The 115,343-nt window shown below is 35.9% G+C and carries 115 protein-coding genes (1 of these 115 only partly in view); 78 read left to right on the top strand and 37 right to left on the bottom strand.

Annotated elements, in window-relative coordinates:
• Positions 1-381, top strand: partial view of a hypothetical protein gene (locus GQR60_RS08205; protein WP_124992449.1) — the 3' portion only. Its footprint begins 63 nt before the window's first position; 381 of the gene's 444 nt are visible here — the last part of the coding sequence; the start codon falls outside the window, past its left edge; it ends in the stop codon at positions 379-381.
• Between the two features lie 49 nt (positions 382-430).
• Here GQR60_RS08205 and GQR60_RS08200 read toward each other — a convergent pair whose 3' ends face one another.
• From GQR60_RS08200 to GQR60_RS08185, 4 genes are all read right to left on the bottom strand, one after another.
• A complete protein-coding gene (locus tag GQR60_RS08200; protein ID WP_124992448.1) occupies positions 431-979 on the bottom strand; it encodes a peroxiredoxin family protein in 549 nt (182 codons plus the stop codon).
• An 81-nt stretch (positions 980-1,060) separates the two neighbouring features.
• The gene (gene murA, locus GQR60_RS08195) at positions 1,061-2,371 is read right to left on the bottom strand and encodes a UDP-N-acetylglucosamine 1-carboxyvinyltransferase (RefSeq protein ID WP_124992447.1); all 1,311 of its coding nucleotides are present in this window, start codon (positions 2,369-2,371) and stop codon (positions 1,061-1,063) included.
• Between the two features lie 114 nt (positions 2,372-2,485).
• Positions 2,486-3,130: a DUF4290 domain-containing protein gene (locus GQR60_RS08190; RefSeq protein WP_124992446.1), complete on the bottom strand. Its 645-nt coding sequence runs from the start codon at positions 3,128-3,130 to the stop codon at positions 2,486-2,488.
• A gap of 269 nt (positions 3,131-3,399) precedes the next feature.
• A complete protein-coding gene (locus tag GQR60_RS08185; protein ID WP_124992445.1) occupies positions 3,400-5,718 on the bottom strand; it encodes an ATP-dependent helicase in 2,319 nt (772 codons plus the stop codon).
• A gap of 458 nt (positions 5,719-6,176) precedes the next feature.
• On the opposite strand from GQR60_RS08185, the gene GQR60_RS20270 reads away from it, so the two are divergent.
• Positions 6,177-7,334: a gliding motility-associated C-terminal domain-containing protein gene (locus GQR60_RS20270; protein WP_160463439.1), complete on the top strand. Its 1,158-nt coding sequence runs from the start codon at positions 6,177-6,179 to the stop codon at positions 7,332-7,334.
• Positions 7,335-7,392: 58 nt separating this feature from the next.
• Here GQR60_RS20270 and GQR60_RS08175 read toward each other — a convergent pair whose 3' ends face one another.
• Positions 7,393-9,549, bottom strand: a complete 2,157-nt coding sequence (locus tag GQR60_RS08175) for an elongation factor G (protein WP_124992443.1) — start codon at positions 9,547-9,549, stop codon at positions 7,393-7,395.
• A 408-nt stretch (positions 9,550-9,957) separates the two neighbouring features.
• On the opposite strand from GQR60_RS08175, the gene rpsL reads away from it, so the two are divergent.
• The 34 genes from rpsL (at position 9,958) to eno (ending at position 29,383) form a co-directional block, all read left to right on the top strand.
• Entirely contained in the window at positions 9,958-10,338 is a 381-nt protein-coding gene (gene rpsL / locus GQR60_RS08170) for a 30S ribosomal protein S12 (protein WP_101259654.1), read from the top strand.
• 129 nt (positions 10,339-10,467) lie between these two features.
• Positions 10,468-10,944 (top strand): 30S ribosomal protein S7, encoded by a 477-nt coding sequence (gene rpsG, locus GQR60_RS08165; RefSeq protein WP_124992442.1) that lies wholly within the window; start codon positions 10,468-10,470, stop codon positions 10,942-10,944.
• A 26-nt stretch (positions 10,945-10,970) separates the two neighbouring features.
• On the top strand, positions 10,971-13,085 hold the full coding sequence (gene fusA / locus GQR60_RS08160) for an elongation factor G (protein WP_124992441.1): 2,115 nt from the start codon (positions 10,971-10,973) through the stop codon (positions 13,083-13,085).
• 24 nt (positions 13,086-13,109) lie between these two features.
• On the top strand, positions 13,110-13,415 hold the full coding sequence (gene rpsJ / locus GQR60_RS08155) for a 30S ribosomal protein S10 (RefSeq protein WP_096428449.1): 306 nt from the start codon (positions 13,110-13,112) through the stop codon (positions 13,413-13,415).
• 37 nt (positions 13,416-13,452) lie between these two features.
• Complete coding sequence (gene rplC, locus GQR60_RS08150; RefSeq protein ID WP_124992440.1) at positions 13,453-14,070, top strand: 50S ribosomal protein L3; 618 nt, start codon at positions 13,453-13,455, stop codon at positions 14,068-14,070.
• Positions 14,070-14,702 carry a 50S ribosomal protein L4 gene (gene rplD / locus GQR60_RS08145; RefSeq protein ID WP_101308156.1) on the top strand — a complete coding sequence of 211 codons (633 nt, stop codon included), beginning with the start codon at positions 14,070-14,072 and terminating at the stop codon, positions 14,700-14,702. Before rplC ends, rplD begins: the two co-directional genes overlap by 1 nt.
• Positions 14,703-14,711: 9 nt before the next feature.
• Positions 14,712-15,002, top strand: a complete 291-nt coding sequence (gene rplW, locus GQR60_RS08140) for a 50S ribosomal protein L23 (protein ID WP_101308157.1) — start codon at positions 14,712-14,714, stop codon at positions 15,000-15,002.
• Positions 15,003-15,009: 7 nt separating this feature from the next.
• The gene (gene rplB / locus GQR60_RS08135) at positions 15,010-15,834 is read left to right on the top strand and encodes a 50S ribosomal protein L2 (RefSeq protein WP_101308158.1); all 825 of its coding nucleotides are present in this window, start codon (positions 15,010-15,012) and stop codon (positions 15,832-15,834) included.
• A gap of 18 nt (positions 15,835-15,852) precedes the next feature.
• Complete coding sequence (rpsS, locus tag GQR60_RS08130) at positions 15,853-16,122, top strand: 30S ribosomal protein S19 (protein WP_101308159.1); 270 nt, start codon at positions 15,853-15,855, stop codon at positions 16,120-16,122.
• Positions 16,123-16,162: 40 nt separating this feature from the next.
• Positions 16,163-16,582: a 50S ribosomal protein L22 gene (gene rplV / locus GQR60_RS08125; RefSeq protein WP_101259646.1), complete on the top strand. Its 420-nt coding sequence runs from the start codon at positions 16,163-16,165 to the stop codon at positions 16,580-16,582.
• Between the two features lie 5 nt (positions 16,583-16,587).
• On the top strand, positions 16,588-17,298 hold the full coding sequence (gene rpsC, locus GQR60_RS08120) for a 30S ribosomal protein S3 (RefSeq protein ID WP_101308160.1): 711 nt from the start codon (positions 16,588-16,590) through the stop codon (positions 17,296-17,298).
• 26 nt (positions 17,299-17,324) lie between these two features.
• Entirely contained in the window at positions 17,325-17,756 is a 432-nt protein-coding gene (rplP, locus tag GQR60_RS08115; RefSeq protein ID WP_101308161.1) for a 50S ribosomal protein L16, read from the top strand.
• A gap of 2 nt (positions 17,757-17,758) precedes the next feature.
• Positions 17,759-17,956 carry a 50S ribosomal protein L29 gene (rpmC, locus tag GQR60_RS08110; RefSeq protein WP_101308162.1) on the top strand — a complete coding sequence of 66 codons (198 nt, stop codon included), beginning with the start codon at positions 17,759-17,761 and terminating at the stop codon, positions 17,954-17,956.
• A 6-nt stretch (positions 17,957-17,962) separates the two neighbouring features.
• A complete protein-coding gene (gene rpsQ, locus GQR60_RS08105) occupies positions 17,963-18,217 on the top strand; it encodes a 30S ribosomal protein S17 (RefSeq protein ID WP_101259642.1) in 255 nt (84 codons plus the stop codon).
• A 2-nt stretch (positions 18,218-18,219) separates the two neighbouring features.
• The gene (rplN, locus tag GQR60_RS08100) at positions 18,220-18,585 is read left to right on the top strand and encodes a 50S ribosomal protein L14 (protein WP_101308163.1); all 366 of its coding nucleotides are present in this window, start codon (positions 18,220-18,222) and stop codon (positions 18,583-18,585) included.
• A 19-nt stretch (positions 18,586-18,604) separates the two neighbouring features.
• The gene (gene rplX / locus GQR60_RS08095; protein ID WP_101259640.1) at positions 18,605-18,928 is read left to right on the top strand and encodes a 50S ribosomal protein L24; all 324 of its coding nucleotides are present in this window, start codon (positions 18,605-18,607) and stop codon (positions 18,926-18,928) included.
• Positions 18,928-19,482 carry a 50S ribosomal protein L5 gene (gene rplE, locus GQR60_RS08090; RefSeq protein WP_124992439.1) on the top strand — a complete coding sequence of 185 codons (555 nt, stop codon included), beginning with the start codon at positions 18,928-18,930 and terminating at the stop codon, positions 19,480-19,482. Before rplX ends, rplE begins: the two co-directional genes overlap by 1 nt.
• Before the next feature lie 4 nt (positions 19,483-19,486).
• Positions 19,487-19,756: a 30S ribosomal protein S14 gene (rpsN, locus tag GQR60_RS08085; protein ID WP_101308166.1), complete on the top strand. Its 270-nt coding sequence runs from the start codon at positions 19,487-19,489 to the stop codon at positions 19,754-19,756.
• Between the two features lie 71 nt (positions 19,757-19,827).
• Positions 19,828-20,223: a 30S ribosomal protein S8 gene (rpsH, locus tag GQR60_RS08080; RefSeq protein WP_101308167.1), complete on the top strand. Its 396-nt coding sequence runs from the start codon at positions 19,828-19,830 to the stop codon at positions 20,221-20,223.
• A 15-nt stretch (positions 20,224-20,238) separates the two neighbouring features.
• Positions 20,239-20,793: a 50S ribosomal protein L6 gene (gene rplF / locus GQR60_RS08075; protein ID WP_124992438.1), complete on the top strand. Its 555-nt coding sequence runs from the start codon at positions 20,239-20,241 to the stop codon at positions 20,791-20,793.
• Between the two features lie 19 nt (positions 20,794-20,812).
• The gene (gene rplR, locus GQR60_RS08070) at positions 20,813-21,169 is read left to right on the top strand and encodes a 50S ribosomal protein L18 (RefSeq protein ID WP_101308169.1); all 357 of its coding nucleotides are present in this window, start codon (positions 20,813-20,815) and stop codon (positions 21,167-21,169) included.
• Between the two features lie 5 nt (positions 21,170-21,174).
• A complete protein-coding gene (rpsE, locus tag GQR60_RS08065) occupies positions 21,175-21,687 on the top strand; it encodes a 30S ribosomal protein S5 (RefSeq protein ID WP_101259634.1) in 513 nt (170 codons plus the stop codon).
• Positions 21,688-21,698: 11 nt separating this feature from the next.
• The gene (gene rpmD / locus GQR60_RS08060) at positions 21,699-21,875 is read left to right on the top strand and encodes a 50S ribosomal protein L30 (protein WP_096428430.1); all 177 of its coding nucleotides are present in this window, start codon (positions 21,699-21,701) and stop codon (positions 21,873-21,875) included.
• A gap of 29 nt (positions 21,876-21,904) precedes the next feature.
• Positions 21,905-22,351, top strand: a complete 447-nt coding sequence (rplO, locus tag GQR60_RS08055) for a 50S ribosomal protein L15 (protein ID WP_101308170.1) — start codon at positions 21,905-21,907, stop codon at positions 22,349-22,351.
• 8 nt (positions 22,352-22,359) lie between these two features.
• The gene (gene secY / locus GQR60_RS08050; protein WP_124992437.1) at positions 22,360-23,703 is read left to right on the top strand and encodes a preprotein translocase subunit SecY; all 1,344 of its coding nucleotides are present in this window, start codon (positions 22,360-22,362) and stop codon (positions 23,701-23,703) included.
• A 21-nt stretch (positions 23,704-23,724) separates the two neighbouring features.
• On the top strand, positions 23,725-24,492 hold the full coding sequence (map, locus tag GQR60_RS08045) for a type I methionyl aminopeptidase (protein WP_124992436.1): 768 nt from the start codon (positions 23,725-23,727) through the stop codon (positions 24,490-24,492).
• 17 nt (positions 24,493-24,509) lie between these two features.
• Positions 24,510-24,731: a translation initiation factor IF-1 gene (infA, locus tag GQR60_RS08040; RefSeq protein ID WP_054714084.1), complete on the top strand. Its 222-nt coding sequence runs from the start codon at positions 24,510-24,512 to the stop codon at positions 24,729-24,731.
• 11 nt (positions 24,732-24,742) lie between these two features.
• Entirely contained in the window at positions 24,743-24,859 is a 117-nt protein-coding gene (gene ykgO, locus GQR60_RS08035) for a type B 50S ribosomal protein L36 (protein WP_101259629.1), read from the top strand.
• 36 nt (positions 24,860-24,895) lie between these two features.
• Complete coding sequence (gene rpsM / locus GQR60_RS08030) at positions 24,896-25,273, top strand: 30S ribosomal protein S13 (protein WP_101308173.1); 378 nt, start codon at positions 24,896-24,898, stop codon at positions 25,271-25,273.
• A gap of 10 nt (positions 25,274-25,283) precedes the next feature.
• A complete protein-coding gene (rpsK, locus tag GQR60_RS08025) occupies positions 25,284-25,673 on the top strand; it encodes a 30S ribosomal protein S11 (protein ID WP_096428425.1) in 390 nt (129 codons plus the stop codon).
• Between the two features lie 125 nt (positions 25,674-25,798).
• Entirely contained in the window at positions 25,799-26,407 is a 609-nt protein-coding gene (gene rpsD / locus GQR60_RS08020) for a 30S ribosomal protein S4 (RefSeq protein WP_101308174.1), read from the top strand.
• 21 nt (positions 26,408-26,428) lie between these two features.
• Positions 26,429-27,421 carry a DNA-directed RNA polymerase subunit alpha gene (locus GQR60_RS08015; RefSeq protein ID WP_101308175.1) on the top strand — a complete coding sequence of 331 codons (993 nt, stop codon included), beginning with the start codon at positions 26,429-26,431 and terminating at the stop codon, positions 27,419-27,421.
• 6 nt (positions 27,422-27,427) lie between these two features.
• Complete coding sequence (rplQ, locus tag GQR60_RS20380) at positions 27,428-27,970, top strand: 50S ribosomal protein L17 (protein ID WP_124992435.1); 543 nt, start codon at positions 27,428-27,430, stop codon at positions 27,968-27,970.
• A 129-nt stretch (positions 27,971-28,099) separates the two neighbouring features.
• Positions 28,100-29,383 carry a phosphopyruvate hydratase gene (eno, locus tag GQR60_RS08005; RefSeq protein ID WP_124992434.1) on the top strand — a complete coding sequence of 428 codons (1,284 nt, stop codon included), beginning with the start codon at positions 28,100-28,102 and terminating at the stop codon, positions 29,381-29,383.
• An 83-nt stretch (positions 29,384-29,466) separates the two neighbouring features.
• On the opposite strand, the gene GQR60_RS08000 is transcribed toward eno, so the two are convergent.
• Complete coding sequence (locus GQR60_RS08000) at positions 29,467-29,976, bottom strand: response regulator (RefSeq protein ID WP_124992433.1); 510 nt, start codon at positions 29,974-29,976, stop codon at positions 29,467-29,469.
• A 205-nt stretch (positions 29,977-30,181) separates the two neighbouring features.
• Here GQR60_RS08000 and ettA point away from each other — a divergent pair, with 205 nt between their 5' ends.
• From ettA to hisS, 4 genes are all read left to right on the top strand, one after another.
• Positions 30,182-31,870: an energy-dependent translational throttle protein EttA gene (ettA, locus tag GQR60_RS07995; RefSeq protein ID WP_124992432.1), complete on the top strand. Its 1,689-nt coding sequence runs from the start codon at positions 30,182-30,184 to the stop codon at positions 31,868-31,870.
• A 91-nt stretch (positions 31,871-31,961) separates the two neighbouring features.
• Positions 31,962-32,315 (top strand): DUF4870 domain-containing protein, encoded by a 354-nt coding sequence (locus tag GQR60_RS07990; protein ID WP_124992431.1) that lies wholly within the window; start codon positions 31,962-31,964, stop codon positions 32,313-32,315.
• Between the two features lie 4 nt (positions 32,316-32,319).
• Entirely contained in the window at positions 32,320-32,655 is a 336-nt protein-coding gene (locus tag GQR60_RS07985) for a hypothetical protein (protein ID WP_124992430.1), read from the top strand.
• 119 nt (positions 32,656-32,774) lie between these two features.
• Complete coding sequence (gene hisS, locus GQR60_RS07980; protein ID WP_124992429.1) at positions 32,775-34,136, top strand: histidine--tRNA ligase; 1,362 nt, start codon at positions 32,775-32,777, stop codon at positions 34,134-34,136.
• Positions 34,137-34,199: 63 nt separating this feature from the next.
• Here the strand turns inward: hisS and GQR60_RS07975 are convergent, their stop codons facing one another.
• The 6 genes from GQR60_RS07975 to GQR60_RS07950 all read right to left on the bottom strand — a co-directional run bounded on the left by GQR60_RS07975 (position 34,200) and on the right by GQR60_RS07950 (position 40,647).
• Positions 34,200-34,676 (bottom strand): hypothetical protein, encoded by a 477-nt coding sequence (locus GQR60_RS07975; RefSeq protein ID WP_124992428.1) that lies wholly within the window; start codon positions 34,674-34,676, stop codon positions 34,200-34,202.
• Between the two features lie 10 nt (positions 34,677-34,686).
• A complete protein-coding gene (locus GQR60_RS07970; RefSeq protein WP_124992427.1) occupies positions 34,687-35,061 on the bottom strand; it encodes a hypothetical protein in 375 nt (124 codons plus the stop codon).
• A 63-nt stretch (positions 35,062-35,124) separates the two neighbouring features.
• Positions 35,125-35,682: an RNA polymerase sigma factor gene (locus tag GQR60_RS07965; protein WP_124992426.1), complete on the bottom strand. Its 558-nt coding sequence runs from the start codon at positions 35,680-35,682 to the stop codon at positions 35,125-35,127.
• 151 nt (positions 35,683-35,833) lie between these two features.
• Complete coding sequence (locus tag GQR60_RS07960) at positions 35,834-37,894, bottom strand: transketolase family protein (protein WP_225441372.1); 2,061 nt, start codon at positions 37,892-37,894, stop codon at positions 35,834-35,836.
• Between the two features lie 154 nt (positions 37,895-38,048).
• Complete coding sequence (locus GQR60_RS07955; RefSeq protein WP_124992425.1) at positions 38,049-39,425, bottom strand: vWA domain-containing protein; 1,377 nt, start codon at positions 39,423-39,425, stop codon at positions 38,049-38,051.
• 178 nt (positions 39,426-39,603) lie between these two features.
• Entirely contained in the window at positions 39,604-40,647 is a 1,044-nt protein-coding gene (locus GQR60_RS07950) for a transglutaminase domain-containing protein (protein ID WP_124992424.1), read from the bottom strand.
• 179 nt (positions 40,648-40,826) lie between these two features.
• Here GQR60_RS07950 and ychF point away from each other — a divergent pair, with 179 nt between their 5' ends.
• From ychF to GQR60_RS07930, 4 genes are all read left to right on the top strand, one after another.
• The gene (gene ychF / locus GQR60_RS07945; protein ID WP_124992423.1) at positions 40,827-41,927 is read left to right on the top strand and encodes a redox-regulated ATPase YchF; all 1,101 of its coding nucleotides are present in this window, start codon (positions 40,827-40,829) and stop codon (positions 41,925-41,927) included.
• A gap of 164 nt (positions 41,928-42,091) precedes the next feature.
• Positions 42,092-42,469: a fluoride efflux transporter CrcB gene (gene crcB / locus GQR60_RS07940; protein WP_124992422.1), complete on the top strand. Its 378-nt coding sequence runs from the start codon at positions 42,092-42,094 to the stop codon at positions 42,467-42,469.
• A 12-nt stretch (positions 42,470-42,481) separates the two neighbouring features.
• Positions 42,482-42,832 (top strand): DUF190 domain-containing protein, encoded by a 351-nt coding sequence (locus GQR60_RS07935; protein ID WP_101308192.1) that lies wholly within the window; start codon positions 42,482-42,484, stop codon positions 42,830-42,832.
• Between the two features lie 122 nt (positions 42,833-42,954).
• Positions 42,955-44,580 carry an alkaline phosphatase family protein gene (locus GQR60_RS07930; RefSeq protein ID WP_124992421.1) on the top strand — a complete coding sequence of 542 codons (1,626 nt, stop codon included), beginning with the start codon at positions 42,955-42,957 and terminating at the stop codon, positions 44,578-44,580.
• 41 nt (positions 44,581-44,621) lie between these two features.
• On the opposite strand, the gene GQR60_RS07925 is transcribed toward GQR60_RS07930, so the two are convergent.
• From GQR60_RS07925 to mutY, 5 genes are all read right to left on the bottom strand, one after another.
• Entirely contained in the window at positions 44,622-45,266 is a 645-nt protein-coding gene (locus tag GQR60_RS07925; protein WP_124992420.1) for a 4'-phosphopantetheinyl transferase family protein, read from the bottom strand.
• A gap of 16 nt (positions 45,267-45,282) precedes the next feature.
• Positions 45,283-45,864 (bottom strand): gliding motility lipoprotein GldD, encoded by a 582-nt coding sequence (gene gldD / locus GQR60_RS07920; RefSeq protein ID WP_124992419.1) that lies wholly within the window; start codon positions 45,862-45,864, stop codon positions 45,283-45,285.
• A 60-nt stretch (positions 45,865-45,924) separates the two neighbouring features.
• Positions 45,925-47,163 (bottom strand): gliding motility-associated protein GldE, encoded by a 1,239-nt coding sequence (gene gldE / locus GQR60_RS07915; RefSeq protein ID WP_124992418.1) that lies wholly within the window; start codon positions 47,161-47,163, stop codon positions 45,925-45,927.
• A gap of 124 nt (positions 47,164-47,287) precedes the next feature.
• A complete protein-coding gene (locus GQR60_RS07910; RefSeq protein WP_124992417.1) occupies positions 47,288-47,713 on the bottom strand; it encodes a single-stranded DNA-binding protein in 426 nt (141 codons plus the stop codon).
• A gap of 64 nt (positions 47,714-47,777) precedes the next feature.
• Complete coding sequence (gene mutY / locus GQR60_RS07905) at positions 47,778-48,830, bottom strand: A/G-specific adenine glycosylase (protein ID WP_124992416.1); 1,053 nt, start codon at positions 48,828-48,830, stop codon at positions 47,778-47,780.
• Between the two features lie 151 nt (positions 48,831-48,981).
• On the opposite strand from mutY, the gene GQR60_RS07900 reads away from it, so the two are divergent.
• The 4 genes from GQR60_RS07900 to GQR60_RS07885 all read left to right on the top strand — a co-directional run bounded on the left by GQR60_RS07900 (position 48,982) and on the right by GQR60_RS07885 (position 54,787).
• A complete protein-coding gene (locus GQR60_RS07900) occupies positions 48,982-49,266 on the top strand; it encodes an HU family DNA-binding protein (protein ID WP_101259605.1) in 285 nt (94 codons plus the stop codon).
• Between the two features lie 246 nt (positions 49,267-49,512).
• On the top strand, positions 49,513-51,069 hold the full coding sequence (locus GQR60_RS07895; protein ID WP_124992415.1) for an Rne/Rng family ribonuclease: 1,557 nt from the start codon (positions 49,513-49,515) through the stop codon (positions 51,067-51,069).
• 120 nt (positions 51,070-51,189) lie between these two features.
• Positions 51,190-53,181, top strand: a complete 1,992-nt coding sequence (locus GQR60_RS07890; RefSeq protein ID WP_124992414.1) for a protein-disulfide reductase DsbD family protein — start codon at positions 51,190-51,192, stop codon at positions 53,179-53,181.
• A 214-nt stretch (positions 53,182-53,395) separates the two neighbouring features.
• Positions 53,396-54,787 carry an NAD(P)/FAD-dependent oxidoreductase gene (locus GQR60_RS07885; RefSeq protein WP_124992413.1) on the top strand — a complete coding sequence of 464 codons (1,392 nt, stop codon included), beginning with the start codon at positions 53,396-53,398 and terminating at the stop codon, positions 54,785-54,787.
• Positions 54,788-55,075: 288 nt separating this feature from the next.
• Here GQR60_RS07885 and GQR60_RS07880 read toward each other — a convergent pair whose 3' ends face one another.
• Positions 55,076-56,089 (bottom strand): LacI family DNA-binding transcriptional regulator, encoded by a 1,014-nt coding sequence (locus tag GQR60_RS07880; RefSeq protein ID WP_124992412.1) that lies wholly within the window; start codon positions 56,087-56,089, stop codon positions 55,076-55,078.
• A 303-nt stretch (positions 56,090-56,392) separates the two neighbouring features.
• Here GQR60_RS07880 and GQR60_RS07875 point away from each other — a divergent pair, with 303 nt between their 5' ends.
• The 4 genes from GQR60_RS07875 to GQR60_RS07860 all read left to right on the top strand — a co-directional run bounded on the left by GQR60_RS07875 (position 56,393) and on the right by GQR60_RS07860 (position 62,883).
• Positions 56,393-59,053, top strand: coding sequence for a TonB-dependent receptor (locus GQR60_RS07875; RefSeq protein ID WP_124992411.1), 2,661 nt, complete (start codon positions 56,393-56,395; stop codon positions 59,051-59,053).
• Between the two features lie 102 nt (positions 59,054-59,155).
• Positions 59,156-59,806, top strand: coding sequence for a uridine kinase family protein (locus GQR60_RS07870; protein ID WP_124992410.1), 651 nt, complete (start codon positions 59,156-59,158; stop codon positions 59,804-59,806).
• 82 nt (positions 59,807-59,888) lie between these two features.
• Complete coding sequence (locus GQR60_RS07865; RefSeq protein WP_225441371.1) at positions 59,889-61,601, top strand: alpha-amylase family protein; 1,713 nt, start codon at positions 59,889-59,891, stop codon at positions 61,599-61,601.
• Between the two features lie 34 nt (positions 61,602-61,635).
• Entirely contained in the window at positions 61,636-62,883 is a 1,248-nt protein-coding gene (locus tag GQR60_RS07860) for an MFS transporter (RefSeq protein WP_124992409.1), read from the top strand.
• Positions 62,884-62,946: 63 nt separating this feature from the next.
• On the opposite strand, the gene GQR60_RS07855 is transcribed toward GQR60_RS07860, so the two are convergent.
• From GQR60_RS07855 to GQR60_RS07840, 4 genes are all read right to left on the bottom strand, one after another.
• Complete coding sequence (locus tag GQR60_RS07855; RefSeq protein WP_124992408.1) at positions 62,947-63,246, bottom strand: two-CW domain-containing protein; 300 nt, start codon at positions 63,244-63,246, stop codon at positions 62,947-62,949.
• A gap of 183 nt (positions 63,247-63,429) precedes the next feature.
• Entirely contained in the window at positions 63,430-63,990 is a 561-nt protein-coding gene (locus GQR60_RS07850; protein ID WP_124992407.1) for a DUF4269 domain-containing protein, read from the bottom strand.
• Positions 63,991-64,395, bottom strand: coding sequence for a nucleoside 2-deoxyribosyltransferase (locus GQR60_RS07845; protein ID WP_124992406.1), 405 nt, complete (start codon positions 64,393-64,395; stop codon positions 63,991-63,993).
• A gap of 33 nt (positions 64,396-64,428) precedes the next feature.
• Positions 64,429-64,998, bottom strand: a complete 570-nt coding sequence (locus GQR60_RS07840; RefSeq protein ID WP_124992405.1) for a hypothetical protein — start codon at positions 64,996-64,998, stop codon at positions 64,429-64,431.
• Between the two features lie 308 nt (positions 64,999-65,306).
• Between GQR60_RS07840 and GQR60_RS07835 the strand changes: the two genes are divergently transcribed.
• From GQR60_RS07835 to GQR60_RS07800, 8 genes are all read left to right on the top strand, one after another.
• Positions 65,307-66,647, top strand: a complete 1,341-nt coding sequence (locus GQR60_RS07835; protein WP_124992404.1) for a sugar porter family MFS transporter — start codon at positions 65,307-65,309, stop codon at positions 66,645-66,647.
• Between the two features lie 30 nt (positions 66,648-66,677).
• Positions 66,678-67,574, top strand: coding sequence for a carbohydrate kinase family protein (locus tag GQR60_RS07830; protein WP_124992403.1), 897 nt, complete (start codon positions 66,678-66,680; stop codon positions 67,572-67,574).
• 11 nt (positions 67,575-67,585) lie between these two features.
• Entirely contained in the window at positions 67,586-70,720 is a 3,135-nt protein-coding gene (locus GQR60_RS07825; RefSeq protein WP_124992402.1) for a SusC/RagA family TonB-linked outer membrane protein, read from the top strand.
• A gap of 28 nt (positions 70,721-70,748) precedes the next feature.
• Complete coding sequence (locus GQR60_RS07820; RefSeq protein ID WP_124992401.1) at positions 70,749-72,443, top strand: RagB/SusD family nutrient uptake outer membrane protein; 1,695 nt, start codon at positions 70,749-70,751, stop codon at positions 72,441-72,443.
• Between the two features lie 105 nt (positions 72,444-72,548).
• Complete coding sequence (locus GQR60_RS07815; RefSeq protein ID WP_160463438.1) at positions 72,549-73,991, top strand: GH32 C-terminal domain-containing protein; 1,443 nt, start codon at positions 72,549-72,551, stop codon at positions 73,989-73,991.
• A gap of 21 nt (positions 73,992-74,012) precedes the next feature.
• Positions 74,013-75,140, top strand: a complete 1,128-nt coding sequence (locus GQR60_RS07810; RefSeq protein WP_124992399.1) for a hypothetical protein — start codon at positions 74,013-74,015, stop codon at positions 75,138-75,140.
• A 52-nt stretch (positions 75,141-75,192) separates the two neighbouring features.
• Positions 75,193-76,770 (top strand): glycoside hydrolase family 32 protein, encoded by a 1,578-nt coding sequence (locus GQR60_RS07805; RefSeq protein WP_124992398.1) that lies wholly within the window; start codon positions 75,193-75,195, stop codon positions 76,768-76,770.
• A gap of 221 nt (positions 76,771-76,991) precedes the next feature.
• On the top strand, positions 76,992-78,551 hold the full coding sequence (locus GQR60_RS07800) for a glycoside hydrolase family 32 protein (protein WP_225441370.1): 1,560 nt from the start codon (positions 76,992-76,994) through the stop codon (positions 78,549-78,551).
• Positions 78,552-78,722: 171 nt separating this feature from the next.
• On the opposite strand, the gene GQR60_RS07795 is transcribed toward GQR60_RS07800, so the two are convergent.
• Positions 78,723-81,518: a hybrid sensor histidine kinase/response regulator transcription factor gene (locus tag GQR60_RS07795; RefSeq protein WP_124992396.1), complete on the bottom strand. Its 2,796-nt coding sequence runs from the start codon at positions 81,516-81,518 to the stop codon at positions 78,723-78,725.
• Positions 81,519-82,311: 793 nt separating this feature from the next.
• Here GQR60_RS07795 and GQR60_RS07790 point away from each other — a divergent pair.
• Genes GQR60_RS07790 through GQR60_RS07780 form a run of 3 tightly spaced genes read left to right on the top strand, consistent with a single transcriptional unit; the run spans position 82,312 to position 85,466 of the window.
• On the top strand, positions 82,312-83,235 hold the full coding sequence (locus GQR60_RS07790) for a metal-dependent transcriptional regulator (protein WP_160463437.1): 924 nt from the start codon (positions 82,312-82,314) through the stop codon (positions 83,233-83,235).
• The gene (locus tag GQR60_RS07785) at positions 83,228-84,019 is read left to right on the top strand and encodes a FeoB small GTPase domain-containing protein (protein WP_197092596.1); all 792 of its coding nucleotides are present in this window, start codon (positions 83,228-83,230) and stop codon (positions 84,017-84,019) included. The genes GQR60_RS07790 and GQR60_RS07785 overlap by 8 nt, the downstream gene beginning before the upstream one ends.
• A 13-nt stretch (positions 84,020-84,032) precedes the next feature.
• The gene (locus tag GQR60_RS07780) at positions 84,033-85,466 is read left to right on the top strand and encodes a nucleoside recognition domain-containing protein (RefSeq protein ID WP_225441369.1); all 1,434 of its coding nucleotides are present in this window, start codon (positions 84,033-84,035) and stop codon (positions 85,464-85,466) included.
• 414 nt (positions 85,467-85,880) lie between these two features.
• On the opposite strand, the gene GQR60_RS07775 is transcribed toward GQR60_RS07780, so the two are convergent.
• The 11 genes from GQR60_RS07775 to GQR60_RS07725 form a co-directional block, all read right to left on the bottom strand.
• Positions 85,881-86,927 carry a hypothetical protein gene (locus GQR60_RS07775; RefSeq protein WP_124992393.1) on the bottom strand — a complete coding sequence of 349 codons (1,047 nt, stop codon included), beginning with the start codon at positions 86,925-86,927 and terminating at the stop codon, positions 85,881-85,883.
• A 68-nt stretch (positions 86,928-86,995) separates the two neighbouring features.
• Complete coding sequence (gene lnt, locus GQR60_RS07770; RefSeq protein WP_124992392.1) at positions 86,996-88,519, bottom strand: apolipoprotein N-acyltransferase; 1,524 nt, start codon at positions 88,517-88,519, stop codon at positions 86,996-86,998.
• Position 88,520: 1 nt separating this feature from the next.
• Positions 88,521-89,387 (bottom strand): DMT family transporter, encoded by an 867-nt coding sequence (locus GQR60_RS07765; protein WP_124992391.1) that lies wholly within the window; start codon positions 89,385-89,387, stop codon positions 88,521-88,523.
• 20 nt (positions 89,388-89,407) lie between these two features.
• Positions 89,408-89,947 carry a DUF4924 family protein gene (locus GQR60_RS07760; RefSeq protein ID WP_124992390.1) on the bottom strand — a complete coding sequence of 180 codons (540 nt, stop codon included), beginning with the start codon at positions 89,945-89,947 and terminating at the stop codon, positions 89,408-89,410.
• 28 nt (positions 89,948-89,975) lie between these two features.
• Positions 89,976-90,353, bottom strand: a complete 378-nt coding sequence (locus GQR60_RS07755; RefSeq protein ID WP_101308225.1) for an RNA-binding S4 domain-containing protein — start codon at positions 90,351-90,353, stop codon at positions 89,976-89,978.
• A 14-nt stretch (positions 90,354-90,367) separates the two neighbouring features.
• Positions 90,368-91,009 carry an aminoacyl-tRNA hydrolase gene (gene pth / locus GQR60_RS07750; protein WP_225441368.1) on the bottom strand — a complete coding sequence of 214 codons (642 nt, stop codon included), beginning with the start codon at positions 91,007-91,009 and terminating at the stop codon, positions 90,368-90,370.
• A gap of 164 nt (positions 91,010-91,173) precedes the next feature.
• Positions 91,174-91,746 (bottom strand): 50S ribosomal protein L25/general stress protein Ctc, encoded by a 573-nt coding sequence (locus GQR60_RS07745; protein ID WP_124992389.1) that lies wholly within the window; start codon positions 91,744-91,746, stop codon positions 91,174-91,176.
• 118 nt (positions 91,747-91,864) lie between these two features.
• Positions 91,865-92,797: a ribose-phosphate pyrophosphokinase gene (locus tag GQR60_RS07740; protein WP_124992388.1), complete on the bottom strand. Its 933-nt coding sequence runs from the start codon at positions 92,795-92,797 to the stop codon at positions 91,865-91,867.
• 174 nt (positions 92,798-92,971) lie between these two features.
• Positions 92,972-93,586 carry a ribosome biogenesis GTP-binding protein YihA/YsxC gene (yihA, locus tag GQR60_RS07735; protein WP_124992387.1) on the bottom strand — a complete coding sequence of 205 codons (615 nt, stop codon included), beginning with the start codon at positions 93,584-93,586 and terminating at the stop codon, positions 92,972-92,974.
• Between the two features lie 153 nt (positions 93,587-93,739).
• On the bottom strand, positions 93,740-94,717 hold the full coding sequence (locus GQR60_RS07730) for a type I phosphomannose isomerase catalytic subunit (protein WP_124992386.1): 978 nt from the start codon (positions 94,715-94,717) through the stop codon (positions 93,740-93,742).
• Positions 94,718-94,765: 48 nt separating this feature from the next.
• A complete protein-coding gene (locus tag GQR60_RS07725; protein ID WP_124992385.1) occupies positions 94,766-95,068 on the bottom strand; it encodes a Dabb family protein in 303 nt (100 codons plus the stop codon).
• A gap of 90 nt (positions 95,069-95,158) precedes the next feature.
• On the opposite strand from GQR60_RS07725, the gene udk reads away from it, so the two are divergent.
• The 3 genes from udk to GQR60_RS07710 all read left to right on the top strand — a co-directional run bounded on the left by udk (position 95,159) and on the right by GQR60_RS07710 (position 97,816).
• On the top strand, positions 95,159-95,776 hold the full coding sequence (gene udk / locus GQR60_RS07720; protein ID WP_124992384.1) for a uridine kinase: 618 nt from the start codon (positions 95,159-95,161) through the stop codon (positions 95,774-95,776).
• A 103-nt stretch (positions 95,777-95,879) separates the two neighbouring features.
• Positions 95,880-96,602, top strand: coding sequence for a 3'-5' exonuclease (locus tag GQR60_RS07715; protein ID WP_124992383.1), 723 nt, complete (start codon positions 95,880-95,882; stop codon positions 96,600-96,602).
• A 107-nt stretch (positions 96,603-96,709) separates the two neighbouring features.
• Positions 96,710-97,816, top strand: coding sequence for a hypothetical protein (locus GQR60_RS07710; RefSeq protein ID WP_124992382.1), 1,107 nt, complete (start codon positions 96,710-96,712; stop codon positions 97,814-97,816).
• Between the two features lie 413 nt (positions 97,817-98,229).
• Here GQR60_RS07710 and GQR60_RS07705 read toward each other — a convergent pair whose 3' ends face one another.
• The gene (locus GQR60_RS07705; protein ID WP_124992381.1) at positions 98,230-99,039 is read right to left on the bottom strand and encodes an alpha/beta fold hydrolase; all 810 of its coding nucleotides are present in this window, start codon (positions 99,037-99,039) and stop codon (positions 98,230-98,232) included.
• 140 nt (positions 99,040-99,179) lie between these two features.
• Entirely contained in the window at positions 99,180-99,893 is a 714-nt protein-coding gene (locus GQR60_RS07700; RefSeq protein ID WP_124992380.1) for a pyridoxine 5'-phosphate synthase, read from the bottom strand.
• 113 nt (positions 99,894-100,006) lie between these two features.
• Here GQR60_RS07700 and GQR60_RS07695 point away from each other — a divergent pair, with 113 nt between their 5' ends.
• The 8 genes from GQR60_RS07695 to murI all read left to right on the top strand — a co-directional run bounded on the left by GQR60_RS07695 (position 100,007) and on the right by murI (position 107,986).
• Positions 100,007-100,672 (top strand): CBS domain-containing protein, encoded by a 666-nt coding sequence (locus GQR60_RS07695; RefSeq protein ID WP_101308237.1) that lies wholly within the window; start codon positions 100,007-100,009, stop codon positions 100,670-100,672.
• A 208-nt stretch (positions 100,673-100,880) separates the two neighbouring features.
• Positions 100,881-101,765 carry an NAD kinase gene (locus GQR60_RS07690; protein ID WP_124992379.1) on the top strand — a complete coding sequence of 295 codons (885 nt, stop codon included), beginning with the start codon at positions 100,881-100,883 and terminating at the stop codon, positions 101,763-101,765.
• A gap of 211 nt (positions 101,766-101,976) precedes the next feature.
• Positions 101,977-102,642, top strand: coding sequence for a type IX secretion system protein PorG (gene porG, locus GQR60_RS07685; protein WP_124992378.1), 666 nt, complete (start codon positions 101,977-101,979; stop codon positions 102,640-102,642).
• A 3-nt stretch (positions 102,643-102,645) separates the two neighbouring features.
• Positions 102,646-103,392, top strand: coding sequence for an isoprenyl transferase (locus GQR60_RS07680; RefSeq protein ID WP_124992377.1), 747 nt, complete (start codon positions 102,646-102,648; stop codon positions 103,390-103,392).
• 24 nt (positions 103,393-103,416) lie between these two features.
• The gene (bamA, locus tag GQR60_RS07675) at positions 103,417-105,951 is read left to right on the top strand and encodes an outer membrane protein assembly factor BamA (RefSeq protein ID WP_124992376.1); all 2,535 of its coding nucleotides are present in this window, start codon (positions 103,417-103,419) and stop codon (positions 105,949-105,951) included.
• A 75-nt stretch (positions 105,952-106,026) separates the two neighbouring features.
• Positions 106,027-106,548, top strand: a complete 522-nt coding sequence (locus GQR60_RS07670) for an OmpH family outer membrane protein (protein ID WP_124992375.1) — start codon at positions 106,027-106,029, stop codon at positions 106,546-106,548.
• 30 nt (positions 106,549-106,578) lie between these two features.
• On the top strand, positions 106,579-107,094 hold the full coding sequence (locus GQR60_RS07665) for an OmpH family outer membrane protein (RefSeq protein ID WP_101308243.1): 516 nt from the start codon (positions 106,579-106,581) through the stop codon (positions 107,092-107,094).
• A 64-nt stretch (positions 107,095-107,158) separates the two neighbouring features.
• The gene (murI, locus tag GQR60_RS07660) at positions 107,159-107,986 is read left to right on the top strand and encodes a glutamate racemase (RefSeq protein WP_124992374.1); all 828 of its coding nucleotides are present in this window, start codon (positions 107,159-107,161) and stop codon (positions 107,984-107,986) included.
• Positions 107,987-108,061: 75 nt separating this feature from the next.
• On the opposite strand, the gene GQR60_RS07655 is transcribed toward murI, so the two are convergent.
• Positions 108,062-108,598 carry a gamma carbonic anhydrase family protein gene (locus GQR60_RS07655; protein ID WP_124992373.1) on the bottom strand — a complete coding sequence of 179 codons (537 nt, stop codon included), beginning with the start codon at positions 108,596-108,598 and terminating at the stop codon, positions 108,062-108,064.
• A gap of 443 nt (positions 108,599-109,041) precedes the next feature.
• Between GQR60_RS07655 and GQR60_RS07650 the strand changes: the two genes are divergently transcribed.
• The 4 genes from GQR60_RS07650 to GQR60_RS07635 all read left to right on the top strand — a co-directional run bounded on the left by GQR60_RS07650 (position 109,042) and on the right by GQR60_RS07635 (position 115,173).
• Positions 109,042-112,212 carry a SusC/RagA family TonB-linked outer membrane protein gene (locus GQR60_RS07650; RefSeq protein WP_124992372.1) on the top strand — a complete coding sequence of 1,057 codons (3,171 nt, stop codon included), beginning with the start codon at positions 109,042-109,044 and terminating at the stop codon, positions 112,210-112,212.
• 12 nt (positions 112,213-112,224) lie between these two features.
• Positions 112,225-113,742 (top strand): SusD/RagB family nutrient-binding outer membrane lipoprotein, encoded by a 1,518-nt coding sequence (locus GQR60_RS07645; protein ID WP_124992371.1) that lies wholly within the window; start codon positions 112,225-112,227, stop codon positions 113,740-113,742.
• Positions 113,743-113,818: 76 nt separating this feature from the next.
• A complete protein-coding gene (locus GQR60_RS07640) occupies positions 113,819-114,466 on the top strand; it encodes a DUF5011 domain-containing protein (protein ID WP_124992370.1) in 648 nt (215 codons plus the stop codon).
• A gap of 35 nt (positions 114,467-114,501) precedes the next feature.
• Positions 114,502-115,173 (top strand): lipid-binding protein, encoded by a 672-nt coding sequence (locus GQR60_RS07635; protein ID WP_124992369.1) that lies wholly within the window; start codon positions 114,502-114,504, stop codon positions 115,171-115,173.
• The last annotated feature ends 170 nt before the right edge of the window (positions 115,174-115,343 follow it).

Here is a 115,343-nt window from a genome sequence, read left to right as displayed (position 1 = left end):
AAAGTTATGGGAATGCAGGACGAGGAGGCTGCTTATTTTTTCTCAAGTGCAATTGATCAAATGTTGGAAGAATATTCTTACAAAGATCTGGCGTCTGTTTGTGATTTGAGAGATTTAATTATATCATCACCTGAAATAGCCGGGATAATAAATAATGCAATTCGTAAGCTCACCTATCAATTAAAGTATAAGTATAATGCAGTGATTGTTAGTCCTAAGTTTGGACAAATTGTAAGAGCGTATGTTTTTTCTTTTTATTTAAGGGATACAAATTTAAAGACACATGTATTTAGTCGGGAGGATAAAGCGATTAAGTGGATTGAAAGTAAAGGCTTCTGTGTTGAAGAGATTAAGATGTTTTTAATGAAATATCAGGAATGAAAAGTGCCATTCAAATTTATGAATGGCACTTTTATATCTTTAAAGATTATTACTTTTTTTGGTAGTACTGAAGAATTAATTCTAATTTCTCACCTCTTAGGTTTTTCGCTAAAATAATTCCATTTCCATCAATTAAAAAGTTAGAAGGGATGGAGTTAATGCCAAATTTGTTTGATGTTGGAGAGTGCCATCCCTTAAGTTCACTAACGTGATAATCCCAGTCAAGTTTATCTTTAGCTACTGCAGCTTTCCAGTTTGCTTGTTTGGTATCAAGAGAAAAACTATAAATTGTAAATCCTTTACCATTTTTAAAACTGGCGTCTTTAAATTTATTGTATGCGTTTACAATTCTGGGGTTTTCTGCACGGCAAGGAGGGCACCATGAAGCCCAAAAATCGACTAAAACCAATTTGCCTTCCAATGAGCTTAATTTTATGTCTTTTCCGGCTATTGATTTTGCTGTAATATCCGGTAATTTATTCCCAATTTCATAGCCTTCTTTTACATCTTTTCCTTCAGTAGTCTTTAACGTTCCGGCAAAAGTGGATAAAGAAAAAAGAAAGGAGAATAATATCAAGCCTAATTTTATTTTTTTCATAACTCAAAATTTTAACTGTAACTAACAATTTCTATTTCTCTAAATTAATTAGATATCCTTATTTAAAATGTTAATAAATAGTTAATTACTGATTCTTTTAATGCTGGCACCAATTGCATTCAGTCGCAGGTCAATATTTTCGTAACCTCTGTCTATCTGATCTATATTATGAATTGTACTTTTTCCATCGGCAGAAAGTGCAGCAATAAGAAGGGCAACACCTGCTCTAATATCCGGCGAAACCATGGTTGTTGGTCGTAGCCCCTGTCTTTGATTTAAACCAATAACAGTAGCTCTGTGCGGATCGCAAAGAATGATCTGAGCTCCCATGTCAATTAGTTTATCTGTAAAGAACAAACGACTTTCGAACATTTTTTGGTGAATTAATATGCTTCCTTTGGCTTGAGTTGCTACCACAAGAAATACACTTAGTAAATCAGGAGTAAGTCCTGGCCAGGGAGCATCTGCAATCGTGAGAATTGAACCGTCAATAAAGGTTTCAATTTGATAATTTTCCTGCTTTGGAATGTAAATGTCATCGCCTCTTAATTCCATTTTTACACCTAAGCGTTTAAATGCACCAGGAATCATCCCCAGTTCGTGATAGGCAACATCTTTTATTGTAATTTCGGATTTAGTCATTACCGCAAGTCCAATAAAACTGCCTATTTCAATCATATCCGGAAGTACTCTATGCTCACATCCACATAAAGAAGTAACTCCTTCAATGGATAAAAGATTTGAACCAACACCGCTTATTTTTGCACCCATCGATATCAGCATTTTACACAATTGCTGTATGTAAGGTTCACAGGCGGCGTTGTATATTGTTGTTGTACCTTTGGCCATTACTGCGGCCATAATAATGTTTGCAGTTCCTGTAACTGAAGCTTCGTCGAGGAGTAAATAGCAACCTTTTAATTCTTTGGCTTCAACACGATAGAAATTTTCATCCTGGTTAAAATTGAATTTGGCACCTAATTTTTCAAAACCTAAAAAGTGTGTATCCAGACGCCGTCTTCCTATTTTGTCTCCGCCCGGGCGAGGAATATATCCTTTGCCAAATCGCGCCAATAAAGGACCAATAATCATTATTGAACCCCTTAATGATGATCCCTTGCTTGCGAATTCAGGAGAATTTAGATAGTCAAGATTAATGTTTTTTGCTTCGAAAGAATAAGTGTTTTTAGATTCCTGATTAACCTTAACTCCAAGTTCCGACAGCAATTCAATTAACTTATTAACATCTAGTATGTTTGGTATATTATGGATGGTTACCTTTTCTTCAGTTAAAAGAGTGGCGCATAAAATCTGAAGGGCTTCATTTTTTGCCCCTTGCGGGGTTAATTCTCCCTTTAACGATTTACCTCCAATAATTTCGAAAGTGCTCATTGGCTGCTATTTTTGGTGTGTATAAAGGCTAAAGATAATTATAAAAAACGTTTGGGAAAGTGAAAGCATACTGGTCTTGACATAAAAAAAACCGGTATGGAACCGGTTTTTGTTTTATGCTCTTGGTTTATTGAACTTTCGATGATCGTTTTTATTGTCGTTTCGATTATCAGTTCTTGGATTTTTTTTCTTTTTAATTTTCTGAACGAATTCCCTTTCTTTGACTTCGGCTAATTTCAATCGCTCAGGAATTTCAAGTTTCCCTTTTGATAATGCAACCAGATCTTTAAATATTTTCTCGTCAGGAACACTGTCTTTATTCCAATTAAGGAATGATTTTTTCATGTGATTGGCAATCATTATTATGAGAGCATCTTTTTCCTTCGGATCTTCAAGTTCGATGGCTTTTGCAATTAAAACTTCTACAGTACGGCCATAATGGCGGTATTTTATTCTTTTAGTGCTATAAGGCAATCGATCAGGTTTTTCGGCTAACTTTTCCCTTGTAGGAGCTTCGTAGGGCGAGTCGATGTCTAAATTAAAATCAGACATGATGGCTATATGATCCCACAGTTTGTGTCTAAAATCACTAACATCTCTAAGGTGAGGATACATATTTCCCATAATGGCAATAATACTTTTTACCACATGGTTTCTCTGAACCCTGTCTTCAACAGTTAGGGCGTAATCTACCATTTTGTGAACATTTCGTCCATATTCAGGAAGAATTAGATGTTTCCTGCTCGAATTATAATCCATTTATTTTATTGTTGTTTTAATCTGGTAATAACTTTTTTTATACGATAGGTAATTTGGCAAACTTGTAAGAGAATGCAACACAATAGCACAAAAAGAATGAAGATAGTTATAAGTACTACTGAAGAATCTAAGATTTCACTGGTTTTACTAAACGAAGTAGAAAAGAAGCTTTAATGAATTGTTTTTTATGAACTAAACAATTACAGAAAATCTTAGAACTCAAGGCAAATGTAACAGATTTCTTCTTTCAATACAAATAGTTAGCGTATTTATCCTACAATTTTAAGTTTTGCGAATTTTAGCAGTAACTGTTTTTGACCCACATTTTGAAAAAATACGGTTGCTTTGATGTTTGGTTTACTTCCTTCCATTTGCAAAACTTTTCCTTTGCCAAAGCGCTGATGCTCTACAATCATACCTGATTGTATTTGTTCCGGATTGGAAGGGATAAAATTAGGATCATTAGCCTGACTACCATTTATATTGTTACGGATAATGGGTTGATTTAGTTTTGGTTTGGCAGAGAAACTTTGTTTTGCTTCGAATCTTTTTGGTTGACTTACGATTTCAGAATCGGTTCTGCTTTGGAAGTTTTCATTTCCGGCTCCCGAAAAATCAGGCTCCGATTCATATTGAAGATCCATAAATTTCTCATCAATTTCATTGATGAAACGACTTGGCCGGGGATAACTTATGTTTCCCCATTTGTATCTCGATTTGGCAAACGATAAGGTGACTTTTGTTTCGGCTCTGGTTAGAGCAACATAAAACAGCCTGCGTTCCTCTTCTAATTCCTGCTGTGTGCTGGTAGCCATTTGCGAAGGAAACAAATCTTCTTCTAACCCTACAATATGTAAGTGCGAAAACTCCAGCCCTTTTGCCGAGTGAATGGTCATTAATGTCACTTTATTCCGATCTTCATCTTTGTCCTTGTCCTGATCGGTTAACAGTGCAACATCTTCCAGGTAATTGGCCAGTTGCAATTCGTTGCCTTCTTCCAAAGAGTTTTGTGTAAATTCCTGAATCCCGTTTAACAGCTCCTGAATATTTTCATGTCGGGAGACTCCTTCAGGCGATCGGTCATTATAAAGATCCTGAACAATACCGGTTGCCTTTGCAATGTAGTTTGCCAGATCAATAGCCGTGTCCGTATCTTGTCTTTGCTGAAAATCAGTGATTAAAGCTGCAAATTTCATCAGTTTCGAGATGGTTCCTGAGTTGATTCCATAAGGTCTTTGGTTCAGACCGCAAATCACATCCCAAATACTGCATTCGTTTTGGGTGGCAGCATCCTGCAGTTTGCTAACGGTAGTATCTCCAATTCCTCTTTTAGGATAGTTAATCACCCTTTTGATTGCTTCTTCATCATTCGGGTTTACTGTCATGCGGAAATAGGAAAGCAGATCCTTAATTTCTTTTCTCTGATAAAAGGAAAGTCCGCCGTATATTTTATAGGGCAAATTTAATTTGCGTAATGATTCTTCAAAAATCCGCGATTGAGCATTGGTTCTGTATAGAATAGCAAAATCCTGATATTGAAGATGCTCACGCATTCTTTCTTCGTAAATTGCATTGGCAACAATGTATCCCTCTTCGTGGTCGGTAAGTGCCTTAACAACTTTTATTTTTTCTCCTTCTTCGTTTTCCGAAAAGGATACTTTTTTTATCTGATCGCGGTTTTTGTGAATAACACTATTGGCGGCATTTACAATATTTTGTGTCGATCTGTAATTCTGCTCTAATTTATAAAGCTTGTAATTTGGATAGTCGTTTTTGAAATTGAGTATGTTTTCAATTTTCGCACCGCGAAAAGAATAGATACTCTGGGCATCATCACCAACAACACATACATTTTTATGATTTTCGGCAAGCTTTTTTACAATTAAATATTGAGAGTAATTGGTATCCTGATACTCATCAACCAAAATGTATTTAAATTTATTTTGGTACTTCGCTAATATTTCAGGTTTGGATTTAAAAAGAATATTGGTCTGCAATAAAAGATCATCAAAATCCATTGCATTGGCTTGCCGGCATCGCTGACTGTATTTTTTGTAAATTTCAAAAATTAGCGGCCGGCGATTGCTCGAGTCAATTTTTTGAATGCCGGCGTTTTGAGCATAAGCATTTGCAGTGACCAAATTATTTTTAGCTGATGAAATTCGGTTCAAAACTTCATTTGCTTTATATACTTTATCATCAAGCTGCATTTCTCTGATAATAGCTCGAAGCAGATTGCGAGAATCCTGAGTGTCGTAAATCGTAAAATTAGAATCAAAACCCAAATGCTCGGCTTCGTATCGTAATATTTTCGAAAATATAGAGTGAAAAGTTCCCATCCAAAGCGATTGAGATTGCTGTTGATCGACAAGATTCCCGATCCTTTCTTTCATTTCCCGTGCAGCTTTATTGGTAAAAGTTAAAGCTAAAATAGAGTAGGCAGGAATTTTCTGATTTAGAAGATGGGCAATCCGATAAGTTAAGACCCTTGTTTTGCCCGACCCAGCTCCGGCAATAACCAGTGATGCTCCATTAATATTCTCAACGGCTTCTCGTTGTACCGGATTTAATTCATTTAAATATTCCATTCTATTTCTATCTTTCCAATTATTTCGAAGCTCAAAAATAATATTTGAACCGTAACTTTCGTCTTTTTTTTGAATATTACTCCATAATTAAATCCATAAAAAGCATTTAGTGTGAAGTAAACCAGGATTCTAAAAAGGTATTGTCAAGGGGCTTACTAAAGCCTTTTCTTGGTTTTGTTTATCTCTTAGTATGTATTTTTCAGATAAAGATAATTGTTTAATAATAGAAAAAACGGCTTAATTTTTTTAATATTGTAATTCCAGATATATCATAAAACTATTCATACATCACTATGAGAATTAAGTCCTTTTTATTGTTTTTGAGAACTATTAATTGTATTTCACTTCTTGTGATATTGTCTTTTTTGTCTAGTTCCGCTATTTCTCAGATTACTGCCCCTAATGCATCTCTTAGATCGTTAACAAAATACACTGCAACACCAAATGATTCCTTGTATGTGTTCTGTGACAATATAGGTGCTGGTGTTGGTGAATTAAAAGCAGGCTCTAATGATGGAACCTCAGGTTGGACTTTTACATGGACAAAATGGGATTCGGGAACAGGCACTTTTGCAATACCGATTCCTTCGGTTGATACTTCTTCAGAATCAATATTGACTAATTTGCCTGATGGATTGTATAAAGTTGAAGCTACGAATGGAGTTAATTCTTTTAATGATCAGGCTTGGGTGTTGAATAATTCGAATATGAATCCAAGTATATTAGTAACATTGAATTGTGTTGGGGTGAATGTTAAATCATCTTTTACTTCCGTGGTGTTAAATTATATTGATATTGATTCAGGTGATCCCGCCGATGTTGTTTCGGGGGATGATATAGTATTTAGATTGAAGCGGGATAATGAAGATGAATTTTTAAGAGCGACTTATGTTGGAAACGAAGTTAGTTTTATAGATGAAGAACCTTTTTTGGGAGAAAAGGGATATTCTATTTCTGTGAAAGATCAATATGGGTGTGTGTTTTATTCTGATGTTGTAGCTTCGGAAACTTATAGTATTAATGCAGAGTTCACTTTTGATCCAGTGGTAGGTGAGGCTCCGTTGGAAGTGAAATTTGATATTGTAGATTCTGATAATATTGAAAATTTTGAATGGTTCATTTATCAGGATTTTGATCGAATTAAAGATGCGGTCACGCTTGAGGATAGTTTGTTGGTGGATGGAATTGTTACCGATAAGGATCTTGTTGCTTATACATATTTACATCCTGGCAACTATTTTGTAAAATTAATAGCTTCGTCGGAAAATATGGATGGAGTATGTATTGATGAATATTATTTAAAGGATAAAGGAACACCAATTGTAGTGGATACTTCTTTGGTGCAGGTGCCTAATGTGTTTACACCTAACGGCGATGGGAGAAATGATATTTTTAGAGTAAAATCGCAATCCTTAAAAAGTTTTAGTGGAACAATTATCAACAGATGGGGAAGGGTTGTGTTTTCATGGAAAAACCCGGATGAAGGTTGGAATGGGAAAATCCATGGTAAATGGGCAACTCCGGGAACCTACTTTTATGTGATAACAGCAACGGGCAGAGAAGAACAAAAAAAGAAATATACTAAAAAAGGATCTTTTATGCTGATCAGAAAATAGGATATTGAAATATAAATTATAATATAGAAAAAAGGCCTCATTCGAGGCCTTTTCTTTGTTATGCTTCAGCAGTTTCTTCTTGGTAGGCTGCTAAAAGTTCAACCTGAACTTCGTTTGGAACTTTTTCGTAGGTGTCAAACTTCATGGTGAATTGAGCTCGACCTCTGGTTAAAGAACTTAACGTAGTAGAGTATTTGTTCATTTCCTTTAAAGGTACTTTAGCTAGAATTTTTTGAAATCCTTTTTCAGCTTCCATTCCCATAATCATTGCCCGACGAGATTGTAAATCACTCATTACATCACCCATACGATCTTCAGGCACCAATACTTCTATATTATATATAGGTTCAAGTATTTTTGGCCCTGCATTTTTAAAGGCGGCACTAAAAGCATGTCGGCCTGCTAATCTAAACGAAATTTCATTTGAATCAACCGCGTGCATCTTTCCATCATAAACAACCACACGGATATCTCTGGCATACGATCCTGTAAGCGGGCCTTCATCCATTTTTTCCATTATTCCTTTCTGAATGGCCGGAAGGAACCGTGTGTCTATAGCACCACCAACAATACAGTTGCAGAACACTAATTTCCCACCCCAATTCAGTTTGGTGACTTCGGTGCCACGTAGGTTTACTTTCATTTCTTTCCCATCAATCTTATACATTACTGGATCAGGCATCCCTTCAGTATATGGCTCGATAAGCATGTGTACTTCTCCAAATTGACCAGAACCTCCGGATTGCTTTTTATGGCGGTAATCTGCCTGGGCAAGTTTGGTGATTGTCTCTCTATAAGGAATCTTAGGAGTTAGGAACTCAATTTCCAGATGATCGTTGTGACTTAATCTCCATTTAAGAGTGTTCATATGGAATTCGCCCTGTCCGTGTAATATGATTTGCTTTAGTTCTTTTGAATATTCTATTGTTATTGTAGGGTCTTCTTCGTGCATTCTATGAAGAAGTTCTCCTAGTTTCTCATCATCAGCTTCATCTTTAGCTTTTACAGCGGTTCTGTACTTTGGTTCAGGAAATTGGATGTCCTTGTATACAAAATCACAATCTTTACAATTTAATGTATGATTGTTTTTCGTGTTTTTCAATTTTACAGTTGCGCCTATGTCGCCTGCAACAAGCTCACTAACTCTCTCTCTGTTTCTACCTGCGATAATATACAATTGAGAGACTCTCTCTTTTATATTGTTGTTTATATTGATTAAATCGTCACCTTCTTTAATTCTTCCTGATATAACTTTAAAGTAACTTACTTCTCCAATGTGGGGCTCAATGGATGTTTTAAATACGAAAACTGAAGTTGGGGCATTAGGGTCGCATTTTGCTTTTCTTCCGCTTACTGTTGGTATGGCAGGCATTTCTGTTACAAATGGAACAATATTTCCAATAAATTCCATTAATCGTCTTACGCCCATATCTTTTTTGGCTGAAACACAGAAAACAGGAAAGAAATCACACGCGATCATTCCTTTCTTCATTCCGGTTCGCATTTCATCTTCTGTTAAAGTCCCTTTTTCAAAAAAAAGTTCCATCAAGTCTTCATCGTTTTCTGCGGCTGATTCAACAAGCTCATTATGCAGTTCATTGGCTTTATCAATTTCAGAGTCCGGTATCGGAAGTATTTCCGGTTCTCCGCCGTCAGGACCCCATTGGTACATTTTCATTTTTAGTACATCAATAAGAGCATTAAAATTTACGCCAACGTTTACGGGATATTGTACAATCGAAACTTTACTGCCAAAATTAGTTTTGGCTGATTCAATGCATAGTTCAAAATTAGCTTTGTCATGATCGAGTTGATTAACAACAAATATCAATGGCTTATTTAAAGCGGCTGCTCTACGACCTATTATTTCGGTACCTACTTCAACACCATTCAAAGCATTGATAAGCATTAAACCTGTATCAACAACATTGAGGGCTGAAATTACTCCTCCGGAAAAATCATCTGCACCGGGAGTATCTATAAAATTAATCTTCTTTCCTAACCACTCTGTGTAAAGAACTGTTGAAAAAACAGAGTTTCCATATTCGTGTTCTACAGGGTTGTAATCAGAAACGGTGCTATTATCTTCCACGTTTCCGCGTCTTGTAATAACACCGCCTTCAAATAGCATTGCTTCAGCAAGGGTAGTTTTACCCGAGCCGGCATTGCCAATGAGGGCGATGTTTTTAATTTCATTTGATTGATACACTTTCATAATGGTATTTTTTTTGGGTTTGAAAAAAATGTATTTATTTTGGGTTTGAAGTTGATAAAACTTCATTTTTACTTATAAGGTTTTCTAAATTAATGAACTTTTTAGTTAGATACAATATACATTAAGGGATCTAGGGCATAAAAAATTGACATCCATAAATTTTGATTGTATTTTTAACTTTTACTCCTTGATTTTACTGGAAGACACGACTCTTTTTTAAATAAACTCAAACGGCTTATTTTTTTGATAGAGAATAACTTGTCTTTTCTAAAGGCTTTTCTTACCTTTGTGCGCTGATTTAAAGGGGTTTTATAAAATTACATGGCTGAATTGCTGATTTTATAAAATAAATAATACCTTTGCAAACCAAATTGTTAAAAATATTTAATTAAAAAAGTAATTGTTAATATGCCTACAATTCAACAGTTAGTTAGAAAAGGAAGAACCAAGCTTATCGATAAAAGCAAGGCTCCGGCATTGGATTCTTGTCCACAGAGGAGAGGGGTTTGTGTCCGTGTGTATACGACTACACCTAAGAAGCCTAACTCGGCTATGCGTAAAGTTGCCCGTGTTAGATTGACTAACGGAAAAGAAGTGAATGCTTACATTCCAGGAGAAGGACACAACTTACAGGAACACTCGATCGTTTTGATTAGAGGTGGTCGTGTAAAAGATCTTCCAGGGGTAAGATATCACCTTGTTCGTGGTGCTCTTGATGCTTCAGGGGTAGAAGGTCGTAAACAACGTCGTTCTAAGTATGGTACTAAGAGACCTAAAGCTAAAAAGTAATTAATTCTAGTTTTTAAAACTGTGAGTTAATGTTTATGTGTTGTTCTCTATTAAGTTGAGTAAATGATCGTGAGATTTTTGAAGACTGAACCAGGCAGCTACAACGGATAACTCGTAAACTAAGAGAAAATGAGAAAGTCAAGACCAAAAAAGAGAATCTTATTGCCGGATCCAAAGTTTAATGACGTTTTGGTAACAAGATTTGTGAATGACTTAATGGTTGATGGAAAGAAAAACCTTTCCTTTAAAGTGTTTTATGATGCTTTAGAAATCGTTAAAACGAAAACAGAAAAGCTGGAAAAATCTCCGCTTGAGATTTGGAAAAAAGCTTTAGAAAACATTACTCCAGCTGTAGAGGTTAAGAGCCGACGCGTAGGTGGAGCAACTTTTCAAGTTCCTACAGAGATTCGTCCTGAAAGAAAAGTTTCAATCGCTATTAAAAGTATGATTCTTTTTGCACGCAAAAGATCTGGTAAATCTATGGCTGAAAAATTGTCTGCGGAAATTCTTGGTGGATACAATGAAGAAGGTGGAGCTTACAAGAAGAAAGAAGATACACATAGAATGGCTGAAGCTAACCGTGCTTTTGCTCACTTTAGATTTTAATAACTGTTAAGCGATTCTTAAAGAATATGGCAAAGAGAGATTTAAAATTCACCAGAAATATTGGTATCATGGCGCACATCGACGCCGGTAAAACAACGACTACTGAGCGTATTTTGTATTATACCGGAGTTTCTCACAAAATTGGTGAGGTGCATGATGGTGCAGCTACAATGGACTGGATGGAGCAAGAGCAAGAGAGAGGTATTACAATTACTTCTGCTGCAACTACCTGTTTTTGGAATTACGACAGCGAAAAGTATCAGGTAAATATTATTGATACTCCAGGTCACGTTGATTTTACCGTTGAGGTAGAACGATCATTGCGTGTGTTGGATGGAGCTGTTGCATGTTTTTGTGCAGTTGGTGGTGTTGAGGCACAATCAGAAACAGTTTGGAGACAAGCTGATAAATATAAAGTACCACGTATGGGTTTTGTAAATAAAATGGACCGTTCAGGTGCTGATTTTTACAAGGCTGTTCGTGAAGTAAGAGAGAAATTAGGAGCGAATCCAATTCCTGTTCAAATTCCTATCGGAACTGAAGAAAGCTTTAAAGGTGTGGTTGATTTGATCACAATGAAAGCTGTTATCTGGTATGATGACGAGAACGGAACTAATTATACATTAGAGGATATTCCTGATTACTTAGTTGAAGAAGCTAATGAGTGGAGAGAAACACTTGTAGAGGCTGTTGCAGTGCATGATGAAGATATGATGGAGCGTTTCTTTGAGGATCCTGATTCTATTACTGAGCAGGAGCTTTTAAATGTGATTCGTAAAGCTACTATCGCTATGGACATTGTTCCAATGTTATGTGGTTCGGCATTTAAAAATAAAGGTGTTCAGCGTTTGTTGGATGCTGTTATTACATTCTTGCCATCTCCTTTAGATGTTGATGCTATTGTTGGTAAAGTTCCGGGAACAGATGAAGTGGTTTCAAGACAACCTTCTGTTGACGAGCCTTTGGCTGCTTTGGCATTTAAAATTGCTACCGACCCATTTGTAGGTCGTTTGGCTTTTACTCGTTTGTATTCTGGATCTATTGATGCTGGTTCTTACGTTTATAATGTTAGAACAGGTAACAAAGAACGTATTTCGCGTTTATATCAAATGCATTCAAACAAGCAAAATGCGATTGATCGCGTAGAAGCTGGTGATATTTGTGCATGTGTTGGGTTTAAAGATATTAGAACTGGTGATACATTGTGTCAAAAAGAAACTTCAATCGAGCTTGAATCGATGGATTTTCCAGAGCCGGTAATTGGTATTGCTATTGAGCCTTTAACTCAGAAAGATCTTGATAAGATGGGTATGGCATTGGCTAAACTAGCTGAAGAAGATCCAACTTTCCATGTGAAAACTGACGAAGAATCAGGACAAACTGTTATTTCTGGTATGGGTGAACTTCACTTAGATATCATCGTTGACCGTTTGAAGCGTGAATTCAAAGTAGAGTGTAATCAGGGTGCGCCTCAGGTTGCATACAAAGAAGCTATTACCGGAACTGTTAATCACCGTCAGGTATTTAAGAAACAGTCTGGTGGTCGTGGTAAATTTGCTGATATTATTTTCAACTTGTCTCCAGTGGATGCTGATTTTGAAGGAGAAGGATTGCAGTTTGTAGACAAGGTTAAAGGTGGTAATATCCCTAAGGAATTTATTCCATCTGTACAAAAAGGTTTCAAAGAAGCAATGAAAAATGGTGTGTTGGCAGGTTATACTGTTGATTCATTAAAAGTTGAATTGCTTGACGGATCTTTCCATCCAGTGGATTCTGATCAGCTTTCGTTCGAATTGGCAGCTAAGCAAGGGTACAGAGAAGCTTGTGGTAAAGCGAAACCGGTACTTCTTGAGCCAATCATGAAAATTGAAGTTATCACACCAGAAGAATATATGGGTGATATTATTGGTGACTTGAATAAGCGTAGAGGTCAGATTGAAGGAATGGAGTCTAAGCATGGAGCACGTGTTGTTAATGCTACAGTACCATTGTCAGAGCAATTTGGATACGTTACTGTATTGAGAACCTTATCCTCTGGTCGAGCAAATTCTTCTATGGAATTTGATCATTTTGCTGAGGTGCCAAAAGGTATTGCAAAAGAAGTGGTTGAGAAAGCCAAGGGTAAAGTTGAATTACTATAGTTTTATCGTATAATATTAAATAATATGAGCCAAAAAATTAGAATTAAACTGAAATCTTACGATCACAACTTGGTTGATAACTCAGCTGAGAAAATCGTTAAGACAGTTAAGGCTACAGGTGCAGTAGTAAGTGGTCCTATTCCACTTCCAACTCACAAAAGAATTTTTACCGTTCTTCGTTCAACTTTCGTGAACAAGAAATCAAGAGAGCAGTTTCAACTTTCTTCATTCAAACGTCTGATTGATATTTACAGTTCTACTGCAAGTACAATTGATGCTCTAATGAAACTAGAGTTGCCTAGTGGAGTTGAAGTAGAGATTAAAGTTTGATAAACTGTTAGATTTATTTTTTAAAAAATAAAGAAAAATGCCAGGATTAATTGGAAAAAAAATCGGAATGACTTCCGTTTACAGTGCCGAGGGAAAAAATATTCCATGCACTGTCATTGAGGCAGGTCCATGTGTTGTAACCCAGATCAAAACTATTGAAACTGATGGTTACGAAGCACTTCAGTTGGCTTTCGACGAAAAGAAAGAAAAGCGAACAACGAAGGCGCTAGATGGGCACTTTAAAAAGGCAAATACAACCCCTAAGAAAAAACTTGTTGAATTCGGCGATTTCGAAGCTGAGTACAAGTTAGGAGATGTTATTACAATTGATATTATTGAGGAGGCTACTTTCGTAGATATCACAGGTATATCAAAAGGTAAAGGTTTTCAAGGGGTAGTGAAACGTCATGGTTTTGGCGGAGTAGGAGGACAGACACACGGTCAGCATAACCGTTTGCGTGCTCCAGGTTCTATTGGTGCTGCATCTTACCCAGCTCGCGTATTTAAAGGCATGAGAATGGCCGGACGTATGGGTGGGGACACTGTGAAGGTGGAAAACCTTCAGGTTCTTAAGGTTATTCCTGAGAACAACTTATTATTAGTTAAAGGATCTCTTCCAGGGTCTAAAGGTTCATACGTAATTATTGAAAAGTAATGGAATTAACTATTTTAAATAAATCTGGAGAAGATACAGGCAGAAAAATTGAGTTGAACGACTCGGTTTTTGCAATTGAACCAAACGAACACGCTATTTACCTAGATGTTAAGCAATATTTAGCTAACCAACGTCAGGGAACTCACAAATCGAAAGAAAGAGCTGAGATCTCAGGTAGTACTAAGAAAATAAAAAAACAAAAAGGTACTGGTACAGCTCGTGCGGGTAGCATTAAATCGCCTGTGTTCAGAGGGGGAGGACGAGTATTCGGTCCACGTCCAAGAAACTATAGTTTCAAATTGAATAAGAAATTAAAGCAATTAGCTCGTCGTTCAGCTTTAAGTTTAAAAGCTCAAAATGATGGTTTGTTAATTATCGAAGATTTCAATTTTGAAGCTGTTAAGACGAAAAGTTTTGTTGAACTTCAAAAAAACCTGAAAGTATCTGATAAAAAAGTACTTTTGGTGTTAGCCGAAGACAATAAAAACATATATTTGTCTTCTCGTAATTTGAAGAATGTTGAAGTTGTACGTGTTTCTGATCTTGCAACTTACGATATTATGAAAGCTTCAGCTTTGTTATTTGTAGAGAGCTCCGTAAAAGGGCTCGATGAAATGTTTAAACTAAATTAAGTTTAAAAGATGGAAATTTTAATCAAACCGATCGTTACCGAGAAGATGACAGCCCAAAGCGAAAAATTAAATTGCTTTGGATTTGTCGTGGATCGCAGAGCGAAGAAGATCGAAATTAAAAAAGCAATTGAATCAATGTACAATGTTAAGGTAGCGGCAGTTAATACCATGAATTATCAAGGTAAGAAGAAGAGCCGTTTTACTAAAGCTGGTGCAATTGAAGGAAGAACTGCTTCTTTTAAGAAAGCGATCGTGACTTTAGTTGATGGGGATAAAATAGATTTTTATAGCAATATTTAATTAGAAAATGGCTGTACGTAAATTAAGACCTGTAACTCCTGGTCAAAGGCATAAGATTCTTAATACCTTTGAGCAGGTTACTACAGACAAACCTGAAAAATCATTGTTAAGACCAATGAAAAAAACCGGTGGTAGAAATAACTCCGGTAAGATGACAATGAGATATATAGGTGGTGGTCACAAAAGAAGATATCGAGTTATTGATTTCAAAAGAGACAAAGATGGTGTTCCTGCCAAAGTGGTTTCGATTGAGTACGATCCAAACCGTACTGCACGCATAGCATTGCTAGTGTATGCAGATGGTGAGAAACGTTACATCGTCGCACCAAATGGATTGGAAGTTGGCCAGTCTTTGCTTTCTGGAAATAAAATAGCTCCTGAAATCGGAAATTCAATGCCATTATCTGATATCCCATTAGGTACAATAATTCATAATATTGAATTAAGACCCTCTCAAGGAGCAGTGATGGCTCGTAGCGCTGGTGCATATGCTCAACTCGTAGCACGAGATGGTAAGTATGCATCTATCAAATTGCCTTCTAGTGAAGTTAGAATGATTCTTGTAACCTGTAAGGCTACTATCGGAACTGTTTCTAATACTGACCATGCGTTAGAAAGAAGTGGTAAAGCCGGACGTACTCGTTGGTTGGGAAGAAGACCTAGAGTTCGTGGTGTGGTAATGAATCCAGTAGATCACCCAATGGGTGGTGGTGAAGGTAAATCTTCAGGTGGACATCCACGTTCTAGAACAGGTGTTTTAGCAAAAGGTTTCAAAACCAGAGCTAAAAAGAATGCTTCTAATAAGTATATTGTTGAAAGAAGGAAAAAATAATTTGATAATTAGATTGTTATGAGTCGTTCATTAAAAAAAGGACCTTTTATCGATTTCAAGCTGGAAAGACGAGTGTTGGGACAAAACGAATCAGGGAAAAAAACAGTTGTTAAAACCTGGTCAAGACGTTCAATGATCTCTCCGGATTTCGTAGGTCATACGATCGCCGTGCACAACGGAAACAAATTCATTCCTGTTTATGTTACTGAAAACATGGTAGGACATAAATTAGGTGAATTTGCACCAACTCGTACTTTTAGAGGACATGCTGACAAGAAAAAACGATAAGCATGTCATTGGTTTTAATTAACATTTTGAATTTGTAAAAATGGGTGCAAGAAAAAGAATAAAAGCAAACCAAATAAAGGAGGAAAACAAGAGCAAAGCATTTGCTAGCTTGAGAAATGTTCCTACTTCACCTCGCAAAATGAGACTGGTTACCGATATGGTAAGAGGTATGGAGGTGAACCGAGCTTTAGATGTACTTCGTTTCAGTCCGAAGGAGGCATCAAATCGCGTAGAAAAACTATTGCTTTCAGCTATTGCCAATTGGCAGGCTAAGAATGAAGGGCAAAGAATTGAGGAAAGCGCATTATACGTTAAAGAGATTAGCGTAGATTCAGCGAGAATCCTTAAACGTTTAAGACCTGCCCCTCAGGGAAGAGCACATAGAATAAAGAAGAGATCAAATCATGTAACTATATTGTTGGGCAGCAAAACAGCTGAAGCCGATAGTACTAAACAATAGTTAGAATGGGACAAAAAGTAAATCCAATCGGAAATAGACTAGGAATCATCAGAGGATGGGATTCTAACTGGTTTGGCGGAAAAAACTACGGCGATAAGCTTGTTGAAGATACCAAAATTAGAAAATACCTAAATGCTCGTTTAGCAAAAGCAAGTATTTCTAAAATCATCATCGAAAGAACTCTAAAGTTGATCACTATTACTGTTAACACTGCACGTCCGGGTATTATTATCGGAAAAGGTGGTCAGGAAGTTGATAAGCTGAAAGAAGAGTTGAAGAAGATTACTGACAAAGAGGTACAAATTAACATCTTTGAAATTAAGCGTCCGGAAATGGATGCCGTAATCGTTGCTAATAACATTGCTCGTCAAATTGAAGGTCGTATCGCCTATCGTCGTGCAATTAAGATGGCTATTGCTTCTACTATGAGAATGGGTGCAGAGGGAATAAAAATACAGATTTCTGGTCGTTTGAACGGTGCTGAAATGGCTCGTTCTGAAATGTACAAAGAAGGACGTACCCCGCTACACACCTTAAGAGCTGATATCGATTATTGTTTAGCCGAAGCTTTAACAACTTACGGTTTACTAGGTATCAAAGTTTGGATCTGTAAAGGTGAAGTTTACGGTAAGCGTGACTTAACCCCTAACGCAGGAATGCGTGACGGAAGAGCTCCAAAAGGAAAAGGTGGTTTTAATAGAAGAAAAAAGAAGTAGTCTTTAAATTTTAAAGAATTAGTACGATGTTACAACCAAAAAGGACAAAATTTAGGAGACAACAAAAGGGACGAATCAAAGGCAATGCCGGTCGCGGTACTGAATTAGCATTCGGATCTTTTGGGATCAAATCACTTGAAACTAAGTGGATCACTGGTCGTCAAATTGAAGCTGCTCGTGTGGCAGTAACCCGATATATGCAAAGACAAGGTCAAATCTGGATTAGAATTTTTCCAGATAAACCAATCACTAAGAAACCTGCTGAGGTTCGTATGGGTAAAGGTAAAGGTTCACCAGAAGGATTCGTTGCTCCTGTATCGCCAGGAAGAATGTTATTCGAATGTGAAGGGGTACCTTTCGAAGTTGCTAAAGAAGCATTACGTTTAGCAGCTCAAAAATTACCTGTAACTACCAAATTTGTCGTAAGACGTGATTATGTTGAAAATTCAAATGATTAATCATGAAGAATTCAGAAATTAAAGAGTTAACAACACCGGAAATAGTAGAAAAGGTAGATCTTGAAAGATCTACATTAACTCGATTCAAGCTAAATCACGCTATTTCACCTTTGGAAAATCCTTTGCAAATAAAGGTAACCCGACGTAACATTGCTCGACTTGTAACGGAGTTGCGTCACAGGCAATTAACTGATAAGTAAAAAGTGATGGAAAGAAATCTTAGAAAAGAACGTATCGGGGTTGTGGTAAGCAATAAAATGGAGAAATCCATAACTATTGTTGTGCATACCAAAGAGAAGCACCCAATTTACGGAAAGTTTGTGAACAAGTCGAAGAAATTCACTGCTCATGACGAAGAAAACACCTGTAATGAAGGTGACACCGTAAAAATCATGGAAACCCGACCTATTAGTAAGAATAAGAGTTGGAGATTAGTTGAAATTATTGAAAGAGCTAAGTAAACATGATACAAACAGAAAGTAGACTAATAGTTGCTGATAACAGCGGAGCCAAAGAAGTACTTTGTATCCGTGTGTTGGGCGGTACTAAAAAGCGTTATGCTTCGATTGGGGACAAAATTGTTGTTACCGTAAAGAATGCTATAGCCGGTTCCGATATGAAAAAAGGAACAGTTACAAAAGCGGTTGTTGTTCGCACCAAAAAAGAGATTAGAAGACCAGACGGATCCTATATTCGCTTCGATGATAACGCATGTGTATTATTGAATACAACTGGTGAAATGAGAGGAACCCGTATTTTTGGACCTGTTGCAAGAGAATTACGCGATACTGATATGAAGATCGTTTCTCTGGCACCAGAAGTTTTATAATCTTTGAAAACCTAGAACAATGCGAAAAAAATTACATATTAAAAAAGGTGATACCGTTATTGTAAACTCAGGGGAATCTAAAGGTATGGAAGGTAAAGTATTAGAAGTATTAGTAGATAAGCAACGAGCAATTGTTGAAGGAGCTAATATGATTTCTAAACATACTAAGCCTAATGCTGAAAATCCTCAGGGCGGTATTGTTAAAAAGGAGGCAGGAATTCACATTTCTAATTTGAATGTGAAAGATGCTTCAACCGGAAAGGCTACCCGTGTTGGTAGACGTTTGGGTGATGACAATAAATTAGTTAGATATTCTAAAAAGTCAGGGGAGGAGATTAAGTAATGAGCTATATACCTACTCTTAAAAAACAATATACAGAAGAAGTAATTCCTTCTTTAATGAAGGAATTTAATTACAAATCTGTAATGCAAGCACCTAAATTAACGAAAATAGTAATTAATCAGGGTGTTGGTTCGGCTATTGCTGATAAGAAGATTTTGGAATTTTCGGTAAACGAAATGACTTCTATCACTGGTCAGAAGGCAGTTCAAACTCTTTCTTCGAAAGATATTTCGAACTTTAAGCTTCGTAAAGGGATGCCGGTTGGTACAACTGTAACTTTACGTCGTGAGCGTATGTACGAATTTCTTGAGAAATTAGTGCGTGTTGCTTTGCCTCGTATCCGTGACTTTAAAGGTATTAACGGTAAACTTGATGGTAGAGGAAACTATACCTTAGGTATCGAAGAGCAAATTATTTTCCCAGAAATTGTTTTGGATGAAGTAAACAAAATAATGGGTATGAATATTACCTTCGTTACAACTGCTAAAACTGATGAGGAAGCTTTTGCTTTATTAAAGGAGTTTGGCTTACCATTTAAAAACCTAAAAAAATAAGACGATGGCTAAAGAATCAATGAAAGCTCGCGAAGTTAAGCGTCAAAAGCTTGTTGAAAAATACGCAGCAAAAAGAGCTCAACTTAAGGAGGAAGGCGATTACATCGGACTTAGTCGTTTGCCAAAAAATTCTTCTCCTGTAAGATTGCATAACAGATGTAAACTTACTGGTCGTCCTAAAGGATACATGAGACAATTCGGAATTAGTCGTATCACTTTTCGTGAAATGGCTTCTTCTGGATTAATTCCAGGTATTAAGAAGGCAAGTTGGTAAGCAGATTAGTTTGTAAAACAATTTTGTTAAATATTGTCCCGAGCAATCGGGATCAATTTAATTTTTTTAAAATGACAGATCCAATAGCAGATTTTCTTACACGTCTAAGAAACGGGATTATGGCCAATCACAAAGTGGTTGACGTTCCTGCATCTAACGTGAAAAAAGAAATGACAAAAATTCTTAAGGATAAAGGTTATATCCTTAATTACAAGTTTGTTGATGACGGAGTTCAAGGCACTATTAAAATTGCTTTGAAATACAATCCTGAGACAAAAATTTCCGCGATCAAAAATCTTAAAAGGGTGAGTAAGCCTGGTTTGAGAAAATATTGTGGAGCGGCTGAATTACCACGTGTACTAAACGGTTTGGGAATTGCAATTCTCTCTACTTCGCAAGGAGTAATGACAGACAAGGAAGCTCGTCAGAAAAACGTTGGTGGCGAAATATTGTGTTACGTTTATTAATAAAGGAGGATAGAAATGTCACGAATTGGAAAATTACCTATCAATTTGCCTGCAGGAGTAAGCGTAACGGTGAATAAAGATAATTCAGTAACGGTTAAAGGGCCTAAAGGTGAATTAACACAACAAATTGATGTTGACATCAAGGTATCTGTTGAAGAAAATACAGTAGTATTGGAACGTCCATCAGAGCAAAAGAGACACAAAGCCATGCATGGCTTGTATCGCTCGTTGATGAACAACATGGTATTTGGTGTAGCTGAAGGTTATAAATTACAGCAAGAACTTGTTGGTGTGGGATTCCGTGCTACTTCAAAAGGTCAACTTTTGGAATTAGCTTTGGGTTATTCCCATCTTATTCACATGGAAATTGCTCCGGAGGTTCAAGTAACTGCAGTAACTGAAAAGCGTGCAAACCCGATCATTACATTAGAGAGTTGTGATAAGCAGCTTATTGGTCAGGTAGCGGCTAAAATCAGATCATTCAGAAAACCTGAGCCATACAAAGGTAAAGGTGTTAAATTTGTTGGTGAACAGCTAAGAAGAAAAGCTGGTAAATCTGCGGGTAAATAATTTCTTAAAACAGTAAATTATGGCTTTAACTAAGCAAGATAGAAGACTTAGAATTAAAAGAAGAATTCGTAAGTCAATTGCTGGAACTGCTGAAAGACCTAGAATGTCAGTTTTTCGCTCTAACAAGCAGATTTCAGTACAAATTATTGATGATTTATCAGGACAAACTATAGTTGCAACTTCCTCTTTGATTAAAGAAATCGCTGAGAAAACTACAACTAAGCTTGAACAAGCTGAGCTAGTAGGTAAAGCAATTGCAGAAAAAGCAGTTGCAGCCGGTATTACTAGTGTTGTATTCGATAGAAATGGTTATCTATACCATGGTAGAATTAAATCTTTAGCGGACGCTGCTCGTAATAGTGGCCTTAAATTTTAATAATTATGGCAGATAATAAAAACATTAAAACTAGCGATGCAGATCTTAAAGATAGGCTTGTTGCTATTAATCGTGTTACAAAAGTAACAAAGGGGGGTAGAACCTTCAGCTTTTCTGCAATTGTTGTTGTAGGAAATGAAAATGGATTAGTAGGTTGGGGACTTGGTAAAGCAAACGAAGTAACCACCGCTATTTCAAAAGGTGTTGATGCAGCTAAGAAAAATTTAATCAAAGTGCCGGTTTACAAAGGAACTATTCCTCACGAACAACTTTCACGATTTGGCGGAGCAGAGGTTTTCATTAAGCCTGCTTCTCATGGTACCGGAGTAAAAGCTGGTGGTGCTATGCGTGCTGTATTAGAGAGTGTTGGTGTAACCGATGTACTTGCTAAATCAAAAGGCTCATCAAACCCACATAACCTTGTAAAAGCGACAATTGGTGCATTGGCTGAATTAAGAGATGCTCATACCGTTGCTGAACACAGAGGTGTATCATTAGATAAAGTGTTTAACGGTTAACAAATAAGGAAATGGCTAAGATTAAAATTACTCAGGTAAAGAGCAAAATTGGAAGCACTGATCGCCAAAAGAAAACCTTGGAAGCATTGGGATTAAACAAGATCAATGCAACTGTTGAACATGAAGCTACACCTCAGATTAAAGGTATGGTGGCTAAAGTACAACACCTTGTTTCCGTTGTAGAATAATTATTGTTAATATTTAGTATTAAATAGATATGGACTTAAGTAACTTAAAACCCGCAGAAGGATCAACCAAGACTTCAAAAAGAATTGGTCGCGGACAAGGATCTGGAAGAGGAGGAACTTCAACCAGAGGACATAAGGGTGCGAAGTCAAGATCTGGATACTCTAAAAAAGTTGGTTTCGAAGGTGGTCAAATGCCTTTACAACGAAGAGTTCCTAAGTTTGGATTTAAAAACGTTAATAGAAAAGAATACAAAGCTATTAATGTTGAAGTTTTACAGGCCTTAGCAGAAAAGAATAACATTACTACGATCGACCAGGAAGTTTTGATGGCAGCAGGTATGGTGTCAAAGAACGACAATGTTAAGATTTTAGGACATGGAACTATTACTGCGAAGCTGGAAGTAAAAGCTCACGCATTCTCAAAATCGGCTATTGCCGCGATTGAAGCAGTCGAAGGAACAGTTGTTAAATTGTAAGTTTAGATATGAAAGGTTTAATAGAAACATTGAAGAACATCTGGAAGATTGAGGATTTAAGATCTAGAATCTTAACTACTCTCGGTCTTGTGTTAGTGTATCGTTTAGGTACCATGGTAGTTTTGCCAGGGGTAGACCCTGCACAGTTAGGCGCGTTAAAAACGCAAACTCAAGACGGAGTTTTGGGATTATTAGATATGTTTTCAGGAGGAGCATTTTCGAATGCATCCATCTTCGCTTTAGGAATCATGCCTTATATCTCGGCTTCTATTGTAATTCAGTTAATGGGAATTGCGGTTCCTTATTTTCAGAAGTTACAGAAAGAGGGAGAAAGCGGTACTCGTAAAATCAACCAGATTACAAGGTATCTAACAGTTATAATTCTTGTACTTCAAGCACCAGGATATCTATTAAACTTACATTCACAATTGCCTGAAACAGCCTTTATTCTTAAAGGTACATTATTTACGGTATCTTCTGTGATGATTCTTGCAGCAGGATCGATGTTCATTATGTGGTTAGGAGAAAAGATTACCGATAAAGGAATTGGTAACGGTATTTCTATCATTATTATGATCGGTATTATTGCAAGATTACCATTCTCATTCTTTGCAGAATTGCTTTCAAAAATTGAAGGTCAAGGAGGAGGTTTAATTCTATTGGTTTTAGAGATCGTAGTTTTATTCCTTGTTTTTGCAGCAACAATTTTGTTAGTTCAGGGAACAAGAAAGATACCTGTGCAGTATGCAAAACGAATCGTAGGAAACAAACAATATGGTGGGGTTCGCCAGTACATTCCTTTAAAAGTGAATGCTGCTGGTGTAATGCCAATCATTTTTGCTCAGGCAATTATGTTTTTACCAATGGCGTTTGTTAACTATGCAAGTTCTGATGCGTTAACTGGAGTAGCTGCAGCTTTATCCAATTTTACTGGATTCTATTACAATGCTTTATTCTTTGTAATGATTGTATTATTTACTTATTTCTATACTGCAATTACAGTAAATCCAACGCAAATGGCTGAGGATATGAAAAAGAACGGTGGATTTATTCCGGGAATTAAGCCTGGTAAGAAAACAATCGATTTTTTAGACACTGTAATGTCTAGAATAACTTTGCCGGGATCTATATTTTTAGGTTTGGTTGCAATTTTGCCTGCATTCGCAATGATTGCCGGAGTAAATAATCAATTTGCACATTTTTATGGCGGTACTTCTTTATTGATTTTAGTAGGAGTTGTATTGGATACTTTACAGCAAATCGAGAGTCATCTTTTGATGCGTCACTATGATGGATTAATGAAGTCTGGTAGAATAAAAGGTAAATCTCCGGGAGGAGTTGCTGCTTATTAAAATATTTTTGCTTTCTTTGCAATGATTTTTCACAAAACAGAGGAAGAGATAGAGCGGCTTGAAATGAGCAACTTACTGGTGGCGAAAACTTTAGGTGTAATATCGAAAGAAATAGCTCCTGGAATATCAACTTTGAGATTGGATAAAATCGCAGAGGAGTACATAAGAGACAATGGCGGTAAACCAGGGTTTCTTGGTTACGATGGATTCCCGAATACCTTATGTGTTTCTATAAACAGTCAGGTTGTTCATGGAATTCCATCTAGCTATGAGCTGAAAGAAGGAGATGTTGTTTCCTGTGATTGTGGTGTTTTGTTGAATGGTTTTTATGGCGATTCGGCTTATACATTTACTGTAGGGGCAGTAACTCCTGATGTTCAGCAACTGTTGAAGGTTACCAAAGAGGCTCTTTACAAAGGAGTAGAGCAGGCCATTGAAGGTAATCATTTAGGCGACATAGGTTTTGCTATTCAAAAGCATGCAGAACAGAATTCAGTTTCTGTAGTTCGAGAAATGGTAGGACACGGAATTGGGAAAAATCTTCATGAAGATCCACAAGTTCCGAATTATGGAAAAAAAGGACGTGGATTGAAATTGAGAGAAGGACTGGTTGTGGCAATTGAACCGATGTTTAATCTTGGGAAAAAAGATATTTACCAGGATAGTGATGGATGGGCAATTGTTACTGCTGACGGAAAACCTTCAGCACATTTTGAACATACTGTGGTAGTTCGAAAGGGAAAAGCTCAGATCTTATCCAGTTTTGAATTTATTGAAGATATAAACTAATAAAATTTAATGAGCTTATGGCTAAACAGCCTTCAATAGAACAAGATGGTACAATTACCGAAGCATTATCTAATGCGATGTTTCGTGTAGAACTTGAAAACGGGCATGTGATAACAGCTCACATTTCCGGTAAGATGAGAATGCACTACATTAAGATCTTGCCTGGTGATAAGGTAAAGGTAGAAATGTCACCTTATGATCTTACTAAAGGGCGCATTACTTTTAGATATAAAAATTAAATACAATAATAATGAAGGTAAGAGCATCTGTAAAGAAACGTTCTGATGATTGTAAGATCGTTAGAAGAAAAGGACGTTTGTATGTGATTAATAAAAAGAATCCTAAGTTCAAGCAACGTCAAGGATAATTTAGTAAACTTTGTAATAGATAAATATTTTAATTTATGGCTAGAATTGTTGGAGTTGATTTGCCTCAAAATAAAAGAGGGATAATTAGCTTGACTTATATCTACGGTATCGGTAGAAGTGCTGCTCGTCAGATTTTGGATGAAGCAGAAGTTTCTTACGATAAGCAAGTAAAAGATTGGACTGATGATGAGTCTAATCGTATTCGTCAAGCGATTAATGCTAATTTAAAAGTTGAGGGTGAATTACGTTCTTTAAATCAACTGAATATTAAGCGTTTGATGGATATTGGTTGTTATCGTGGTATTCGTCACCGTATTGGATTACCAGTACGTGGTCAGAGAACCAAAAACAACTCACGTACTAGAAAAGGTAAGAGAAAAACAGTTGCAAACAAAAAGAAAGCGACTAAATAATCGTTAAGTTATGGCAAAAAAGTCAGTATCAGTTAAAAAGAGGGTAGTAAAAATTGAACCTGTAGGACAGGCGCATATCCATTCATCTTTTAACAATATTATCATTTCCTTAACCAATAGCACAGGACAGGTTATTTCTTGGTCTTCAGCTGGTAAAATGGGTTTTAGAGGTTCTAAAAAGAACACTCCTTATGCTGCCCAGCAAGCTGCAACAGACTGTGGAAAAGTTGCTCATGATCTTGGATTAAGAAAAGTGAAAGTATATGTAAAAGGTCCTGGAAATGGTCGTGAATCGGCTATTCGTGCGATCAATTCATGTGGAATCGACATTGCGGAAATCGTAGATGTTACTCCATTACCACACAACGGATGTCGTCCTCCTAAGAGACGTAGAGTTTAATAAAAAATGCTGTTTAAGATTTTGAATTAGTTTTATTGATATCCTCTCTAAAAAACGCGGCACTTTTATAATTCAAAACTTATGGCAAAGTTTCTATTGTTAGAAAAATTTAAATTTAAGAAGTAATGGCTAGATATATTGGACCAAAGAGTAGAATTGCTCGTAAATTTGGTGAAGCAATTTTTGGACCTGATAAGGCATTTGAAAACAAAAACTACCCTCCTGGGCAGCACGGTAACAGCCGTAGAAGAAAGAAAATGTCTGAATATGGTGTTCAGCTAAAGGAAAAACAAAAAGCAAAATACACTTATGGTGTATTGGAGAAACAATTCTCAAACTTATTTGAAAAGGCCGCGCGTAGTAAAGGTATTACTGGTGAAGTTTTATTGCAACTTTTAGAATGTCGTTTAGACAATGTAGTTTTCAGATTAGGTGTAGCTCCAACAAGATCAGCTGCTCGTCAGTTGGTTAGCCATAAACACGTAACTGTAAACGGACAAGTTTGTAACATTCCTTCATTTTCAGTAAAAGCTGGGGATATCATTGGAATTCGTGAAAAATCGAAATCTTTAGAAGTTATTACCGATTCTTTATCTACTGCTAGATATAACCAATCATCTTGGTTGGAATGGGATCAAACCTCTCTTAGTGGTAAGTTCCTTAATACACCAGAAAGAACGGAAATTCCTGAAAACATCAAGGAACAGTTAATCGTTGAATTGTATTCTAAGTAATAAATAGTTAATCAGTAATTTATGGCAATTTTAGCTTTCCAGAAACCGGACAAAGTTATCATGCTCGACGCAGACAATAAATTCGGTAAATTCGAATTTCGTCCATTAGAGCCTGGATATGGTATAACAATTGGTAATGCCTTAAGAAGAATATTACTTTCTTCATTAGAGGGATTTGCGATTACGACTATCAAAATACAGGGTGTTGATCATGAATTTTCTACAATACCAGGAGTAATCGAAGATGTTACTGAGATGATCCTGAACCTGAAGCAAGTTCGGTTTAAACAAAAAGTTGAAGAGGTTGACAGCGAGTTGGTTACTGTGACTATCTCGGATCAGGATACTTTTACAGCTGGCGATATTAACAAGTTTCTAACAGGTTTCGAAGTGTTGAATCCAGAGCTTGTAATTTGCAAAATGGACAGCTCTGCCAAATTGCAAATGGATTTAGCTATTAACAAAGGTCGTGGATACGTACCTTCTGTTGAAAACAAACCTGTTGATGTAGAGTTTGGAGTGATTCCGATCGATTCAATTTTTACACCAATCAAGAATGTTAAATATGCTGTTGAAAACTATCGTGTAGAGCAAAAAACTGACTATGAAAAATTGGTTTTTGATATTACTACTGATGGTTCAATTCACCCAAAAGAAGCTTTAAAAGAAGCAGCAAAAATTCTTATTTATCACTTCATGTTGTTCTCAGATGAAAAGATTACTCTTGATTCTGACGAGAAGTTTGCAAACGAGGAGTTTGATGAAGAGGTTTTGCATATGCGTCAGCTATTGAAGACAAAACTGGTAGATATGGATCTTTCAGTGCGTGCTTTGAATTGCTTGAAAGCTGCTGATGTGGATACTTTGGGTGATTTAGTACAGTTCAACAGGAATGACCTTCTGAAATTTAGAAACTTTGGTAAGAAATCCTTAACCGAGCTGGATGATCTATTGGTATCCTTGAATCTTACTTTCGGTATGGATATTTCTAAGTATAAATTAGATAAGGAATAAGGGAAAATGAGACATAGAAAGAAATTTAATCATTTAGGAAGAAAAACAGCACATAGAAAAGCGATGCTTTCAAATATGGCTTCTTCTTTGATTTTGCATAAAAGAATCTCGACTACTACTGCTAAGGCGAAAGCTTTGAAAATGTATGTTGAGCCTCTAATTTCAAAAAGTAAAGTTGATTCTACTCACTCAAGACGTATTGTTTTTGGTTATTTAAAGCAAAAAGAAGCAGTTACTGAGTTGTTTAGAGAAGTTTCACCAAAAATTACTAACCGTAACGGTGGTTATACCAGAATTTTAAAAACTGGTAATCGTTTAGGTGATAATGCAGAGATGTGTATTGTAGAATTGGTTGATTTCAATGAAACTTACTTGACTGAAAAGAAAGCTGTAGCTAAAAAATCGACACGTAGAAAACGTGGTGGTTCTAAAGCTTCAGGACAAGTAGCAACTGAAGTATCAGAAGTAAAAGCTGAAGCGGTTAAGACCGAAAAAGCACCTGAAGCTCCGGAAACTGCGACAGAAGAAATTAAAAAGGAAGAAGAATAAGCTTCCTTTCTAAGATAAAAAAGGGGGTAAAGTTAAATCTTTATCCCTTTTTTAGTACCCTATAGAAATTGCATACGATTGCATTTAATCGTATAAATAAATCAGTAAAACTTTTAATATCCGAAAGTTATGTCAGAAATTGTAAACATTCATGGTCGTGAAATTCTTGATTCACGAGGAAATCCTACTATCGAAGTTGAAGTAACTCTTGCTAGTGGTTTTATGGGTCGTGCCGGTGTTCCTTCAGGAGCTTCTACTGGTGAAAACGAAGCTTTAGAACTACGTGATGGCGATAAGTCTCGTTACTTAGGTAAAGGTGTCTTAAAGGCAATTGATAACGTGAATAACGTTATTGCAAAAGCATTAGTTGGTATGGACGCTACTGACCAGGTTGCTGTTGATAAAGCAATGATTGCTCTTGATGGTACCAAAACTAAATCTAAATTAGGTGCGAATGCTATGTTAGGTGTTTCTTTAGCTACTGCTAAAGCAGCTGCATTGTATTCAGGTATGCCATTGTATCGCTACATTGGTGGTACTAATGCAAATGTACTTCCTGTTCCTATGATGAACATTATCAATGGTGGTTCTCACTCTGATGCTACTATCGCATTTCAGGAGTTTATGATCCGTCCTATTGGTGCTCCATCTTTCCGCGAAGCTTTAAGAATGGGTGCTGAAGTATTTCACGCACTTGCAAAAGTACTTAAAGGTAAAGGTCTTTCTACTGCTGTTGGTGACGAAGGAGGTTTCGCTCCAATGTTAGGTGGAACTGAAGAAGCTATTGAGTGTATTCTTACCGCGATTAAAAATGCTGGTTATAAAGCAGGACGTAAAGAAGATGGCGGTGATGTTTCAATTGCTATGGACTGTGCTGCTTCTGAGTTCTTCAAAGATGGTGTGTATGACTATAGTATTTTTGAACCAAACGGAGCTAAAAGAAATTCTAACGAGCAAGCCGCTTACCTGGCTGAATTGATTTCTAAGTATCCTATCGATTCTATCGAAGATGGTATGGACGAAGGAGACTGGGATGGATGGGTTGCTTTAAATGCTCTTATTGGTGATAAGTGTCAGATTGTAGGTGACGATTTATTCGTAACTAATGTTGAGTACTTAGCTAAAGGTATCGAACTTAAAGCTGCTAACTCAATCTTGATTAAAGTAAACCAAATTGGAACTTTAACTGAGACTTTAAATGCTATCGAAATGGCACATCGTGCTGGTTACACTTCAGTAACTTCTCACCGTTCCGGAGAAACTGAAGATGCTACTATTGCTGATATTGCTGTAGCTACTAATGCTGGACAGATCAAAACAGGTTCTTTGAGCCGTTCTGACCGTATGGCTAAGTACAATCAATTACTTCGTATTGAAGAAGAATTAGGTGAAAATGCAATTTTTGGTTGCTAAGCTTAATTAGAATATATATTAAAAAAAGGGGTCTGTAAAGATCCCTTTTTTATGTCTGGTTTTATTCCAAAACAACTTTTTTTTTAAATATATTCCAGCATTAAACCATATAGAGTTTTGCACTGGAAAGGTTTAGAAAGATAAGCATCCATTCCTACCTCAATTGATATTTCCTTATCATCGGAATAAAAATTTGCTGTAAATGCAATAATCGGAATAGAAAATTCACGTTCTTCTTCAATTTTACGCATGCGTAATGAGGCTTCTATGCCTCCCATTATTGGCATTTGCAAATCCATTAAAACAATATCGTATTGTTCTTTTTCGAAAAGTTCTACTGCTTGCTTTCCATTTTCGGCGATATCAACCTTAGCAACTTTTTGTTTTAGATAAACCTCAATCGTTTTTCTATTGCTTGGTTGGTCTTCAACCAATAGAATTTTTGCTTCATTTATGGGAATGTTCCTTTTGTTGGGATGTGTTTTTACAACAATGGCAGAATCAAGTGTTTCTTCCCAATATATTTTCTTCTTGGTTTCAATACCTATCTGTTCAAGTAATTCAGAAAGCTTTTTATTTGCTGTTTTCTCCATAGTAACCAAAGTATTTTATACTTAAAAATAGCGATTTTTAACTATAATAAAAAAACAAATGTTCAGTTTTGATTTAAAAAATGAGAATAGTCTGATTATCAATCTATAAATTAAGAATTCTAAAGAAAATGGAATTGATAAATTTTCAAAGCAATTTTCCTATTTTTGCGTTTAAGATTTGAATGAAATAAATAAAAGCGAAATAATGGCTGACGATAAAAAAATTATTTTTTCGATGGATAGGGTCAGTAAGACCTTTTCATCACAAAAAAAAGTACTGAATAATATAAACCTTTCTTTTTTCTATGGTGCAAAGATTGGAATTATCGGTCTTAATGGTTCTGGTAAATCTACTCTTTTGAAAATTATTGCCGGTCTGGAAAGTTCATTTGAAGGACATGTTGTTTGGTCGAAAGAGCATAATATTGGCTATCTGGCACAGGAACCAATATTGGATGACAGTAAAACTGTACGAGAAATTGTAGAGGAAGGTGTTCAGGAAATTGTTGATGCTTTAAATGCATATGAAGCCGTTAATCTAAAATTCGGTGATCCGGAAGTTCTTGAAGATGCGGATAAGATGCAGGCAGTAATGGATGAACAAGCAAATCTTCAGGAGAAGATTGATCATTTTGATGCATGGAATTTAGATACAAAGTTGGAACGGGCTATGGACGCACTGCGTTGTCCGGAGGGAGATGCATTAATTAAAAATTGTTCGGGAGGAGAAAGAAGACGTGTTGCTCTTTGCAGATTATTACTTCAGGAACCGGATATTTTGCTTTTGGATGAACCTACCAACCATTTGGATGCAGAATCGGTGGAGTGGCTGGAACAACATTTGGCGCAATATAAGGGAACTGTAATCAGTATTACTCACGATAGATATTTTCTTGATAATGTAGCAGGTTGGATTCTCGAGTTGGATAGAGGAGAAGGAATTCCCTGGAAGGGTAATTACAGCGCTTGGTTGGATCAGAAGACCAAACGTATGGCAATGGAAGAGAAAACCGCCAGTAAGCGACGTAAAACCCTTGAAAGAGAGTTGGAGTGGGTGCGTATGGCTCCTAAAGCACGTCAGGCAAAAAGTAAGGCTCGTTTGAGTGCTTACGACAGTATGATGAATGAGGATTTGAAAGAGAAGGAAGAAAAGCTGGAAATCTTCATTCCTAACGGTCCGCGTTTGGGAAGTAAGGTAATTCAGGTTCAGTCTGTTTCAAAGGCATTCGGAAATAAGTTGTTATTTGATGATTTGGAATTTGAATTACCGCCGGCAGGAATCGTTGGGGTTATTGGACCCAATGGAGCAGGTAAAACGACGCTTTTCAGGATGATTATGGATCTTGAGAAACCGGATAAAGGAACTTTTGAGGTAGGAGAGACCGTAAAAGTAGGATATGTTGATCAGCAGCATGCTGATATCGATCCGGAAAAATCTGTTTATGAGGTGATCTCCGGTGGAGGTGATTTGATTAATGTTGGAGGACGAACAGTAAATGCACGGGCTTATGTTGGCCGTTTTAATTTTAATGGTGCCGATCAGGAAAAGAAATGCGGTGTATTATCTGGGGGAGAGCGTAACCGCTTACATTTGGCTCTGACTTTAAAAGAAGAGGCTAATGTTTTACTTTTGGATGAACCAACCAATGATATTGATGTAAATACACTTCGGGCTTTGGAAGAAGGTTTGGAAAACTTTGCCGGCTGCGCAGTGGTGATTTCACATGACCGATGGTTTTTGGATCGTATTGCAACACATATTTTAGCATTTGAAGGCAATTCCCATGTTCAGTTTTTTGAAGGTGGATATTCCGATTACGAAATCAATAGGAAAAAGCGAATGGGCGATGAAGGTCCTAAGCGGATAAGATATAAAAAACTAATTGCAGACTAGTGACTAAAAAGGGAAGAAGCCGGATTGGTTTTCTTCCCTTTGTTTTTGTAACTTGATGGAACAAAATAATTTATCACTTAATTCGATTTCCATGAATCAATTTGCAACCCCAACCGATGAGAAAAATTGGGCAATGTTCTGCCATTTAGCATCATTTTCCGGAGTTATAATTCCTTTTGGTAATGTAATAGGGCCACTCATTTTATGGTCGATGAAAAAGGACTATTCAGAACTGGTTGATCAAGAGGGAAAAAAATCAATTAATTTTCAGATATCGATGTGTATATACATTTTTGTGTCCGCAATATTAGTTTTTGTAGGAATTGGAATTTTATTGCTGATTGGACTTGCTTTGCTAAATTTGATTTTTGTTGTTATTGCGATTGTAAAAACTTTAAATGGGGAAGATTACCAATATCCTCTGAGTATTAAATTTCTAAATTGAAAGAATGAAATCTTTTTCTGGTTATAAGACAATCTACTATGTTGGGATTGTCTTTATTGTTTTGGGAGGTATCCGCTTACTAAATCATTTGTCCTACGGCGAAATTTTATTTACAATTGGATTACTGTTGTATTCAGGCGTTCAGATTAGGTTTTTGTTTTATAAAAGCATTGCGGATTGGTGGACTTTTGATTATTTGAAATTATCGGTAAATTTTTTATTTCTGATCTCAATATTTCTTCTTTTTGTGATTGATTTTAAACTGTGGTATTATCCATTTGTTTTAGGGCTTCTAGTCGATTTTTTTGCTAATATACTTCGCCGGATAAAAAGGACATAGTTAAAATAGTTGTTCTGTTTTGCATGTTAAATACAGATCGTATTAGAATGTTGTGGTATCTGTCAAATAATTTGATAATTTTGTAGCTCTAATAAAATAACCAAAATAAAGACTTAAAAATGGCTCAAAAACCGTCTATTCCTAAAGGGACGAGAGATTTCTCTCCTGTTGAAATGGTAAAGAGAAACTATATTTTTGATACCATAAAAGAGGTGTTTCAGTTATATGGTTTTATGCCGATAGAAACACCATCAATGGAAAATTTGTCTACTCTAATGGGAAAATATGGAGAAGAGGGAGACAAACTATTGTTTAAAGTGCTGAATTCGGGCGATTTTCTATCAAAAATAAATGAAGATCAAATTCGAGAGAAGAATTCGGTAAAATTAACCACAAAAATAAGTGAAAAAGGACTTCGTTATGACCTGACAGTGCCTTTTGCGCGTTACGTTGTACAGCATCGTAACGAAATTGATTTCCCTTTTAAGCGTTATCAGATTCAACCGGTTTGGAGAGCAGACAGACCTCAGAAAGGGCGCTACCGTGAATTTTTTCAATGTGATGTTGATGTGATTGGCAGCAATTCTCTTTTAAATGAAGTTGAATTAATTCAGATTGTTGATCAGGTTTACAAAAGACTTCAGTTGAATGTAGTTGTAAAGTTGAATAACCGAAAAATTTTGGCAGGAATTGCTGAGATTATTGGAGAGGCTGAAAAAATTGTTGATATCACTGTTGCAATCGACAAGTTGGATAAAATCGGTTTGGAGAATGTGAATAAGGAATTGGCTGACAAAGGAATTTCTCAGGAAGCTATTGATACATTGCAGCCAATTATATTATTGTCGGGTTCAAATTCGGAGAAACTGGCTAAATTAAAGGAGCTTCTTTCTTCATCAGAAATTGGAATGAAAGGGATCGAGGAACTGGAAACAGTTTTTACTTATTTATCGCAGCTTGATGTACAAACTGAAGTTGAATTGGATTTAACTCTGGCCAGAGGATTGAATTATTACACTGGAGCTATTTTCGAAGTGAAATCGAAAGATATGGAATTTGGGAGCATCACGGGAGGAGGACGTTACGACGATTTAACCGGAATTTTTGGATTGAAAGACGTTTCGGGAGTTGGTATTTCTTTTGGTGCCGATCGAATTTACGATGTATTGGAGCAAATGGATAAGTTTCCTTCAAATACGGGTATAACAACGAAAGTATTGTTTATCAATTTTGGTGAAAAAGAAGAAGCATTTTGTTTGCCAATCCTGGCTAAGTTAAGGGCAAAAGGAATTAATGCTGAGATTTATCCTGATTCTTCTAAAATGAAAAAGCAGATGACTTATGCCAATAATAAAAACATTCCTTTTGTAATTTTGGTAGGAGAGTCTGAAGTAGAGGAAGGTGTTGTTAGTTTAAAGAATATGGAAAGCGGAGATCAGGAAAAATTAACTCCGGATCAGTTGATCGAAAGATTATCATAAGAGTAAAAATTATTCAAGTCAAATATAAAAGGGCTGTAAATTTTACATTTACAGCCCTTACTTTTAATTTTGTTTTTCGTGTGGATGTTTACCACGTTCTTTTATTTGTTTTAAAAGCATGTTTTGAAATTGCCTTTCGGTATGATAAAGAGTAAGGATTTTTTTTGCGGGGAGTATCTTTTTATATTTTAGATGGTATTCTTTTTGAAGCTTTGCTTCCTGCAATTTAAGCTCAATCAGTTCGTCACTAAGATCGCCTAATTCTTTATCAGATAATTCTGCAGAGTTGTTGCGTAGTTTTCTGAAAAGAATTCTGCCTTGGTCTCTGTTTTCTTTTCTCTTTTTTTCCAATTCATTGTAAAGTGGCCAAAATACTTGAGCTTCATCAGGTGTTAATTCTAATTTTTGAGTGATGAAAGAGATTTTTTGTGCTTCGAATCGTTCACTCATCTGATTGTGCATACCATGTTCTCTTTCCTGTGCAATGCATAAGTAACTAAAGCTAACAACAAGTGTTAATAGGATTAAAATTCGTTTCATGTCTGGCCTGTTATAAGTTTGCTAATAAAGATTCAGAATCAATGTCAAAATCCGAAAGGTATTCAATTATTTCATCAGATGTAGGCTCAGAGGTTTCATCTGAGAACCAATTAAGTTCATCCAGACTTGTACTTTGAGTATCAACAGCCGTATTTTCTGTTTGCGAAAACTGTTGAATTTTGTAATCGGAGGGAACAGAGTTGATCAGTACAATTTTAGCAATAAAAAGAATCCCAACGACACTGGCTGCCATCCAGAAGTATGGTTTTAATACTTGTATCAGTCTTTTATTCGGATTTTTTTCCGTTATAATTTTTTCCTGAACCCGATCGCTTAGGTTTTCAAAGTAATCCTCAGGAACTTTAAATGGTTGATCGTTTTTCATGTTCAACAGATTATTCATGTTTTCTTATAGTATTTAGACTGTCTGAATAGTAATTGGTTTAATTTACACTTCGTTTAGCTTCAAAAGTGATTCGATTTTTTTAACGGCATGATGGTAGGAAGCTTTTAAGGCTCCGACTGAAGTTTCTAAAATTTCAGACATTTCGTTATATTTTAAATCATCGAAATATTTCATATTAAATACCAAACGTTGTTTTTCAGGCAGCTGCAGGATTGCTTTTTGCAATTCCAGTTGAGCTTTGTTTCCATCAAAATAAGGATCTGCCTCTAAATTTGCTAAAAGTATATTTTCAACTTCGCTATTTGAGTATCCCAAATATTTTTTTTCCTTTTCTTTTATAAAAGTTAAGGCCTCATTTGTAGCAATCCGAAACATCCAGGTAAATAACTGAGAGTCGGATCTGAAGTTTTGTAAACCTTTCCATATTTTCACAAAAGTATTTTGCAAAACGTCATCAGAGTCGTCGTGCAAAAGAACAATTTTTCTGATTTGCCAATATAATCTTTCCTGGTATTTCTTCACCAAGAAGGAAAATGCCTGATTTTGTGTATTCTTATCACTAAAAAGTTCCAGTATTTCTTCGTCAGATTTGTGGTTCATCAATTTGCATTCAGGTAATGGATTTTAAAAATAGCTATTTCACATTTGTTATGCGTTAGGTAAGACTATTTTCTTGGTAAAAGGTTTAATTTGGGATCAAAAAAAATCCGGAATCGAAACGATCCCGGATAATTTTTATTTGCATTGTATATTATTTTTGAAGCAGAGCTAATACTTCTTTTACAACATTTTCTGCAGTGTAACCAAATTTTTCATCTAAAATATTTGCCGGAGCTGAATAACCAAAATGATCCAATCCAATTGATTTACCAAGAGGGCCAACCAATCCAAGAAGAGTTACAGGTAAACCTGCAGTTAATCCAAGAACGGGAATTCCGGCAGGAATTACTTCGTTTTGATATGCCGCAGATTGAGTTCTGAATAATCCTTCTGAAGGAACAGATACAATTTGAACCTTTAATCCTTTTTCAGCACGTAAGATCTTAGCACCTTCAACTAAAGTTGCTACTTCCGATCCACTTGCTAAAAGAACAACATCAGGAGCTGTTTCAGGTTTCTCAACAATGTAAGCACCTTTTTGAGCCTGAAGAGCTTCCTGGTAACGATTTTCTTTCGATGGAAGTTCTTTAATGTTTTGACGGGAAAGAATTAAGGCAGTAGGAGTTTTTGTGTTCTCCATTGCCATTTTCCAAGCCACGGTGGTTTCATCAGCATCAGCAGGACGAAGAGCTAATAAACTCATTTGTCCGGAGTGATTTTTCAACTGCTCCAGTAAACGAATCTGAGCTTCCTGCTCAATTGGCTGATGAGTTGGTCCATCTTCTCCAACGCGGAATGCATCGTGAGTCCAGATATATTTTACCGGAACCTGCATTAAAGCCGCTAAACGAACTGCAGGTTTCATGTAATCAGAGAATACAAAGAAAGTTCCACAAGCAGCAATAACACCACCGTGAAGAGCAATACCATTACAGATAGAAGCCATAGTTAATTCGGCAACACCTGCCTGAAGGAATGCTCCGGAAAAATCACCTTTAGCAAGAGCTTTGGTGTTTTTCAAGAAACCATCAGTTTTATCAGAGTTACTTAAATCAGCCGATGACACAATCATGTTTTCAACATTTTTAGCCAGTTCAGCCAAAACTACAGATGAAGCTGAACGAGTTGCATCACCTGATTTCTGAACAATTGCTTCGTAATCAAGTTCCATAGCTTCGTAGCTAAAGAACCTCTCCAGTTTAGCAGCCAATTCAGGATTTGCTTTTGCCCATTTAGCTTGTTCAGCTTTTTTTGCAGAAGCATATGCTTGTTTTTTCTTTAGAACTTCGGCGTAATATTCTTGAACTTCAGGGAAAATCTGGAATGGATTTTCTGGGTTTCCACCTAAGTTTTCAATTGTTTTTTCGATTGAGGCACCAGCAGCACCTAGTGGTTGTCCGTGAGTAGAAACCATATTTTCGAAGCTGCAGCCATCAGTATCAACAGCACCTTTACCCATTAGGGTTTTTCCGATGATAAGAGTTGGTCTTTCACTTTCGTTGTTAGCGGCTAATAAAGCTTCACGAATTGCTGCTGCATCGTTTCCTTTAATCGTAATAACATTCCAGTTCCATGCTTCGTACTTTTTAGCAGTATCTTCAACTGTAACTTCTTCAACTTTAGTTGAAAGTTGGATGTTATTGGAATCATAGAACATGATTAAATTGCTTAATCCTAAAGTACCTGCAATTCGACCAGCTCCCTGAGCAATTTCTTCTTGAATTCCACCATCAGAAATGAAAGTGTAAATTTTGTGTGACATCCAGTCACCGAAACGGGCTGCTAGAAAACGCTCTGCAATTGCAGCTCCAACAGCCATAGTATGACCTTGTCCTAAAGGACCGGAAGTGTTTTCAACACCTCTTGCAACTTCAACTTCAGGATGACCGGGAGTTGGGCTTCCCCATTGTCTGAAATTTGCAAGTTCTTCCATTGTATAATTTCCGATTAAGGAAAGAATGGAATACAACATAGGAGACATGTGACCTGGGTCAAGGAAAAATCGATCGCGATTAATCCAGTTCATATCTGTTGGGTCAAAATTTAAAAATTCAGAATAAAGAACGTTGATAAAATCGGCTCCGCCCATAGCGCCACCCGGATGTCCAGATTTAGCTTTCTCTACCATTGCAGCAGATAGGATACGAACATTATTCGCAGCCATGTCAGTTGCTGTCAGATCCACTTGGTTTTTCATTTCTTTTAGATCCATTTTTGAAAATGAGATTTTAGATGATAAAAACTTGGTAAGGTTTTATTAATGCATGCAAAGATAAACAAAAATGCCTTTTAGCATCATGTAAACACTTAATAAAAGCTTTTAAATTGAGGTTTTTGCAATATTAGAATATTGTAAATCAATATGATTACAAGCGTACAGGTATTGATTTGCCGGATGTTATAACAAAACTTGCTTTTTTGGAGCTTTGCGACAGATAGGCGTTTTTGTTACGGAATATGATATGATATATACCTGGTTGAAGAGTCAAAGTTTCCCGTAATGATTTTTCGGGGATGTTGTAAATCCATTCTAATTTATTTCCTTTTTGAACAAACATGCTGCACGGGCCGGTAGTTGGTTTAAAAATAGTAACTAACCCAGGTTGTGGAATTGTGATTGAAGTAGTTTTGCTTTGATTGATTTCAACATCAGGAATTAAAATCCGTGGAAGGCTTAAAACTTCCAAATTGTATTTGCCGGTCAGGTATTTAGTTACCTCATTGGGGGTTTGGATGTTAATAATTTCTGTGTTTTTTCGGATAAGAATTTGTAAATCTTTGTACATGGTTGTTCTCGGGCATTCAATTTTCAGCATTCCCTGAGGAGCATCAAATCCAATGGTTGTGTGCTTGCCGGCAATCAGTCTAATGCTGTCGCGATGCAATTCGGGTATGGTATGAATTGTAATATTATAAGTAAGCAGCGGATCTAAAAATAATGTATCAGGATTTCCTTTTGCATTCATGGTATGAATAAACTGATATCTTACTTTATCAGAAACAGAATTGTAAAATGTCATTGGAACATCAGTTTCTGTAGGGGAACCATTGGCATCAATTAAATTTATTTGTGCCGAAGTTTTGTTCAAAACCTGCGAGATAACATACTCCAATGTTCCTCCGAAGCGTTCTTCTTTTTTTACTTCAAGAAAATTCCCAATGCATTCAAAACTGCTTTTAAAATCAACATCTAGACCAATTCCAATAATAAATGGTTTTAAGAAGATTCCTTTTTTTTGTAATTCTAACGATACAGCACAAGGATCACCATCGCAGGCTTCAACACCGTCTGTAATAAGAATAATTACATTTCTGATATCGGAATTTACTTCCGGGAAGTCGCTGGCGGCCAATTCTAAAGAATGGGCAATTGGTGTTGTTCCTTTAGGATCAATATACCGTAGGGTTTGTCTTATTTCTCCTGCATTACCCGGTTTAAAAGGCACTTCCAGTTTGGTATCATTACAATCCTGTGGAGGAACAACGCTTTGATGACCGTATACTCTTAAAGCCATCTCAACATTGTCTTGATATTCCAGGCTGTCAATCATCTGAATCAAAAATTTACGGGCTATATTTATTTTTTTTGATTCCTCCCAGTATCCATTCATGCTTTGAGAAGCATCGAAAATGAATAATATTCTTGTTTTTTCAACTTTTTCAAGAGCCCCTTGAGCTATATTTAGTTTTGAACACAATAGCAGTAGTAAAAAGATTGAGAAGTATTTAAGATTTGATTTCAAGAGTCAGGGAGTTATTTTGATTAGTAAGTAAAGATAGGGAATGTGTTAAAGAATTAAAATCGATAGTTCCTGTAATTTTAAATTTAATTAATGATAGGTGTATTATGGTTAATTGTCAATTGTTTCCCATACAAAATTTTGGCGCATATTGAAATTTGATGCAAAGGTTAAGATTTGCTTATTTGAGATGTTTAATATTCGGGCTTGCGGTATTTATAAGCCTGTCAACTTTCGATAGTTCATCTTTAATTTGCAACAGCATAATTTGTGAGGAGATATCAGAAGAGGATGTAAACAAATCAATTGCTAATTGCATTTTCCCTTTGGCTTTTATCAATCTAAAATAATTTAGAGTATCTATTTCACCATCGAAACTTATCATATTTCGGGCGTATCGATAATATTCGATAGCAAGATTGAATTTATTGTTTGGATTTGTTCTGTATATTTCCTGAGCAGTTTTCAATCTTTTCTTTGCGTCAGACAACAGTTTAAAATTTGATAAGGTGTCGGTATAGTTGTAATTGGCTGGGGCAGTTTTTAGATAGTTTTTTATTGATTCTTCTCCCGAATTGAATATTTGTAAGCTAATTGGAGTTTCTAAAAATTGCCACATTGGAATAATAGGTAAATGGCTTAGGATAAATTCTTCAGGAGAAACCATAAAATACTCGTTTGTTTTGCTCTTAATTCCAGAATGATAGAGTATTGCATTGGCCCAACTTAAATCAAAAAAACGCCATTCATTATTTATTTTAACAACATTCCACGAATGAGTAGCACGATCTTGCAGGGCTCCATTTTTAGTGATGTATCCTCCAATGCTATAGGATTCAAATCCGGAATAAGTGCAGAAAAATTCAAATAACTTAGAAAACCCTTCGCAAACCGCTTTCCTTTTCTGTAAAACACAAACCGGAGAAGAGCAATTGTTTGACCCCATATAAAACAACAGGTTCGGGTCGAATAGTAATTCTACCTGATCTTTATATTCTATATTAGAGATAATCCATAGGTAAAAAGCCCGGATTTTGTCCTCATCACTTTTTGCGGGAGCTGTTAAATAATCGTGCAATAAAACAATATTTTGGGATAAGCTGTCGGGTGTTTTTCTTACATGACGGTCAATACTTCCATATCTACCGAATGCTGGTTCCTGAGCCTGCACCAACCCAAGAGAAACCAATGTTAAAAAAATAAAGATTGCCAGTTTTTTATACATAGTAAAACGACCTATGCTTAAAGCTAATGAAAATATAGATAGCCTATTTACTGATTTTCATCCTTTAACATTTATTTAGGAGATAAAAGTATAAAATTGGCACAACGAAAATTAAAATGTACTTTTGCACAGATTTTTTAAAATTGAATAGTAGCAAATCATATAATATATAAATAGCCATGGCTTTACAGTGTGGAATTGTAGGATTACCAAATGTTGGAAAATCCACCTTATTTAATTGTTTGTCGAATGCAAAAGCACAATCGGCAAATTTTCCTTTTTGTACCATTGAACCTAATGTTGGTGTAATTACTATACCCGATGAACGTTTAATCAGATTAACTGAATTGGTAAATCCGCAAAGAGTTCAGCCTTCGGTAATGGAAATTGTTGATATTGCCGGTTTGGTAAAAGGAGCAAGTAAAGGAGAAGGTTTAGGAAATAAATTTCTTTCAAACATACGTGAGACGAATGCGATTATACATGTTTTACGATGTTTCGAAGATGACAATATTGTTCATGTTGATGGTTCTGTGAATCCTATCCGGGATAAAGAGACCATTGATATTGAATTGCAGTTGAAGGATTTGGAAACTGTTGAGGCAAGATTGCAAAAGGCGGCTAAATTGGCGAAAATTGGAAAAAATCCTGATGCGGTTCGTTTAACTGAGGTATTGGGAAGATATAAGGACGCTTTAGAACAAGGAAAGTCTGGCCGTGTGGTTGAATTGAGCGAGGCTGATGAGAAAGTATCAGGGGATCTTCACTTACTAACTACAAAACCTATTTTATACGTTTGTAATGTTGATGAAGCATCTGTAGTGAATGGCAATGTTCATGTTGATGCGGTTCGGGAAGCGGTTAAAGATGAAAATGCAGAGGTAATTGTTGTTGGTGCCGGTATCGAAGCTGATATTGCAGAACTGGAAACTTACGAAGAGAAACAAATGTTTTTGGAAGATTTAGGTCTAAAGGAACCAGGCGTTAATAAATTAATTAAAGCAGCATTTAGATTGCTTAATCTTGAAACTTATTTCACAGCAGGTGTAAAAGAGGTAAGATCATGGACCTATCCTAAAGGAGCGAAAGCACCTCAGGCAGCTGGTGTTATTCATACCGATTTTGAAAAAGGATTTATTCGTGCTGAGGTAATTAAGTTCGAAGATTTTTCAACTTTAGGGTCAGAAGCAGCTTGTAAGGAAGCTGGTAAAATGAATGTGGAAGGAAAAGAATATGTAGTTCAGGATGGTGATATTATGCACTTCCGATTCAACGTATAATTGAATTTTCTAATGATACATGAATGGCTGTTCAATTTGAACGGTCATTTTTTTTGCATTATTTATCTAAATCAAGATTAGTATCTTTGTCATCGGGAATGATTTTGAATTGCCCATTACTAATTACTAATTACTAATTATTCATTATATAATTTTATTATCGCATGTTTCGTACAGTTTTGTTGGTAGGAATAGGAGGGTTTTTAGGAAGTGTCTCTCGATTTTTGATAGGACAAGGTCTTCATCGTTATTTTGACACTATTTTTCCAATAGGAACCATGACGGTAAATATTGTAGGCAGCTTTATAATAGGAGTAATATATTCCATGGCAGAACGGGATAATTTGGTGAGTCCGGAAATGCGGATGTTTCTGGCTGTAGGGTTTTGCGGAGGTTTTACGACTTTTTCATCTTTTGCATTCGATAATCTTAATCTTTTAAAAGACAGTGGATTTTTGTATCTTTCAGTATATGTGGCCGGAAGTGTATTTCTGGGATTACTTGCAGTTTACTTTGGCACACAAATTCATAAATTATTCTAAACGTAAATTGATATGAAACTGAAAGGCAAGGCCAAGTTACTTCGCGTATTTGTTGGAGAAGCCGATCGGGTTTATCAAAGACCTCTTTATGAGGCAATTGTTTACGGTGCAAAAAGATATGGTTTGGCAGGAGCAACAGTTCACCGGGGAATCATGTCTTATGGCGCAAATTCACGAGTTCATTCTTCAAAAATATTTACTTTGTCAGATGATTTGCCAATCATTATAGAATTGGTTGATTCTGAAGAAAAGGTGAATGGCTACCTTCACATTCTTGAATTGCTAATTGAAAAATCGGGTGGAGGAGGAATGATTACGATGGAACAAGTTGACGTAATCAGATATCAGCCTCAGAAAAAATAATTGTTTTGATATTTGAATTTCCAAATGTTAAAGATCCTGTAATATCAAAATCTATTCCTGTTTAATTAATTCGAATCCATTATATTTGTGGCGAATAGTTAATAACCACAACGAGAATTATAATGAGTAAGAGATTCGGCACCCTATTGTTTGCATTACTAGTATTTACAATTCAATTTTCAATTGCACAAAATACACGAAAAATCCCATCAGAAAAACCAAAGCTTGTTGTAGGTATTGTTGTAGATCATTTACGTGCCGATTATTTTTTTCGTTATTCAAATTTGCTTGGAGATGGAGGATTCAAACGATTAATGAATCAGGGAACCTATTGCAAAAACGCTAAATTTAGTTATTTGTATTCTCAAACAGGACCCGATCATGCCTCCATATTTACAGGTACACCGCCAGCTTTTCATGGAATTATTTCTAACGGATGGTACAATCGGTTATCGGGAGAACTTGAATTGGCGAAAGAAGATTCAGAAACCAAACTTGTGGGAATAGAATCCGAAGAGAAGGGGATTTCGCCAAAAAAGATGCTGGCATCAACATTAGGAGACGAAATTAAGTTGTTCAACTCTCGTTCGAGAGTGGTTGGTGTGGCTTTAAACTGTGAATCAGCTTTGTTTTCTGCCGGTCATGCTGCTGACGGAGCTTATTGGATGGATGATCTTTCAGGGAAATTTATAACATCATCGTATTATCAGGACACCTTATACAATTGGGTAAAGGAATTTAATGAGAAAAAGTTTGCTGATTTTTATCTAAATCGTGTTTGGACACCTTTTAATGATGGAAATGCACCGAGTGTGTCTGATAAATTACTTGGGAAAGTTGGTTTGAATAATCAGTTTTTCTACGATTTGAATAAGGAGAAGAGAGAGCACGGATACAAGGCGATTAAAAAGACACCTTTTGGGAACATGTTGGTAAAGGATTTTGCAATATCTGCTATTATTAACGAGAATTTGGGTAAGGATGACGATGCTGATTTTTTATCTGTTACCTTTTCCTGTTTGGACGAGAAACATAGAGACTTGTCTCCTTTTGCTCCCGAAATGATTGATAATTTTATCAGATTAGATCAGGAATTGGAACATTTCCTTTCGTTTTTAGATGAGCAGATTGGACTGGAGAATGTATTGGTGTTTGTAACTGCCGATCAATCTGCTAATTATACGCCTGAGAATCTTTCAGAACAAAATATTCCGAACGGCTACTTTAGTACTTACAATGCAATTGCTTTATTAAAATCGTATTTCAATATATTATATGGAAATGGAGAATGGGTTTTAGGCTACGATTCGCAACAGGTTTATTTGAATCATCAGCTGATTGAAGATTCGAAACTGTCAATTATTGACCTGCAAACAAAGGCTGCAGAATTTTTAATTCAGTTTACAGGAGTGGCAACTACTACTACTGCGAATAGTTTGGTGAAATCGAATTATACACATGGAATATTGCAAAAAGTGCAACGCTCTTTCAATCAAAAACGTTCGGGAGATGTAATGCTTACTTTGGAGCAAGGATGGATGCATAAAATAAAAGATGAACGTGATGAAATAGCGCAATATTCATATACCAATCAGGTTCCTTTATTTTGGTACGGATGGAAAATTAAGCGGTCGGTAATTTCACGATCAGTTTATATTGAGGATATTGTTCCTACCGTTTCAAGTTTCTTAAATATTTCGATTCCTTCCGGATGTGATGGAAATCCGATTGAAGAGCTGGTGAATTAAAATTTTTCTTAATGGATATTAAGCCAGTAGCAATTGACGATTCAATAACTATTGGCTTTTTTTATGGAATAAACCAGTAAATGGTTATCGAACTGCAGATATTGAAATGTGTAGGTTTCGGAAAAATCGGCTCTGCAAACCTTACCTGAGAAAGTAGAGTCGCCCGGAGAAAAAGGGTCAATCTTTAATTCATCAATTAAATGAACATCTTTTTTCCCATACATTTTAATTAAACACTCCTTGGCACACCAATGCTGATAAAGATGTAAGATCTTATTTTCTTCTTCAATATTATCTAATTCGGCTTCAGAAAGGAACCGGCTGGCAATTCTATTTACCCGATCCGATAAATATTCCATATCCAATGCAACAGAATGCTTGTCTCCAATTAGAATTCCAACGTATGATTTCGTATGAGAAATACTAATATTCAAGTCTGAGTTGATAAGATGAGGCTTGCCGTGCTCATCATTTTCAATCTGAATATTTTCCCCTAAGCTCAATTGCAGCAGGCAGCGTGTTGCTGCAAATTCAATTTTACGGGATTGGCTCCCGAACGAGTTCAGTTTTTCTGTTTCGCCAGGTGTTAAGTTTACAATCTGCAGCAGTTCTTCTAAAGATTCAGTGGTTTTCCAAACAATTAGTCTGCAGAAATTATTAATTTGTATTTGATTGCAAATTGGCATGAATTACAATATTAGCTTATTTCCACTTTAGACTTTCCATCAGGCGAACAATGTCTTTGTCGATGAATTGGATAACCGGCGCCAAAGAATCTTGATTAGGATGTTCCCGAAAATACAAAGCACCTCTTAAAAAATGATTTGTACTATCTGTTGCAACAAACTGAACCGATGATGCAGCATTGCCCTTAATCCTATAGATCATACCATATACCTTTTCTTTATCATTAATATAGATTTGCTCGGCAATAGCATCTGCCATAATGGAGTGTTTGTATGCCATTTTCCTAGAATCTTCAAGATATTCTTCCAGATTGTTATCAACATTTTTATAACTAAGGTGAATGGTTGCATGGTATTCGGGATATTGAATGTTGATCCAATATTTTTCAGCTCCTTTACTTGGATCCTCTTCAATTTTAGCCATTGATAAAAGATCGAAACTGTATGGAAAATCTGAATCCCAATTCTGATATTCCTTTGATGGAAAATCAATTCGGAAATATGCTTTTGGTTTGGGAGTATATTTCTTTTTACACGAAATAGGGACCAAAACGACAAGAATAAAAAGAAAGGGTGAAAGAATTCGATACAATTTCATAAGTTGCAGATGTAGATGCAAATGTTGGTTAAGAACATTTGTTTGTTTAATGACACGAAATTACTTTTTCGCCGGGAGTTTTGGTAGTATAAAACGAATTTTTTTGATTCGGCGGTTATCAACAGCTTCCACAATAAAGCGATAGTGTTTGTATTTGAATTCTTCTTTTTTCTGTGGAATCTCACCTTTTATTTCAAGAAGTAAGCCAGCTAAAGTTTCAGCATCACCTTTTACCTTATCGAAAATATCCGATTCAATATCTACAATTTTAAAGAAATCGTTTAGCGATGTTTTTCCTTCAAATAAGTAGGAACCATCCTCTTCCTTGGTAAAAGTAGCTTTACTGTCATCCGACTCATCGGTAATATCCCCAACTATTTCTTCAATAATATCTTCCATGGTAATGATTCCTGAAGTACCTCCATACTCATCAACAACAACCGCCATATGGTTTTTCTGAGTTTGAAATTCTTCCAGTAAATCATTTATTTTTTTTGTCTGTGGCACATAGTAGGGTGGGCGGATAATAGATTGCCAACGAAATGTATTTGGTTTATGATGATGAGGAAGCAAATCTTTCACATACAATATTCCTTTTACATTGTCAAAGCTCTTATCAAAAACAGGAATTCGTGAAAAACCTGATTCAATAATTACTGATTTTAATTTACTAAAGCTCGTTCTAACGTCTACGGCTACTGCATCCATTCGGGATATCATTATTTCTTCAACATTAATATTGCCAAAGTTTACAATTCCTTCCAAAATTTCCATTTCTTCAGATATTTCATCGGCAGTTAATTCCAATGCCTGAGAAAGATCTACCATCGAGATGTTCTGTTTTTTAGAAATACGATTGTTGACGATAGATGTTGATTTAATAAGTACGATAGAAAGAGGTTGAAATGCTTTTTCTAAAAAGAATAACGGATAAGCAACAAATTTTGAAAAGTTCAAAGAGGTTTGTGCCGCATATACTTTGGGGATTATTTCACCAAAAAGTAAAAGTAAGAATGTAATGATCACTACCTGAACCACAAAGCCCAGCGTTGGAGCATTTGAAAAATCGACCAGAGAATTAGTGATAAAGCTGGATAAGATTACAATTCCAATGTTTACAAAATTATTGCCAATTAGGATCGTCGCCAGTAATCTTTCAGGTTGGCTTAATAATTTTAAAAGCTTTTTGTTTTTTGGATTATCCTCGGCTTCCAAATCATTAATGTTTTGTGGAGAAAGTGAAAATAAAGCCACTTCTGATCCTGAAATCACCGCAGAACAAAACAAAAGAAGTACCATTATAAGCAAACTTATAACGGTACTTATATTTATAGAATAAAAAGCAATATCAATATTGCTTAAAAAAAGTTTAGTAAATTCTTCAGTTTCCAATTTTGTATGAAATTAGTTTTAAATAGGATGCCTAAAATGGAAGATCATCCGTTTCTTCTGCGTCAGATGAGTCAGAAGTAGTTTGTTGCGCGACTTCAGGACTTCCTTGTGGTTCAGAGCTGTTTTCTGCTTTACGGCCTAACATTTGCATAGTGGTTCCAAAAATTTCAGTAGTATATCTTTTTACACCGTCTTTGTCTTCCCAGTTACGTGTTCTAAGTTGTCCTTCAACGTAAATCTGCATTCCTTTTTTAACGTAAGTTTCTGCAATTTCAGCCAGTTTACGCCACAATACAATATTGTGCCATTCTGTTTGGGTCACTTTTTCGCCACTTTTATTGTTGTACGTTTCGCTGGTTGCAAGTGAAAAGTTACAAACGGCTACACCATTGTCAAGATATTTCACTTCCGGATCTTTACCAACATTTCCAACAAGAATTACTTTGTTTACTGACATATTTTGATTTTTTTAATTTAACAATAGTTTAAAGATACAAACTTATTATAAGATCATAATGTTATTATGGGTTATTTTTATTCATTATATTTAAATGATCTTCAATTAGTTTCGGGAACGGGTATTCCGATATGTCGGAATGATTAATAATTATATATCCATATTTCATTTTATCGATATCCATTTCGATGTGAATGAATTTTGTGTGCAGGTTTTGATGGCTTAATTTATGAATCACATTTTCGGATACCGAATGAATCACTAATTCATTGTTTCCAAATAACTCTTTCCATTCAGAAGTTTGTAACAATTCATTCGTTGAAATAGGTTTATCGTATTCAATCAAAGGATATTGGAACAAGTTCTCCCAAATGTCTTTTTTCTTTCTTTTTTCGATTAAAAACCGACTTTTACAAGATAGAAACAAATAGTAAAAATATCGATTTTTAGTCTTAATTTGTTTCGATTTAACGGGGAATTGATCAACTTGTGCATTATTGCGGGCAAAGCAATTTGCGAGGAGTGGACAAATATCACATTTAGGATTGCGGGGAATGCATTGAAGAGCTCCAAATTCAATAATTGCCTGATTGTAGATCTCAGGTATGGCATTTCCCATTGTTTGGCTTGCTATTGCTTGAAAGTATTTTTTCCCTTCGGTACTGTCAATTGCTTTGTTAATGCCATATAGTCTTGACAAAACCCTATAAACGTTTCCTTCAACTGCGGCATGTGGCAGATTGAAGGCAAATGAAGCAATCGCCGCAGCAGTATACGTGCCAATACCTTTTAATTTAAGAATCTCTTTGTAAGAGTCTGGAAAAACACCATTATATTCTAATTGAATAGTTTTTGCAGCAGTATGTAAATTTCGGGCCCGGGAATAATAGCCCAATCCCTGCCATAGTTTTAATACTTCCTGCTCCTCTGCCTTAGCTAAATCGGAAATTGTTGGAAATTGTTCCAAAAAGCGATTAAAATAATCAATAGCTGAGGCTACTCTGGTCTGTTGAAGCATGATTTCTGATATCCATATTTGATACGGATCTTTTGTTTCCCGCCATGGTAAGTCGCGTTTGTTTTGCAAATACCAGCTTATGATTTGGTTACTAAGCATCTTGAAAATATTTGTCCTGATTTATTTTTTTTCAAATTTGGGTAAAAATAATTGTTTTCGATTTCATTAATAGCTAGAAATCATATATATTTGCATTCTGATTTGAGAAAATGATGATGTAAATAATTGATAATTAAAGATTTTTTAAGAGATGACTAAAGCAGATATTGTTAACGAGATTTCTAAAAACACAGGAATTGAGAAAATTACAGTACAAAAAACTGTTGAAGCTTTCATGGATACTATCAAAGGTTCTTTGGTAAAAGGCAAAAATGTGTATTTAAGAGGTTTTGGGAGTTTTATCGTTAAGAAAAGAGCAGAGAAAACTGCAAGAAACATTTCTAAAAACACAACAATTATTATTGCTGAGCACTTTATACCAGCTTTTAAACCAGCTAAAACATTCGTTAGTAAAGTTAAAACTAACGTAAAGTAGTCTTAGATTGTAATTAATTAAAAATATTGAAGATATGCCAAGCGGAAAAAAAAGAAAGAGACATAAAATGGCTACGCACAAGCGTAAGAAAAGATTAAGAAAAAACCGTCATAAGAAGAAGAAATAGATTCTTTTGAATTGATTGTTTGTAGTAACAAAATAAATAAACCTAAAGAACTTTTTAGTACTTTAGGTTTATCTATTTGTAAGAACTGATTATCTTTATTAAAAATAAGAAAAAAAGTAGTGAGTAACGAGCTTGTAATTGATGTAACCCCTAATGAAATTGTAATTGCTTTACTGAGCAATAAGCAACTGATTGAGTTAACCAGAGAGAAAAGTAATCTTCAGTTTGCTGTAGGTGATATTTATCTGGGAAAAGTGAAAAAGATAATGCCGGGTCTTAATGCTGCATTTATTGATGTAGGATATGAGAAGGATGCTTTTTTACACTATTTGGATTTAGGTCATCAATTTAGATCTCTAAGTAAGTTCCTGCAACAGGCTTTAGCACGAAATGGTCGTAACCTTTCCATCTCTAAAATGAAATTAGAGGCGGATATCGACAAAAATGGAAAAATATCTGAGATTTTAAAGTCGGGTCAGCATATACTTGTTCAGGTTGCAAAAGAACCAATTTCGACAAAAGGCCCTAGATTGTGTTCTGAAATTTCTATTGCCGGAAGAAATCTGGTATTAATGCCTTTCTCAGATAAAGTTTCCATTTCTCAAAAGATTAGCTCTGCCGAGGAGAAACTCCGACTGAAAAAACTCCTTCAAAGTATCAAGCCTAAGAATTATGGTGTAATTGTTCGTACGGTTGCTGAGGGGAAAAGAGTAGCTGTTCTTGATCAGGAATTAAGATCTCTTGTAGAGAAATGGGAGTCTGGTTTTGAGCATATTAGAGATGTGAATCCACCTAAATTAGTGTTGGGGGAAATGGATAGAACATCGGCTATTTTGCGTGATATTCTGAATTCTTCGTTCGAGAATATCTATATTAATGATGCCAACGCAGCAAAAGATATTAAAAACTACATTGAAAGCATTGCTCCCGAGAAATCTAAAATTGTAAAGCATATTACTGGTGATGTGCCAATTTTCGATCAACTTGGTATCGATAAACAAATTAAATCTTCTTTTGGGAAAACTGTTTCCTTCAAAAATGGTGCTTATTTAATTATTGAGCATACAGAAGCTTTTCATGTTGTTGATGTAAATAGTGGAAATCGTTCCAAAGCAGGAAACGATCAGGAGTCAAACGCAGTAGAAGTAAATTTAGCTGCAGCTGAGGAGATTGCCCGCCAACTTCGCCTGCGCGATATGGGAGGAATTATTGTCGTTGATTTTATTGATATGCATTCTGCCGAAAACCGACAGAAAGTTTTCGAGAAAATGAAAGAAATAATGGGGCTTGACCATACGAAACACAACATTTTACCATTGAGTAAATTTGGTTTAATGCAGATTACCCGCCAACGTGTTCGTCCTGAAATGAATGTTGAAATTCAAGAAGTGTGTCCAACTTGTTTAGGATCAGGGAAAATAACTCCTGCAGTTCTGCTTACCGATCAGATAGAACAGAGTCTTAAGCGACTGGTTGATGAGCAAAATGACAAGAAGTTTACATTAAAAGTACATCCTTTTGTTGCAGCATACATCAACAAAGGAATTTGGAATACATTGCGTAGAAAATGGCAATCTGAATTTGGAATAAAGCTTTCTGTTCGTGAAATTCCTTCTTACGATATGTTGGTTTATAAATTCTTCGATAAAAACAATCAGGAAATTGAGATGTTGTAATTAAGTTTTCAAAATTCCTGATTTGAGGGTTTTCGAAACTTTGTTATCATTTTGTTAAAGGCTTTGTTAAGGTGCTTTATAATATTAATTTTATGCGTTAAAGCATTTAAATTATAGCACATGAAACAAAAACTTCTTATTTTATTCCTTGGAGTTTTCCTTAACAGCCTCATCTCCGTTCAAGCACAAATTCGAGAAACGGTATCCTGGGATTTTTCAACAGAAAAAGTTAGCAACAACGAAGTTAACTTGGTTTTTACAGCCAAAATAGCCAACGAATGGCATCTTTATTCCCAACATTTCCCGGATGGTGGTCCAATTCGGTTCAGTGCAACTTTTGCAGAATCGGATAATTATGAATTAATTGGAGATTTGGAAGAGATCACCAAGCCAAAATCAGAGTACGATGATATTTTTGAAATGGATATTCAGTATTTTGTTGGTGAGGCAATTCTAAAGCAAAAAATAAAATTACTGTCCGAATCAGCATTTTCAGTAAATGGGGAAATGGAATATCAAACTTGCCGCGAAGGCGAGTGCGTGATGTTTACACCCGATTTTGAATTCAAACTGAATGCCGGTAAAACTTCTTCAGCAGTTGAGTCAACTCCTAAAGTGAAAGAGAAAATAAATCCGATGAAGAATCCTCGAAAGGAGTATACTTCATTGTGGTCTTTGTTCTTTATTTCATTTTCTTTTGGATTAATAGCTCTTCTTACACCATGTGTGTTTCCAATGATACCCATGACGGTTTCTTTCTTTATGCACAGTTCAGAAAACAGACGAAAAGCAATTTTTAATGCCGTTGTTTATGGAGTTTCAATCATTGGTATTTACACTATTATAGGAACCATTGTAGCGGTAACTTTAGGACCAAGTTTTGCCAACTGGCTAAGTACTCATTGGATTCCGAACATCCTGTTCTTCATAATATTCTTGTTCTTTGCGTTTTCATTTTTTGGAATGTTTGAGATCACGATGCCAAGTTGGATTGTAAATAAGTCGGTAGCAAATGAAGATAAAGGTGGTATAGCAGGTTCATTTTTTATGGCATTTACATTGGTATTGGTTTCATTTTCGTGTACCGGGCCTATTGTTGGATCAATTTTGGTTCAATCGGCAGGAGGGGAGGTTTTGGAACCAATTGTAGGAATGTTCGGTTTCTCTCTTGCTTTTGCCTTACCATTTACGCTGTTTGCTATATTCCCGTCGTGGTTGAATAATCTGCCAAAGTCGGGTGGTTGGCTTAATTCAGTAAAAGTTATCTTAGGATTTTTAGAGCTTGCATTGGGATTGAAATTTTTGAGTATTGCAGATCAGACTTATCATTGGGGATTGTTGGATCGTGAAATTTATTTGGGTATTTGGATTGTAATTTTCACATTGATGGGATTCTATTTACTGGGTAAATTGAAGTTTAGCCACGATAGTGATATTAAATTTGTATCTGTTCCACGTTTAATGCTGGCAATTGCCTCGTTTTCATTTGTTGTTTATATGATTCCCGGAATGTTTGGAGCTCCTTTAAAAGCGATTTCCGGTTATTTACCACCGCAAACAACTCAGGACTTCGATATTTCTGCAATTGTTCGCGATCAATCCGGGGCTAACAGTGTATCTGCTGCTATGGAGATTTGTGAAGCACCTAAGTATGCTGAGTATCTGCATTTGCCACATGGTTTAAAAGGATATTTCGATTTTGAACAAGGATTAGCTTGTGCAAAAGAGCAGAACAAACCTATTTTTATTGATTTTACGGGGCACGGATGTGTAAATTGTCGTGAGATGGAAGCCAATGTTTGGTCGGATCCGCGGGTGCAGAAAATATTAAGAGAAGATTATGTGATTATTGCCTTGTATGTTGATGACAAGCAGGCATTGCCGGAATCTGATTGGATTACTTCAACTTACGATGGAAAAGTGAAAAAGACCTTAGGTAAGAAATATGCCGATTTTCAAATTACACGATTTGGAGTAAATGCACAACCTTATTATGTGCTTTTGGATAAAGCGGAGGAGACTTTGGTTGAACCAAGAGCTTATGATTTAAATGCAGATGCATTTGTTGAATTTCTTGAAAACGGAAAAAAAGAGTTTAAGAATAGACAATAGAAATTACAGCATAGTTGTAACAGGTCGGGATGAATAATCATTCCGGCCTTTTTTTGTTTAGGCGTAGTTTGTTAAGAGTTGCTTAATATTTATATTCATTATAGAGAGTTTGATGTGATTTGAATGAAAAGAATGCCTATTTTTAAAAGTTTGCCTTTTGAAAAAACAAAAATTAGGCAAGCCGCATTAATCTAAAGAAATTTAAATAAAACGTATGAAGAAATACGATGTGATTATTGTCGGAGCCGGACCTGCCGGTATCTTTTGTGCTTATGAATTAGTAAAGAACAGAGATGATTTAAATATTTTAATCCTTGAAAAAGGGAGAGGAATGGATAAACGGAAGTGTCCAAAACATACCAATGGAGGAAAGTGTGTGCATTGTAAGCCGTGCAGTATTACTACCGGTTGGGCTGGAGCAGGGGCATTTTCTGATGGAAAACTTTCACTGTCGCCGGAGGTTGGAGGTACTTTGCCTGATTATTTGGGTTTAGAGGAAACAATCAAATTAATTAAATATACCGATGAGGTGTATTTAGATTTTGGAGCAGCATCTGATATTCATGGGGAATCGCTAAGCCTTGAAATGCAGAAGATCAGAAAAAAGGCTATTGAGGCAAATTTGAAGTTGGTGCATTGTCCTGTTCGGCATTTGGGCACTGAAAAAGCTCAGGAATTGTACCGGAAATTATACGATTACCTTATTAATAGAGGTGTTGCAGTACATTTTAACTGCGCTGTTGAAAATCTGATTTTAGAGGAAGATAAAATCAAAGGAGTTAAAAATGGAAAGGGGAGTTACTTTGCCGATATAGTAATGGTATCGGTGGGAAGAGATGGCGCAGATTGGTTAATGAAGGAGTGCAGTAAGGAAAGCATTTCTACCGAAGTTGGAGTGGTAGACATAGGTGTTCGATTGGAGTGCCGGAATGAGGTGATGAAGGATATTAATGACAATTTTTACGAGGCAAAATTGATTCATTATACGCATACTTTTGATGACAAGGTGCGCACTTTTTGTTCAAATCCAGGTGGTTTTGTATCGTCGGAATATTACGATGATAACCTGGCTGTGGTGAACGGACATAGTTTTAAAGATTTAAAGAGTGATAATACTAATTTCGCTTTATTAGTATCGCAGAAATTTACAGAACCTTTTAAAGCTCCTATTGAGTATGGCAAGCACATTGCTCGTTTGGCAAATATGCTCACGAATAATCAAATAATGGTGCAGCGATTTGGAGACTTAATAAGGGGGCGGAGAACAACGTCGAGTCGTTTGTATCGAAATAACATTATACCAACTTTGAAAGATGCTGTACCCGGAGATTTGAGTTTGGTTTTGCCTCATAGAATATTGAAAGATATCGAGGAAATGATTTTGGCTCTGGATAAAGTGACACCAGGTTTAGCCTCAGATGAAACATTATTGTATGGCGTTGAAGTAAAATTTTACAGCAATATCACTAAAGTGGATAATGGTTTTCAGTCTACTTCGGTTGAAAATCTTTATTTAGGTGGTGATGGAGCTGGAATTACCCGTGGCCTTATGCAGGCCTCGGTTAATGGAGTTGTTATTGCAAGAGGGATTTTAAAGAAAGTGTAATTACAGTTATTTTGTTGGTTGCTGATTCTATTGTTATCAGCAATCAGCTCAATAAATTTTTAACCCAAATTATTCTTTGGGTGTGGCAGGTAAAAACTAAATATACTTCCTTGGTTAAGAGTGCTTTCAACAGTTACCCAGCCGTCTGGTTTTTGAACAATTCGTTTCACGATTGATAATCTTAATCCATTACATTCCAAAAGATTATCTTCTAATTTCTGAGAATTGACAAAAAATATAACACATTGTGGACAAACAAACTTTTAAGTATTTATTTGTGTTTGGATGTTATACTTTTGTTGAATCTCTAATAATTAATCTACTTGACAGGTTAATTGTTTTGGGTTCCAATATGTTGTTTTCGTGAATTCTTTGAAAAAGTCTTTCGGCTGCAATTTTACCAATTTCTATTCCCATTGGATCAATTGTTGAAACCGGAGGGTTATACATTTGACTGAATGTATCTTCACAAAAACCAATAACAGCAATGTCTTCAGGGATTTTAATTTTAGCTGCATACAACGCTTTCATAATTCCAGACATTGTGAGATCGCTAATTGCCAGGATTGCATCAGGGGGATTTGTTAATTCTAAAAGTTTTTTTGTCTCTTTTTCAGCTTCCTCCGATGACTGTCCTGTTATAATGAATTCCTCATTAATTTCTATACTATGTTTCTTTAATGCTTTCTTGTATCCACTAAGTCGGTTGCTGCTAATTAGTAGATTTGGATTCCCCAGACATATTGCAATTTTTCTTTTTCCTATCGAAATCAAATGTTCAACGGCATTGAATGCACCTGAAATATCATCAACTAAAACCATGTCTGCTTGAATGGATTTTGGAATTCGATCGAAAAAAACAATAGGAGTGTTATCCTCAATTAGAGCCGTGAAATGGCTTAAGTTTTCGGTTTTTCGGGAAATGGAGACTAAAATTCCTTCCACATTATTGCTTTGCAGGATATCTACATTAAGTACTTCTCTTTCGTATGATTCGTTGGATTGCAGAATCATTAAATTATAACCTCTCTTATTAACTTCATTTTCAATTCCGTGAATAACAGAGGGGAAAAAAAACGGAGAAAGGGTAGGTACAATTAAACCAATCACTTTGCTTTTTTTATGCCGTAAGGACATAGCAACCGCATTAGGTTTGTATTTAAGCTGTTTGGCCATCATTTGTACGGCCTCTTTTGTAGCATTACTAATGTCGGGGTGATCTTTAAGAGCTCTGCTGACTGTAGATTTTGAAACGCCTAAGATTTTTGCAATGTCAATTATTGTAATGGCTTTATTAGTCATGAATAATATGTTTTCAAGATTATTTTCCGAAATCGTTTGAAATATTTTAGTAAAAGTTATCAACTGCAACCGGTTGCACGACCGGTTGCAGTTTTAACACTCTGTTTTTAAAGTATTTGCATGTTGACTATTATTTCAGGATTACATATATTTGTTAGTATAATCTTAGCTAAGATAACGATTGCGAAAAAAAAACGAATCAACTAACTACTATTTCTTTGAAATACCTTTGGGTGTAAATTTGAACAAAAAATTCCTTACATCCCAGATGTTTCACTCGTAATAGATTAATAAAATGAATTTATGAAACGAAAGATTCTTTTGACGTTTGCTAATCTTTTCCTTTTTATTGGATTGATTAATGCGCAAACAGGGATTTTAAAAGGGAACGTTACAGATAAGCTTTATGAAGAACCCTTAATTGGAGCATCTGTAGTTGTTAAAGGAACAACAAATGGTACTATTTCAAATATTGACGGGACTTATCAGTTGGAAAATATTGAAGCAGGTACCTATACTATTGTAGCATCTTTTATTGGGTACTCGAAAGTAGAGAAAGAAGTTACTATTATTGCAGATCAGGAAATTACTCTTGATTTTGATTTGTCTGCAGATTTAATCGGTTTGGATCAGGTTACTGTAACCGGTGTTGTGAATCAAAAATCGAACATTGAATCGAGTGTTGCGTTAACAACACTAAAACCAAAATTTGTTGAAGTTTTTGGAGCGGCAACTACGGCTGAACTATTTAAAGCAATTCCTGGTATCCGATCAGAGTCTTCGGGAGGTGAAGGAAATGCGAATATCGCTGTTCGTGGTATTCCAATTGCTTCAGGAGGTTCAAAGTTTCTACAAATTCATGAAGATGGTTTGCCGGTAATGCAGTTTGGAGATATCTCTTTTGGTAATGCTGATATTTTTCTAAGATCAGACAGAACTATTGGTCGTATCGAAGCCATTAAAGGAGGTAGTGCATCAACTTTCGCAAGTAATTCGCCTGCTGGTATCATTAACTTTATTAGTAAGAATGGTGCGGTTGAAGGTGGAAGTATTGGAATGACCATGGGACTTGATTACAAATCACACAGAACTGATTTTGAGTATGGAGCTCCTATTGGAAATGGATTCCGCTTTCATGTTGGTGGATTTTTCCGCGAAGGAGAAGGTCCTCGAAATCCTGGATATACAGGTAATAGCGGAGGTCAGATAAAAGCGAATATTACCAAAGAATTTGAAAAAGGATATGTTCGGTTGTATTTTAAAGTTTTGGATGATAAATCAATTGCGTACATGCCTATGCCGGTAAAAGTGACCGGAACAAAAGGTGATCCTAAATATAAGTCGATTCCTGGTTATAGTATTACCGGCAGTTCTCTTCAAAGTCCAAATTTCATGCACGTATTAAGTGTGGATGCGAATGGAAACAGCAGAACCAGTAACATTGGTGATGGAATGCATCCCGTTTCGAAAGTTGTAGGTGGTGAATTTTCCTTCGATATTGGTGAGGGATGGCAGTTGAAAGAAAAATTTCGTTATGCGAACAATCACGGTTCATTTGTGGCTCCGTTTCCTGCTCAAATTGGAAATGCAAACGATATAGCTGAAAGTATTGCCGGTGCAGGATATAGTTTAAGCTATGCAAATGGTGCGAATGCAGGTGTTGCTTTAAATGATTCACAAATCGGTAATCTAAATAATAATGGATTATTGATGAGAACGATTCTTTTCGACGTTGATATGAACGACCTTGGCAATTTCACAAATGATTTTTATTTATCGAAATCATTTGATAATGTTGATTTTACTGCTGGTTATTATAAAGCACAGCAAAAAATTGGAATGACTTGGTTGTGGCAGACTTTCCTTACTGATATTAGTTCTGACGGACCGAGATTAATGAATATTGCAAGTGCTGACAATTCTTACTATAGTAGTAATGGTTTGATAGCACATGGTGTTCCTTTCTGGGGAAATTGCTGTACCCGTGGTTACGATATGACTTATGATATTGATGCTGTTTATGCAAATGTTGGAATTGAAGTTACTGATCAATTAAATATTGAAGGTAGTGTTCGTTACGATATGGGTGATGTAACAGGTCATTATTTGTCAAATTATCAAGCTCCTGTTGATGTTGATAATAACGGAAGCATAACTCCGGTTGAAGAAAGTGTAACTGTTTTGGATAATGCAAATCCAATGCCTGTTGATTACGATTACAACTATGTTTCTTATTCTTTAGGTGCTAATTATAAGATCAATGACGATCAGGCTGTTTATACACGCTACAGTAAAGGTGGCAGAGCTAATGCCGACCGCTTGTTGTATTCTCCGTTTATCACTCCTGAAGGAGGAACTGTTGACGGACTGGATGCTGATGAAATTAAGCAATTCGAATTGGGATACAAATACAAATCTCCATCACTGGCTGTAATTGTTACAGGTTTTTATACTGATATCTCGGAACAGAATGAAGAGTTTGGTAAAATTATTAACAAGGAATTCACAACCTATGGTGCTGAATTCGAAGGGATTTATCAAAAATCAAATTTCAATGTGGCTTTTGGAGCAACTTACACACATGCCGAAATTGACAAAAGTTTAAACGCTGATGAAAAAGGAAATACTCCTCGAAGAGTACCTGATTTATTGTACAACATTACACCTTCATACGATTTCAACAAAGGCAAAACGTCTATCGGTTTTAGTTTGATAGGTACAACAAAGGTATATGCTCAGGATGATAATGGTATTGTGTTGCCAGGATATGCTTATGTGAATGCTTATGCCAGTCAGAACATTACCAAAGGTTTATCTATTCGTGCAAATATAAACAACTTGTTTAATACGATTGGATTTACTGAAATGGAAGGGGATTCTTTTGTTGAAAATACTACGAATTACATGCGAGCAAGACCTATTACAGGCCGGGCTTCAACTTTAAGTATTACATATACTTTTTAGCATATTAATATTGAAAAGCAGAGAATCGGGGGAGGTAAAGATCTCCTCCGAAACACTCAAAGTATGTCTTAAAGAATCAATGAACAACTAAAATATAAAATCATGAAGGGTGATATTATTGTAGTGGAAGAACACCATGTTAAGGTTGCAGGAAAAATTGCTCCCAGTTTGGTAGAGAAAATTAAAAATAAGGGCAAACGATATACAATTACCGTATCTGGTGAATCGGGAAGTGGAAAATCAGAAACAGGAAAGGCTATTGCCGATGAGTTGGAGAAGGAAGGAATAAAATCGGTATTGCTTGGACAGGATGATTATTTTGTTCTTCCTCCAAAATCAAATGATGCAAAAAGAAGGGAAGATCCTGAATGGTTAGGACCTCACGTTGAGGTTAAAATGGATTTAATGGATCAGAATTTAAAGGATGCAGTTGATGGCAAAAATGAGATTGTAAAACCTTTAATTGATTACAACCAGAATAGTGTAGAAAATGAAGTAATTAACCTGGAAGGAATTCAGGTTGTGATTGCAGAAGGAACCTATACCAGTTTATTGAAAAATGTGGATACTAAGGTTTTTATTGCCCGAAATAGAATTGATACTTTGGAGCACAGACAGAAAAGAAACCGTGGTAAGGAGGTTGGTGATCCTTTTATTGAGCAGGTTTTAATTACCGAGCACAAAATAATCGCTGGTCATAAACAACTGGCTGATTTTGTAATCACAAAAGATTATGAATTGGAAATAAAATAATTAACTGTTTTGCCTTAAAGGAAATAATTAGTGCATTATAATTTCAAGTTTAATGATTAATATCTTGATTAGATAGGAGGAGATGAAAGACATGAATGAGAATAAATCAATCATAAAATCGGGTCCAATGCTGAATGCTTATCCTGATAGTATTGGAGGAACTTTAGATGATATCATTAGATTTCTGAATAGGAATGAATTGGAGGATGTATTTCAGTCATTCTATATTTTACCTAGTGTTTTTAATACCGATTTAGACAGAGGTTTTTCCGTTATCGATTATAACCTGAATAAGATGTATGCTTCGAAGGAAAATTTAATCGAACTGAAAAAAATGAACATTGCACTAAAGTTTGATTTTGTGTTAAACCATTCGTCTGTTCTTTCCAGTCAGTTTCAGGATATTTTAAAAAATGGTGAGAATTCTAAGTATAAGGAGTTTTTTATACCATGGAATAAATTTTGGGATGGATGTGGAGAAATATCAGAAGAAGGTTATATCCAACCTGATACAGAATACATCAAAGATATGTTTTTCAGAAAACCTGGTCTGCCGATTTTAATGGTTCGCATGCCCGATGGAAAGGAGGTTCCCTACTGGAACACTTTTTATCAGGAAGTGAAATATGGGAAAATTGATGCTCAGGACTTGATGAAGGCTTTTGATATTCAATATGTTTCGGCAGATAGACTGGCGAAAATAGTAAATACAGCTATAGATGAAGGCAAAAAGCTTGCAGAGATTGAATTTGGGAAACTTGACGAGTACCGTAAAGATACAATTGACTTACTGGAATCCAGAAGAAAATATCTTGGACAAATGGATCTTAATATCAAGTCTCCGTTGGTGTGGGAATTTTACGAAGATACCTTGAAAAAACTATCCGGTTATGGTGCCGAGATTATTAGGCTTGATGCATTTGCATATGCTCCTAAAGAACCTGGTTTGCCAAATTTTTTGAATGATCCTGGAACATGGAATTTACTTGGGAGGGTTAAAGCTTTGGCCGATAGATATAACTTAACGCTCTTGCCTGAAATACACTCGAAGTACGAAGATAAAATGCACGAAAAATTAGCTGACCAAGGCTATTTGACTTATGATTTTTTCTTGCCGGGATTAATTATAGATGCTTTCGAGAGAAACACAAATGAGGTCTTGATCAGATGGATTAAGGAAATGTTGGAACAAGATATCAAAGTTGTAAATATGCTGGGGTGTCATGATGGAATTCCTTTGTTGGATTTAAAAGGCTTGCTGACTGAAGAACAGATTCAGGTTTTGATTGACACTGTTGTTGAACGGGGAGGATTTGTGAAAGATCTGCATGGGGAAAAGAACATGTATTATCAGGTAAATGCAACGTATTACAGCGCATTGGGCGAAAATGATGCAAAACTTCTGTTGGCGAGAGCTATTCAAATTTTTATGCCCGGCAAACCTCAGGTTTGGTACCTCGATCTTCTTGCAGGAAAGAATGATCATGAAGCTGTCAAAAATGCCGGGGCTGGAGGGCACAAAGAAATCAACAGAACAAATTTGAAATTAGAGGAAGCATTCAATGAATTAGGGAAAGATGTGGTACTTAAGCAACTCTCTTTATTGAAATTTAGAAATAATTTCCCGGCCTTTGGTTTTGATGCTGAACTGAAAATTCTGGAATCCAAACCGGAATCACTAAAATTACAATGGGAAAATAATGGATGCATTGCCGCTTTTGATGCAAATTTGAAAAAATACACCTTCAATATAGTTGCGACCAACGAAAAAGGAGAGGTAGTATATAATTTCTAGTAGGATTATTTTATCCTTACATAAAAATAAAAAGATGGGAAATATTGATAATATACAAGGTATTACAAATATAAAACTGATTAAATGGCTGACATACATGATGTTTTTGATGTTTGCCATGACAACCGATGCCGTTGGAGTAATTATTCCGGAAGTAATGAAAACTTTCGATTTAAGCATGACAGCAGCAGGATTGCTGCACTATGGTCCGATGACAGCAATTGCTTTGGCTGGAATTTTCCTTGGGTTTTTAGCAGATAAATTGGGACGAAAGAAAACAATTATACTTGGCTTGCTTCTTTTTGTTGTTAATTCCTATCTGTTTATTATTGGAAATGCTTTTGCATTTTTCTTGACACTGATGGTAATTTCGGGAGCGGCCATTGGAATATTTAAAACTGGAGCCCTGGCTCTAATAGGTGATATTACGAAATCAACAAAAGAGCATACATCTACCATGAATGCGGTTGAAGGATTCTTTGGTGTTGGTGCTATTATCGGACCATTTATTGTAAGTTATTTTTTAACTCAAGGAGTAGATTGGAAATGGCTTTATGTTGTAGCGGCAAGTTTATGCGTTGTTCTGATTTTAATTGCCGTTAAGGTTAAATATCCCGAAACTCAAAAAAAGTCAGGTGAAGCCATTAATATAAGAAGAACCTTTGCAATGATTAAAGATCCTTATGCTTTTGGTTTTTCAATGGGAGCTTTTCTTTATGTTTCGGTTGAAGCAGCTATTTATGTTTGGATGCCTACTTTGATTAAAGGATATGATGGCAGCTTGTTGTTTATAGCCACTTATGCTTTGCCGATTTTCTTTATTTTGAGAGCTGGAGGACGATTTTTAGGTGCGTGGATGATGTCTCGTTTCAATTGGGCCGTGGTATTAAGTCTGTTTAGTTTTGCTATTTTGGTTTGTTTTGTTGGCAGCATGTTATTTGGAGTGGAAGCAACGGTATTCTTATTGCCGTTGTCCGGATTGTTTATGTCTGTTATTTATCCAACCATCAATTCGAAAGGGATTAGTTGTTTTCCAAAATCAAGCCATGGAGCAGTTGCGGGAGTGATTCTGTTTTTTACAGCCGCCGGCGCAGCACTTGGCCCATTGGCCATGGGAGCAATAAGCGATGCCTTTGGCAGCGATGCAAAGTATGGATTTATGCTTGCTACAGTTTTTGCTGTGATACTTTTTGCAGGAACAGTTTATAATTTGATTGTTGATCCGACAAAAAAGAGGTTACAAGACTTGGATTTAAGTGAATATATGATTGAAAAGGCTTAGAACTATTAATGTAGTTTAGGGAATGAGCTTTATAAAAGAATAGGTTGTAGATGATTCGACAACCTATTTGTTTTGATGGATTTTTTGAGGCATGAGAATAAATTCACGTCCTTGTTCGACGTTTACTGATTTAAAGAAACTGCAGTTGATGCAATTCAGCAGCTTATCTTCCAGTCCACCTTGAATTTCCGAATCACAAAGAGTACCTTCAACTGTCCAGCAATACCTGCCGGAGAATGTTCCGCCATTAATACCACTGTTATGATACAGTGTACTTGCGGGACAAGTACCCAGCTCCTCAGAGTTTATTCCACCTACCTCTCTGCCACACAAATAATATTCCCAACAGTTTAATCCTTCCATATCAATATAAAATATTGATCAAAAATAGATTATAAACTGCTGGTAATCAAAATTTATAGAGCAATTACTTTTGCTGTTTGGCAGACGAATTGTAATCAATGGTAAACATTGAAATTTCGTCTCCTTAAGTGTGATGTTAATTTGTACCGTTGTCTGATTTACTATGAATTACGATCGGTGTTTTTAACTCTTATTCCAATGTTGAAGTATTTCGGAATCGGTTACACCTTCCATATTTAGCAATTGCTGATATGGATCTCCCTTTAATTTTAATAATTTAGCAAATGCAGGTTCTGTTTTCAGACCTTCCTTTTTTAACTGAATTACTTTTTGTTTAAAATCTTCGCCAAGTAATTGCAGAATACGATGCTCAATCAGCATATGACGATAGGAATTTTGATCTGTAGGAGGAAAAAGAGAACCAAATATTTCAAAAGGGAAATCCTGGTAAGTAAAGCTTGCCACTACAACCCAGTATCCGTTTTTTTCTTTTTGCTGTATTTTAAAATCTGTTTGATCTCTAAACAGATTTTCCATTTTCCGTTCAAATTTATCAGCATCCATAAATCGGCAGGTAATATCTAAATCACTTGAATCAATTGAAATTCCAATAGGAATTGTACCGGTTAAAATAGGAGAATACTCTGCCAGAAGATTAAAAACCTGAAGTTTATTTAAGCATTTAAATGCTCTTTTCTGAATTGCCGAACCCGAATTCAGGTATGAAATATCTTGCCAGTTCATCTATGTCGTTTTAAGTTGTTTCTTTAAAATCTCCTTAGCTTCTGCTACATTTGAGTATTCAAAGCACTGCAAATCGGAACACCCGCGAATCATTGCAGAGGTCGTTTTGCCGTTTAATACTCTGTACAAACATATTATGGGTTTATTCATGTCAATAGCCCGGCCAATTTCGTAGCCAACCCCAAGCGAAGGAACAGTTACTTCTGCTATCACTATATCCGATTCTTTTACCCACTTCACATCCCGATCGTGTATTTCCTTATCGGTTATTGTGGTGTCTATCGTTTTTGATCCAATGTGCTCGGTTAAAACGGTTCCATATTGTTTCAATTCCTGAATCAGTTCGGCATACAAATCTGTGTCTTGCTGTCCTCCGCGTATCGATCCTGAAAAATATATCTTCATACTGTTTTTGTTTTATGCTTTTAGGGATGTAAGTTAATTTAGTTGATCCTGTACTTTTTCGGGAATCAATCTTTTTAATCCTTTTGCCTGAGGTGAATTCACATCTACATATTTCCAGTTATCCGATTTTTTATCGGCAATTGCCACCATCGATCGGTGTGCTTGAATGGTAAATGAATTCGATGCTTCGTGATATTTTACATTTTCTTTGCCAAATTCCTGCTCAAATTGAGGTTGCATTAAAGAGCTGCCTTGCGACATCAATCCGGTAAGTTTAACTTTAATAATTCCGTAGTATTGAATTTTGCAATATTTCTCTTTCCCATAATCCACTACCTTCGATATTTTGTCGATAGAATGAAAGTCGGTTGTCATTTTAACACCCAAATTATCCATCTGTTCCAAAACCATCAGCATGTTATCCTTGCTCATCATTTCAAACATGGGTGGATACATCATATCGGTAACCGTATTCCATTGTTTGTTATTAAATGCAGTTGTGTAATTCCGCAGATCTTTTTCGAAATGTTGTTTCAGTTGTGTTTGAGCAAATCCTGTCGTTATTGCAAAGCTTAGAACAAGCAGTATGGCTATCTTCTTCATGTCATCTTTTTTTTAAATTCTTAGGAAGATAAGAAAAAGGATGATATCAATGATTAAAAAGATGTTAAAATACAAATGTGTTTGATCGTTAAGTCATAATATAAATGGCTGTCTGGTTTTTGTACGGTGTTCTAATTCAAATTTGGAAATGTAACATTTATGCTAAAATGGTAACATATATCATACAAACGTTTGTATTCCCGCATTTTGATACATAAATGATATTGTTGGTAACATATGAAGGATATGATTCTTTGCGAACATACTAGATTCGTCACATAAAATTTAAACGATTTAATAAAACGGTGATGAAGAAGAATAATACCTATGTATTTACGTGTGCATTAATTGCAGCCTTGGGTGGATTACTATTTGGTTTCGATACGGCAGTAATATCGGGTGCTGAAAAATCGATTCAGGAGATGTTCGGATTGGATGGATTCTGGCATGGCTTTACAGTTGCAATAGCGTTGATAGGAACAATTGTCGGAGCAATGACTGCAGGTAAACCTGCTGATAAATATGGACGAAAAAGTGTATTGATTGTTATTGCGGTTATTTATGGAATGACAGCATTGGCAACAGCTGTGGCAGATGATTGGTTGGTTTTTATTTCTTTTCGGTTTATTGGAGGAATAGGCGTTGGAGCATCATCGGTTATTGGCCCAATGTATATTGCAGAAATAGCTCCGGCACATCTTCGAGGAAGATTGGTTGGTATGTTTCAGCTAAATGTAGTAAGCGGTATTCTATTGGCTTTCTTTTCCAACTACTTAATTTCATCTATAGTGGAGGTTGATGCATGGAGATGGATGCTTGGAGTGCAGGCGCTTCCTGCTTTTATTTTTTTCTTGCTATTATTTTATATTCCATCTACTCCTCGGTTACTCGTTTTGAAAGGAAGATCAAAAGAGGCTCTTGGCTTATTAAAAAAATTAGCTTCTCGTAATCCTGAAAATGAATTAAAAGAGATCGAAGAATCATTACAAGGGGATAACGCAACATCCAGTGCAAATCTATTTGCAAGAGAGTATCGTTTGCCGGTGATTCTTGCCATATTGGTTGCTGTCTTTAATCAGATGTCAGGTATTAATGCAATTATGTATTATGCACCACGAATTTTTGAAATGACTGGTTTTGGTAAGGATGACGCTCTGCTTCAATCTGTAACGATAGGAGCAACCAATTTTTTATTTACCATGTTGGCAATGACTGTAATCGATAAGTTTGGCCGTAAGAAATTGCTTTTAATTGGCTCAGTAGGAATGATGGCATTTCTTGGAATGGTGGCAAAGACTTTGTTTGAGGGATCAACGGGAAATATTTTGGTTGTAGTTTATTTAGTTGGGTTTATAGCATTTTTTGCATTTTCTCAAGGAGCTGTAATTTGGGTGTTTATTTCAGAAATATTCCCTAATAAGATACGTGCAAAAGGACAAGCTTTAGGAAGTTTTACGCATTGGATAATGGCAGCAATGGTATCATGGATGTTTCCTGCAATTGCCGAAAGTGGTGCCAATGGCGGAGGTGTTGCTTTTATGATATTCTCTGTGGCTATGTTGGTGCAGTTGATTGTTGTATTCAAGTTCTTCCCTGAAACTAAAGGGAAATCGTTGGAACAAATCCAGAAGGAATTAAAACGGGCTTAAGTCAAATATAAATTGAGAAAATAATTTGTGATGGACATTAAAAATCAAAAAATAATAAGTGTCGGTGAAATGTTATGGGATATGATGCCCACTGGTCCTAAGCCAGGTGGAGCACCTATGAATGTGGCTTTGCAATTAAACAATATTGGACTTGATGTTGAATTTGCAAGTCGGATTGGGAATGATGAACAAGGTTTAAAACTGAAACGTTTTTTAGAAGAATCAGGAATGAGTACAGTGTTAATTCAGCTTGATTCAGAATTGCCTACCAGTGAGGTATTGGTTCATTTGGATGATAAGAATAATGCGAAATATGAAATTTGTGAGCCGGTTGCATGGGATCATTTAGAATATACCGAACAATTGTCTCACAAAGTAAAAGAATCAGGAATAGTTGTATTCGGGACATTGGGTTCCAGAAACAAAAAAGCAAAACAAACAATCTTGAATGTGTTGGATTCTGATTGTTTAAAAGTAATTGATGTAAACCTCCGTCCGCCTTTCGATCAGAAAGAAGATGTCGAAATATTGCTTGGTAAAGCCGACGTCGCAAAACTGAATGATGAGGAATTGATCCAGATATCAGGATGGTACGGAAAGACCTCTAAAAATGAAGAAGATTTGATTCGTTGGTTTTCAGAACAGTACCAATGTTCAATGGTTTGTGTGACCAAAGGAGCTAATGGTGCTGTTCTGTTTACAAACAATCAATTTTTTAATCATTTAGGTTATAAGGTTGCTGCAGTTGATGCTGTGGGAGCTGGTGATGCATTTTTAGCTGGGTTTTTATCAGCTTTGGTACAAAATAAATCACCGGAAGAAGCATTGAATTTTGGCTCGGCAACCGGGGCGTTTGTTGCCTCTAAAGAGGGAGCAACACCCAAGTATGATATGAGTGAAGTTTTACGAATTATGAATCAATCCTAATTTAAATTTCTATGAAAAATCAACTCTTACAAATCACAAAAAGATCAATAGCAGCTCTATTGATTTTTCTTGCGGTTTCAGTTCCGTTACATGCATTGGCTCAGACAATCAATGTTAGCGGAAAAGTTACGATGGTCAACTCCGATGAAGGAATTCCAGGAGTTTCAGTGGTCGAAAAGGGCTCTGTGAATGGTACTGTAACCGATATCAATGGTCAGTACACATTTGAAGTATCAGCAACAGGAACAATTCAATTTTCTTTTGTGGGATTCAAAACGCAGGAAATTCCTGTTAACGGACTTAGTTCCGTAAACGTTGTCATGGAAGAAGATTTCCAGCAGTTGGATCAGGTTGTTGTTACAGGATATCAATCGCAGAGGAAAGCAGATTTAACCGGAGCGGTTTCTGTTATTGATGTAGATGAAATTGTTAGCACTCCAAGTGCTAATCCCATAAAATCATTGCAAGGGCACGTTCCTGGCATGTTTGTTACCTCAGATGGATCGCCAAGTGGTTCAGGAACTACAATCCGCATAAGAGGAATTGGTACGTTAAATAATAACGATCCTTTGTATGTGATTGATGGGGTTCCTACAAAAGCGGGAATGCATGAATTAAACCCTAATGATATTGAGTCCATTCAGGTTTTGAAAGATGCATCTTCAGCGAGTATTTACGGATCGAGAGCTGCTAATGGTGTTATTATTGTGACCACAAAAAAAGGAAAAAAAGGAAAGATTCAGGTGAATTTAAATGCTTATTCCAATATTTCCTGGTACGATAACAAAATTGATGTGATGAATGCAGAACAGTATGGATCAGCATTATGGAGATCACTTGTAAATACAGGAACTGATCCTAATTCAAATAATCTTTCTTATCAATTCGATTGGAATGGAGACTTGGCGAATCCTAGCCTGAATAAAATTTTGGTTCCCAAGTTTTTGGATGCTAATCAAACAATGAAAGCTTCGGATACTGATTGGTTTGATGAGGTTTCTCAGACTTCTGTTTCGCAATCGTATGATTTGTCTGTTTCAAACGGAACCGATAAAGGAAGTTACTTATTTTCTTTGGGTTATCTGGATAATCAGGGAATTATAAAAACTACTGAGTTTACAAGAGTTTCAGCTAGAATGAATTCTAATTATGAATTAGCTGATGGTAAGGTGGTGATTGGAGAGAATTTCTCATTCAATCAAACCAATGAGGTTAATATACCTGGTGGAGTTATGGACGGAGCGGTTAGAGCTGTTCCCTTAATTCCGGTTCATACTGTTGATGGTATTGGATGGGGGGGACCGGTTGGAGGAATGAATGACCGACAAAATCCTGTTCGTATCCTGCAAAACAACAAACAAAACGATTACGACTACATCAGATTGTTTGGAAATTTCTTTGTGGACGTTGAACCAGTGAAAAATTTAAAATTCCGTTCAAGTCTGGGGATTGATTATGGCATTTACGATGCTCTTAACAGTCAATTGAGTTATTCTTCCGGTTATTTGAAGAATGAAACCAATATGGTAACAAATAACCATTCCTCCAATAAAAAAATTGTTTGGAGTAATACTCTTTCTTATGAGTATGAGGTTGACAATCATCGTTTTGATATAATGGCTGGTAGTGAATTCTACAAACAAAAAGATGAATCTTTTTGGGCTTCTGCTCAGGATTTTGCTGTAGAGGACGAAGATTATATGTATTTGGATGCGGCTGCCGGGAAAAAAGATAATGGCGGTTCTGCAGCAGAGTATGCGTTAATGTCCTACTTTGGAAAAATGAACTACGTGTATAACGATAAATATCTTGCTTCAGCTACTCTTCGTTATGATGGTTCTTCTCGTTTTGGTAACAACAATCAATACGGTCTTTTTCCTGCTTTTTCTGTTGGATGGAGAATTAATCAGGAAGATTTCATTAAAGATAATTTAAAGTCAGTCTCCAATCTTAAATTGCGGTTTGGTTGGGGAAAAACTGGTAATCAGGAAATTGATAACAATGCAACTTATTCATTGTATCAGACCAATTACGGAGGTGGAGATCCTACCTGGAGATCGCCTAATGGAACTGCATATGATATGTATGGTCAGGGAACAGGAACATTACCTTCCGGTTACAGTGTAGTTCAAACAGGGAATGATGATTTAAAATGGGAAACAACCATCCAAACCAACTTGGGGATCGACTTCGGATTGTTTGATCAAAAACTGTTTGGTGGAGTTGATTATTTCTTTAAATCAACCAAGGATATCTTGATTCTACCAGGATATATTGGTGCAATTGGCGAAGGTGGCAGTCGTTGGGTGAATGGAGCTTCAATGGAAAATGAAGGTTTGGAAGTACTTGTAGGATACCGTGGCAGCCTGAAAGAAGAATTTAAATTCGAGATCGCAGCCAATTTTGCAACCTACAGCAATAAAATCACCAAACTTCCGCTTGCAGTTGTGAATGACTATGGAGGAAACGGTTCTGATGATAATATTTTAAACCGACCAATCAATTCAATGTATGGTTACGTTGCTGATGGTTTATTTAGAACACAGGAAGAACTTGATGCTTCTGCAGAACAACCAGGAAAAGGTTTGGGTCGAATTCGTTTTGCCGATTTGGATAATAATGGAGTAGTTGACGATGCCGACAGAACCTGGATTGGAAATCCACATCCTGATTTTACTTACGGTCTTAATATATCAGCAGAATTTAAAGGATTTGATTTAACCATGTTCTTTCAGGGAATTGCTGGAATTGATGTTATTAATGATATGAAGAGGCAAGGTGATTTTTGGAGTGTTGATGATGCCGGTTCAAACAAAGGAACCCGGTTGTTAAATGCTTGGACTCCTGAAAATTCAAATTCTTCGATACCTGCACTTACAAATACAGATGCAAATTGGGAAGGTCGTTTTTCAACCTACTATGTAGAAAATGGTGGTTACATGAAGTTGCGCACAGCTCAATTAGGGTATTCATTTCCAAAATCAGTTATTGACAGATTGAAATTGAGTAAACTGAGGTTGTATGTCAGCGGTCAGAATTTATGGACGATTAAAAGTAAGAAATTTACCGGTCTGGATCCTGAAAATCCTTCTTTTGGCTACCCTAACCCGGTAATGATTACCACAGGTGTAAATGTTGCATTTTAAGTCAAGTGAACACAAAAAATAAGAAAAGATGAAAAGAATAATTTATATTTTAATCTGTATGACAATGCTTTCTTGTTCTAATGAACTTGACATGGGTCCTAAAGCATTGTTAGGCGATGATCAGGTTGGAGGAGCAGACAATGTTGATGGGTTTGTTACTGCAGCTTATTCAAGTCTGGGGAATGACCATTACGATCACCCTTTTAGTCTTTGGCCTTTTGGAAATGTCAGGTCTGACGATGCTTACAAAGGTGGTTCAGGTCCTGCTGATATTCAAGATTTTCACTTCATAGAAACTTTTTCCAATGTTACACCAAACTTTGGTGAACTTGATGCGCTTTGGTACAATTATTACATTGCCATTTCACGTGCAAACGAGGCTTTAAATCAATTGGCTCTGCTTTCCGAAGAAGAATATCCAGAGAAGAAAGTCAGAGAAGGAGAAATGAGATTTCTAAGAGGTTATCAATATTTTCAATTAAAAATAATGTTTAAGTATATTCCTTATATCGACGAAACAGTTCCTGATTCAGAATATGAGAATATTTCAAATGTTGCATTATCAAACGATGAGTTATGGGAAAAGATTGCTGCTGATTTTCAATTTGCAATTGACAACCTTCCTGTATCGAAAACAGATATTGGACGAGCTGACAAGTTTGCCGCGCAAGCAATGTTGGCCAAAACAAGATTATATCAGTCTTACGAGCAGGATGATGATAATAATGTGACCAATATTAACACTGGTAAACTAGAGGAGGTTGTTTCTCTTGCAAATGAGGTGCTTAATAATTCACCATATGATTTGGAAGCGGATTTTGCATACAATTTTTTACCTGGAGATTATGAAAATGGAAAGGAATCGATTTTTGCAGTTCAGTACTCAACAGATGATGGAACTATGCACGGACGATTAAATTTTGGTGATGTGTTGGCAGTTCCTATGGGATTGGGATGTTGTGATTTTCACAAGCCGAGTCAGAATTTGGTGAATGCTTATAAAACCTCTGCTGATGGTTTGCCAGAGTTTGATACGTACAATCAAAGCAATCTTGATTTTGCGACCAATAATGTTGATCCTCGAATTGACCATACCATTGCAACTCCCGGGCACATGTGGAAATATGATCAAAACCTTCTTTATGAAGAAAGTTGGAATCGTTCCCCTGATGTGTATGGTGTGCATGCATCTTTAAAGGAAAATGTTTCTCCTGATTGTCCTTGTTTTGTAAATATTGATCCATTTTATGGTAATTCAAAAAACAGAATTCTGGTTAGATATGCAGATGTGATGTTGTGGAAAGCTGAGGCATTAATAGAATTAGGAAGACAGGCTGAAGCTCTGGAATTGATTAACAGAATTAGAGAACGTGCTCAGGCCAGTACTGAACTGTTGAAGTTTGCTAATGGATCATATATGGGGAATTATTTAGTTGGAATTTACGTAGATGGTGTGAATTGTAACTGGACTCAGGATTTTGCAAGAAAGGCTCTTCGATGGGAACGTCGTTTGGAATTTGCGATGGAAGGAAGCCGTTATTTCGACCTTGTACGCTGGGGTATTGCTAAAGAAATTATGGATAAGTATTTTATGAAGGAAAAAGAACGAATCAGCTATTACGAAGGCAGCAGTGTAACAAAAGGCCGGGATGAATACTTACCAATTCCTCAAAAACAGATCAATTTCAGTAAGGGATTGTATCAGCAAAATGTTGGGTACTAAGCAGGGTATATTTACTTGTTGTTTAACCGAAAATTTCGGTTAAACAACAATATCAATTCACCATTTTGGGTAAAGATTAATTATTGCATGAAACACAAGATGATCATGAGAAACATTATATTAAGTATTTGGATTGTTATTCTATTTGTAGAGTGTTCTTCTTCACAAAAGAAAAATAACATACATTCAATACATTTTGGATTGGAATCTGGGATCTTGCATGCACCGGTATTGTTATATTATGAAGCTGGAATCTACCACCTTTATTACAAAAACAAAAAGACAAGCGGCGCTTCTGTAAATATTGCACATGCATTCAGTAAGGATCTGTTAATCTGGGAAAAAAAGGAAACTTCTATATTTCCAAAAGGAGAGAATATTTTGGGTGCCGCCATTGTGCAGGACAAACAGCATTGTCTTCCTATCGGAACAAAGGCTGGAGTTCCATTGCTTGCCTTGTTGATTGAAAACAATGAAAACAACCAAATGGATGCTATTCTGAAATATAGCCTTGATAATGGCTTGAATTGGACAATTTTCAAGGGAAAATCAGAGGTTCCAAATTCATTGTTGGAAAATCCTCAGGACCCTTCTGTTTTTTGGTCTGATTCAGAAAAGAAATGGATGATGAGTATTTCTGTTAGAGATCATGTTGAATTTTATTCATCAAAAGATTTTGTTTCCTGGGAATATGCAAGTGAATTTTGGTCAGATCATTTTCCTAAAAATTCGGTTCTGAATAATAATGTGATATTTCCTTTGGGTGATGGATCAAGTTATTGCCTGATTACTTTTTCGTCAGGAAAACAAGTGACATTGGAACCAGAAATGCAATATTATATTGGAAGTTTCGAGGAGAATGATTTTATAGAAGAAACCACTCAGCATCATTTTGTTGATTTTGGAAAGAATGTTTGTGGAGCTGTAGCTTTTTCTCAAGAAAATAAGGCTCCAATTCTTATTGGATTTGTTGAGGGAGAAAATAAGTCTGAAAGCAAATATACAGTACCCCGAACTGTTCATATTACTGAAATCTACAACGAGTTAATGATTGAGTTGTATCCCAAATTGGACTATAATCAGCCTCAGAATAAAAAGGTGATTTTGGATTCAGTTAAACTCTCAGGAAGGATGAATTTATCCGATTATTTACCGAAAAATAAAGAACCTTTATATCTAAAATTGAAATTTAAGACCGAACACATGACTCGAATTTCCTTTCCAGGCAAATTGGGGATAGAGTTTAAGAATAAGGATGGAGAACATTTGGTATTTGGATATGAAAACTTCTGGAAAAATTACTTTCTATTATCAACAATAAATGAGGAAAAGAAAAGAGCAGTTGAAATGCCTTGCATTCATCGAGATTCTACTTTAGAAATAAATGTTCTTATTGATTCTGGGATTATTGAATTTTATACGGAAACGGGAAAACGTGTTTTGTCAAGTCTTGTGTCAGATTCTGGTGAATTTGATCAGATATTTCTTTTCTCTGAGAAAGGAAATATAGAAATTCTTGAAGCATCGTATTTTTATTTTCAAAACTAAGTTTAAGCTAAAATTAATTTCATGAAAAAAATATATCAAAAATTATTCGTAGCAATGTGTGTTTTATGCATGTTGGCATCTAGTGCTTGTGATGACACAGAATCACCATCTCTTGATTTTTCAGGAGACGTTGATATTCATTCTTTTGTGGTAAATGGTGTTGAGGGCACAATTAATGAGGAAAATTCATCCATTTCAGTAATCCTTCCAGCTGGTTCAGATTTAACTGCTTTAACACCACAGATAACACTGGGAGAAGGTGCGGTGATTGCTCCAGCTAGTGATGAGCCAGTAGACTTTTCAGATCGTAATGGAAATCTGCTTAATGTGACTTATACAGTGACTAACCTAAGTATATATCGGAAGTATGATGTATCAGTAGATGTTGCGAGAGCTGATATTATAAGTTTTAAAATTGGTTCGGCAGAAGGTGATATTGATAAAACAAACAAGACGATTGTAATTTATTTGCCGGAAGGTACCGATATCACGTCTCTAATCCCAATTGTTGAATATACGGAAGGAGCTGCTTTAACTCCTGAATCAGGGGCTGTTGTTGATTTTACAAGCCCAGTAACCTTTACACTTGACTATTTAGGTTCTTTGTTTAAATATGAGGTTACCGTAATCTTGGGAGAAGCTCCTAAACCTGTTCTTGTTATTTACAATGGAGAAGATGTATCTCCAATTTGGGCACGAATTGCCAGTACAATCAATAACGGCTATGCTAATCCCAAAAGGGATGCTGTTAATTCCACATCAACATGTGTTGCAATAATGAGAAATAAGGAAGATACTGATGATGGAGGAAAGCCATGGTCGGGTGGTGCATTATGGGGTACATATAAAGTGGATATTGATCCGGCTGAGTATAGTAAAATTAGTTTAATGGTATTAAAAGAAGCAGCCGGTGATGTACAGATAGAGATACAATCGGATGGAGAGCAAAATAAAGATTGGTTAAAAGTTTTCTATTCTGCGGAAGCAATTGGAGAATGGCAGGAATTAATATTTGAAATTCCGGAAAGCAGAACTGCTGTTATAAACAATATCTTGGTTGCTCCGCATGTAAATGAAACAGTAGATGACCAAGCTTTCACTTCTCACATGATATATTGGGACGAATTAAAGGCCTATCCAAAGGAATAATATTAAACCAAAGCGAACGGAATTTATTTCCGTTCGCTAAATAATCATTCAAATGAGATTTCAACTATTATTACTTACGTATATTTTTCTCTTGATTAATACAAGTTGTTCAAAAGACAACAATATTGAGAATGTAATACCTCTGCAAGTTGACACAACAACAAGTTGTAGGTCGGTTGTTGAAAGTGGTGCATATTCAACATTCTACAAACCTCAAAACGGTTATGTGGGCGATCCAATGCCATATTATAATATGGATGATAATGTGTGTTACCTGTTTTATTTGCAGGATTGGAGAAATGGGGCTGGTACAGACCATCCAATCTATTGTACTACAACTAAAGACTACAGCAGTTTTTCTGGGCTTACTCAATCAATAGGCACCGGAGAATCAAATTCGCAGGAGGCTTATTTAGGAACAGGAAGTTTTATAAAAAATTCAGAAGGGAAATTATACGGTTTTTATACAGGACATAATGGTAATTTATACCCTGCAGAAAAAATAATGTTGGCTACTTCAACCGATATGAGAACTTTTACAAAAGTTCCTTCATTCACATTTGAGGCGCCTGATGGCTATGATAAAAATACCTTTAGAGATCCTTGTGTGTATTATGATCCAACAAAATCTGCCTATGTAATGTTGGTTACCGCAGTTAAAGATGGAAAAGGTATATTGGCACGTTATACATCAGCTGATCTCGAAAACTGGAATCTAATAGCTCCTCTTACAGATTTTGATTCGGATGCAGAAATACTGGAGTGTCCTGATATTTTTAAAATGGGTAATAAATGGTACCTGTTGTTTTCTCGTATTAATAGAGATGAGCATCGAAAAACATTTTATAGAATAGCTGATAGTCCTGATGGTCCGTGGAAACGTTGTGAAGATGAAAAAGGTCATCATGAAACCTTTGATGGTCTGTATCTTTATGCTGGAAAAACAGCTTCAAATGGAACCGAACGTTATTTATCCGGATGGTGTTCAACAGGACAGGAAGTTAATGGAAATAACGAACTTGATTGGGCAGGTAGTTTAATAACGCATAAACTGGTTCAACAACCCAGTGGTAAGTTATATACTACAATTTCGGAAGGAGTAGACAATAAATTTAATACTCCGGCAGATTATTTAATGGTTAAGTCGAAGGGTGATGTATCGGGGGAAGATGGAACATACTTAATGAGATATCAGGATGGAAGATCTTATGGCCTATTTAATCGGAATACAGTTCCTGTAAAAATAGAACTCAGTATAGATGCTTCTCAGTCTTCCAGATTTGGATTTTCATTTGGAGCTTGTGATGATTTGTCCGAAGTTTATTCTGTAACTTTTGATTTAACATCTTCTAATAAATGGTCAGTGCCGGCTTTATTTCTTTATAAGGAGTCCATTTATTCAACTGGTTCATATACTAATGAATTAAATTTTACCCCTTTAATTGTTCCTGAAGATAATGTTTTCGATATCAAAATTGTTATTGAGAAATCTATCTGTGTAGTCTATGTTAATAATAATGTTGCTTTTACAAATCGCATTTACAAAATGAACAAAAACCCATGGACAATATTTGTGGATGATGGCCAAATCGAAGTTTCTGATCTATCTATTTATAAAACAGTAAATTAGTGTGTAAGTGTTAATTTTGTTGGCTGCAATTCATGGAATATATTCAACTGATTCGGAAAATGTGAATTGTATTTAAATAAATAGTTTGTGAAAAAATATTTTTTCAAAAGAAAAAGGGATACACCGCAGTTGGATTTCTTTTAGATCTTGTATGTAGTATTAAGTTAACTATTAAATCTTAAAAGTTTAATTATAAGGGTAAGTAATAAAAAATGCTGGAAATGGGAAAATACATAATAACGATAATAATATTAAGTTTTTTAGGGTGCTCTTGTACTTCAACAAGAAAAGAGAAGTTAGATATCTCCGAAAAAAATTACAAGGAACCTTATCGTCCGCAATTTCATTTTACGCCTGAAGAGCATTGGATGAATGATCCAAACGGAATGGTTTATTATGAGGGCGAATATCACTTATTTTACCAGTATCACCCCGAAAGTTCGGTGTGGGGACCAATGCATTGGGGGCATGCTGTAAGTAAGGATTTAGTACATTGGGAACATCTGCCAATAGCATTATATCCAGATTCTTTGGGATATATATATTCTGGTTCAGCAGTGATAGATTATCAAAATACTTCAGGATTTGGATCAAAAGATAAGCCGGCAATGGTTGCTATTTATACTTACCACAATATGGAGGGAGAAAAGGCCGGACGGAATGATTTTCAATCGCAGGGAATCGCTTATAGCTTAGACAAAGGAAGAACATGGACCAAGTATGAAAAGAATCCTGTATTAAAAAATCCTGGAATTAGAGATTTCAGAGATCCTAAAGTAATTTGGCATAAAGAAACTAAGAAATGGATCATGACTCTTGCAGTACAGGATCATACAAGTTTTTACTCTTCCACAAACCTTATTGATTGGACTTTTGAAAGTGATTTTGGAAAAGAATTTGGTTCACATGGCGGTGTTTGGGAATGTCCTGATTTATTTCCAATAAAAGTTGAAGGAACCGATGAGGAGAAATGGATTTTAACTGTCAGCATTGGTGCCGGAGGACCTAATGGTGGCAGCACTACTCAGTATTTTGTTGGAGATTTTAACGGAAAAGAATTTGTCAGTATTGGAAACGATACCAAATGGCTTGATTATGGAAGAGATAATTATGCAGGAGTAACCTGGTCGAATGTGCCGGAAGAGGATGGAAGAGTGCTGTTTATAGGTTGGATGAGTAACTGGCAATATGCGACTGTGGTTCCTACTTACAAGTGGAGAAGTGCGAATACCTTTCCAAGAGAATTGGTTCTTAAAAAAGAGGATAACAATTACCATTTAAATTCTGTTCCGGTTAAAGAGCTGGAATTAATCCGGGAGGAATGTTATATCATTCCGAATCAGGATATAAACGGAAATTTTGATGTGACAAATACAATTCCTTTTAAGGCCATCCCCTTGGAAATTGATTTGGAAATAGCATGGGATGAACAACCGCAAAAGTTTGGTGTTAAGCTAAGCAATTCGGCAGGTGAAGAATTGGAAGCCTTTTATTCCGGAGTGAATGAAAGCTTTACTATTGATAGAACAAAGCTTAAGAATATTTCTTTCTCAGATGTTTTCGCAAGCATTGATAAAGCAAAGATAAGTTGTAAAACAGGAATAAAATTACAGATACTTATTGATGAATCTTCCATCGAGGTTTTTGTAAATGATGGAGAGTTAGTTATGACAGATCAATTTTTTTCTGCTGAAAAGTTTGATAAAATAGATGTAGTTAGTAGTGGTGATAAAATTTCGGTTAAAGAAGCCAAATTCTACAAATTGAAATCAATTTGGTAGAAAAAGGATGTTATTTTAATAAGGAAAAATCCGGAGTCTGTATGACCCGGATTTTTTTTGATTACTCAATCAGATTAATGAAAAAAAACAAAGCCAACTAATCCAAAATAGGATGTGCAGTTATTTTTATCAGGCATCAATTCATTTTGATTTTCTATGTAAGCTTTTGCTTTATTTTTTTTGCTGAATGTATTCTTTGGGAGACATTTTGAATTTTTCTTTAAAACACTTGCTAAAATAGGATGGACTGGCAAACCCTGTTTGATAGGCAATTTGAGAAATACTTAAGTCTCCTTCCAAAAGTAGCGATGAGGCTTTTTTCAACTTTACATTTCGGATAAACTCACTGGCCGACAAATCGGTTAAGTTCTTTATTTTACGGTACAGATGAACTCTCGATAAATTAATATCCTTGCTCAATTCTTCAACACCGTAATCGTAATTCAGATAATTGGTTTCAATGGCTTCGCAAGCTTTCTTCAAAAACTGTTGATCCAATCTGTTAATGCCATCGTTTTGTTCCGTGAAATCGATGCTTTCGCGATAATGAATTCGAATTCTTTTTTTGCTTTCGATTAATTTCCGCACCCTAACCTGCAAATGTTTCCTGTTAAAAGGTTTTGGAATGTAGGAATCAGCACCAACTTCCAGCCCTTCAATTTTATGTTCTTGTGAAGCCTTTGCGGTGAGCATGATGATTGGGATGTGACAGGTTTTTAAATCTGATTTTACAATGTTTGTCAATTCCAATCCATCCATCACTGGCATCATTAGGTCGGTAATGATTAATTCCGGATTCTCTGCTTCAATCACTTTTAAAGCTTGTTTTCCATTCTCGGCTCTCAAAATTTTATAGTTTCCTTTTAGCGATTCTGCGATATGTTCCGAAACGTCCGGGTTGTCCTCTACAATAAGAATCCGAATTTCTCTGTCGGTTAAAAAGGAAGGATTTTCTTCTTCGTTTGACTCAGTAAGCTGGGGAATAAAGTCCATTTCATCTAATTCTGATGGAATCTGCCTCGAAGTATCTTTTTCTTTAGAGTCGGCAAAAATTAAATCAGCATCATTAAAATGTGATTTACCCTTCTGCAAATAGACTGTTAATACTGTCCCTTTCCCCAAACTACTTTCAACATTTATAATTCCTGAGTGCAATTCAACCAAAGCTTTGGTTAAGGACAAGCCAACTCCGGTTCCAGGGAACGAAGCATTGGTTTTGGCTTGATAGAATCGTTGAAAGACGTTTTTAAGATCCGGTTCTGAAATTCCACAACCCGAATCAACTACGCTAATCTTTACACAATCCTTCATCTCTTTATTAAATTCATGATTTGAATTCTCCAAATGAACTGTAATTTCACCTTGTTCGGGCGTGAATTTAAAGGCATTCGATAAAAGATTGAACAGGATTTTATCAAGTTTATCTGTATCAAAATACAAGTATTCTTTTTGAATGGTCGACAAATATGAATAGTTAATGTGCTTTTTATTTGCCAATTCTTGAAACGAATCGGATATCTCCTTAATGAACTGATTGATATCATTCTTGGAAATCTTCATCTGCATTTTTTCATTCTCCATTTTTCGAAAATCCATCAGCTGATTGATTAAGCGAAGCAGTCGATTGGCATTTCTGTGCATTACATTTAACTGTTGATACGACTCTTTATCTTTAATTTTTTGATCTAAAAGATTTTCTATAGATCCAAGAATTAGAGTTAAAGGAGTTCTGAATTCATGCGAAACATTGGTAAAAAATCTTAGTTTAGTTTGAGTTGCTTCTTCCAATTGAGATGAAATCAAAATGAGCCTTTCATGTTGATCTTCGATTTGTTCTTTTTGTTCTTCTAATTTTCGATTGGCTTTAATTTTATTTTTGAATGCCTGAAACAAGAGTACGGCCAAAAGAATGACAATAAGAAGAAAACTAAGCGAAATAATCAGCCACATTCTCTGACTTTTGTATTTAATAATTTGAGAGTCAAGAATGGTTTTTGCTGCGGATATTTTTCCCTGAAGGGAAAGAATCTGATCGGTTTGCAGTTTCTGGATTTCTGCGTTGTCAGAATCAATAACAACTGTTTTTAGAATGATATTTTTCTTAAATGGTTTTTTATTTAAAATTTTAAAGGCTAACTGTATTGCTTCCGCACCACCGGTTGGGTATAAAAATGTAGCATTAATTTTCTTTTGAATTACAGCATTAACACCGTCATTTGGCCCTGGCAGACCATCAATCCCAAGTAAAAAGGGTCTGTGTTCGCCAAATTTCGATTGCAGCACTTCATACGCGCCAATAGCCATGTAATCATTATGTGCAAAAACCAAATCGATATTATCATGTTGTTCAATGGCTAGCTTCATCATTTTGGTACCACCCTGTTTGAACCATTCTCCTGTTTCAGAGAAAATAATTTTGATACCAGGATATTTGCTGATGACTTCAGAGAATCCTTTGTGTCGTTCAATGGCAGGACTGGAACCTTTTAGTCCCCAAATTTCAGCAATGTTACCTTTGCCATTTAATAATCTGGCAGCATATTTTCCAGCCTCCCTCCCAATCAAATAATTGTCGGCGCTAATTTGAGCTGTATAGTTTTCACTTTCAATTTTTCGATCGAGAACAATTACTGGAATTCCCTTGCGAAAAACTTCCTCAACAATATGAGTTATTGGAGCCGATTCGTTGGGAGAAACGATTAGTAAATCAATACCGCTTTTAACTAGTTCTCTAATATCCCTAATTTGGTTTTCATTATTGTCATGTGCATCGGTTATTACTAATTCCATATTTTGAAATAGAATCAATTCATTTTGCATTTCACTTTGCATCGCTTTTCGCCAGCTGTCTACCGATGTACATTGCGAAAAACCGATTTTGAATTGATCCTCTGAAAATCCCTTATCGGAGAATACTAAAATGAAAATAATGAGTAATAGGGAGTATTTTTTTCTTGTAACAGTCATAGTTTCAAATTTACTCAAAAAAGGTTTTGTGTAGTAGTACGAAACATGAAAAATTAAAGAATATTTACAGTTTCCAGCCAAAGAAATTAAAAAGCTTTTTTAGGTATCCTTTTGGTTGATACCGGCAGTTTATTTCAACTTGTTTTCATTGTTTCTGTTTGGTAAGTAGGCGCGGTGGAATTATTGACAATCAACGGAATAAAATTTGAAGCATTAAACTTCTTTTTATTCGGAAATCTTTCAGCTAATGAACCAATTGTTTTTTTGATATGGAATTGAGTTTCACCCTAAGTAGATGGTCTTTTTTTTCTGAAAACAGACTCTTTCTCAAGTGTATGGTATTTTTTTCTTTAAGAAATGAACTTCCATTCAAGTAGAGGAGTTCTTTTTTAGCAGGATATAATCTTCTTGAATTTTGTATACTAATTTTAATGTGATATTTATATATTGTTTAAAGGGTCTTTGAAGGTAGTATAATTGTCTGTTAATAAATTCAAAGTTTAACTTGGACTAATCATATAAGAGAATTACTTTAGATGAGGAAACAAAGATCTGGGGCTTATTTTAAAGCCACATTTTATTAAAAATGAGAGAGTTTTTTTTCAAAGCTGGAGTAAAGAATATCCAGCAACCATTAAGTATAAAAAAGTTAAAGAAAGAATAGATGATTACATTATTAACAGTAGGTATACAATCAGGTATATTGTTTTTCCTTGGAGTCGTGGTTGTATTAATCTTTTTTTGGATTTTCTGGCCCAAAAAAGGATTGATAGCCCTTTTTTCAAAGATAAAAATGAACAATCAAAGGGTTCAATTGGAAGATGCCCTTAAGTACTTGTTTGATTGTGAGTACAACAAGAATTTATGCAATATGAATAGTATTGCGGGCAATCTGAATATTTCAGATGATAGCGCAAGTCAACTGATTGAGCGTCTGCTTGTTTTAGGTTTGGTAACTATGGATGATAACACCATATCTTTAACAGATACCGGAAGATCTTATTCACTTCGGGTAATTCGGGTACATCGTATATGGGAAAGGTATCTTGCCGATGAAACAAGTGTAGCTCAAGCTGATTGGCATAACGAGGCCGATCGTATAGAGCATTTTGTTACACAGGAAGATACGGAAAAATTAGCTGCCCAAATGGGCAATCCTGTATTTGATCCGCATGGAGATCCTATACCTTCAATTGACGGGGAATTGCCTGAACCTAAAGGGAAACTACTAAGTAACCTAAAAAAAGGTGTGACTGGCCGGATTATTCACATCGAAGATGAACCACGAAGTATTTATGAGCAATTGGTGGTAGAAGGATTATATCCTGGCATGCAAGTCTATGTAACAGATGTAGATAAAGGAAAAACCACTTTTATTGCCAATGGAGATGAATGTACTTTAACTCCACTTTTTGCTTCACAGATAACTGTTGAATTGCTGTCGGGAACTGTACCCTTAGCTCCAAAATACGAATTGTTGTCATCTCTGGCCATAGGAGAAAAAGCTGAAATTGCCGGAATTTCACCCAATTGCAGAGGACAACAGCGAAGAAGACTGATGGATTTAGGAGTGGTAGCAGGTAGTTTGGTATCAGCAGAAATGAAAAGCGCTTCCGGTGATCCGATTGGATACCGCGTAATGGGAGCAACAATCGGAATCAGAAAAACACAAGCTGATTTAATTTTTGTCCACAAAAAAAATGACACAAATGAGTAACTCAAATAATTGTGACAATTGCCCTGTTCACAACAAAGAAAACCTGATTAAACTTGGGTTAAATATGGAACAGGTTGATTATGTAATAACGATGGCAGGCAATCCAAATACAGGGAAAAGTACTGTTTTTAATAACCTTACAGGATTGCATCAGCATACGGGCAACTGGCCGGGAAAAACGGTAAGCCGGGCTGAGGGCGGTTTTATATACAACGAGAAACGTTACAAAGTGGTCGATTTGCCAGGTACCTATTCACTGCTCTCAACAAGTACAGATGAAGAGGTGGCGCGTAATTTTATTTTGTTCGGGCAACCTGATGTAACTGTAATTGTTGTTGATGCAACGCGGCTGGAGCGAAACTTGAATCTGGCATTGCAAATACTCGAAATTACAGATCGGGCAGTGCTTTGCCTTAACTTAATGGACGAAGCCAAACGCAATAACATCGAAATTGATGAAAGAGCTTTATCAAAGGAATTGGGGATACCCGTTATTCCTGCGTCTGCGCGTAGAAAAGAGGGTATGAAAGAACTTCTAGCTGCTATCGAAGAAGTGGCAGCAGGAAAGTATGTTTGCAAACCACATAAAATTAAAAGCCGTTCAATTAAGCTTAATAATGCCATTTCAAGCTTAGCATCAAAACTTGCAGAACAGTTTCCTAATCTTCCTAATTTGAATTGGGTTGCTTTGCGATTACTCGAAGGTGATAATAGTATTATTGAAGCAGTTCAATCGGGCGAGCTGGGAAGTATAAATGCCGGTGATTCAACTGTTCAACTCTAAATTTAGTAAAGCGATGAATGATACTCATTTAAAAGAAAGAGAAAATATATTATCAGAGGCGAATAAAGCTCGATGGGATCTTGGGATTGATCTTCATGATACCGTTATTGAATCCATTTATGAAGATGCTTCTCGAATTGCCAGAAAAGCGGTGAAGCAGAAAGGAGAAAAAGCAGCATATGCTCTGGATTTGAGAATTGATAAAATTGTAACAAGCAGATGGCTTGGTTTTCCGATCATGTTTTTGTTGTTGGCTTTGGTTTTTTGGCTAACTGTAACAGGAGCCAATTATCCTTCCGGTTTGTTAGCCTCATTCTTAATTGATTATATGCATCCGATCTTAAAAGGCGTAGCAGCTTCCATTCATATGCCTTGGTGGCTCGATGGTGTTTTAATTGACGGAGCTTACCTGGCAATGGCTTGGGTGATTGCAGTGATGCTGCCTCCAATGGCGATATTTTTTCCACTTTTTACTTTGCTTGAAGACCTTGGTTATTTGCCAAGGGTGGCATTTAACATGGATAGTCTTTTTCGCAAGGCTGGTGCACATGGCAAACAGGCATTAACCATGAGTATGGGATTTGGTTGTAATGCTGCCGGGGTAATTGCTGCAAGGGTAATAGATAGTCCCCGGGAAAGATTAATAGCCATTATTACGAATAATTTTTCCTTATGCAACGGACGATGGCCTACCCAAATACTAATAGCTTCTATTTTTATTGGTGGACTTGTGCCAGCACAATTGGCAAGTGTTGTTTCTGCTGGAGCAGTGGTTGGTATCGCTGTTTTGGGAATCTTTTTCAGTTTGGTTGTTTCGTGGGGATTAAGCAAATCAGTTCTGAGGGGTGAAGCGTCGGCTTTTAGCCTTGAATTACCACCATACCGTCCGCCAAGAATTTGGCAAACACTCTACACCTCGTTGATTGATCGTACCATTATTGTTCTTTGGCGTGCTGTTATTTTTGCTGTGCCTGCCGGAATTGTAATTTGGTTGGTGGCTAATGTACATATTGGAGAACTAAGTCTGGCAGAATATTTTATTCAGTGGTCCAATCCATTTGCATTTGTTTTTGGCCTTAACGGCGTTATTTTGCTCGCTTATATCATTGCTATACCTGCTAATGAAATTGTAATTCCTACAATACTGATGTTAACAGTTCTTATTACCGGAGCTAACGGTGTGGGAGCAGGAACAGGTGTAATATTTGAACTCAACTCAGTAGGCGATACTGCAAACATTCTTCATGCAGGAGGATGGACTTTACTTACCGGATTGAACTTGATGCTTTTTAGTTTGTTGCATAACCCATGTTCAACTACAATTTATACCATTTTTAAGGAAACAAGGAGTGTGAAATGGACAGTGGTTTCAACCTTTCTGCCTATTGTTTTAGGCTTTATGGTTTGTTTTTTCACCACACAAATCTGGTATTTATTTTTTGTGTAAAACGAAACTGTATTCCTGTTATTTAGTGTATGCAGGAAACCAGGTTTTTTTTAAGTTTTTGGAAATGACAGTTTTCAAAACAAGTGTAATACCAATTTAATTTCAAAATTCTGCTTAAAATATCAGTTTGTCATGCTCTGACTATATACAGTCCGTTCTTGTCAGGGTATGACTTGATTCTATAAGCATTATTTTATGAGATCAATTTTGACGTTAATTTGGTATAACGCAGTATTTGGACTTTTACAGCCAAGACTATTTAAATACAAAGAGGCTGTCTCATAATTACGAAACAGCCTCTTTTTATATACCTATTCGAGAATATTTTCAAATATTAAAATCTCAGAGTCTTAAAATTTCATTTGAGACATCCTCTTCTTTTTTTGTTTTCTGATTTTCCTTTTCAGGTGATGTTTACTGCAATCTAATCTTGCAGTTATTTGCTCTGATATTCAGTTTAGAGAATGCTTTTTTATTGCCGACACGGCCTTTTGCCACAAAAGTCTTTCTATCAGCAGTTTCTTTGTTCGATAAGATGAAGTCTTTCGAATTATCGAATTTTACTGACTTGTGATTGATTTCATAATCAATTTGAGCACCTTCCATAAAACTAAGGCCCACATCTCCGTATTTCGAGTCTATTTTAATAAATGAAAACATATTGTTGATATTGAAGATATTGATGTGTCCAAATTTTAGATCAAAATCAACTTCACCTCCCAATTGGCTAATTTCAATTTTGCTGAAGTTTGATGATCCGTACAGGTATTCCAATTCTTTAATGTCGAATTTATCTCGGGCAGAAGTCATGCTAATATTATCGGCAACACCAATCGTAAATTCAGAATCGCGGCTCTCACCGGTTAATTTGCCGGTATTTTCGATACTTACTTTAGAGTTGGCTACGTTTAATTTGGAATCACTCAGTTGTTCAACTTTAAAAGTACATCCGGTAATTGTAAAGCTGTTTTCACCATGTAAGCTCGCGGCAGTAAAGTTTCCATTTGTCAAATCAAGAATTAGGTTGCCATCATGACTATCCATAAAAACATCTCCATCTTTTTGGATAATTTCTAAGTTCACGTTGGAAGGTAACTGAACGGTGTAACTGATCTTTATTTCTCCCTTGTTAAAAAGAGAATTGGTGAGTTTTTTTAGTGAGAAAAAATCTCCAAATACAGTTTCTGCAGATAATTGAGCTTCTCCTTCCGTAAAATCGATATTAATATCATCGGTCATCCTTTTTGTTTTTTCATCGTCCGAACCCTCTACACTAATCAGCACCTCGAATTTAATTTCAGGATTGTCCCAGTGTTTAATCTGAATTTTACTGTATTTCGATTCAATTTTAAGGTTTTCTCCGGCTTTAAACGTCTTCTCAATTTTTTTGTGTTTGGTTACTGCATTTGCTGATCCAACAAAAAAGCAGATGCTAAAAAGTGCAAATAGTAATCGTCTCATAGTATTTGTATTTATTATTTTAAAATTAATTGTTTACAATGTTTAATCTGATCGTAAATGTAAAATATTTAACTACTTCCTGAAGTATTAGATTGTGTTGCAATACGAATTTTAACAAAGATTAATAAAAGAGTGGCTATAAACAGACAAACCCTTCCAATGAAATCTCCATGTTCGGAGTAAAAGGTTTTATTTTCCCGTAATTTTAACCTGCCGGTCAGTACCTCTTTTTTCCACCATGTACTCTTCGCAATAATTGTGCCTTTTGAGTTGATGTAAGCTGAAATTCCATTGTTGGCAACCCGAATATAGTCTCTGCGTGTTTCAATGGCCCTTAATCTACTAAAATTGAAATGATGTTTGTATCCCGGAGTTGTTTTCCACCATCCGTCATTGGTAATCATGCACAGAAAGCCGGGGATCTCCGGAACTCTTTGTGCACAGTAATCTCCAAAAATTGATTCGAAGCAAACTACCGGCACTAATGCTATGGAATCAGATAAGAAATAGTCAATATCATTCCTGCTGCTATAGGTTCCCTGGTATCCTCCAATTTCAATCGAATAGTCTTTTAAAAAGCTCAGGTATTTATCGAACGGCACTCTCTCAAATAAAGGAACAAGCTTTGTTTTGTGGTAAAATTGAGGTCTTATGGTATCGGTTAAAAATAATGCTGAATTGAATGATTCTGATTCAATTTTGCTGTGAGTACCAATTAGTATTTTCGTTTTAGGATATTTCTTTTTTAAATCGAGTAATCGTAAATAGTTGTAAGATTGTCTTGGATTATTTTCATCGATATATTTTAAAATTACGGTTTCCGGCGCCAATAAAAAATCAGGACGCTGACTACTGCAAATAGAATCTGCTGTATTCATAAAACCGGCAAAGTGTTTTTCTTCGTTTTCGGGAACAAATTTTTCGGTGTACGGATCCAAATTTGGCTGGATTAGTGCGAAGCTTTTGGTTCCGATTCCATTTTCCTTTTGGTGATACAGAAAAATAGAGTAGAGAAGAGGAATACCAATTAAAAGAAACATTCCAATAGATCTAAAAGCGATGTTCTTTTTTTGATTTTTTATCAGAGAGAAGAATCCGAGATTGATTAAAATCACCCATAAACTTCCACCACGCGTTCCTGTAATATCGTACCATTGTATCCATTTCGGTGCTGAAGCAAAAGCATTTCCCAAATTCAACCAGGGCCAGGCTAAATCCCACCAGGTATCGAAATATTCAAAGCCCAGCCAAATAAGCAGAAAGGGAAAGAGAATGGAAATTTTCAAGTGTTTTCTCGATCGGCTAATCAGCCAGAAAATCAGAGCAAGCAAAAGAGAGTTAATAAGTATGATGAGGATTACGCCTGTGATTTGAGCTTTGCCCACCCACCAATATGCCAGAATGTTCCACACTAAAAAACTCAGAAAAGTATAGTTGAAAAGTGTGTAAGGATTGTGGTGATTGATTGTTTTTTCCTCCAGCCATAAAAGAGGAATCCATGCAAAAAAAATGAGCGGAAAAAGTTGTGGTATGCAAAAAGGCATGCCCAGCAAAAGACCTGATGCAATGGCAAATAATATGTTTTTTTTCACGTTATCGATGAGTTAGATGAACTCCAACTAAGATAATAAATATGGATGCGGTTTGAGCAATCGAAATATGATCCCCGCCAATTACAATGCCCCAAAAGATGGCAATAATGGGAATAATATAGGCTATTGATGCAGCAAAAACATGCGAGGATTTTTTGATGAGCTGATTGTATAGAATAACTCCTGCGAAAGTTAATACAGCCAGCAAACCAAGCATTAATGCACTTTTCGATAAGCTTTCAGATGCCAAGGGTGAACTTAAATCGGTGAAAGCCAGAAAAATTCCAGCCATGGGGCCAACAAATAGAAATGCCAGAGAGGCTATTTCGGTTCCGGTAAGTTTAGGCAATGAAAAACTGACAATGTTTATGCTGATGGCTACCGATAAAATGGCCATAAACACGTAAAAGACACCCCAGAAATACGACGATCCGAAAGAATCTCCGGAAAAACTAATGATAAGTGTTCCTGCAAATCCCAGTAAAATTCCGACCAGCACTTTTTTATTCGTACCTGCTTTAAAAGAAAGGATGGCAATCAGCAATGTAACCATTGGCAACATAGCATTTAGCATGCCTGCCACCGAAGAGTTGATTTGGGTTTGCGCTTTGGCGAAAAAGTAGGCCGGGCCAATATTTCCTGTGATTCCTGAAAGTACTAACGGAAGTATGTTTTCTTTCGAAAGTTTTCTGATGTTTTTAATAATCAGAGGAATAAATAGCAGGAATGAAAAAAATACCTGAAAAGCAGCCACTTGATTGTGGCTAAAGCTTTCCAATGCAATCTCCCGCAAAATATATGGACTTCCCCAAAGAAAAGAAACTAAAATCAGTAATATCCAATTGTTATATTTTGGGGGCAGTATCATTATCTTGGGGTGTTTTGTAATTATTCGTTTTCTTCTTCGAAAGCCTTGTATTTCGCAGTTAATTCAGAAATCATTTGGCTGAAAGTAGTAATCGCCGAGAGGGTGTCTTTCGAGATTTCTTTTCCTTGAAGTTTAAGCATTAAGATACCATACAAAGCAGTAAGGCATACCTCAATGTCATTGTTTTCCTGGGTTGCTTTCGATTTTTCGCGAAATTCGGTTATGTTGCCAAGAGCCTGCTGATAATGATTGTTGTAGGCTGAATCTTTGCCTTTTGTTAGTAGATAAACATGAAAATCGTAAAGCTCGTTTACGTTGTTCTTAAGGATTTGAAGATGTCCTGTTTCTTCCACTTTTTCAATCTTCATCATTTCAATCAGATTTTCGTACCAGTCTCTAATTTCGTTTTGAGTAGCTTCCGGCTGATTGAATTGTTTGATGATGTTTTCGTCAATTTTATCAATGTTGAATTGATAGGCTCTGATGATATCCTCAACTTGCCACATGTAAAGGATGTATTCTGCTAAATTCGTTTTCTTTTTATCCTGTGCTATTATCATATTTTTTTCTTGTCGGTTCCTGATGTGTTTATTCCTTCTTAAGCTTATCAATTAATCTGCGATCTAATTTTGTTGGTCTTCCAATACCTCTGTCCCGTGATTCAAACCCACGTGTATTGGTTGCTTCCAATAAATCCAATTGATCCTGAGCAGTTATGTCTTTTACAAAGTCAACGGCCAATTTTGCGCCCATCCGTTTGCCGGATATAGCTGTAACCAAATAACTGCGTGTAATAGGTGGTACACGCACATCAATTTGTTCGTTTAACCTTACTTCGCGCGATGGTTTCACGTGTACACCACCAATGGTAACTTTTCCTTTTTTACAAGCTTCGGCCGCCATACTTCTGGTTTTGAAAATACGTACAGCCCACAGCCATTTGTCTACTCTAACCTTATCATCCATGGCTTCTTATTTTTTTAACTGCCTGATTTTTTTGTATTGTATGCTGTCATGGTTCTCTGGATACCAATGGTACTCATTCCTTTTATCATGTTGATACAGATTTTAAAGAGTTCAGGTAGTTTCTCCAGCTCTTCAGGCGACCATTCACCTAAAACATAGTCTACTTGCTTTCCTTTGCTAAAATCGGAACCAATTCCAAAACGCAGGCGGTTATAATTTTGGTGTCCTAGTATCTCGTTGATGTGTTTTAATCCGTTATGACCGGCATCACTTCCTTTCGGACGCAACCGTAAAGTTTCAAACGGCAAGGCAAGGTCATCAACCAAAACCATCATGTTTTCAACGGGTATTTTTTCTTTCTGAAGCCAGTAATTAACCGATTTTCCACTTAAATTCATATAAGTGTTTGGCTTTACAAGCACAAAGATCCGGCCTTTAAACTTGTATTCAGCAACAGCTCCATATCTTGCTTCTTTGAATTCTATATTAGCTGTCTCGGCAAGAGCATCCAAAATACGAAATCCTATATTGTGTCTTGTGTTTGCGTATTCAGCACCAATGTTGCCAAGGCCGACAATCAGATATTTCATCTCAATATTATTTTCTTGCAGCGGATGTTTAGTCTGCCCAAATAGTTTTTTTAGAAATTGTATCATAACAAATCCAAAGTTAGAATATTCACGGCATTTTCCATGAAAACTTTGCATTCATTCCATCCTTCATTTTAGGAACGAAGGATATTAAAAAAACCTCCCATTCATCAATAAATGGGAGGTTATATTTATTTGCTTCATTGTGCTGAGCAAAATAGTGTTGAAATCTATTTTGCAGCCATAGCAGCAGCACGAGCAGCTCTTGTAAGCTTAACTTGAACAACTACTGATTTCTTAGAGTTAAGAAGTTCTAAGTTATCATAAGCAAGTTCTCCAACCTGAATACTTTTTCCAAGTCCAAGATGGCTAACTTTAACAAGAAGATTTTCTGGAAGATCAGCCATTAGACCTTTTACCTTAAGTTTTCTTGAGATAACTGCTAATTTACCACCAGACTGAACACCGATTGCGAATCCTTCAACTCGAATTGGTAATTCTACTTCGAATGCTTTGTCTTCAAATACCTGATAGAAATCAGCATGTAAAGCTTTGTCATTAACTGGGTGATACTGAACATCTCTTAATACACAAGAGAATTTTTTTCCGTCAACATCTGCATTGATAACATATACGTCTGGCGTAAAAAGTAATTTACCCAATACTTTTTCGTTAATAGCAAAGTGAATATTTTCACCGCCACCATATACTTCACATGGCACCATTTCTTCTTTACGAAGAGCTTTGTTTGCTTTTTTTCCTAAATCTGTTCTTAAAGAACCTTTTAATTCAAAAACTTTCATTTCCTTGAAATTATGTGCTACTCAAAATAAACGTCATCACCCGGTAAAAAAGCTCCGTTTACTTCCCATTACACGTTTATAAAATATTTTACCGAAAAAATCTGCGCAAAGATATAAATTATAATATGAAATTGGAACTGATTGATTCGCAATTATAAACATTAAGAATTGTTTTTGCGAAAATATCAGCAATAGTCAATTCTTTAATTTTTGAACATTCGCTTTTTAAAGGTATCGAGTCGGTGAAAACAACCTCTTCTAAAGCCGATTCTTGAATTCGTTCATAAGCCGGACCGGATAGAACAGCATGTGTTGCAATAGCACGTACACTAAGAGCACCTTTCTCTTTTAACATGTTGGCGGCTTTTGTAATTGTGCCTGCCGTATCAATCATGTCATCAACAATTACAACATGTCTGCCATCAACATCACCAATTGCAGTCATTTCACCAACCACATTCGCTTTTTCTCTTGATTTGTGGCAGATAGCCAAACCTGCATTTAAATATTTTGCGTAAGTATTCGCTCTTTTACTACCACCCATATCCGGAGAAGCAACAACCAGATTATCCAATTTTAAATTTTCGATGTAAGGAAGAAGTACAGAGGAACCATACAAGTGATCAACAGGAATGTCAAAAAATCCTTGAATTTGGTCAGCGTGAAGATCCATTGTCATTACACGGTCAACGCCCGCAGCCATTAATAAATTGGCTACCAATTTGGCTCCAATCGCAACTCTGGGACGATCTTTTCGATCCTGACGGGCAAATCCGAAATAAGGGATTACTGCAATAACTTTATATGCAGATGCTCTTTTGGCCGCATCAATCATTAGCAATAGCTCCATCAAGTTATCAGTTGGGGGATAAGTTGATTGGATAATGAATACTTGAGCACCTCTTACAGTTTCTTCGTAACAGACTTCGAATTCACCATCACTAAATCTTGTAATGCTTGATTTTCCTAACTGTAATCCTGCTGCTTTTGCAATTTCACCTGCTAAATACTCACTGTTCGAACCAGAAAAGATTTTAATCGGGGCTTTCATTAAAATATTATTTGTTTATAAATCAGATAACTATTGTACTGTGCAAATTTATGAATTATTGCGCCAAAAAACTGATTTTAGTCAAGTTGCCGCAATTTATTTTATCCATTTTAAAGAATAATTTATTTTGTTTAAATAAAAAAGAAGATGTCTTTACGAGATCTTCCTTTATTGTTATTTTCGCTTTTGAAGCAAAACCGTTTTGTTGGTTTCATCAATAGAATTTAATATTTCGTCTTTCCCTAATCCACTTGATGCCGAACTAATGAAGTAAGGGGGCATTTCTTCCCATGTATTCAATAACTCAGTTTCGTAGGCTTTAATGTTTTCAGATAATTGTTGCTTGCCAAGCTTATCAGCCTTTGTGAATATAATAGAGAAAGGGATTCCGTTTACACCTAACCATTCCATAAAATCAACATCTTTGGCTTGAGGTGCGTGTCTGCAATCCACAAGTACAAATAAGTTGATAAGATTGGGACGGCTTTCAATAAAGCTGAAAATTAACTTTGAAAACCGTTGTTTGGTATTCTTTGCAACTTTGGCAAAACCATATCCTGGTAAATCTACCAAATACCATTCATCATTAATTAAGAAATGATTAACCAATTGTGTTTTACCAGGCTTGGTAGAAATTTTTGCCAAACCTTTATGATTGGTCAGCATGTTTATAAGTGATGACTTTCCAACATTCGAACGCCCGATAAAAGCATATTCTGCTTTATTATCGGTCGGACATTTTCTTATATCCGAATTGGACATCACAAATTTAGCACTAGTAATATTCATGGAGTATTTTGTTTTACGTTGCAAAGTTATACAGATTCTTATCTTTTCCGAAAAATGATTCAACTTTATTGACTGATCATCCCATATTGTATGGGAATAAAAAAATCCTCTTTTTAATTGTATAAAAAGAGGATCGTATAATTTATTATCAGTCTATTTTATATAGACTTCAAGAATTTTTGTTTTTGTTTTCGGAGTAAGAGTCAAATTATTAATAATCGCAGGAATTAAAACGCTTTCTCCCTTAGCAACTGTTATTGAACCTTCTTCGTAGGTGATTTCCATATCACCTTCCAGACACATATAGATTACAAAAGAATCTAATTCTATGTAGTCTTTTTCCTGTGGTTTGTCAAATTCCAGAATATTGGTTGTAAAATAGGGACAACGAACAAGTTCTGAAGTTTTATTAATTTCAGTTTGGTAGCTGGTTTCATATTTTTTCTCAAAACTATAGTCGATGGCATCAACAGCAAGTTCTGTATGCAGTTCTCTTGGGTTGCCGGCATCATCAGTTCGGTTAAAATCGTACATCCGGTAAGTAACATCAGATGTTTGTTGAATCTCGGCCAACAGAATTCCTTTTCCAATTGCATGAACACGGCCAGCCGGAATAAAGAAACAACTTCCTTCTTTTACAGGTGCATTGTTTAAAATCTCTTCCAATTTGCCTTCCTTCAATTTCGCTAAATATTGTTCTTTGGTGATGTTTTGATTGAATCCTACAATCAGTTCAGATCCTTTGTCGGCTTCAATAACATACCACATTTCTGTTTTGCCATATGCATTGTGTCTTTCTTTCGAAAGTTCATCATCAGGATGTACTTGAATGGAAAGGACATCATTGGCATCAATAAATTTTATCAGTAAAGGAAATTCAACCCCGAAATTTTCATAAACATGGTCACCTACAAGGTCTCCCATATAAATTTCAATGAGTTCTTCCAGATCATTTCCAGCTAAAAAGCCATTGCTAACAACAGAAATATCTCCTTCTACACCTGAAATTTCCCAACTCTCACCCGCATTAGGCAGTGGCGAAAAATCTTTATTCAATACTGTTTTTAATTTGCTTCCACCCCAAATTTTATCTTTAAGGATGGGCGTAAATTTCAATGGATACAAACTCATTTTTGTACAATTTATTAATTTGATTGCTATATTGGCTTTTGGCTAATCTTAAAATTCGTAGTCAATTACTTTGCGTTCTGCGGCCATTTCTTTTACAACCGATGCTGCTTTTAAATGTTCAGGATGGTTAGCGTATAAAGGCAAGGCATCCATGTTTTCTAAATCAACATTCACTACAAAATCAAATGAAGCATCAGAACGAAGTTGGTCAAAACCAATTTGTAAAAATTTAATTTCAGGAATTCTTTCATCCAATCCGTCAAATGCCTTTTTTAATCTGTTAAAGTAATTCTCTTTTGCTTCAGCCGATTCGAAAGCTTTAAACTTAAACATTGCAATGTGCTTGATCATTTTAATTATTTTTTAAATTATTAGTAACTTTCCAGCCGAAGTTAATGCAAAATTAGCATTTTTGAATCAAACATCTAAATATCATACAACATGTTGATTATTGGAATTGCCGGAGGAACAGGCTCTGGCAAAACTACAGTGGTAAGAAAAATCATTGAAAGGTTAAATCATGGAGACGTTGCCGTTTTACCTCAGGATTCATATTACAGGTCGAATGAAGAGCTTACACTGGAAGAACGTCAGGAAATAAATTTTGATCATCCAAGATCAATAGAGTTTGAATTGTTAATTGAGCATGTGAAGAATTTAAAACAAGGTGTCTCAATAAATCAACCTATTTATTCGTATATCACTTGCCTGCGTTCCGATGAAACGATTAGAGTAGAACCAAAAGGAGTAATTATTGTAGAAGGACTTTTGATTTTAACCGATCCGGTTCTTCGGGATTTAATGGATTTAAAGGTATTTGTTGATTGCGATGCTGATGATCGTTTAAACCGGGTAATTAAAAGAGATATTGTTGAACGGGGCAGGTCTGTTGAAAAAGTATTGGATCGTTACGAAAAAACGGTAAAACCAATGCACCTTCAGTTTATAGAACCAAGCAAGCGTTATGCTGATATTATTGTGCCGCAAGGAGGTAATAATATTGTGGCAATAGATATTTTAACCCATTTTATTCAGAAAAACCTGATCGAGCATCAGTAAGTTGTTTATTTTTATTTCTGGATAAGAAAAATTAGAATGGAGACTTTGTTACTGTCTCCTTTTTTTCTAACTTTTCATTTTTATTTATGATAAGTCTTTTGTTATGCTGAATCAAATTAAAGTTGAAAATTTACTTTTTGTAGATATCGAGACAGTTTCAGGAAATGCAGCTTTTGAGGAAATGTCGCCTAAGTTGCAGGAGCTGTGGGAGAAAAAATCTGATTATTTTCGAAAAGAGGAAGAATCGCCATCTGATGTATATGGAAGGGCAGGAATTTATGCCGAATTTGGTAAAATTGTTTGCATTTCAACGGGTTTGGTGACTAAAAAAAATGGAGAGAAAAAGTTTGTTGCGAAATCATATTATGGTGACGATGAAAAGCAATTGTTAGAGGAATTTGCTTTGATGTTGGATCGTTTTTGCAGCAAACCGAATCGCAATCTGTGTGCACACAATGGAAAGGAATTCGATTTCCCATACATAGCCCGAAGAATGCTGATAAACGGCGTTGTGTTGCCTTCAGTTCTGGATATTGCAGGCAAAAAACCTTGGGAAGTACAGTTTGTAGATACCATGGAACTCTGGAAATTCGGCGATTATAAGCATTATACTTCTTTGGCTTTGCTTTGTGAGATTTTCGGTATCTCTACACCAAAAGATGATATTGACGGATCGATGGTGGGTAAAGTGTATTGGCAGGATAATGATTTGGAACGCATTGCTGTATATTGTGAGAAAGATATTCTGGCCACAGCGCAGGTGTTTTTGCGTTATCAGGGAGAGGATTTAATTCCGGAAACCAATTTTGAGCGGGTATTGTTATAAATGTCTTGCTATTGTACAATAGTTTCGCTTTTTTCGTGTTTGTATATCAGGATGTAAATCCTAATTTTATTCAAAAATATTTTAAAAACTAAAAGATAGTAAATCTGATGAATACTTCATTTTATAATAAATTGTCCTTTGCGATATTGATTGCTGGAAGCCTGTTTTTAACCTCCTGTGGAAGCAGTAGTGGAGGTGGAGAAGAGGACGTTTTCGAGTTTAAATCTTCCGATTTAACCAATAAATACTGGTACTCAAGTACGTTTATTGATGATAGTTATTCAAAAAACGATGTAGTTCTAGTGTATAAATTTAATGGTGGTGGTGATTTGTACAAGCAAGAATTTAGTGGACGCAGGGATGTTAAGGTAGGAAGTTGGAGTCTGGGGGATGATAATACATTGGTAATAGATGACGAGACCATAATTAATTCTCAGGAGTGGAAAATTGACAAGTCATCAACAAGAGATCATATATTCTTAAAAAGTACCATCGGAAACAGAGATTTCTATACTCAAATAAATGAACTTAATGATGTAACTGCTGATGCTTCGGTGGTTAAGGAAGTTTATTTAAAGAATGATGATTTTGTTAGTGGTTACCGATATGATTTTGAGGTGAAGGGAGATAATATTAAAAGTGCTGTTGCAAAAATATCTTCAAATGAAAGTTTTACTTTAATTAAATCGCAAAATTCAAATGATGAAACTGTTTGGAGAATTAACGAAGTTGATGCAAATGAGTATCTTGAAAATTTCCCTGGAGAAAAACTTGTCAAATTTGTACTGACAATGAATTCGGGTGAAGAGTATAAGTTAGACGAGAAGATATATAATCAAGATATTGAAGCTTTAAGTTTTCAGTCAGTGGATTCTGAACACACAACTGGAAGTGGCGCATTGTCATTGGTGGTGAAATGGAAAGCTCTTGACGCTGGGAATATATATTACTACGTTCAGGTGTTAAATTCTGAAAAGGATGAGAACAATCCGTTATTTACGTCAAATTGGCAACCGGCAAGTGCTGACGCTTTGCAATCAATGACACTTGAAGAAGATTCTAAAGGTGATTTTGGTTTATCTCTTGGAGATAATTTTTATGTGAAGGTCGTTGCATTTTTGTATGAAGATGGTATTGACCCTTTTCAAGGAGATATTTACACTTTTAATATTCAAGCTCGTTCTCAGTTTATAAAAGCTGGTGGTGAGTGGTAATAAGAAATAAGAAAATTTTAGCCCCGAGACGAATTCGTTTCGGGTTTTTTATTGAATCCAAAACAAAATACTTCACTGTTATAACCAATAGTTTTGCTTGCTCTGCCTGTCCCCAAACAAATGTAGCCTGTCCCCACAATTTGTTTCACTTCCGGATTCTTTCCGTTCCCTGAAAATAATTCTCCGTACGTGAAGGCGAGTGTTCCGTTCGTACTTTCACTTGTTCCGTTCGCGAACGGAAGGGTATTCACTCCGAACGGAGTATCTCAACCTGCGCACGGAAGCACAAAACTGCCGAACGGAAAGGGTTCCAACGCGCACGGAAGTCCATCCATGCCAAACGGAAGACCTCAGTCGGCGCACAGAGATGGTCAATTTACGAACGGGAGTGTCTTCTCCTGAAATAGCACACTTTAATCCAAAGCAAAATATTCAACAGTTTTAACCAGTAGTTTTGGCTGTTCGGCATGCACCCAATGTCCGGCATTGGGAATGGTTGTTATTTCTGCTTTTGGAAATATTGTTCGTATCAAATTGTGGTCGTTATCGCTTATGTAATTCGATTTTTCGCCGCGGATAAATAGAACAGGAAATGCTGTGATTCCTTTGCCTTCTGCAAAACGATCACCATCAATACCGTCCATTATTTGAGGTAAGTAATCGTTAATGGTTTTAATATTTAGTTTCCAGATAAACTGTTTGTTCTCGTCTCTTTTCAAATTTTTAAGAAGAAATTGTCTGACACGTTTACTGGTTATACTTTCTGTTAATTTTGCATCAATTTCGGTTCTGTTTTTGTAAAGCGATAAATCCAAATTAAGCATTGCTTTAACGATGCAGGAGTGATCGATTGTTTGTGGGGCGTAATCGGAAATTTTGCTGTAGTTTTTGGGAGCAATATCCACAACAAGCAGACTGCTTACTCTTTCGGGATGATCGGCAGCAAAGAACATAACCGTTTTCCCGCCCATCGAATGCCCAAGTAAAATGGCCTTTTCAATTTTGTGATCGTTCATAAATTCCAGAAGATCTTCTTTTAAATCCTGATAAGTATGTGAGTTGGCATGAGGAGAGTCTCCGTGGTTTCTCTGATCAATAATGTAAACCGTGAAGTTATTCGATAGCTCTTTGGCAATAGTCAGCCAATTATCCGATGCGCCGTAAAGACCATGAAGAATTAGTAAAGGGCGGCCTTTGCCAAGTTTTTTGTAATTGAGTTTCATTTGCCTGAGATTTATTTCGGAAATAAAGATAAGAACCAAATCAATAAAGTGATTGGTGAAGTTGAGTTTTTTAAGAAGATTTAGAAATAGAAAAGGATGCTTTGAGAGCATCCTTTTGTAAATATGTAATGAGTTCAGGCTTATTTCAAACACCTAAGATACATCTGAATGGTGTTTTCCAAACCATAGTACAATGAATCAGAAATAAGGGCATGCCCAATTGATACCTCAGTTAAATTTGGAATGTTATCGTTAAAATATTTAAGATTTTCCAAGCTCAAATCGTGTCCGGCATTAATTTCCAAGCCTAATTCGTGAGCCTTTTTTGCTGCAATCACAAAAGGACGAATAGCTTCCTCTTTATTTTTAGGATAATTTGTCGCATACGGTTCTGTGTATAGTTCAATACGATCTGTTCCGGTGGCAACAGCACCTTCAATATTAGCAAGATCTGTGTCAACAAAAATGGAAGTTCTGATGCCGGCAGCTTTAAATTCCTTTATAATTTCGACTAATATATCACGATTTTTAACTGTATCCCATCCAGCATTCGAAGTTAATGCCTCTGGAGGATCAGGAACAAGAGTGACCTGTGCCGGTTTTGCTTTTACAACCAAATCAATAAAATCCCGGGTTGGATATCCTTCAATATTAAATTCGGTTGTAACTAAAGATTCTAAATCCCTAACATCCTGATAACGAATATGTCTTTCATCAGGACGAGGATGTACTGTAATGCCTTCAGCTCCAAATCTTTCACAATCTAAAGCTACCTTGCAAACATTAGGAGTATTCCCTCCCCGGGCATTTCTAATTGTCGCAATTTTGTTTATATTTACACTAAGTCTGGTCATTTTATATAACTTTATTGGTAGAATAAATAGGTGAAAATAAGTACAAATTTTCTTTGTGTAATTAAATTCTCCTTAAGGCAAAATTAAAAGTAATTCCTAGAAAACAGGTATGTATGATAGCAAAAGATTTAATTTCTGATGTAGTTCCGGTATTACGGGAAACAGATACGGGGATTCAAGCTCTTAACTGGATGGAGATTTTCAGAGTTTCTCATTTGCCAATAGTAAAGGGGGATCAGTTTCTGGGCTTAATTTCAGACAACGATATCTACGACTTAAACAAGGCGGAAGAACCTATCGGCGATCAAAAATTATCCCTGTTTAGTCCCTATGTAAACGAAAATCATCATATCTACGAAGTAATAGAGATAATTTCAAGGCTTAAATTGACTGTGATACCGGTTTTGGAAGATGAGAAAACCTATGTTGGTCTTATAACTTTAAATGATTTGATGCAATACATTGAAAGAATTTTTTCCGTTCGCGAACCTGGAGGTATCGTTGTGTTAGAACTTAATTCTGTAGATTATTCTTTAAGCGAAATATCTAGAATTGTAGAGAGTAATGATGCAAAAATTCTCAGTCTGTATGTGACATCATCTACGGATTCAAGAAAAATTGAATTAACAATTAAAATAAACCGAACCAATATCACTTCAATAATACAAACTTTTTTGCGTTACGATTACACCATTAAAACTACCTATGTTCGTGAAGATGACATGAAAGATATGATGGAGGATCGATACAATTCGTTCATGAGGTTTCTAAATATCTAAAAAGCTTAAGTTTTAGGCTTCTTTTTCTGCATAGAATTCTTGCCACTAATCAGATTACTCTATATTTGTGCTAAACATTACTTAAACAGACATACCAAACCAATCTTAAGGTTTTATAGGATTTTAAGTGAGTGTAAATTTAAAAAGGTTTTAGAATTTTTTGGATTCTGTTACACAAGCAAATAAACAAAACACAAATTTGTGAAGTATGAAAGTTGCACTTTTTGGCAGATCATTTAACGAAAGCTTTACCGAAAGTTTTATTATGATGTTTGACGTTTTTACCAGTCATAATATCGAAGTAATCATTTATGAGCCTTTTTATGATTTTCTGATCAGGGAAATTAATTTTAAACCTCCTGTTCAGTCCTATTTTCGTAGCAATAAGGATTTGGATAAGAAAGTGGATTTCTTCTTTAGTATTGGTGGAGATGGTACTTTCTTGGATGCAGTGACATTTGTGCGCGATTCGGGGATTCCATTGGTTGGGATTAATAGTGGTCGCTTAGGTTTTATGGCCGATATTGCTCAGGATGAAATACCGCAGGCATTGGCTGATATTGTGGCCGGAGAATATAGTTTCGAGGAACGGAACTTACTGCAGTTGGAAACATCAAGGAATGGTTTGTTTGAAGAATTTAATTATGCTTTAAACGAATTTACCGTTCATAAAACTGACTCGGCTTCGATGATCACTATTCATACCTATCTGAATAATGAGTATTTGAATTCTTATTGGGCCGATGGTTTAATTATAGCGACTCCAACCGGATCTACAGCATATTCGCTAAGTGTTGGCGGACCAATATTAATCCCCAATACACAAAATTTTATCATTTCACCTATTTCTCCGCACAACCTTACAGTTCGACCGATTGTTGTGCCCAATCATCATGAAATAACACTTCGGGTTGAAGGTCGAAGTGAGAGTTATTTGGCTTCGCTTGATTCTCGCTCCTGTACTTTTGAATCATCAATTGAACTGAAAATCAGGAGAGCTGATTTTCAGATTAAGGTATTAAAACTAAAAACACATAGTTTTTACGGAACCTTGAGAAACAAGCTCATGTGGGGTGTTGATAAACGTAACTAGAGAACAATTTTATTTGGGTTTTCATTTTAACAAAATTTAACGACGGGTTGGCGTTATTTTTTTTCATTGATAAGGTTTTTTAAGATTATATGTTACTTTTGTAGCTTGTGAATAAATTGAGATAGAGTACATCCTCTTCAAACCAACGGTTTTAGGAGCTTAAGCAACAACTTCACTTTGTTTACAAGAAGGAAAACACAAACTTGATTTCATGTATAAACTGATATTGGGAATACTGTTTTTTGCGATAGGAAATTCAGCTTTTTCGCAGACTAAAGCAGAGTTAGGTTTCTTTGGCGGAGTCTCCTATTATATGGGTGATATTAATCCTCAAAAGCAGTTTTATTCAAATTCAGTTGCCTTGGGAGGAATTTACCGCTATAATTTTAATTCACGGTATGCTTTAAGGGCTGGCATGTTGTTTTCAGGTTTAAAAGCAGAGGATAGGGATTTTAATAATTCATATCAACAAGCAAGAGGTGCATCATTCAAAACAGATTTAGTTGATCTATCCCTGCAGGTAGAATTTAACTTTCAGTCTTTTTGGTCACCTAAAAAAACAAAAAGCCAGACTCTGGTTCCTTATCTTACAGGAGGAATAGGATACATTGCTCCAAGCAGCACCAGCTCTTCATTCACAATTCCAATGGGAGTTGGTGTGAAAACTAACTTAACAGGAAGATGGACAGCGGCTTTAGAATGGAGTTTTAGGAAGAGTTTTACCGATGATCTGGATCATCTTGATGATCCAAATGATCTTAATAAAAGTAGTTTAGTACACAATAACGATTGGGCATCTTTTTTTGGAGTAATGATAAGTTATAAATTATTCCCAGATAATGAAGAATGCCATTCATACGATCGCTTTGTAAAATAAGATATGTCATTTAAAGATAAAATAGTAAAGGAAAAGCTGCCAACTCATCTTGCCATTATAATGGATGGGAATGGGAGATGGGCAAAAATGCGGGGAGAACATCGTATTGTTGGTCATCAGAACGGCGTTGAAGCAGTAAGACAAACTGTTGAAGCTGCCGGCGAGCTTGGAATTTCTTATTTAACCCTGTACGCGTTTTCTACCGAGAATTGGAATCGACCTCAGGATGAGGTTTTAGGATTAATGTCCTTGCTGGTCGAAGCAATAGAAAATGAGACTCCCACTTTAATGAAGAACAATGTTCGCCTGCAGGCAATTGGCGATCTGGCAAGTTTGCCGCTTGAGGTAAGGGAGAAATTGCAGGGAACAATTTCCAATACATCTGGGAATTCTGGTTTGACTTTGGTTTTAGCCTTAAGTTATAGCTCTAGATGGGAAATTGTGAATGCAGTTAAAAGTATTGCAAGTCAGGTTAAAAACGGAGATATCTCTCTGGATGAAATTAATTCGGACTTGTTCTCTAATCAACTTACAACAAAAGGTATTCCTGATCCGGAACTTTTGATAAGAACGAGTGGAGAAAATAGAATAAGCAATTTTCTTTTGTGGCAAATAGCTTATTCTGAATTGTATTTTACTGAATTATTCTGGCCTGATTTCAATAAAGAAGAGCTATATAAAGCACTTTTTGATTATCAGAACAGAGAGCGTCGATTTGGTAAGATTAGTGAACAAATTAAAGATAAATAAGCATTAACCATTATAATTCAAGTAATGATTAAAAGATTAACTTTCATTTTTACTCTATTTTTAAGTTTTAGTGCGTTAGCACAGGAAACCGATACAATTTATAATCCGGTAACTCATTATTCTTCTCCAAAAAGTTATGAATTGGGTGGCGTTACAGTAACAGGAGTAAAACATTTGGAAAATAATGTTTTGGTGCAAATTTCAGGTCTTCGTGTTGGTACTACCATTGAAGTTCCTGGTGAAAAAGTAACAAATGCAATTAATAAATTGTATAAACAAGGTCTCTTTTCGGACATTCAAATTACAGCAACCAAGGAAATAGGGAACAAGATTTACCTTAATATACAACTTCAGGAACGTCCTCGATTGTCTTTGGTAAATTATAACGGAACATCAAAAAGTGAGACAACAAAGCTGAAAGAGAAATTAAAGCTGATGAAAGGAACTCAGGTTACCGATTATCTGGTTACAAACATAAAAACTATAGTTGAAGGATACTTTAAAGAAAAGGGTTTTTACAATACTAGTGTTTCCGTTATTCAAAGGGATGATTCAGCAGAGGAAAATAGTGTGATACTCGATATTAATATTGATCGAAACAATAAAATTAAGATTAAGCATATTTTTGTTGAGGGAAATACAGCTTTTACCGATAAAAAGGTGAAAAAGGCAATCAAGGATTCAAAAGAGAAAACATTCAGAAATTTCTTAAAATCTTCGAAGTATATTGAAGAAAAATGGAATGAGGATAAATTGACTTTAATTGAGAAGTACAACGAAAAAGGTTATAGGGATGCGCTTGTCTTGTCAGATAGCATTGAACAGGTATCTGAGGATAGAGTGAATATTCATGTGAAAGTGAAAGAAGGGAATCAGTATTTCTTCAATAATATAGATTGGGTTGGTAATACAGTGTACACCGGTTACTGGTTGCAAAGAGTATTAGGAATTAAAAAAGGAGATGTTTACAATCAGACTTTACTTGACAAGAGATTGAGCAGTGATGATGATGCTGTTAGTAATCAGTATCTTGACAAAGGATATTTATTCTTCAATGTGAATCCGGTAGAAACAGTTATTGGTAAGGATTCTATTAATCTTGAAATGAGAATTGTTGAAGGAAAACAGGCAACCATAGATAGAGTAAATATTATTGGAAATACAAAAACTCATGAGCATGTTGCCCGTCGGGAGTTGTATACATATCCTGGAGAATTGTTTAGCAAATCGGATATCATTCGAAGTGTAAGGGAATTGGCTCAGTTAGGTCATTTTGATCCGGAAACGATTAGTCCGGATGTGAAACCTCACCCTGAAAGTGGAACCGTGGATATTAACTATAAGTTAGAAGAAAAAGCGAATGACCAGATAGAACTTTCCGGAGGATGGGGTGCTGGAATGATTATTGGTACCGTTGGTTTGAAATTTTCTAATTTCTCGATTAGAAATATGTTTAACAAAGAGGCTTGGAGTCCTTTGCCAACGGGAGACGGGCAAACATTGAGTATACGTGCTCAAACGAATGGTTCATACTACAATTCTTATAGCATGTCATTTACCGAGCCTTGGTTAGGGGGGAAAAAACCAACTTCATTAAGTACTTCAATTTATTATTCTCAGCAAACCGGATATAGTCGCTCTTATAGCAGAAACTATAGTTATGGTGCTGGAATGAATGGCAATTCAGATCAAAGCCAGAAGGTATTTGGAGCAAGTGTTGGGTTGGCTCGTCGTTTAAAGTGGCCTGATAATTATTTTTCTTTGTATAACGAGGTTAGTTATCAAAACTACAGATTAAAAGATTGGCAGTATTATTTAATAGCTAATGGAACATCTAATAATTTCAGTTTTACAACAACATTATCCAGAAGCTCAATTGATAATCCGCTGTACACAAGAAGAGGTTCATCTTTTTCATTAAGTGTTAAGGTAACTCCTCCATATTCGTTATTTGATAATATAAATTATTCTCGACTGACGACTAGTGATAGAGATAATCAAAAGAGATATAAATGGATTGAATATCACAAATGGGTATTTAAAGGAAAAATGTACACATCCTTATTGAATAGTACTGATAAACTGGTTTTATATACAGGAACTGAATTTGGATACTTGGGGTATTTTAATAAGGATAAAAGGTCACCTTTCGAAGGATTTGAAGTAGGAGGTGATGGTATGTCGGGATACAGCATGTACGGAAGTGACAATATTGGACTGAGAGGATATGAAAATGGATCATTAACACCAGTAAGTGCAAATGGCAGACGTTTGGGTGGTAATATTTATTCTAAATTTACAGCAGAGGTTCGTTATCCATTATCTTTAAGCCAGTCTGCAACAATTTATGCATTGGCATTTGCTGAAGCAGGTAATGCCTATTACGATTTTGAACAATTTCAACCATTCAATTTGAAGCGTTCTGCAGGTGTTGGACTTCGAATATTCCTTCCTATGTTTGGATTATTAGGAATTGATTACGGATATGGATTTGATGAAGCGAATCAGGCAGGACAGAACGGTGGTCAATTCCATTTTGTAATTGGTCAACAATTTTAACTTATTTCATGTAACTGGTCTTTGGAGCTATTATAATTTAAGTTATTTTAGATTTTAATTCTAAAAAAGAATCGAATGAAGCGTTTAGTATTAATAATTGGATGTGTATGTGTATTGATAGGGAATTTGTATTCTCAGCAACGTTACGGATTCGTTGATACAGAATATATTCTCGATAAAATGCCTGATTATAAGAATGCTCAGGAACAACTTGATCAGATTTCAAGCAATTGGCAAATAGAAATTGAGAAAATAGCTTCTGAGATAAAGGAATTGCAGGCGAAGTTTAGAGCTGATGAGGTGTTTTTATCCTCAGAAATGAGAGAAAAAAGAGAAAAAGAGGTTTTTGACAAGGAAATTTTAGCTCAAAAATTACAGCAAAAATATTTTGGAATAAATGGAGATCTTTATAAAAAACGTCAGGAATTAATAAAACCAATTCAAGACGATATTTATGAAGCAATAAAAGAAATTGCAAAAGACGGAACTTATGGTATGATTATTGATCGTGCTAATGGACCAACAATTATATACAGTAATCAAAAGTTTGATTTAAGCGATAAGGTACTGTATAAGTTAGGTATTAGAACTAATTAAAATTAAAATAAAAACTAACTGAGTGATATTATGAGACATTTTTTAAAAGTAACTTTATTAGCCATTATCCTATCTGCAGGTTCAAGTACATTTGCTCAAACCTTAAAATTTGGCCATATCGACTCGAATAAATTACTGTCGATTATGCCTGAAAAAGAGCAGGCACAAAAACAAATTCAAGCTGCGGCAGCAGAGTATGATGCTCAAATTAAAGCAATGAGAGAAGAGTATCAAACTTTGGTAAATGCTTATGTAGAGAAAAGAGAAACTCTTTCGGAGGCTGTAAGAGCCAATAAAGAAAAAGAAATTCAGGATTTGCAAAATCGTATGCAGACATTTGATGGATTTGCTCAGCAAGAACTTCAAAAAAAGCAAAATGAATTATTAAAGCCGATTTTCGATAAAGCTTCAGCTGCAATAAAGGCTGTTGGTGCTGAGAATGGATTCATTTATGTTTTTGATATTAGTACTGGTGTTATCTTGTTCAACTCAAATAACAGTGTTGATATTATGCCATTGGTAAAAACAAAATTAGGAATACTGTAAATATTTTTCAGGATATTGTGAAAAGGTGGTATTTTTGATATCACCTTTTCTTATTTTTACCAGAATGATAAAAAATAGTCAGCCCATTGGTGTTTTCGATTCAGGATATGGAGGTTTAACCGTATTAAATGAACTGCTTAAGAGCTTACCTGAATATGATTTTATTTATCTGGGAGATAATGCCAGAAGTCCGTATGGTACCCGCTCATATGATGTTGTATATGATTACACACTAGAGGCTGTTGAGCAGCTTTTTTCAATGGGCTGTGAGTTGGTTATACTTGCATGTAATACAGCTTCGGCCAAAGCGCTTCGTACCATTCAGCAACGCGATTTGCCTAAAATAAATTCCAACAGAAGGGTTTTAGGGGTTATTCGTCCTAGTGTTGAAGAGGTTTCTAAAATAACCAAGTCCAAACATATTGGTGTAATGGGAACCGTAGGCACAATTCGTTCCAATTCTTATCCAATGGAGATTGCTAAATTGTTCCCGGATGTTGTTGTTGTCCAGGAGGCTTGTCCAATGTGGGTTCCCTTGGTTGAAAATAATGAGATTGAAACGGCTGGTGGCAGGTATTTCATCAAAAAGAACATTGATAGTTTATTGGCTAAAGACCCTCTTATCGATTCGATAATATTAGGTTGTACTCATTATCCTTTGATGAAATCAGAGATTCAGAAAATGCTTCCTGATCATATACAGTTGGTTTCTCAGGGAGAGATTGTTGCCCGAAGTTTAAAAGATTATCTTTTTAGGCATCCGGAAATGGATGTGAGATGTAGTAAAAATTCAATTTGTGAATTCTTTACAACAGAATTTGTAGATAGTTTTGAGGAAAAGGCGGGTCGATTTCTTAATATTACTTTAAAGGCTCAGCATATCAGCTATTAACTGTTACAAGAGCTTTAGTATAACAAAACAGAGCCTTTCAATATAAAAGTGAAAGGCTCTGTTTTGTTAGTTGAATTACTCTTTGATGGTTTCTTCATCTTCTTTGTACCAGCTGGCATACATTGCATAACTATTTGCAATTCGATTGATTTCACCTTCTAATAATTCCGGACTTAATTCTTTTATTTTTTTTGCCGGAGATCCTGCATATACACTGCCTGATTCAACATGCGTACCTTTTGTAACAACTGATCCTGCTGCAATAATCGCATTGCTTTCAATAATCGCATCATCAAGAACAACAGCTGCCATGCCTATAAGAACATTGTCTTTAATTGTACAACCATGCACCACTGCATTGTGGGCTATAGATACATTATTTCCAATTTTGGTAGGTGATTTTTTATAGGTTGCATGAATGGTTGCATTATCCTGAACATTCACATTGTTCCCGAGACGAATAGAATGAACGTCACCGCGTAAAACAGCACTGTACCAGATACTACAATCATTACCCATCTCAACATCACCAATTACGGCAGCGGTTTCTGCTAAAAAGCAATTGTCTCCAAATACCGGAGTTTTTCCATTTAATTCTCTAATAAATGCCATTCTTATTTAGTTTGATTATAAATACAAAGATAATTAAAAAAATATTGGAGAAATTTTTTATAAATATGTTGTAAAAAAAGTTATGCAAACGTTAACGTGAATGAAATTGAAAATGAGAGCAATAGCATAGTGTTAATTTGAAAGCAAAAAGTGTTACATATTGGTAATTTGTTAGTTTTGAAGTCTATTTCAACTTAAATTTAAAAGGTTTACGATAAAAAAGGTTTGAAAATTTAAGTTTTTTTCACACTTTTGATGACGCAGATATAAATAGGGGTATTTTGAAATCTGCAATTTTAGAAGTTATTTTTTAGTGATTAAACTAAAATTTTTCTTTGAACAATTCTAAAGGGTGCATTTTATTGCTTTCATCTCATTTTATGGGATGAATGAATTTATATATAAATGTGTATTAATGTTAATTAACCACTAACTAAAGGTTTATGAAAAAAAGTTTGTTTTCGATGTTAATCCTATTCGTGATAGGATTACAGAGCGTTCTAGCTCAAAGTCGAGAAGTTTCAGGGGTGGTTACTTCAGCCGATGATGGGCTGTCTATCCCGGGAGTTTCCGTAATTGTTAAAGGTACAACCATCGGTACCACTACAGATTTCGATGGTAATTACTCCTTAAATGTTCCCGCTGATGGAAAGGTTTTGGTCTTTTCTTTTGTTGGAATGACTATGCAGGAACGTGAAATTACCTCTTCTACAATTAATGTTGTTATGGAGACTGAATCTATTGGTATGGATGAGGTAGTTGTAACTGCAATGGGAGTAACTCGTGAGAAAAAAGCTCTTGGATACGCTGCTACATCTATAGGTGGCGATGAGATTGGAAAATCTCAAGTTGTTAATCCAATGAATGCTTTGCAAGGTAAGGTTGCTGGTGTTGATATTGCAACAGCTCCAGGGCCAGGTGCAACACAAAATGTAATGATTCGTGGTGCATCCTCTTTTGGAAATAATCAACCACTCTATATTGTTGACGGCGTACCTATTACTAATGTACAGAACCAATCTGGAAGTGCTTTGAATGCACAGGTTGACTTCGGTTCTGGTATCAATGCTATAAATGCGGATGATATTGAAGACATGACAGTATTAAAAGGTGCTGCAGCAACAGCACTATATGGTTCTCGTGCAGCTAATGGTGTTATCATGATTACTACTAAATCAGGTAAAAATACTGATGGTAAGATGCGTGTTTCGTATAGTGGTTCAACTACTTTTTCTAGAGTCGGTCGACTTCCAGAAGTCCAAAAACAATTTGGTCAAGGTTGGAGTGGAGAAAGAGCTTTGGATGAGAATGGTAACTGGGGTCCTGCTTTTGATGGAAAAGATCGAGTTTGGGGAAATATCGTTGATAATAGTCAGCAAATTAAACCTTATGTTTTTTTAGAAGATAGAACCCGTGAATTTTACGAAGTTGGTAAGAATCTTAAAAACTCAGTTTCTTTGAGTGGTGGTAATGCGACCACAAACTTCCTTTTATCTTTGTCTCAAAACTCTGTTGATGGTGTAATACCTACTGACAATGATTCTTACGATAGATATACGATTGCAACTAAAGGTTCTCATACAGCTGGAAAATTAACTGTTAGTGCTAATGTAAATTTCAGTACTGAGAAGACCAAAGCTGTAGCATCAGGCCAAGGTACATCTGTATTTAGATCTCTTTATGAAAGCGCCAATGATATTTCGATCGTTGATATGAAGGATTATAAGAATAAATTCAATAATCTGGATAACTATTTTACGCCTTACGGTGTAAATCCTTATTATGTGTTGAATGAGGATGGTGCGGAGCAAAATAAGAAAAAACTTTTCGGTAAAATTCAATTGGATTATGATTTTACTGATGATTTGCGATTGAGTTACCGTTTTGGTGGTGATTATGAAGTTGCTTTGGGCGAAACTCATACTGCTATTATCGATTTTACTCCAGGTTCACCTAATGAGTCTGGTCCGGCCAATGCGGGTAAATTCACTGAAACAAGAACTGAAAGAACTCAGGTTAATCACGATGTGATGATGAGCTATAAGAAAAATATCAGCGAAGATTTTACTTTAAATGCTATTGCTGGTATGAATGTTAACGAAAGAAGTATGACTTACCTATATGGTAGTATTAATTCTATCGATATTCCCGGGTTTTATAATTTGAATAACAGTTTTTCTCCTTCTACTTCTGGACATTCACATTCAAAACGTCGTTTAATCGGTGTTTATGCTAATGTTGATTTTAGTTATAGAAACTATGCGTATTTGACTTTAACGGCACGTAATGACTGGTCATCAACTTTACCTCTAGAGCAAAATGATTATTTTTACCCAGGTGTTACAGGAAGTTTCCTAATTACTGATTTCTTAAAATACAATGATATCGATACTGGTATTCTTAGTTTTGCAAAAGTTAGGGCAGCCTATGGTATGACAGGTAATGATGCTGATGCTTATTCAGTTTATGATCGTTATGTATCTGCTACTTCTGATAATCCGGGTTATCCAAATATTGATGATTTGTCTTTCCCTATTGGAGGAGTTAATTCATATTCAGCTTCAAACCGTTTAGGAAATCCTGATTTGAAAAATGAGTTAACAAAGGAATTTGAGCTTGGTTTCGAGGCTCAATTCTTCAATAACCGTTTTGGTTTCGATGTGTCTTATTATAACCGATTAACAGAAGGATTGATTGCAAGTCTGCCTAAAGATCCGTCATCAGGTTATACTAGTCAGGTTGCAAATTTAGGTGATGTTCGTAATGAAGGTTTTGAAGTTGCTGTAAATTTAACACCTGTTAAGACAGAAAATTTTGCATGGGATATTGCATATAATGTTTCGGTTAATAAAAACACTATTGAATCTCTGGATGTCGATGAGGTGTATCTTGATGGTTTTGGCGGTGCATCTATTGTTGCAATAGAAGGAAAATCTATGGGACAGTTCAAAATTGCTTCAGTTAAAAAGGTTGAAATTGACGGCGTGATGCACACAGTAGTTGATGGTAGTGGTAATCCACAAGCTACAGCAGAAACTGAATTTATCGGAAAAGATGTTGATGCTGATTTCAGAATGGGTTTAACCAATACCTTTACTTATAAAGGATTTAGTTTGGGTGCAACCTTAGATTTTAGTTATGGTGGATACATGTATTCATATACTAAGGATTATTTGCATTGGACAGGTGCGAATCCTGAATCAGTATTGAATGATAGAAAAACTTTCTTAGTACCCAATTCTGTTGTTTCTGACGGACAAGGAGGATGGATTGAAAATACTACTCCTGTCGACCCTACTGGGTTACACAAATTCTATGGTGATGGTGGTGGATTTGATGGAGATGAAGATGCTATTATCGATCGTTCTTACTTAAAGCTTAGAAATGTAAATTTATCTTATTCGGTACCTAAAAACTTCTGCAATAGATTGCATGTTAGTTCTTTAAGTTTGTCATTAAGTGCTAGTAATATTCTATTGTGGACTCCAAATGAAAATGTTTATATCGATCCTGAAACAACAACTTTTGGTAATGATATAGGAGCTAAGTTTGGTGAGTTTGGAGCAGGTCCAAGTAACGAATTTTATACTTTTGGTTTAACTTTCACTTTGTAATAATAAAGAATTATGAAATATAAAATTATAGCTTTATCACTTGCTTGCTTGTCAATATTTGGCTGGGGATGTGATAATTATTTAGATATAAATGAAGATCCGGACGTATTACGTGATATACCGGAAGCAAAGGTTGTTTTGCCTGCTACGGAAATAAATTTGGCCAATCAACTAATGGGTTGGGATTTTGGTTTTGCGGGAGGTTTTTGGTCTGAATACTGGACACAAGCTTATAGTGCATCGCAATTCAAATTTCTGTGTGAATATCAAGAAACTGATTTTGGTTATGCATATAGTGGTTTAACTGCAGGCGTTCTTGAAGATTGTAAAAGAATGAAGACTATTTCGTTGGCTAATAATAATACGGGTGTATATTATGCCGCAGAAGCTCTTTCAATTTTCACATGGCAAATCATGACTGATGTCTGGGGAGATATCCCTTATTTTGAAGCTCTAAAAGGAGATGAGGGAATTGTATCACCAAAATTTGATAAAGGAAGTGATATTTATGCAGATTTACTTGCAAGAGTTGATGCATTAATAGCCTTGAATGTTTCTGAAGCTACTTTACCTGCATCTTATGACTTTATTTATGGCGGCGATTTAGATCAGTGGAAACTCTTTGCCAATTCATTGAAGTTGAAATTGATGATGCGTCTTTCTGAGACTTCTGCATATAATAATGCTGCTGTTGTTTCTTTTATTGAATCATCTGAGTTTATTAAGAATAATGCTGGAATCAGCGGTTCTACATGGTCGGATAAACAAGAAGGGAAGCGTCATCCTATGAGAGAGTTTGAGGAAGGCTCAGCTAAGTACTTAAGTACAAATGTGGTTGCGTCTAAAAACTTTTTAGATTATCTTGAAGTAAATGCTGATCCGCGTTTGGACGTTCTTTTCGAAAAGACCGGTGGATATCATTTAGGTGCATTTTTTGGGGATTTTGCCTCCAAAGAAGATTCTGATGTAAATGGAACTCTTGATGAAGACGAAGATTACAGTCAAGCTGTATTTTCTGCAACTCAAGATTTGGTAATTATGTCAATATGGGAAGTTAATTTCTACGTTGCTGAGGCGTATGCTCGTGCAGGTAACAACCCTAACGCTAAAATATATTACGATAAGGCAGTAAATGCTTCTTTAGCACAGCATGGTGGCTTAGCTAGTGATATTATTACTACTGGTTATGCAACCTGGGTAGATGGGACTGTAGAACAGGGTATTAAGCAAATTGCCATGCAAAAATGGGTTGCGAATGCCAACTATCAGCATATTGAATCTTTCTTAGAAAGAAATAGAACCAAGTATCCAGCCGTTAACACTATCGATATTCGTAAAGATCGTGCTTTCGCTAATACTAATTTTCCTCTAGGAGATTTAACGCTTGCTGTTGAAGGTAGAGGCAAAACAAATGCGAAATTGCCTGCTTCGCCTATTTATCCTAAAGAAGTAATGACTCGTAATGAAAATGCTCCGGCACAAAAGCAAGATCTTCTAGAGAAAGTTTGGTGGAATAAAAAGGCTGAATAATAATTGTAATTTACAGGGAATGGACATTAATTAAGGATTTAAGAAATGTTCAACTTTTACAATAAAAATTTATAAAATGAAAAAAATATTATATATATCGTTGTTGGCCATCATCACTTTGTTTTCTGCGTGTGATGATAAAGAAACAGAGGATATCTCTAGAATTACATACTTTCCTGATTTTACTTTAGAAGGAGGTCAATTCTACAGACACGAAATGGGTACAGCTTATACTGAGCCTGGAGTAGTTGCCATGGAAGGCGAAAATGAACTTACTGTTACAACGACTGGCGAAGTTGATTCTAACGTCCCTGGTTTATACGAAATTGTTTACAGTGCTACAAATGTAGATGGTTTTATTGGAACTATTTCTAGATATGTTATTGTAACTGATGAAATAGATGATTCAGCGGTTAACTTATCAGGTGAATATGAACTTGTGAATAGTTCGTTGGTGATTTTTTCTGTACCTGTTAAGAAAAAGGACGCAGGTTACTATAATATGGGTAGTCTTTATGGTTATGAAGAAACTTATGGCGCTCAATACACAATGCCAATCAGATTTGTTTATGTACGGGCTGGGGAGATTGCTTTAGTTCCTTTGGTTGATATCTTCGGTTATCACCTTACAGCTACAGGAACAGTTTCTGTTGATAACGTTATTAAATTCAATATAAGTAGAGATGGAACTCCTTGGAGTTCTAGAACTTGGAAGAAATTGTAATTCTTTCTAATATTTAACTTAAATTAAATAAACAAATGAAAAATATATTTTTGTATTTAATAGGTGCATGTATCTCTCTTTCTTTGGTATCCTGCGATGATACCGCGCTTGATGATTGGGATAGTGCAGTACTGGATTATTCCGGAAGCTACCTTTATCAAGTATCAGAACCAGATGGTACTCTTGTTGCTGATTACGACAACGAGCAAAAATTGGAATTTTACAACACATCCGCTGATGTAGCCAACGAACTTTGGATTGACGATCATGACAAAGTTTTTGAATTGAGAAGTAAATTCTTTTTCGATGGTGATGCAGGTAGTTTTAAATCTAAGTCTATTGCTTTTGCAGATTTAACTAATAATGAAAAGGCAATAGTTGTTCCAGATAATAAACCTCTTAAATTAGATACTTTAACAGTTGTACCTCGTGATTATATTAGAGCTGCAATTGTTGAGGGAAAGATTATTAAGAATGGTGCCACAACACTTGGTAAGAATATCACTGACAGTTTGTATATGAGTATTGTATTGTATAGTGGGAATGTTACTTTTAAAAGTGAAGAGGTTCCTGTAGAGTACAGATCTAATCCAGACAAAGAGGAATTCAAATGGGTTCTTGATGCTGTAGCCTATGATGCTACAAAGGACGAATCTTATCTTATTTCAGGTCACCGCTATACTGGTTTCACTGAAGATGATTATTAGTACATAATTCTAAATATCTTAAAGGTGTCTCATTAATTTGAGACACCTTTTTTTCTTTAAATCACTTTTTGTTGAGATGACTTTTCGCAAAGATTATCAACTCTCCCAGTTCTCTTCAAAAATTACCATTTTCCTTTCTTTCTTTTCTCTTATTAAGACTTAATCAACTC

Source organism: Labilibaculum euxinicum (assembly GCF_009795715.1).
Lineage (GTDB): Bacteria > Bacteroidota > Bacteroidia > Bacteroidales > Marinifilaceae > Labilibaculum > Labilibaculum euxinus.
Note: the sequence above shows the minus strand (reverse complement) of the source record. Positions and strands in the feature narration are given on the sequence as shown.

Bases quoted from the DNA above. Each gene is read 5' to 3' on its own strand.
- GQR60_RS08200 (WP_124992448.1), bottom strand. From the start codon at position 979: ATGAAAAAAATAAAATTAGGCTTGATATTATTCTCCTTTCTTTTTTCT.
- murA (WP_124992447.1), bottom strand. From the start codon at position 2,371: ATGAGCACTTTCGAAATTATTGGAGGTAAATCGTTAAAGGGAGAATTA.
- GQR60_RS08190 (WP_124992446.1), bottom strand. From the start codon at position 3,130: ATGGATTATAATTCGAGCAGGAAACATCTAATTCTTCCTGAATATGGA.
- GQR60_RS08185 (WP_124992445.1), bottom strand. From the start codon at position 5,718: ATGGAATATTTAAATGAATTAAATCCGGTACAACGAGAAGCCGTTGAG.
- GQR60_RS08175 (WP_124992443.1), bottom strand. From the start codon at position 9,549: ATGAAAGTGTATCAATCAAATGAAATTAAAAACATCGCCCTCATTGGC.
- rpsL (WP_101259654.1), top strand. From the start codon at position 9,958: ATGCCTACAATTCAACAGTTAGTTAGAAAAGGAAGAACCAAGCTTATC.
- rpsG (WP_124992442.1), top strand. From the start codon at position 10,468: ATGAGAAAGTCAAGACCAAAAAAGAGAATCTTATTGCCGGATCCAAAG.
- fusA (WP_124992441.1), top strand. From the start codon at position 10,971: ATGGCAAAGAGAGATTTAAAATTCACCAGAAATATTGGTATCATGGCG.
- rpsJ (WP_096428449.1), top strand. From the start codon at position 13,110: ATGAGCCAAAAAATTAGAATTAAACTGAAATCTTACGATCACAACTTG.
- rplC (WP_124992440.1), top strand. From the start codon at position 13,453: ATGCCAGGATTAATTGGAAAAAAAATCGGAATGACTTCCGTTTACAGT.
- rplD (WP_101308156.1), top strand. From the start codon at position 14,070: ATGGAATTAACTATTTTAAATAAATCTGGAGAAGATACAGGCAGAAAA.
- rplW (WP_101308157.1), top strand. From the start codon at position 14,712: ATGGAAATTTTAATCAAACCGATCGTTACCGAGAAGATGACAGCCCAA.
- rplB (WP_101308158.1), top strand. From the start codon at position 15,010: ATGGCTGTACGTAAATTAAGACCTGTAACTCCTGGTCAAAGGCATAAG.
- rpsS (WP_101308159.1), top strand. From the start codon at position 15,853: ATGAGTCGTTCATTAAAAAAAGGACCTTTTATCGATTTCAAGCTGGAA.
- rplV (WP_101259646.1), top strand. From the start codon at position 16,163: ATGGGTGCAAGAAAAAGAATAAAAGCAAACCAAATAAAGGAGGAAAAC.
- rpsC (WP_101308160.1), top strand. From the start codon at position 16,588: ATGGGACAAAAAGTAAATCCAATCGGAAATAGACTAGGAATCATCAGA.
- rplP (WP_101308161.1), top strand. From the start codon at position 17,325: ATGTTACAACCAAAAAGGACAAAATTTAGGAGACAACAAAAGGGACGA.
- rpmC (WP_101308162.1), top strand. From the start codon at position 17,759: ATGAAGAATTCAGAAATTAAAGAGTTAACAACACCGGAAATAGTAGAA.
- rpsQ (WP_101259642.1), top strand. From the start codon at position 17,963: ATGGAAAGAAATCTTAGAAAAGAACGTATCGGGGTTGTGGTAAGCAAT.
- rplN (WP_101308163.1), top strand. From the start codon at position 18,220: ATGATACAAACAGAAAGTAGACTAATAGTTGCTGATAACAGCGGAGCC.
- rplX (WP_101259640.1), top strand. From the start codon at position 18,605: ATGCGAAAAAAATTACATATTAAAAAAGGTGATACCGTTATTGTAAAC.
- rplE (WP_124992439.1), top strand. From the start codon at position 18,928: ATGAGCTATATACCTACTCTTAAAAAACAATATACAGAAGAAGTAATT.
- rpsN (WP_101308166.1), top strand. From the start codon at position 19,487: ATGGCTAAAGAATCAATGAAAGCTCGCGAAGTTAAGCGTCAAAAGCTT.
- rpsH (WP_101308167.1), top strand. From the start codon at position 19,828: ATGACAGATCCAATAGCAGATTTTCTTACACGTCTAAGAAACGGGATT.
- rplF (WP_124992438.1), top strand. From the start codon at position 20,239: ATGTCACGAATTGGAAAATTACCTATCAATTTGCCTGCAGGAGTAAGC.
- rplR (WP_101308169.1), top strand. From the start codon at position 20,813: ATGGCTTTAACTAAGCAAGATAGAAGACTTAGAATTAAAAGAAGAATT.
- rpsE (WP_101259634.1), top strand. From the start codon at position 21,175: ATGGCAGATAATAAAAACATTAAAACTAGCGATGCAGATCTTAAAGAT.
- rpmD (WP_096428430.1), top strand. From the start codon at position 21,699: ATGGCTAAGATTAAAATTACTCAGGTAAAGAGCAAAATTGGAAGCACT.
- rplO (WP_101308170.1), top strand. From the start codon at position 21,905: ATGGACTTAAGTAACTTAAAACCCGCAGAAGGATCAACCAAGACTTCA.
- secY (WP_124992437.1), top strand. From the start codon at position 22,360: ATGAAAGGTTTAATAGAAACATTGAAGAACATCTGGAAGATTGAGGAT.
- map (WP_124992436.1), top strand. From the start codon at position 23,725: ATGATTTTTCACAAAACAGAGGAAGAGATAGAGCGGCTTGAAATGAGC.
- infA (WP_054714084.1), top strand. From the start codon at position 24,510: ATGGCTAAACAGCCTTCAATAGAACAAGATGGTACAATTACCGAAGCA.
- ykgO (WP_101259629.1), top strand. From the start codon at position 24,743: ATGAAGGTAAGAGCATCTGTAAAGAAACGTTCTGATGATTGTAAGATC.
- rpsM (WP_101308173.1), top strand. From the start codon at position 24,896: ATGGCTAGAATTGTTGGAGTTGATTTGCCTCAAAATAAAAGAGGGATA.
- rpsK (WP_096428425.1), top strand. From the start codon at position 25,284: ATGGCAAAAAAGTCAGTATCAGTTAAAAAGAGGGTAGTAAAAATTGAA.
- rpsD (WP_101308174.1), top strand. From the start codon at position 25,799: ATGGCTAGATATATTGGACCAAAGAGTAGAATTGCTCGTAAATTTGGT.
- GQR60_RS08015 (WP_101308175.1), top strand. From the start codon at position 26,429: ATGGCAATTTTAGCTTTCCAGAAACCGGACAAAGTTATCATGCTCGAC.
- rplQ (WP_124992435.1), top strand. From the start codon at position 27,428: ATGAGACATAGAAAGAAATTTAATCATTTAGGAAGAAAAACAGCACAT.
- eno (WP_124992434.1), top strand. From the start codon at position 28,100: ATGTCAGAAATTGTAAACATTCATGGTCGTGAAATTCTTGATTCACGA.
- GQR60_RS08000 (WP_124992433.1), bottom strand. From the start codon at position 29,976: ATGGAGAAAACAGCAAATAAAAAGCTTTCTGAATTACTTGAACAGATA.
- ettA (WP_124992432.1), top strand. From the start codon at position 30,182: ATGGCTGACGATAAAAAAATTATTTTTTCGATGGATAGGGTCAGTAAG.
- GQR60_RS07990 (WP_124992431.1), top strand. From the start codon at position 31,962: ATGAATCAATTTGCAACCCCAACCGATGAGAAAAATTGGGCAATGTTC.
- GQR60_RS07985 (WP_124992430.1), top strand. From the start codon at position 32,320: ATGAAATCTTTTTCTGGTTATAAGACAATCTACTATGTTGGGATTGTC.
- hisS (WP_124992429.1), top strand. From the start codon at position 32,775: ATGGCTCAAAAACCGTCTATTCCTAAAGGGACGAGAGATTTCTCTCCT.
- GQR60_RS07975 (WP_124992428.1), bottom strand. From the start codon at position 34,676: ATGAAACGAATTTTAATCCTATTAACACTTGTTGTTAGCTTTAGTTAC.
- GQR60_RS07970 (WP_124992427.1), bottom strand. From the start codon at position 35,061: ATGAAAAACGATCAACCATTTAAAGTTCCTGAGGATTACTTTGAAAAC.
- GQR60_RS07965 (WP_124992426.1), bottom strand. From the start codon at position 35,682: ATGAACCACAAATCTGACGAAGAAATACTGGAACTTTTTAGTGATAAG.
- GQR60_RS07960 (WP_225441372.1), bottom strand. From the start codon at position 37,894: ATGGATCTAAAAGAAATGAAAAACCAAGTGGATCTGACAGCAACTGAC.
- GQR60_RS07950 (WP_124992424.1), bottom strand. From the start codon at position 40,647: ATGTATAAAAAACTGGCAATCTTTATTTTTTTAACATTGGTTTCTCTT.
- ychF (WP_124992423.1), top strand. From the start codon at position 40,827: ATGGCTTTACAGTGTGGAATTGTAGGATTACCAAATGTTGGAAAATCC.
- crcB (WP_124992422.1), top strand. From the start codon at position 42,092: ATGTTTCGTACAGTTTTGTTGGTAGGAATAGGAGGGTTTTTAGGAAGT.
- GQR60_RS07935 (WP_101308192.1), top strand. From the start codon at position 42,482: ATGAAACTGAAAGGCAAGGCCAAGTTACTTCGCGTATTTGTTGGAGAA.
- GQR60_RS07930 (WP_124992421.1), top strand. From the start codon at position 42,955: ATGAGTAAGAGATTCGGCACCCTATTGTTTGCATTACTAGTATTTACA.
- GQR60_RS07925 (WP_124992420.1), bottom strand. From the start codon at position 45,266: ATGCCAATTTGCAATCAAATACAAATTAATAATTTCTGCAGACTAATT.
- gldD (WP_124992419.1), bottom strand. From the start codon at position 45,864: ATGAAATTGTATCGAATTCTTTCACCCTTTCTTTTTATTCTTGTCGTT.
- gldE (WP_124992418.1), bottom strand. From the start codon at position 47,163: ATGGTACTTCTTTTGTTTTGTTCTGCGGTGATTTCAGGATCAGAAGTG.
- GQR60_RS07910 (WP_124992417.1), bottom strand. From the start codon at position 47,713: ATGTCAGTAAACAAAGTAATTCTTGTTGGAAATGTTGGTAAAGATCCG.
- mutY (WP_124992416.1), bottom strand. From the start codon at position 48,830: ATGCTTAGTAACCAAATCATAAGCTGGTATTTGCAAAACAAACGCGAC.
- GQR60_RS07900 (WP_101259605.1), top strand. From the start codon at position 48,982: ATGACTAAAGCAGATATTGTTAACGAGATTTCTAAAAACACAGGAATT.
- GQR60_RS07890 (WP_124992414.1), top strand. From the start codon at position 51,190: ATGAAACAAAAACTTCTTATTTTATTCCTTGGAGTTTTCCTTAACAGC.
- GQR60_RS07885 (WP_124992413.1), top strand. From the start codon at position 53,396: ATGAAGAAATACGATGTGATTATTGTCGGAGCCGGACCTGCCGGTATC.
- GQR60_RS07880 (WP_124992412.1), bottom strand. From the start codon at position 56,089: ATGACTAATAAAGCCATTACAATAATTGACATTGCAAAAATCTTAGGC.
- GQR60_RS07875 (WP_124992411.1), top strand. From the start codon at position 56,393: ATGAAACGAAAGATTCTTTTGACGTTTGCTAATCTTTTCCTTTTTATT.
- GQR60_RS07870 (WP_124992410.1), top strand. From the start codon at position 59,156: ATGAAGGGTGATATTATTGTAGTGGAAGAACACCATGTTAAGGTTGCA.
- GQR60_RS07865 (WP_225441371.1), top strand. From the start codon at position 59,889: ATGAAAGACATGAATGAGAATAAATCAATCATAAAATCGGGTCCAATG.
- GQR60_RS07860 (WP_124992409.1), top strand. From the start codon at position 61,636: ATGGGAAATATTGATAATATACAAGGTATTACAAATATAAAACTGATT.
- GQR60_RS07855 (WP_124992408.1), bottom strand. From the start codon at position 63,246: ATGGAAGGATTAAACTGTTGGGAATATTATTTGTGTGGCAGAGAGGTA.
- GQR60_RS07850 (WP_124992407.1), bottom strand. From the start codon at position 63,990: ATGAACTGGCAAGATATTTCATACCTGAATTCGGGTTCGGCAATTCAG.
- GQR60_RS07845 (WP_124992406.1), bottom strand. From the start codon at position 64,395: ATGAAGATATATTTTTCAGGATCGATACGCGGAGGACAGCAAGACACA.
- GQR60_RS07840 (WP_124992405.1), bottom strand. From the start codon at position 64,998: ATGAAGAAGATAGCCATACTGCTTGTTCTAAGCTTTGCAATAACGACA.
- GQR60_RS07835 (WP_124992404.1), top strand. From the start codon at position 65,307: ATGAAGAAGAATAATACCTATGTATTTACGTGTGCATTAATTGCAGCC.
- GQR60_RS07830 (WP_124992403.1), top strand. From the start codon at position 66,678: ATGGACATTAAAAATCAAAAAATAATAAGTGTCGGTGAAATGTTATGG.
- GQR60_RS07825 (WP_124992402.1), top strand. From the start codon at position 67,586: ATGAAAAATCAACTCTTACAAATCACAAAAAGATCAATAGCAGCTCTA.
- GQR60_RS07820 (WP_124992401.1), top strand. From the start codon at position 70,749: ATGAAAAGAATAATTTATATTTTAATCTGTATGACAATGCTTTCTTGT.
- GQR60_RS07815 (WP_160463438.1), top strand. From the start codon at position 72,549: ATGAGAAACATTATATTAAGTATTTGGATTGTTATTCTATTTGTAGAG.
- GQR60_RS07810 (WP_124992399.1), top strand. From the start codon at position 74,013: ATGAAAAAAATATATCAAAAATTATTCGTAGCAATGTGTGTTTTATGC.
- GQR60_RS07805 (WP_124992398.1), top strand. From the start codon at position 75,193: ATGAGATTTCAACTATTATTACTTACGTATATTTTTCTCTTGATTAAT.
- GQR60_RS07800 (WP_225441370.1), top strand. From the start codon at position 76,992: ATGGGAAAATACATAATAACGATAATAATATTAAGTTTTTTAGGGTGC.
- GQR60_RS07795 (WP_124992396.1), bottom strand. From the start codon at position 81,518: ATGACTGTTACAAGAAAAAAATACTCCCTATTACTCATTATTTTCATT.
- GQR60_RS07790 (WP_160463437.1), top strand. From the start codon at position 82,312: ATGAACAATCAAAGGGTTCAATTGGAAGATGCCCTTAAGTACTTGTTT.
- GQR60_RS07785 (WP_197092596.1), top strand. From the start codon at position 83,228: ATGAGTAACTCAAATAATTGTGACAATTGCCCTGTTCACAACAAAGAA.
- GQR60_RS07780 (WP_225441369.1), top strand. From the start codon at position 84,033: ATGAATGATACTCATTTAAAAGAAAGAGAAAATATATTATCAGAGGCG.
- GQR60_RS07775 (WP_124992393.1), bottom strand. From the start codon at position 86,927: ATGAGACGATTACTATTTGCACTTTTTAGCATCTGCTTTTTTGTTGGA.
- GQR60_RS07765 (WP_124992391.1), bottom strand. From the start codon at position 89,387: ATGATACTGCCCCCAAAATATAACAATTGGATATTACTGATTTTAGTT.
- GQR60_RS07760 (WP_124992390.1), bottom strand. From the start codon at position 89,947: ATGATAATAGCACAGGATAAAAAGAAAACGAATTTAGCAGAATACATC.
- GQR60_RS07755 (WP_101308225.1), bottom strand. From the start codon at position 90,353: ATGGATGATAAGGTTAGAGTAGACAAATGGCTGTGGGCTGTACGTATT.
- pth (WP_225441368.1), bottom strand. From the start codon at position 91,009: ATGATACAATTTCTAAAAAAACTATTTGGGCAGACTAAACATCCGCTG.
- GQR60_RS07745 (WP_124992389.1), bottom strand. From the start codon at position 91,746: ATGAAAGTTTTTGAATTAAAAGGTTCTTTAAGAACAGATTTAGGAAAA.
- GQR60_RS07740 (WP_124992388.1), bottom strand. From the start codon at position 92,797: ATGAAAGCCCCGATTAAAATCTTTTCTGGTTCGAACAGTGAGTATTTA.
- yihA (WP_124992387.1), bottom strand. From the start codon at position 93,586: ATGAATATTACTAGTGCTAAATTTGTGATGTCCAATTCGGATATAAGA.
- GQR60_RS07730 (WP_124992386.1), bottom strand. From the start codon at position 94,717: ATGAGTTTGTATCCATTGAAATTTACGCCCATCCTTAAAGATAAAATT.
- GQR60_RS07725 (WP_124992385.1), bottom strand. From the start codon at position 95,068: ATGATCAAGCACATTGCAATGTTTAAGTTTAAAGCTTTCGAATCGGCT.
- udk (WP_124992384.1), top strand. From the start codon at position 95,159: ATGTTGATTATTGGAATTGCCGGAGGAACAGGCTCTGGCAAAACTACA.
- GQR60_RS07715 (WP_124992383.1), top strand. From the start codon at position 95,880: ATGCTGAATCAAATTAAAGTTGAAAATTTACTTTTTGTAGATATCGAG.
- GQR60_RS07710 (WP_124992382.1), top strand. From the start codon at position 96,710: ATGAATACTTCATTTTATAATAAATTGTCCTTTGCGATATTGATTGCT.
- GQR60_RS07705 (WP_124992381.1), bottom strand. From the start codon at position 99,039: ATGAAACTCAATTACAAAAAACTTGGCAAAGGCCGCCCTTTACTAATT.
- GQR60_RS07700 (WP_124992380.1), bottom strand. From the start codon at position 99,893: ATGACCAGACTTAGTGTAAATATAAACAAAATTGCGACAATTAGAAAT.
- GQR60_RS07695 (WP_101308237.1), top strand. From the start codon at position 100,007: ATGATAGCAAAAGATTTAATTTCTGATGTAGTTCCGGTATTACGGGAA.
- GQR60_RS07690 (WP_124992379.1), top strand. From the start codon at position 100,881: ATGAAAGTTGCACTTTTTGGCAGATCATTTAACGAAAGCTTTACCGAA.
- porG (WP_124992378.1), top strand. From the start codon at position 101,977: ATGTATAAACTGATATTGGGAATACTGTTTTTTGCGATAGGAAATTCA.
- GQR60_RS07680 (WP_124992377.1), top strand. From the start codon at position 102,646: ATGTCATTTAAAGATAAAATAGTAAAGGAAAAGCTGCCAACTCATCTT.
- bamA (WP_124992376.1), top strand. From the start codon at position 103,417: ATGATTAAAAGATTAACTTTCATTTTTACTCTATTTTTAAGTTTTAGT.
- GQR60_RS07670 (WP_124992375.1), top strand. From the start codon at position 106,027: ATGAAGCGTTTAGTATTAATAATTGGATGTGTATGTGTATTGATAGGG.
- GQR60_RS07665 (WP_101308243.1), top strand. From the start codon at position 106,579: ATGAGACATTTTTTAAAAGTAACTTTATTAGCCATTATCCTATCTGCA.
- murI (WP_124992374.1), top strand. From the start codon at position 107,159: ATGATAAAAAATAGTCAGCCCATTGGTGTTTTCGATTCAGGATATGGA.
- GQR60_RS07655 (WP_124992373.1), bottom strand. From the start codon at position 108,598: ATGGCATTTATTAGAGAATTAAATGGAAAAACTCCGGTATTTGGAGAC.
- GQR60_RS07650 (WP_124992372.1), top strand. From the start codon at position 109,042: ATGAAAAAAAGTTTGTTTTCGATGTTAATCCTATTCGTGATAGGATTA.
- GQR60_RS07645 (WP_124992371.1), top strand. From the start codon at position 112,225: ATGAAATATAAAATTATAGCTTTATCACTTGCTTGCTTGTCAATATTT.
- GQR60_RS07640 (WP_124992370.1), top strand. From the start codon at position 113,819: ATGAAAAAAATATTATATATATCGTTGTTGGCCATCATCACTTTGTTT.
- GQR60_RS07635 (WP_124992369.1), top strand. From the start codon at position 114,502: ATGAAAAATATATTTTTGTATTTAATAGGTGCATGTATCTCTCTTTCT.